Source organism: Chachezhania antarctica (assembly GCF_003646465.1).
Classification (GTDB): Bacteria; Pseudomonadota; Alphaproteobacteria; order Rhodobacterales; family Rhodobacteraceae; genus Chachezhania; species Chachezhania antarctica.
Map to the genome: position 1 here is coordinate 1 of NZ_QZEX01000011.1, position 115,343 is coordinate 115,343.

Here is a 115,343-nt window from a genome sequence, read left to right on the forward strand (position 1 = left end):
CCCCGTCCGCAGGAACCGGTAGCAGTTTTCATAAAGCGCCAGCGCATGGCCGCTGGTGAACCGACGCTGGATGTTGAGGTTGATCAGCGCAAAGACCTTCGGGTCGTTCAGCTTTTCCGCCAGCGCGGGGGAATAGGCATATTCGCAGATCCCGCCCTTCAGCTTGGCATAGCTGAGCAGCGCCGAGACGCCCCATTCCTGCTGCCCCTGCTCGTCCAGCATGTCCCATTCGGCGACCGTCTCGGCCAGCCCGCGCAGGCTGGCCTTCAGCGTCTCCATGTCGTTCGAATTGTAGCCGATCATCAGGCAAAGCGTCCTGGCATCGATCCGGTGCACGGCCTGGCTGACCAGCGTGTCATAGGCGTTCAGCAGCAGCACGTTCGACAGCTTGCGTTGCAGCAGCGTCAGCTTGCCCGAGACATGGATCGCTGCGACGTGTTTCTTCACCTCGCCCCGGCGCAGCGAGCCCGTCAGTTGTTCCCGCGGAATATCGTCCATGCGCGCCCCCGGGCGATTCCCATCTGCCCAAGTATCGGCTTCAAGGTACCCGCTGGCAAGTCCGGGTTTGGCACCTATAGCGCGGACAGCCCGGGCTCCCATCGCCAGTGCATAGGTACCCGGTTACGGGACCCGGGCCGCGCGGACCGGCCCCGGATCCCCCTGATCGTGCCCCTCTGCCTTGCCAGAGCACAAGATATCCTTGATTTTCAGAGCAGATCGACTCCGCCCGCCTGCCCTTCCTGCGAATCGGAGCCCCTCTTCCCGTAAACGGGTCCCCTATCCCCCGTAGACGGCGCCGCGTTCTCCCGTATGCGGGCACCTGTCAGCGGGTAAATATCTGATTTCACATACAGAAATGAACCGTAAAGTCTTTAAATACCTGAAAGGATTCTTAAACGTTCGTGATGTTTTCGATTTCATCAGGTAAAAAAGGGATGGAACAGGTCTGATCGATTCCCATCCGGCCTCTCATGTGCCATAGTTCGCAGCATATCCCCTTCAAACGCGAACATGCGGAGCTGACATGGTGATGAAACCGGGCAACGGATCCCGGGCGGGCGTGCCCTCCTACTTCAACATAGACCCCGCCAAGGCCGCGGAAAAGCTGTCCGAACCCATCGACACGACCCGCTTCGCCAAGGCCGCCGCCTTTGCCGCCCGTGGCCGCGACGACCTTGCCAAGAGGGGCTACGCCCCCGATGGCCAGAAGCGGCTGCGGTCGTTTTCCACATGGGAGATCTGCCGGTACCTGATCCCCGTCGCCCCGGCCCATCTCAGGCGCGTGCTGAAGGCCAACCCGGAGCTGCCCCAGGGCACGGGGGAAGGCGGCTCGAAATGGTTCACGCTGGAGGAGATCCTGATCCTCCGCGATCACTTTGCCACCGAAGGGGCTGCCAACCGGGAATACCGCGCGTGGCGGCCGGAAGGCCTGCCGGCCAAGGTGGTGGCGGTGGCCAACTTCAAGGGCGGGGTCGGCAAGACCTCGACCGCCGCGCATCTGGCGATGTCGGCGGCGCTCGATGGCTACAAGGTGCTGGTGGTCGATCTCGACAGCCAGGGCTCCATGACGTCGATCATGGGGGGCAAGGTGCAGGACGAATGGCAGACCGCCTTCCCGCTTCTGGCCCGCGATTTCGCCCGGCATCTGGAGGCCGAGAACAAGGTCCGTGCCGCCTCGGGCGATCCCACGATCCCCTTCGACGAGACCCTGACAGAAGCCCTGACCATCGATCCGGCGTCGCTGATCCAGCCCACCCACTGGCCCAATATCGACCTGATCGGCGCGCAGCTGAACCTCTACTGGTCGGAATTCCAGGTGCCCGTCTGGCGGATGCAGGCGCGAACTTGGCCGCTGTGGGATTCGCTGTCGAACGCCCTGACCGAAGGTGGGCTGCTGGACCGGTACGACCTGATCTTCCTCGATACCCCGCCGGCGCTTGGCTACCTGACGATCAACGCCTTGGCGGCGGCCGATATCCTGCTGGTGCCCCTTGGCGCGTCGTTCCTGGAATTCGATTCCACGGGCCGGTTCTTCGACATGATCTATTCCACCTTCGCCTCGATCGAAGAGGGCGAAAACCGGATGCGGCGCAGCGATGGGCTGCCGGAAATGCGGTTCGAATGGGATGCTGTCCGGGCCCTGATCACCCGCTTCGATGCTGCCCAGCAATCTGATCTGGCCAACGTGATCCAAGCCTATTTCGGTGATTTCATGACCACCTACCGGCAGGACGTGACGGCCATGGTCGGGCAGGCGGGAGAGCAGGTGTCCGGCATCTACGAGGCCGATTACCGTGATTTCAACCGCGACACCTATGTCCGGGGGCGCGAGACGTTCGACCGCACCTGGGCCGAGGTCAAGGACCTGATCCTTGGCACATGGTGGCGCGATCAGCAGATGGCGAACGCGGAGGGTTAAGATGGCCAAGCGACGCAAACTGGAACTGCCCTCGGCTGACGATCTCAGCCGCTACGAAGACGAGTTTCGCCGCGAAACCCCGGTTTCGCGGCCCCCGACATCAGCCCCCATCGCGCAGGTCGCGGCAGAGACGGCCGCCGGGTACGATGCCCGACCGCCGGAGGCCCGGGCCGAGGCGGCGCGGGACCGGAAGGATGCCGTAAGGCTGCGCGATGCCGAGGGCAGGGGCCTTGTGATGGCCGAGATCCCGCTGGAGGAGATCGACGCCGATGCGCTGGTCCGCGACCGGGTGGCGCTGGACCAGGTGGAGATGCGGGAATTGGAGAAATCCATTCTTTCCAATGGCTTGCGTCTTCCGATCGAGGTTTTCGAGTATCCGGAGGCCGAAGCGCAGGCCAAGGGCGCGCGCTTTGGGCTGCTGTCGGGCTACCGGCGGCTGCGGGCCGTGCAGGCGCTGAAGGGGCGGGCGGAGGACGACCGGTTCGATACGATCCGCGCCGTGATCCGCGACCCCGACGCCATGGGCGGCACCTTCGCCGCGATGGTCGAGGAGAACGAGATCCGCGCCTCGCTGAGCCATTTCGAACGTGGCCGCATCGCCGTGATCGCCAGCCAGCAGAGCGCCTTTCCGGGGGTCGAGGCGGCGGTGGACGCGCTGTTCCCGCAGGCGTCGAAGGCGAAGCGGTCGAAGATCCGGTCCTTCGCGCTGATCTTCGAGGAACTGGGCGACATGCTGACCTTCCCCGACCTGATCAAGGAAAAGGACGGTTTGAAGCTGGCGCAGGCTTTGCGCGACGGGGCCGAGAACAAGCTGCGCCGGAGCCTGGCGGAAACCGTTCTGGACACGCCGGAAGAGGAAGCCGCGGCGCTGGCCCGGGCGCTGGAGGATCTGGACCCGCCCAAGGCCGATCCGCGCCGGGGCGGGCGGCCGAAGAAGGCGCCGAAGGAGCGCCGGGCCGGGGAGATGCGGCTGGACAGCGGCGTGACGCTTGTCAGTGCCGAGGACGAGCGCGGCTGGATGATCCGGCTGGACGGCAAGCAGGTGGACCGGGAGCTGGTCGAAGTGGTGATGGCCGAAGTCGCCCGCCTGCTGGACACGCCCTGACCGAGGTCGATTTCGTGTATGGGAACCGGTGAGACCGCGATTTTATCGGACGTGACGCGATGAGAAGGAAGCAGGCGGTTTCATCCCTGTTTTCGGTCTTTAACCGCCGGCCGGATCGTGCACGGCATCCCGTTTCGCCCGGAAACTGCGCCTGTGTGCCGGCCATGCCGGGCGGCACACGGCCGATGTTCCGGGCCGCCATGCCCGGCAATCGCACGGTGTCACACGAGAACGCCGGCGATGCTTTCGGTGCAGCCGCGAGACGGCAATGTCACACCGCGCCGGGCAATTCGATGCTGGCGAAACGTTCCATCGCAAATTCGTAGAACACCGCCGGGGCGAAATGCAGGCTGCTGCGGGTGCGCACAAGCAGGGCGAACCGGTTCGTCGGCAGGCCCGGATCTTCGAGCGGCCTGAAACAGAGCTGCCCTTTCGTCAGTTCGGTCTGGGCGCCGATGGGCGTCATGATCGAAACGTAATGCCCCGCCAGCGCCAGCTGCACCAGCATCCGGATGGAGTTCGCTTCGACGATGGGCGGCAGGGACGGGCCCGCCTGTTCAAGGAACGGGTCGATCACGCCGCGCAGGGAAATTTCGGGGCGGGCGATGGCGATGGGATAGCTCAGGCAATCGTTCAGCCGCAGGATCTTGCCCGACGCCAGCGGATGGTCCGGTTTCATCAGCGCGCCCACCCGCACGTCGCGGCGCAGGGCAATTTCAAGGCCTTTCGGCTGCTCGTGGATGAACCCGAAACCGATATCGACCTCATCGTTCAAGAGCTTGTCGAGAACATCGGCCGAGGACGTGACGATGATGTCCAGATGGATGCGCGGGTGTCTCTGGCCGAACTCGGCCAGGAATTGCGGCAGGAAGGACAGGCCCACGCTTTCCACGGTGGCGATGCGCACGCGCCCCGTCCGCAACCCGCGCAGCATTTCGATTTCGGCCAGGGCCGTATCGAAGGTCGTCGCCAAGAGCCGCGTGTGCCGGTAGAGGACCTCTCCCGAGGGCGTAAGATGAAGCCGCTGGCGGTCGCGTTCGAACAGGGTCAGCCCCAGCGCGGTTTCCAGCTGTCCGATCTGGCGCGATATGGCCGACGACGCGACATTCAGCTGGCGCGCCGCCTCGCGCATGGACAGGTGGCGCGCGACCGCGTTGAAATAGATCAGCGACGGCTGATGAAAGACCCGGGCCATATGCGCGGGGGCCAGGGCGGTGTCGGGCCGCGCATCAGCGACCGGTCTTGGCACGGATTTGCCATCCGGGGTGGCGTCGCCATTCTCCAAAGTCGTCGATCCTGTCCAAGCTGTTGCCTATCCGGCAACACTCTGCGCTCGGATTGAAAATATCAAGGACGTGAATATTGCCGCAAGGTCGCGCTGCGACTCGACCGTGGCGGGATCGCTTGTTCCGGCTGGTTAAGAGTTTTGGGTTGTATAGGGGCGCGGGTGGATCCGATGACGGTCGAGTCGTTCTTCGAACGCGGCGAAAGGGCAGGGCCTCCTTCAGACCAGAGGGGGGCCGGTGGCTTCGATTGCCCGGCGGAGCTATCGCATGCCGGTGGGCGCCGGTCTGTCTTCGATGCCGCAGACGACAGGCGCGTTGCGGACGGCATGACGCATATGAAGATCGTGCGCGCGCCCCATGCCTCTGCCAGGGTCTTGTCGGTCGATGCCGCGGCCGCGCGTGCCATGCCCGGCGTCATCGCGGTTCTGACGCACGAGGACGTCGCCGATACCACGATCCTTGATCCTGTGATCCGGTTCGCGGGCCAGCGCGTGGCGGCCGTGGTGGCCGAAACAGAGGCCGTGGCCAAGGCCGCGTGCCGCGCGATTACCGTCGAGTACGACGTTCACGATCCGGTCACGGACCCCCACGCCGCGTTAAGCCCCGACAGCCCCAAGGTGCACGAGACGGCCGACAGCAACATCGTGGCCGAACTTCACGGGAGTACCGGCGATGTCGACACCGGGCTGACCTTCGCGTTCACGGTGCACGATGCGACCTACACGCAAGATGTCCGGCCTGTGCCTCCCGATGGCCGCGAGTGTACGGGCTGGCTGGACGATGACGCGCGGCTGATCCTACGCACGGCCGCGCCGTCGCCCGCCCGTATCGGCGATGCGCTGGCAACGCTTCATGACCTTCCGCGCGCGCACGTGCATGTCTTGGGCGAAGCGTCCGGGCCGGGCGGGCCGGGCATTTTGACCGAAGACATCGTGGCGCTGGCGGTGCTGAAAACGCGCCGTCCGGTGACGCTGAAAGGGTCAGGCCCGGAGCGGACCGAGGGCACCGCAGAATGTAATCCGATCGAGGTGCGCGTGCGCCTCGGGGCGTCACACGGTGGCAGGCTGACGGCGATGGACCTGCGGGTCGTGTGCAATGTCGGGGCTTATGGCGGCCACGCCGCCGGGGCGCTGATGCGCGCCGTTGGAGAGTCGGTGGCGCCATACAAGTGCCGCAGCAAGCGGATCGACGGATACGCGGTGCGGACCAACACGCCGGCGCCGGGCACCTTTTTCGACGACTGGGTCGCAAAGGCCGATTTCGCTGTCGAACGCGCGATGGACGATCTGGTGGATAAGCTGGGCCTGGATCCCGTTGCCTTCCGCCGGATGAACGCGATCGGGCCGGCGGATCCGGCGATCTCTGCCGATGGCAGCCACGTCAGGGCAGGGGGCGGCGTATTGACCGATGGTCGCAACGAGAGCGGTTGATCATTCCCGGCCCGTAGAACCCTGCCACTCGGGTTGTGAGCACCTCGCGCGCAGGTGCCTGTATCACATCGGATAACATCGCCTGCTGACTGTCATGCGGGGCCTGTGATCTCGACTTCCGTCATGGCCTGTCTGGCCTGATCCAGCGTGGCCCGGGGCGTGCCGGACGCGTCGATCTTTTGCCAGGACAGGGGCCCGGTGCCTGTCTCCAGTTGCATCATTAGGACACTTGAATCCGCGTCCGAGGCGTCGCCGACGCGCGCCTCCAGCCGCGTCGTCAGCGTGTCCCGGGGCGCGTCCAGCCAGAAACCGCTGAAGGGGACGCCCGTACGGGCGGCGGTGGCCTCGGCCTCGTCCCGGAGGGCGGGGTCGATGAAGGTGGCGTCGAGGATCACCGAATGGCCCGCGTCCAGTATCGTTGCGGCCCGGTCGAACATGGCCTCGTACACCGCGTCGCGCCGGTCGGGCGCGTAATCGCTTGTGGCCAGCTTTTCGTCCGGCCGCTGCCCGGCCTTGCGTTCGAGGTCGGACGACAGAAGCACCGCGCCGGGGAGCGCGCCAAGGCCGGGCGCAAGGGCCCGGGCCAGCACGCTCTTGCCGCTGCCCGAAAAGCCGCCGACCGCGATCAGGCGCGGCGGGCCGGGGTCAAGCGCCCGGCAGGCAAGATCGAGATAGGCCGCCACCGCGTCCGCCGAGGCGCCGGCCCGTTCGCGCGCGGCGTCGGTCTGCAATTGCACCATGGCCCGGATCGCGGCCCGCACCGACAGGAACAGCGGCAGCGCCGCCAGCCCCGCATCCTGCGCCCCGCGGAAATCGCGCAGCCACGCGTCCAGCACGCGGCACCCCTGCCGGTCCAGATCGCGGTGCAGCAGGTCCATGATCAGGAAGCCGATGTCGTAGAGCAGATCGCAGGTGCCCAGATCCTCGTCGAATTCCAGTGCGTCGAAGGGGACGGGGCGGCCGTCGATCACCACGAGGTTGCGCAGGTGCAGATCGCCATGCGCGCGGCGGACATGCCCGTCCCGGCCCCGCACATCGAGACAGGCGCCGACGCGGTCCAGCGCCCGGGCGGCCGCGTCCTGCCATTCGGACACCCGGCCGGTGCCGTCGGCGCCGGGGAATTCCGCGAAGACCCGGCCCAGTTCATCGAGGATATCGGCCATCATCGCGCGGCCCGGCTGACGGCGTTCGGGCGTCTGTTCGTGGTAGCGGGCAATCGCCGCGCCCGTGTCGGTGGCGAGCCGGTCATCGAAATCGCCGCGTTCGGCGATCCGCTCCAGTTCGTTTTCCGCCGGAAAGCGGTTCATGCGGAGCACCCAGTCCACCGCCTCTCCGTCGCCGCCAAGGGCCAGCCCGTCTCCCGCCCGCGTGACCGGCATCACGTCGCGGTAGATGGAGGGCGCGGCGGGGCGGTTCAGTTCCAGTTCGCGGTCCAGGATCGCGTGGCGCAGGTCCACCGTGCTAAGGTCAAGATAATCGTAGGTCACCGCCCGCTTCAGCTTCAGCGCCGCGTCGCCCTGAAGGAAGATGACCGAGCAATGGGTTTCGACCACCTCGACGTCCGAGCCGTCATCGCCTTCGAACCCGGCGCCCGATTTCAGGAAATCTATCGTTTCAGTCTGGTCCATGGGTGCGCTCCTGTCTGCAGGACGCGGGTCACGGGCGCGCCGACCCCGTCCGGCACTGCGGGAACGGCCGCCGGCTGTTCCCCTGTCGTCTGGTTCACGCCGTATCCGTCGGTCAGTCAGTGGGCAATCAGGAGCGGCGTGTTGGACATTCCCGGGAAATCCCGCGTCACGCCGCCCAGAACGAACTCCCGGAACCGCGAATGGCCATATCCGCCCATCACCGTAAGATCCGCCCCGATTTCGATCTGCCGCTGCCCAAGTGCTTCTGCCGCCGGTCGGCCATCGCCGGCAATGCGCGCGACCGATACGACAAGACCGTGCCGCGACAACATCACCGCGAGGTCCTCGCCGCTCTGGGCCTGTTCGGAGGAGGGATCGACCATGGCGATTTCGACCGTGTCGGCGGCTTCCAGCATCGGCCGGGCCCGGCGTACGGCATGGAGCGCGGAGACGTTGCCATCCCACCCGATCATCACCGTTTTGGCATCCGGCTTCATGCTGTCCGGTCCCACCATGACCAGCCCGTCGCCGGTAAAGAGCGCGCCTTCGAAAGCATCCGCATCGGTCCGGTCGAACCGGCCGTCTTCGGGCGCGGCCAGAACGACAAGATCGGAATACCGCGCGCGGTGGCCGAAGCGGTTGGACAGGGCGCCGGGGGTGGTGACCAGCGTCGACACGTCCGACCGCACGGCTTCGGCTTCAAGGCGGGAGCGCATCGTGCGGGCCAGCGCGTCGGCCCCGGCCACCGTGTGTCCGTGAAAATCGTTGCGGAAGGCCGTCTCTCCGAACCCGGCATAGGCGCCTGTCGGGATCTCGGGTTCGATGCCGATGGCCACCACGCTGACATGCGCGTGGTAATGCCGGCTGACGGCAAGCGTGGCGGCAAGCCGGCCGTCATCCCGGGCGGTTCCGTCGGCATAGGTCAGAACTGTCTTGATGGGCATCAGGCGTCCCCCTTCACTTTGTCCGTGGTGCCGCGCTTCAGCGCGGCGCCAATCGTTTCGTTGAAATGGTCATGCAGGTCGGCGGACGTCTGTCGCGCGGTGTCGGTCCACAGGCCCAGCATCCGTTGCCATTCCTCGCTGTAATCCTTCTGCGTCTCCTCTGTGAACGCGGCCCAGTGGCCGATTGTTTCACCGGGATGCCCGACATCGGCCAGTTCCCCGATGAACGCGCGGTCGCGGTCCAGGCGCCGGGCCACGAAGGACAGGTGTTCCTGCCCCAGGCGGGCCATCCGCTCTGCCACGCGGGCCTGGACATGGGCGCCGGCGTGAAACAGTTGACGGTTGAGCTTGAGCGCCGCGCTGGCGTCGACGTCCGGTGATGCCGGGCCGTTGGCCGGGCTGTCGGGCGTGGTCTGTTTCGCCATTGTCTTCCTCCGTCGATGTTTTCATCGTTGGGGGCATCATGACATTCGATTTTCGGAATGCATTGACATGCGTCAATCCGCGGATCTTTTATGGGCTGAATGGATTGTGGCAAATGCACGCATCGCGGGAAGCTGTTGGCCCTGACGTGCCGGATGCGGCGGGCGCGGGCGACCCTGATGTCGGAACAATTGTTAAGCGACGGCGCCTTGGCGATCACACTTGCGGGATGCCGGTGGACTCTCGTCGAAGACGTGCGAAATAGTTAACGTCACCGACCGGATGCGGCCCTCGATGGCGATGGCGGCCCACGCACGTTCCACTTCGCGGAGATGTATCTTGACCCAGGACACCAACGGGCTGCGGCACGCGCGCGATGTCGAAGGTCATCTGACATGGCTTGAAAGCTTTACCTCTGCCGCGCTTGGCATTCTGGCCGTCGCCTCGGGCATCTATACCTATCTTGGCGTCCGGGGGCTGCTGGACGACAGCGGCGCGCTGTCGCTGTTCGCAGCGATCGCCTATTCGGCCGCCGTTTCGACGGGCATCTTCGTGTTCTGGTCGTACCTTCTGCGCCTGCTGCCGGCGATGCGCACGACGGCGACGCGGCTTTGGCTGGTGCTGGCGATGGTGATAGGCTCCGGCGCGATCATTGCCATGTCGTCCTGGCTGAACGCGGCGGCGCTTGCGGGTTCGGCCGCGGTGGAACAGCATCTGGCCAGGACCGTGCAGGATTACCAGGCCTCGCTGGAACGCGCGCACGAAGTTTCGCTTCAGGGGCAGGCGTTGGGGCTGGACGTGGCGCGCACGCGGCAGAGTTTCGAGGACCTTTCGGCGCAGGAGGCGGGCGGCGGCCTGTCGGGGCTGGCCGGGCGCGGCGCGGTGTTTCGGGTGCTGACGCAGAAGTCGGACGAACTGGCGGCGCTTGAGGAATTGATCCAGGCGCAGGAGCTGCCCATTGCGGCGGCCTTTGCGGAAGGCAACGCGATCCTCAGCCGAATGCGCGCGCTGACGGTGGCGCCCGGCGCGGTCGAAGACAGATCCGTCCAGTTTTCGGAGGAAGCGGTGAGGCTGGCGGGCGTGATCACGACCCTGCGCCAGCTTTCCGTGGCCTCGCTGGTGGACCGTTCGGCGCGCGATCTGGCGCAATCGGTCGTGCTGCCGCGGCTGGACGCGACCAACGCGGGCGGGCAGGCGGCACAACAGGCGACGATCACATCGCTTCTGGAAGTGCTGGCCCAGCGGGCCGAGACGCTCCAGGCGGCGGCGTCGGACGTGCTGGCGCTGGAGCCCGCGTCCGACGTGATCTACACGCCGATTTCCACCGCCGATGCCGTGATCCTTTATGCCCGCAACTTCGTCCCGTCCTGGGCCGGGGCCATCGCGATTGATCTGTTGCCGGCCGTGCTGGTCATGATCGTGGCCGTGGCGCAGGGGGCGATCCGGTCAGGGCGGGAGCCGTCGGATCCCAAGGATGCGCTGACGGTCGCCGAATTGCAGGCGGCAATCGTCGCGCTGCACGACATGCAGACCCCGCCGCCGCAACCGCCCAGGGACGCAACCGAACGGCCGCCCACACCGCGTGTCGTCGAATGACGGATCAGACACAATCCGCGCCCCCCGCTCGGACCGAGCGGCGCACGATGCGCTGGCTGCTGGGCGGGCAGGTGGTTGTCGCCCTGTTCCTGATCCTGTCCGATGTCGCGGGGATGTTGCCCACGCTTCTCAGCCCCGGGTCGGACGCGCCCGAGTTGAACAGCCCCACCTATCCCGGCGATCAGACCCGGCGCTATCGCCCGTCGAACCCGACACAGCCGGGCGCGGGGATCGATCCCGACATGCCCAGCCAGCTGACGCTGACGACACAAGGCACCGATACGGTGACGCTGCGCGGCGCCATCTCGCCGGGTGACGGGGATCGCATCGGCGCCGAGCTTCAGCGCATCGCGCCTGCGACGGCGGTCATCGAAAGCCCCGGCGGCAGTGTTGCGGATGCGCTGGAGATCGGGCGCGCGCTGCGCCGGCTTGGAATCGCGACGCGGCTTCCGGACGAGGGCGTCTGCCTGTCCGCCTGTCCCTACATGTTCGTGGGCGGAGTGGACCGCACTGTCGGGACCGACGCGCGCCTGGGCGTTCACCAGCACAGTTTCGGGGAGTCCACGATGCTCCCGGCCTTCCTGGCCACGCAGGACATTCAAAGCGGTCAGGCGAAGGTGCTGGCGCATCTGGATGACATGGGGATCGACCTGCGCATCATGGGCCCCGCGCTGGCGACCCCGGCGAACGAGATCTACATCCTTACGACGACCGAACTGGCCGACTGGAACGTCGTCACGGAAACGCCGTAGCGTCCCTTGACGCTGCCCCCGCCGGGTTCCGTCCCTATCCGCTTTCACAAAGCCACGAGACCGACTAGTCATCGCTATCTTGGCGCGTGAGGGACCTTTCATGGCACAGAATTCCACCATCTACAAAGTCGAACTCTCTGTCGCCGACATGGATCGTCACTACTACGAAACCCACAAGCTGACCGTGGCCAAGCACCCGTCGGAAACCGACGAACGCCTGATGGTGCGGCTTCTGGCCTTCGCGTTGAATGCCGATGAACAGCTTGAGCTGACCAAGGGACTGTCCACGGATGACGAACCCGACATCTGGCAGAAAAGCCTGAGCGGCGAGCTGGAACTGTGGGCGGCGCTGGGACTGCCCAGCGAGAAGGCCGTGCGTCAATCCTGCAACAAGGCCGGCAAGGTGGTCGTCTATGCCTATGGCGGCCGGCCGGCCGAGATCTGGTGGGACAAGATCAAGAACAGCACGACCCGTTTCGACAATCTTCAGGTCATGAACTTGCCCGAGCAGGCGACCAGCGATCTGGCGGAACTGGTCAACCGCTCGATGAAGCTGCAGGTCAATATCCAGGACGGCGATGTGATGATCAGCGTCGACGATCGCATCGTCTACGTGACCCCCGTCGAATGGAAGGGCGCGGCCTAGGCCCGGCCCCGTTCTGCCGGCTGCCTTCACCTGATCCGGAGCTGCCCGAACGACACCTGCCACGCGGATGACGTTCCCGTCTGTTGACGGAACCAATCGGCGCATCCGTCGTTTTCATCGAAAGTGCACGCGGGAGCGCGCGGAAACCCGATGCGCCCCGCAGGACCACAGGAGAAATCCCATGGCGGACGGCGACGCGAAGATCGATAGGCTGCTTGAACGTCACGGGCAGACCTATTGCGACGAGCTTGGCATCGACATCGCGAACAACACACCCAGCGTGCTGTTCCGCTGCCTGGTGGCCGCGATCCTCTATTCCGCGCGGATCAGCGCCGACAAGGCGACGCAGGCGGCCCGGGCGCTGTCCGAGGCAGGCCTGACCACGGCCGACAAGATGGCGGCGGCAAGCTGGCAGGACCGGGTCGATGTGCTGTCGGCCAACGGCTACAAGCGCTTCGACGAAAGCTACAGCCGGAACCTTGGCGATACCGCCGCGGCGCTGCGCGACGACTATGGCGGGGATCTGCGCAACCTGCGCAAGGCCGCCGGAGAGGATCCCGGCGACATGCGGCGGCGGCTGAAGGCGTTCAAGGGGCTGGGCGATGCCGGGGTCGACATCTTCTTCCGCGAAGTGCAGGTGGCCTGGCCGGAAGTTGCCCCCTTCGCCGACAGGAAGGCGCTGAAGACCGCAGAGAGCCTGCGGCTTCCGAAGACGGCCAAGGGGTTGGCGGGGCGGGTCAGCGACGCGGACTTCCCGCGACTGGTGGCCGCGCTGGTCCGCACCGATCTGGCCGGGGATCACGAGGCTATGAACGGGCGATGAAAAGGCGCTGATCGCACTCCGGCACAGGCGCCAACGGTGGGTTGGCGGAGCCGGTTCGCGGACCGCTCCGTCGTCGGGTCACGAACTTTTTTCTTGAACTTCCGGGCGCTTTGGGCGTTACGCCAAGGACCAGGAGCGTTACCCGGGACAAGGTTGCAAGAGCGATCTCATGCCAAGCCGAACGTGAAAGCGTACGGGGTCCGGCTCGGCACCGCCGCCCGAAATCGTTAAGGAGCCAGGAAAGATGCTGACACGACGACACTTCATCCAGACGACAACCGCGCTGTTTTCGGCGTCTGTCGCCACCCCGCTCCTGGCCAGCGGTCGGCCGAGCCAAGCGCAAATGGCGGCGTGGGACGCCCAGGTGACACCGCCCGGATACGATCCGGCGACATCGAACCCGTGGGGCCTGAATCCGCGCTTCCTGCCGCAGCGGGTGGTGGCGAAGGGGGGGCTTGTCCCCGGGGACATCCATGTCGATGCCGTCGCGCGGTATCTCTACCACATTGAAGAGGGCGGCACCGCCATGCGCTATGGCGTGGCGATCGCGCGGGGCAACCTTTACGAACCGGGCACGTACACGATCAAGCGCAAGGTCGAATGGCCGCGCTGGACGCCGACCCAGAACATGATCGACCGCGATCCCTCCCTCTACGCCGGTATGGCTGACGGCATGGATCCGGGGCCCCAGAACCCTCTCGGCTCGCGCGCACTCTATCTTTATGTCGGCAACCGGGACACGTATCTGCGCATTCACGGCACGCCCCAGCCGCAAAGCATCGGCGGGCGTGCAAGTTCCGGCTGCGTGCGCATGGTGATGGCGCACATCAACGGCCTCTATCCCAACGTCACGACGGGCTCGACCGCGTACCTGTATTCGGCCGAGGACAGCGTCACGCCAAGAAGCTGATCGGCGGTTCTGGCTGGTCCCCGCCGGTCCGATGTCTTTGCGGGCGGATCAGGCCGTGGTCGAGGTGCAGATGGGGTTCCCGCCTGTCGAGCGCAGCGGAAGCAGTGTGACTTCCACCGGGCCGCTGTGTTCGTACCAGTAACAGCCGTCCTCGGGGCGCAGCCGCGCTGTGCCCAGATCCTGGCCGGGTGCGGCAATGGTTGTCACGGACTCGGGCAGGTTTCCGACATTTGCCGGAGAGCTGCCATCCATCATGAGTTCCGTGCAACCGGCAAGAAACAGTATTCCTGCCATTATCGGCACGTAGAGTTTGCGCATGTCTACCTCGTTCATCCAGATCGCTTGGTCCCGGCATGCACTGCTTTGGCCGGGTCGTTTGAAGGGGCGGTGACTTCGCGGTCACCGAAGGGCGCCATTGGCCCCTGAAGCTTTGGCCACTCTAGGGGCTATGCCGATGTGGACGCAATGAATCCCCGAGGGCAATCCACGTCATGGGACGGTCCCCGCCGGTCGCAGAAGGCCGCCAAAGGCGCAACCGGCGATGCGGGATCGCTTTACCCCAGCCAGACGTCGAGGAACAACATGATGACAAGGCCGAAGGCAAGGCCGAGCGTCGCCCTGTTCTGATGACCGGAGCGGTGGGTTTCGGGAATGATCTCGTGGCTGATGACATACAGCATCGCACCTGCCGCGAAGGCCAGACCCCAGGGCAGAAGGGGCTGCGCAAGGCTGATGACGCTCGCGCCGATAAGGCCGCCGACAGGCTCCACGAGCCCGGTGAGGGCGGCGATGCCCCAGGCGCGCGTTCGGGAATAGCCTTCGCCAAGCAGAGACACCGCGACCGCCAGGCCTTCGGGGGCGTTCTGCAGCCCGATGCCGATCGCAAGCGGCAGCCCGCCCGATAACCCGTCAGCCCCGAAACCGACGCCGACGGCCAGGCCTTCGGGGACGTTGTGGATGGTGATCGCGATGATGAAAAGCCAGACGCGGCGCAGCGACACGGCATCGGGACCCTCGCGCCCGGATTTGAAATGCTCGTGCGGTATCTTTTCGTTCATCAGCGCAACCGCACCCATGCCGAGCAGGATCGCGAGGCAGACGATGGCCGCGGGGGTGGCGGAGCCGTCGAATTGCCTTTCGGCCGCGTCGAGCGCCGGGATGATCAGCGAAAAGAACGAGGCCGCAAGCATCACGCCCGCTGCGAAGCCCAGCAGGAGATCGCGGGTCGCCCGCGACGGGATGCGCCCGAAGAACACGGGGAGCGCCCCGACAGCGGTCAGCGATCCGGCGGCCAGGCTGCCAAGAAAGCCAAGCGCTATGGGGGAGAGGGTGTCCATGTTGTCAGGCGTTCCCGGAGTTCAGCTCAGGCGCCGGGGTAGCGCGTATAGACCTCGGTCGATCCGTCTGCGCGGATCAGGTAGACATCGTAGGCCTCGCGCTCGTCCTGCGGTCCCATGCCCGGCGATCCGTAGGGCATTCCGGGCACGGCAAGGCCCACAGCGTCCGGCCGTTCGTTCAGCAACCGATGGATATCGGCGGCCGGGACGTGGCCCTCGATCACGTACCCGTCGACGAGCGCCGTATGGCAGGACACCATGCGTTGCGGCACGCCATGGTCGAGCTTGAAGCGCACGAGCGACCCGCCGAACATGTCTTCGCCCGTGGGCTGGAAGTCGTGCTGCTCAAGATGCTGCATCCACGACAGGCAGCAGCCGCAGCCATTGGTTTTCTTCACGTCGATCGGGATCGCATCGGCGATGGCCTGCGCCGCGGGGAGCAGGGCCAACGCGATGGCAAGGGCGGGAACGTGCCGTTTCATGGGTCAGGGCCTTTCGGTTGGTGTCCGGGCGGTGCGGCCGCCCAACTGTTCGGTCAGACGCGAGTGTGCGTCGGGCAGCCGCCCGAGAGCAAGCCGGTCGTCCGCGAAACGCCGGTCGCGATGCCTGCAACGCCGATGCGGTCGATCGTTTCTCCGGTCCTGCGGTGCTGCATTACAGGTTTTGTAAACAATTTGTCCGAGACTGGCCGTTCGCCGGTCCGGAGTACCAACATGTTGCGTCTGCTCGCCATTGTCATACCGGTCGCCACGCTGGCGATCTGGTTGCTGATCAGCACGCTTTCGAAATTCTACGCGGAGCAGGCGATTGCCAGGGATGCCGGTCACAAGGCCCTGCACTGGGGCGAATACATGTCCGAGCGGGTGCCGGAGCTTGAGCAACTGATTGCCACCGGGATTCCCTCGCCCGAGCAGAAGCAGATCATTCGTCAGATACGGACCCTGGGCGACGTGTTCCGCTTCAAGCTGTTCGATGCGAACGGGCGGCTTGTGCTGGTGTCCGACGAAAATTCCATTTCGAATCCTGTTGGCGTGTCCGCAGAACACGACCCCGAGACGATGACGGCGGTACGCACGCGCAAGTCTGTGATCGCCGTACGTGACGGCGCAGAAACCAATGGATGGCCGGATCTTTATGCCGAGGCCTACGTTCCGCTGCTGGATGATCTTGGCCGGATTGCCGGTATCATCGAGGTTTACGTCGACGTCACGAGCACCGAAACCTATTTCGAGGAGAGCTTCGACAAGTTCGGCGTGATCGTTTCCTTCGCGAGCGCGCTGTTGTTCCTGCTTCCCGCGGTGGGCTTTGCAATGCAACGTCGCACGGCACATCGCTCTCTGGAGGAGGTCGAGTATCTCTCGCGGTACGATCCGCTGACGGGACTGGCAAACCGGGCAGAGTTCACGCGCCGTGCCGGGGCGCTTCATGCGGACGGCAAGCTTTCGAGCCTGCTGTTCATCGATGCCGACAAGTTCAAGACCATCAACGACACCCACGGACACGCGGTCGGCGATGCCTTCCTGGCGCAGCTGGGCCGGATACTGACGTCACAGACAGAAGCCTGCGATATCGTGGCCCGGTTCGGTGGCGACGAATTCGTGGTCGCGTTCTGTGGTCTCAGGACCGAGATGCTTGAACCGCGCGTTCGGGCCATACTGAAACAGTGCGCGCAGCCCCTGCTTGCGGATGGTGTCTCGATAACGGGTTCTGTCAGCATCGGCGTGGCTATCGCGTCCGAAGGCAACAGCTTGCAGGATACCATCGCCCAGGCCGACGCCGCTCTCTATTTCTCCAAATCCGAGGGTAGAAACCAGTTCGCGATCTACGGCGACAGCATGGGAGAGCAACTTCGTCGCCGCGTCGAGCTGGAAACCCTGGTCAGAAACGCCGCCGAGAACGAGACCTTTACCCTCGACTACCAGCCGCTGGTGGCAGGGGACGATTTTCATCCGATCGGATACGAGGCTCTCCTGCGCCTGAAAAGAGAGGACGGCACATTCGTGCCCCCGGTAGAGTTCATTCCCCTGGCCGAGGACATGGGCCTTATCGACAAGATCGGCCGTTGGGTGATCTACACCGCCACACGGGCCATTTCCTTGCAAGCGGGAGAGCTGAAGATCGCGGTGAACCTGTCGGCGGTTCAGTTCCGGCGGGGCGATCTGCCCGAGATCGTGGCGGATGCTCTCGCGCGATCAGGGCTGCCCGCCAACCGGCTGGAGCTTGAGATCACCGAGTCGCTGCTTCTTGGCGACGACCCGTTCGTCCTGTTCCAGATCGATACTCTCCGCGACATGGGCGTCGGCATCGCGATGGACGATTTCGGCACCGGCTATTCCAGCCTGGGCTATCTGTGGCGTTACGGTTTCGACCGTATCAAGATCGACCGCTCCTTCGTCGCGGGACTGCTGGACAACCCCGAACGGTCCCTGGAGATCCTGGATTCGGTTGTCATGCTGGGCAAGAAACTGGGTATGAAAGTAACCGCCGAAGGTGTCGAAACGGAGGAGCAGTCAAAGCTTCTGACCAAGCTGGGCTGCGATGTATTGCAGGGATACATGTTTGGACGGCCTGCGCCCCTGCCGGACGTCCCCGGGTCGCGGGAAACGCCGGAGACCGTTTCGCCTCCGCTCTCCCGAGAAGCATGAGGTCCCAGCCTTGGCGACGACCTGTTCGATTGCGGGCGCCGGTTGGTGAAGATCTGCAGATGGCTTGCCCGGGCGCCTTTCGAAGTGACGCGACGGCCCGCCTACAATTGCGGAGCCGATACCGGCACGTCCGGAGCCAGTTCGGCCCAGATGCGTTCTTCGGCTTTGGATTTCTGGCCGATCAGACGCGTGGCGGTCGTCGCGATCCGCGGCGTCGGAAGGATGTCGGAATAACTGACCAGGGTGCGCGGGGCGGACAGGGTGTCCAGCATCGATGACGGGACCCAGGCGATGCCGACGCCATTGGCCGCGATCTGCATGGCGGCCACGGTCAGGGCGGTTTCCACCCGGACCTCGGTCGCGATATGGTCCGGGATGTGGGGATTGACTTCGGTTTCGATCAGCTTGCCCAGGAACACGTCCGACGGGTACGCGACAAGGGGCAGATGACCGTCCTCGATTTCGGACCTGAGATGGGCGGTGCCGACAGGGACAAGGTCTTCCGTCGAGATCAGAAGCTGTTCCATGTATTCCTCGGGCGGCTGCGCAAGTTCCGTCATCGACTTGTAGGTCAGGACAAGATCGGCCTCCTTCGTGATCAGCATCGCCCAGCATTCCGACCGGTTCGCGGAATGCAGGCGCAGCGTGTAGCCCAGTTTCCCCAGCCGGCTGGCGATAAGCTGCGGCAGCAGCGACGTCGTGATCGCGTGCTGGCTGGCCATGACGATCCGGCTGCTGATCTGCCTGTCGGCCTTGCGCAGATCCACGACAAGCGATTTGAGATCCGACGACAGGCGGCGCAGCCGGTCTTCCTGATCGATCAGCATCCCGGTGGGACGCGCGGGTTTCCGCGTCCGGTCCATGAGATCGACACCCAGGTAGTCCTCGATGCTGCGCACCCGGCGCGAGAAGGCGGGCTGTGTCAGGTGGCGTCGCTTCGCGGCTTCGTTCAGGGAGTCGCTTTCAAAGATGGCGACGATGTCCTCCAGCCATTCGAGTTTCATGTCGGCTCCCGTCTAATATGCGTTGGCCGCATGATAGGTCCGGAACTTGGCATTTGAGAACCCGTATTCTACGTTGCATTCTGGCCTTCTACACAAAGCCCGAGGAACTACTATGCATTTCGCGCGATTTGAACGTGTTCGGTTGGCCCATCTGCCGACGCCCCTGGAACCGATGGATCGCCTGTCCGATGCCTTGGGCGGGCCCCGGCTTTGGATCAAGCGGGACGATTGCACCGGGGTGTCCACCGGCGGCAACAAGACCCGCAAGCTGGAGTTCCTGATGGGCGAGGCGCTGGCCCGAAAGGCCGACGTGGTCATCACGCAAGGTGCCACGCAATCGAACCATGTCCGCCAGACGGCCGCGTTCTGCGCACGTCTGGGGGTGGAGTGCCACGCGATCCTTGAAGACCGCACCGGATCCAACGATCCCGATTACCGGCTGAACGGCAACGTGCTTCTGGACGGCTTGCACGGTGCCACCATTGAACATGTGCCCGCCGATACCGACATGGGGGCGGCCTGTGAAACGGCAGCCGAAGAATTCCGGGCGCAGGGCAAGACGCCCTATATCATCCCGGGTGGCGGGTCGAACCCTGTCGGCGCGCTTGGCTATGCCAATTGCGCGCTGGAACTGGTCAACCAGGCGAACGAGATGGGGCTGAAGATCGCACGCGTCCTGCATGCGACCGGGTCGGCGGGGACGCAGGCGGGGCTGGTGACCGGGCTGCGCGCGCTCAATTCCGGGATTCCGCTTCTGGGCATCGGCGTCCGCGCGCCCAAGGAAAAGCAGGAGGCCAACGTCTTCGCGCTGGCGCAGGCCACGGCGGAGAAGCTGGGCTGCCCCGGGGTTGTTTCCCGCGACGATGTCGTTGCCAATACCGATTATGTGGGCGAGGGGTACGGCATCCCCAACGCCGGCACCATCGAGGCGATCGAGATATTCGCCCGGTACGAGGCCATCCTTCTCGATCCGGTCTATTCCGGCAAGGGCGCGGCGGGGCTGATCGATCTGGTGCGCAAAGGGACCTTCGACGGGGCCGAGAACATCGTGTTCCTGCATACCGGCGGCTCGGCCGGGCTGTTCGGCTATCGGTCGACCTTCGACGCGCCGCGCGAGCTTTCGCTGGCAACCTGACACGGGACGGGACATATCGGATGCACAAGGTGATCGGGCTGATCGGCGGCATGGGACCGGAGGCGACCATCCTGATGATGTCGCGCCTTCTGGCCGCCACGCCTGCCAGCGACGATGCCGATCACATCCCGCTTCTGGTCGACAGCAACACGCGCGTGCCGTCGCGCATCGCCCATCTGATCGACGGTACGGGGGAAGATCCGACGCCGGTCCTGGTCTCGATGGCGGAAAAGCTGGCCGCAAGCGGGGCGGACGTGCTGGCCATGCCTTGCAACACGGCGCACAGCTATTATCCGGCGATTGCCGCGGCGGTGCGGATCCCGGTGCTGAACATGGTGGACCTGACCGCGCGGCAGGTTGCGGCGCAGTATCCCACGGGGCCGGTGGGCATCCTTGCGTCGCCTGCGGTAGAGATCACCGGGGTCTTCGCCAAGGCCTTCGCGTCCCTTGGCCGCGACGCGATCTATCCCGCCGACCGGGATCGCACGCTTTCGGCCATCCGCGCGATCAAGGGCGGGGACACGGACCGCGCCCTGCCGATCCTGCGGGCGGCGCTGGCCGAACTTGCGGATGCGGGGGTGGGGGTTGCGGTGATAGGGTGTTCCGAGTTCTCGATCGCCGCACCACGGCTGACCGATGCGCCGCTGCCGCTGGTCGACAGCCTCGATGTCCTGGTAGACGCCTGTGTCGCCGCCGCGACCGGCCAAGCCGTCTCAGTCAAGCAGGGAGCCGCGTAGGCCCGATGACCGTTCACTATCTCAAGTCCGCCACGCCACAGGCTCCCGAACAGAAGATCGAGCTGCGCGATCAGGTGACCGACATCCTGTTGGCCATCGAAAAGGGCGGCGAGGCCGAGGCGCTGCGCTTTGCCCGCCGGTTCGACCGGTGGGAGGGAGACATCGTCGTCACGCCGAAAGAAATCGAGGCCGCGACCGCCCGCCTGTCCCCGTCGCTGCGCGAGGATATCGATTTCGCGCATGAAAACATCCGCCGGTTTGCCGACGCGCAGCGCGCCACGCTGACGGATATGGAGATCGAGATGGCGCAGGGTTTCATGGCCGGCCAGAAATCCATCCCCGTCCTTGGCGCCGGCTGTTATGCGCCGGGGGGCCGGTTCAGCCACGTGGCCTCTGCCCTGATGACGATCACGACGGCCAAGGCGGCGGGTGTGGAATTCGTGGCGGCCAGTTCTCCGCCCCGGGGCGGCTTCGGGATCTCGGACGAGATGGCCTATGCCATGCATCTGGCGGGCGCCGACACGATCCTGCGCATGGGCGGGGTGCAGGCCATCGCGTCGATGGCCTTCGGTTTCTTCGGGATGACCCCGGTCGACGTGCTGGCAGGCCCCGGCAACAGCTGGGTGGCCGAGGCCAAGCGCCAGCTGTTCGGCCGTGTCGGCATCGACATGGTCGCGGGCCCGACCGACAGCCTGATCCTTGCCGACAGCAGCGCCCATGCGGAGGTCGTGTCATGGGACATGGTCGGTCAGATGGAGCACGGCGCGGATTCGCCCGTCTGGCTTGTGACGGATGACGCGGACCTGGCGAGTGCGGTGCTGGAAATGATCCCCGGCCTGATCGGGTCCCTCCCCGCGGCCAACGCGGAGTCCGCCGCGGTTGCCTGGGCCAACCTGGCCGAGATCGTGGTCTGCGACACGCGCGAGGAAATGGCGCGCATGGCCGACACCTATGCGCCCGAACACCTGCACGTGCAGGCGCGGGACCTGGACTGGTGGCTGGGACGGCTGAAGGCCTATGGTTCGCTTTTCCTGGGCGAGGAAACGACGGTGGCCTTCGGTGACAAGGCATCTGGGCCGAATCATGTGCTGCCCACGTCCGGGGCTGCGCGGTACACGGGCGGGCTTTCGGTGCACAAGTTCCTGAAGACGGTCACCTGGCAGAAATCGACCGCCGAAGCGGCGCGCCGCGTGGCCGAGGTCACGGCGCGGATTTCGCGGATGGAGGGCATGGAAGCCCACGCCCGGACCGCCGATATCCGCCTGTCACCCCGCGGGTAAAGCCACCGCGGCTCTTACACCTCTTCCGCGAAATGGCAGGCGCTCATCTGGCCGCCGCCCATGTCCCGCAACGCGGGCACGTCGCTGGCGCAACGGTCCGTCGCCATCGGGCAGCGGGTGCGGAAGAAGCAGCCGCTGGGAGGATCGATCGGGCTGGGCACATCGCCCGTCAGCACCACGCGGTCGCGTTTCGCGGATGGATCCGGCAGGGGCACGGCCGACAGAAGCGCCTTCGTGTAGGGGTGGCGCGGATGGCGGAAGATGGCGTCGCGATCCGCGATCTCCATGATCCGGCCCAGATACATGACGGCGATCCGGTCGCTCATGTGTTCGACCACCGCCAGATCGTGCGAGATGAACAAAAGCGCCAGCCCAAGGTCCTTTTGCAGATCCATCAGCAGGTTGATGATCTGCGCCTGAACCGACACGTCCAGGGCCGATACGGCCTCGTCGCAGATGATGATGTCGGGCTCCGATGCCAGCGCCCGCGCGATGCAGATCCGCTGACGCTGGCCGCCGGAAAACTGGTGCGGCATGCGTACCATCGTCTCGCGCGGGAGGCCGACCTTTTCCAGAAGATCGCCGACGCGGGTCCGGCGTTCGGTGCGGGTCCGGGCCATGCGGTGGCTGCGCAGGGGTTCGGCGATCAGCTCCTCGACCGTCATGCGGGGGTTCAGGCTGGAAAACGGGTCCTGAAAGACCACGTTCATGCGCTTGCGGACGGGCTGCATTTCCGCCCGGCCCAGCCCGGCGATGTTCTTGCCTTCCAGCGTGATCCGGCCTTCGGTCAGGGGGATGAGCTGCGCCAGGCATTTCCCGACGGTCGACTTGCCGCAGCCGGATTCGCCCACCAGCGACAGTGTCTCGCCCCGGGCGATGTGGAAGCTGACGTCGCTGACGGCATGCACCGCCTTGACCGACCGCGAAAACAGCCCGCCCCGGATCGGGAAACGTTTCACGAGGTTGCGGACTTCGATGAGATGCGGGGCGTCGGTCATGCGGCCGAGACCTCCCGGGGCGAGAAATGGCAGGCGGCGAAGTGGCCCGGGGCCTTGGCCTCCAGCGCCGGGTCGATGCGGCGGCAGACCTCCTGTGCCCTGGGGCACCGGTCGGCGAAGGCGCAGCCCGACAGGGGCTTTGACAGGTCCGGGACACGGCCCGGGATTTCGGCAAGGCGGACAGGTTCTGCCGTGGTCAGCGACGATCCCAGCTTGGGCACGGCGTTCAGCAGGCCCTGGGTATAGGGATGGCGCGGCGTGCGGAACAAATCGCCGACCTTCGCCTCTTCCACCTTGCGGCCGGCATACATGACCAGCACCCGTTCGGCGAATTCTGCCACGACGCCAAGATCGTGGGTGATCAGCATGACGGCCGAGCCCACCTTGCTGCGCAAGTCCTGCATCAGGTCGAGGATCTGGGCCTGGATTGTCACGTCGAGCGCGGTCGTGGGTTCGTCGGCCACCAGAAGCGCGGGGTTGCAGGCCAGCGCGATGGCGATCATCGCCCGCTGGCGCATGCCGCCCGACAATTGGTGCGGGTATTCGTCCACCCGGCGTTCGGGGGACGGGATGCCGACAAGGCGCAGCATCTCGATGGCGCGGTCGTGCGCTTGGGCGCGGCTGGCGTTTTCGTGCAGGCGGACGGATTCCCCGATCTGCTGCCCGATGGTGAAGACCGGGTTCAGCGAGGTCATCGGCTCCTGGAAGATCATGCTGATCTCGGCGCCGCGCAGCTTGCGCATCTGGCGTTCGGAGGCTTCCAGCAGGTTCCGGCCCCGGAAATTGATCTGCCCCGCCACCTTGCCCGGCGGCGTGGGCAGGAGGCCCAGGATCGACATCGACGTCACGGACTTGCCGCAGCCGGATTCGCCCACCACGGCCAGTGCCTCGCCCGCTTCGATGTCGAAGCTGAGCCCGTCGACGGCGCGGTTCACGGCCGTGGCCGTGCGAAAGTGGATCTGAAGGTCGCGCACTTCGAGAAGGGCCATGGCTATACCTGTTTCGCAAGCCGGGGATCGACAGCATCGCGCAGCCCGTCCCCCAGCAGATTGACGGCCAGGACGGTGATCGACAGGAACAGCGCCGGGAAGAACACGATGCTGGGCTTCACCTGCCACAGCGCGCGCCCCTCGGCCATGATGTTGCCCCAGGACGGCACCGACGACGGCATGCCGGCACCGATGAAGCTGAGGATCGCCTCGGTGATCATGGCCGAGGCGCAGATATAGGTCGCCTGAACCGTCAGCGGGGCCATCGTGTTGGGCATGATATGGCGCCGGATGATGCCGAGCGTGCTGGTGCCGCAGGCCTTCCCGGCCTCGACGTAAGGTTGCTCACGGACCGACAGCACGACCGACCGGGTCAGCCGCGCGACGCGGGGGATTTCGGCGATGGTGATGGCAAGGATCACGTTGAAGACGGACCCGCCGCGCATCAGCGTCATCAGCGCGATGGCCAGCAGGATCGCGGGGATGGACATCAGCCCGTCCATGATCCGCATCACGATGTTGTCGGCCCAGCGGATGAAGCCCGACAGAAGCCCGATGGCCAGCCCGACAACCGAAGCGCAGATCGCCACGCCGGCGCCCACCACGAGCGAGACGCGCGCGCCGTAGACCGTGCGCGAGAAGATGTCCCGGCCCAGCATGTCGGTGCCGAACCACGCATCGGCCGAGGGCGGCTTGACCCGGAACGCGGGGTTCAGAGCCGACGGATCGGCCGTCGCGATCCAGGGCGCGAAGATGCCCATCAGCGTGACCAGCATGAGCAGGATCAGCCCGATCCACATCGTCGGATGTTCGATCAGGAGCGCCATGCGCCGGCTGCGCTGCGGCGGCGGCGTCAGGATCTGCGGCCGGTCGGGGGCGGCGGCGAACTCTGCGTCTGTCTGGTTGATCGGGGCGGTCAATAGCTGATCCTCGGGTCGATGAGGGTGTAGCTGAGGTCGATCAGCAGGTTGATGATGACGTAGACGAAGCTGAAGACCAGGATGACGGCCTGGATCACCGGGTAATCGCGTCTCAGGATAGACTCCACCGTCAGGCGGCCCAGTCCCGGAAGGGCGAACACGGTTTCGATCACCACCGCGCCCGAGATCATGAGCGCGATGCCAAGACCCACGACGGTGACGATGGGCACCATCGCGTTGCGCAGGGCGTGGATGAACAGGACGGTATGCCCGGCGGCGCCCTTGGCGCGGGCGGTGCGGATGTAATCCTGCTGAAGGATCTCAAGCATCGTCGCCCGCGTGATCCGGGCGATCAGCGCGATATAGACGCCCGAAAGCGTGGCGGCCGGCAGGATCAGGCTGCGCAGCCACGGCCAGATGCCTTCGGCGATGGGCGTGTAGCCCTGCACCGGAAGCCAGCCCAGCTTCAGCGCCAGTGTCCACGCCAGCACGTAGCCCACCACGAAGACGGGGACCGAAAAGCCCAGAACCGCGAACAGCATGATGAACCGGTCCAGAAGCGATCCGCGTTTCCACGCGGCGGCCACGCCCATGGGAATGGCGATGGCCAGCGCGATGATCAGGGTCACGATCATCAGCGATACGGTCGGTTCGACCCGCTGCAGGATCATGGTGCTGACGGGTTCGCGGGTGAAGATCGAGGTTCCGAAATCCCCTTGGAACACGCCCCCGGCCCATTCGACGAACCGCACGGGAAAGCTCCGGTCCAGCCCCAGCTGGGTGCGGATATTCTCGATGTCCTCCTGCGTTGCCTGATCGCCGGCCAGGATGGCGGCCGGGTCGCCCGGGGCGAGGTACAGAAGGCTGAAGACGAAGATCATCACGAAGAGCACGACCGGCACGGTCGATAGGATGCGTCTGAGAATATAGGCGCTCATGCGGGACAGGTCCTTGGGGAAGGGGCGGGGGCACCCGGTTCGCAGGTGCCCCCGGCCAGTATCTTAAACGCGGTGTCTTACGCGCGGTCGACGTTCCAGAACAGGCTGACCGACGCATGCAGCAGGCCCGTCAGATCGGTGCGCACGGCACCGTCCTGGAAGGTCTGGCCCAGCGGGATCGTCGGAACCTGGTCCAGCGCACGGGCATGGGCCTTGTCGAAGAGCTGCTGGGCTTCCTCGTCGGACTGGGCCGAAAGCCAGTCCGCGACGGTTTCTTCCATCACCTCGTCCTGCGACCAACCCCACCAGCCCTTTTCGCCAAGGCCGCGGGTGGTGGCGTTGGTGGCCGGGTTGTCGATCGAGATCGCGGGCCAGTTCGTGTGCGCGATGCTCCAGCCGCCATTGTCGACCGATTCCTTCGACACGCGGCGCTGCACCACGGTGCCCCAGTCGGTGTCCTGCAGATCGACGTTCATGCCGATCTTGGTCAGGATATCCGCGGTGATCAGGCCATGCGGATGGATCGACGCGATGTCGGTCGGGTTCAGGATCACGACGCGTTCCCCATTGTAACCCGCATCCTTCAGCGCCTGTTTGGCGCCCTCGACGTCCAGCGAGCCGATGATGCCCTCGCCCAGTTCGTTCACGCCCGGCAGGCCGCACGGGAACGATGCCAAGCATTGCTGCTGGTTGGCTTCGCTGGCGGTGACCGATTGCATGTAGGGCGTCTGGTCGATGGCCTTCAGCACGGCGCGGCGGATTTCGACATTGTCGAACGGCGCCTGCAGGTGGTTGAACCGCAGGACCGAGATCAGGCCGAACGGATCCTGGCGGAACAGTTCCACGTCGGGGCTCATTTCTATGAGCGGCGCCAGATCCGGCAGGATCGAGGCGACCCAGTCGACCTCTCCGGCCTGGATTGCGGCGGCGGCGGTGGCCGGGTCGGGAATGATGTTCCATATCACGCGGTCAAAATGCGCGACCTTGCCGCCCGACGTCCACGCCGCGGGTTCGCTGCGCGGGTTGTAGCCTTCGAACTTCTCGTACACGACCCGGTCACCCGATACATATTCATCGGCCATGAACTTGAACGGCCCGGACCCGACCATTTCCGTCACCTGTTCCGAGATATCGGTCTTGGCAAGCCGTTCCGGCATGATGAAGGCCGGCGACGAATGCGGTTTGCCGATCGCGTGCAGCAGCCGGCCGAAGGGGCGCGTAAGCTTGATCACGATGGTCTTGTCGTCCTTGGCCGAGAAGCTTTCGGTCGCGGCCCCCAGCGCCTGACCGAAGCCGTCGCGCTTGGACCAGCGTTCAAGGCTGGCCGCGCAATCCTGCGCCCGCACCGGTTCGCCATCGTGGAACATCAGCCCGTCGCGCAGCGTGATCTCCCATGTCAGGCCATCGTCGGAAACGGTGTGGCCCTCCGCCATCTGCGGCGCGGGTTCCATGTTGGCGTCCATGCCGTAGAGCGTATCGAACACGGCATAGCCGTGGGTGATGCTCACGGCGGCCGGGGTGAAGATCGGGTCGAGGATCGTGAGGTTCGAACTGGGCACGTAGCGGAGCGTTTTGGTGGCGCCCTGCGCGAACGACGGCAGGGACAGCAGCGGCGTCGCGGCGGCTGCCCCAAGCAGAGTACGTCTTGAAATCATGGTGAAATCCTTCCTGTTGGTCTCATGTCATGGAGCCTTTTCAGGCGGTAGCGGGAGCTTCTTGCGGCTCCTCCGTGTCGTCGGCGGGCCAGAAGGGCCTTTGCCGGTTTTCCCAGTCCACGTCCTGCAACCGCAGCGGCGCACCGCCCGGCCCGTGGATCGGGATGTACTGCACATCCGGTTCCAGAAGCTTGCGATAGTTCATCAGGTTCTTGAATGATGCGATCTTGCACGACCTGATATCAATACCGCACGCTGCGTAGTGTTCGTCCATGTGTTCGTAGAAGGGCAGACTGCCGACAAGGATCTGGATGCCGCCGGATCGCAGCACCGCCGTTTGCCCGGTCGATGCTTTCGAGCCCGAAGCGGGCCCCCCGGAATAGGTGAACGTGCCGTTGCACAGCCGTTCGACCGTGGCCTGTACCGGGGCGGGGCTGAACCAGCGGGTGTCCTGCTTGGCGCCGATATGGAACCGGGCACTGGCGCCTTCGCCCAGCTCGAAAGCCTGGGCGGCGGTTTCCGGATCGACGATGTAGACGGTTGCTTCGGTTTCGGGCGCGACCTCCAGCAGCGCCGACAGCAGCGCGGGGGAATCGCCCTGCGCGCCGGCGCCCATCGCATCGGGCGCGTCGACGATCAGCGTTCGGCCCGGATAGGCAATTGCGGCGCGGACTGCATCGGCGGGGGTCATCGCGGGCAGTTCGAACGCGCGGCGCCGGTCCCAGATCGCGTCGAGTACCTCCTGTGCGACCGTGTCCCCGGCCGCCGGATCGCCGTCCGTTACCGCCAGACCGGTGATGCCGACATCCGCCATGTCGAGCCACGGCTGAACGGGGAAATAGCTGACCGACAGTGCCCGCCCGTCCGCTTCGATGCCGCGCGACAGGGCCGCGACCTGCGCCATGGGCTCGTCGCCCAGCGTGGCGCCGCCCAGAACAGGCACGATGGCGTTGTACTTGCGGATGCGTGTGACCGGGGCGATTTCCCCCTTGATCGCGCGCACCAGAAGACCGGCGGCGCAGGCGCCTGTCCGGTAGGCATCGACATGGGGATAGGTTTCGTACCCGACGATGATCTGCGCCATATCCGCCATCCGCTGCGTGACATGCGCGTGCAAGTCCAGGCTGACGGCAATCGGGATCGACGAATCGTCCAGCTTTTCGCGCACGGCCTTGATCACGCCGCCTTCGGGGTCCTTTTCGGTCGCGCAGATCATCGCGCCGTGCAGCGACAGGTAGACGCCGTCCAGCGGCAGAGCGTCGGCGATGCCCGTGGCGATGGCCTCGACCGCCTCGTCATAGAACGCGTCGTCGACATGTCCGCCCGACACGCAGCGCGACATGAAGATCGGCACGATCTCGGCCTTTGCGTCGTTCAGCGTGTCCAGGGCGCCGGTGACGGACAGTTGCTTGCCCGTGGCAGTCCTGACGACATCGTCGCCGCGGAAGATACCGAACCGGGCGAAATCTTCCTTCCCTGCGACTCTCAGCGACAGGCTGTTTCCCTCGAATTCGAAGCTGGCGATTGCGACTCTCATGGATCTTCCTGGCCTGTACTGAACGTGGCGGGCGTGAGGTTTTCATGATGAGCGCGCAGACGAGATGCTCAACACGCACCTTGTTAAGAAGTTTTGCAGGTCGACAGCCCTGAATACAAATGCCGATTGACGTATTCATTATGCAGTTCTGACATAATAGGGCGCTTACCGGGTCCCTGTCGCGAACGCCACTGCGATGTGGAGCACCTTGCATCGCGCTTCTGCCTGCGATCAGAGCGGATCGCCGTGGCGATCCCTAGCTAGCGTATCGCGAAGAGCTCGACCTGAACGCTGCTTTCGTTCCGCGCGCCGGTGCCCACGAACAGCGTGGTGTTGACCCAACCATAGCGTTCGTCGCCGGTTTCCAGGCGGGCATGGGTGCGCATGTAGTAGCTGTGGGGGTCGACCGCCTCGCCCCGTCCGATGGCTGCGATCACGTCGGCGGGACCGTGGCGGTAGCCGTAGTTGATGATCTCGATCGTCGCGCCATCGTGGGTTTCCATGGCGTAGCGGGTGTCGAGCTCGGCCAATCCATCGGGGAAGATCGTCTGCCAGTCGGCGCCGACGTTCAGGATACGGCCCGACAGCGCCGGCCCGGTGACCGTGCCGCCGATGATGGGGATGATGCGGCGCTGTCCCGCGCGGCCGGTGCCCATGGGCCGGATCGGGCCAAGATCCACCATCAGGGTGCAGACATGTTCCAGCGTCGGGTTGGGAAGATCCATGATGCGTTGGGCCGATAATTGTTTACTTGGTTAACAGTCTGGCGTATTGAGGACATAATAGCAAGTCGCGAGGTAGGGCATGACCATTCGCCAGAAACTGTCGATGGATCCGCAGGCGGCGGACGTCCGGACAAACGATCTGGAAGACCTTGTCGGCTATAACCTGAAACGCGCCTACGTGATCCTGAGCGCGGATTTCAAACGCACGCTGGGCGAGGACGGGTTTGCCCCGCGGGTGTTTTCCGCCCTGTCGCTGATCGTGCAGTACCCGGACATCACGCAAAGCGAACTGGCGCGCATGCTTGGGATCGAACGGTCCGGGCTTGTGGCCATCGTGGATCAGTTGGAACAGCGCGGCTTCGTGCAGCGCAACGCCGTGCCGGGAGATCGCCGGGTGCAGGCACTGATGGCGACCGGGGACGGGTGTGCGGCTTACGAGCAGGCCCGCGCATCGGTCGAGGCGCACGAGGAAAAGCTGCTGTCGCACATGACCCCGCGCGACGTTGAAACGCTGCTGGGGCTCTTGAGGAAAATCCGAGAGATCGAGGAATAGCCGTTCCGGCGGGTGTGACGGAGGGAGAGACCGTCATGCCCACAGCCGATGACCTGAGGGGGGAGCAGGATGAACATGCAGGCGCCGACAGGCGAGGCGGATTTCTGGAATCCGGAGTTCGCGTACGAGCATCGCGATGATGGCACGATCGTCATGCGCCAGACGGGTGCATTGCCGGAGCATTTGCCGACGCTGGCCGATTACCTGGACACATGGGCCGACGCGACGCCGGACCGGACATGGATCGCGCGGCGGGGCAGGGATGGCGAATGGATTCGCATCTCCTACGCCGAAGCCCGCGACAGGGCCCGCCGGATCGGCGCGTCCCTGCTGGCGATGGGGCTGGGCGCGGACCGGCCACTGCTGATCCTGTCGGGCAATTCGCTGGAACATGCCCTGCTGGGGGCCGCGTGCTTCTATACCGGCATTCCCTATGCGCCGATCACGCCGGCCTATTCGCTGGTCTCGAAGGACCATGCGAAGCTGAAGGACATCGCGGGCAATTTGCAGCCCGGGGCGCTTTTTGTGGACGACGGGCAGGCCTACGAGGCGGCGCTGAGCGCCATCGCGGCGGACGGGCGACAGGTGATCGCCCGGGAAAACCCGGGCGCGGGCGCGGCGATGTTCGACGACCTGCTGGCGGGCGATCCCGCCGACGCCATGCCGGCGCGGCAGGCCGTGGGGGCAGAGACGGTCGTGAAGTACCTGTTCACGTCGGGCTCCACCGGGGCGCCCAAGGCGGTGATCAACACCAACGGGATGATCTGCACGATGGAAGCCATGGTGCGCGATTGCTACCGGTTCCTGCAACATACGCCGCCCGTGGTGCTGGACTGGGCGCCATGGAACCACACCGCCGCGGGGAACAAGGTGTTCTACCTCGTGATGACCAATGGCGGGACGTACTACATCGACGATGGCAAGCCCGCGCCGGGCGCCATCGCCGAGACGATCCGCAATCTGCGCGAGATCTCGTGCACGTGGTATTTCAACGTGCCCGTCGGCTGGGACGCTCTGGTCGAGGAGCTTGAGGCCGACGACGCTCTGGCCCGGACCTTCTTCGCCGACCTGTCGATGATGTTCTACGCGGGCGCGGGCATGGCGCAGCACACATGGGACAGGCTCCGCGCCATCGGGCGGAAGACAACGGGGCGCGAGGTTCTGCTGTCGTCGAGCCTTGGGTCCACGGAAACCGCGCCCTTCGCCCTGTCCTGCACCACGGTTCAGGAAAAATCGGGCAATGTTGGCGTGCCAGCAAAGGGCCTGTCGATGAAGCTGGTGCCAAATGGTGGCAAGCTGGAGCTGCGCCTGAAGGGGCCCAGCATCACGCCCGGATATCTCAACGATCCGGCCAAGACGGCCGAGGCCTTCGACGAGGAAGGTTACTACAAGATGGGCGACGCGCTGCGCCCGGCGGACCCCGGGGATTTCTCCAAGGGGTTCTTCTTCGACGGGCGCGTGGCCGAGAATTTCAAGCTGAACACCGGCACATGGGTCGCCGTCGGAGCGGTGCGGGCCGCGCTGGTCGACGCGATGGGCGGCCTGATCCGCGATGCGGTCATCGTGGGAGAGGACGCTGCGGAAGTGGGCGCTTTGCTGATCCTGTCGGACCGCGCGCAGGCGATGGATGCGGACAGGCGGACCGCCGCGCTGACCGACAAGCTGAAGGCCGCGGCCGCGAAGGCCACGGGATCGGCCACCCGCGTCCGCCGCGCGGTGGTGCTGGAGCAGGAGCCCAGCTTCGATCTTGGCGAAGTGACCGAGAAGGGATCGCTGAACCAGCGCGCCCTGCGGGCGAACCATGCCGATCTGGTGGCGGCGATGTATGCGGGTGAAGGCCCGGTGATTAAGGCGTAATCACAAGGCGTCGATCACCCAGACCAGCCACAGCGTGATCGCCGGAAAACTGGCAAGGATCACGACCCGGATCATGTCCGTCAGCACGAAGGGCAGGGCGCCCTTGTAGGTCTGGCCGATGGGCGTGTCCTTGGCCATCGAGTTGATGATGAACAGGTTCATGCCCACGGGTGGCGTGATCAGCCCCACCTCGACCACGATCAGGACAAGGATTCCGAACCACAGGCCGAAATCGTTCGCGCTCATCCCGAAATCGAGCACCGACATGATCGGGAAGATGATCGGGACGGTCAGCAGGATCATCGACAGGCTGTCCATCACGCAGCCGAACAGCAGGTACATGATCAGGACGACCGTCAGGATGAGCCAGGGCGAAAAGCCCTGATCGCCGATCCAGACCGATGCCGTCTGCGGCAGCTGCGTCAGCGACAGGAAGTTGTTGTAGATGCCGGCGCCCAGGATGATCAGGAAGATCATGCCCGTGGCCGAGGCTGTAGACAGAACGGATTGCTTCAGGCGCGACCAGTTCATTTCGCCCGCGGCGAGGGCCGCGATACCGGTGCCCGCGGCGCCGACGGCCGCGGCTTCGGTCGGGGTGAAGATGCCCGCGTAGATGCCGCCGACCACGACGATGAAGATCGTCAGCACAGGCCACACCTTGCCGAGCGCGACGAGGCGTTCGCTCCACGGTTGGCGGTCGCGCACGGCGGCGCTGTTGGGCGAGACGCGGACCCAGACGGAGATGGCGATCATGTAGCCGATGGCGGCCAGAATGCCGGGGATCAGGGCCGCGACGAACAGCTTCTCGATGTTCTGTTCGGCGAGGATGGCGTAGATGACAAGGATCACCGATGGCGGGATCAGGATGCCCAGCGTGCCGCCCGCGGCCAGTGCCCCGGTGGACAGCGATCCGGGATAGCCGTAGCGGCGCAGTTCCGGCAAGGCGACCTGGCCCATGGTGGCCGCGGTTGCCAACGACGATCCGCAGATTGCCCCGAACCCGGCGCAGGCGCCGACGGCCGACATGGCGACCCCGCCCTTGCGGTGACCAAGGAAGCTTTCGGCGGCGCGGAACAGGGCCGCGGACATGCCCGACAGGGTCGCGAACTGGCCCATCAGCAGGAACAGCGGGATGATCGAGAACGAATAGTTCGAAAACGTGCCATAGGTCAGCGTCTTGATCTGGTTCAGCGTCATCATCGGGTTTCCGATGACAAGCCACGTGCCGCCGACGCCGACGCCGATCATGGCCAGCGCGATGGGCATCCGCAGGAAGACGAAGAGCAGGAGGACCGGGAAGGACCACAGGGCCAGCTCGATATTGCTCATGTCGGAACCTCGTCCGGCCAGCCGGCCATGCGGCGCACAGAGCGCAGGATGCAGAACGCGGCGATCAGGACGAACCCGATCCCGCCGACAAGGCTTGCGGCATAGCCCTGCCAGACCGGGATCTGGGCGATCAGGGTCGTCTCGTTGTAGGAATGCTTGTCGAGCATCCCAAGATACAGCCGGTGCGTGCCCACGACGGCGATGGCGAACATGCCGATGTTGAACAGCAGGTCCAGCAACCGGTCCATCGCGCCGGGCATCACCTGCTGGAACAGGTCGACGCGGGCATGCGCCTCGCGCAGGTGGGTCCAGGGCAGGAAGGCGAAGATCGCGGCGGCCATGCCGATTTCCGTCATGTCGTAGATGCCGCGGATCGGACCCAGGCCGATGTTCAGCGGCACGAAGGCGCGGCCGATGATCGACACGCAGGTCAGGACGATGATGCCCAGAAGGACCGCGCCGCCCGCAAGGGCAAGGAGGGTCGCGAGGATCTCGGCAAAGCGGTTGAGACGGCTGTACATGCGGTTACTCGTGGCGCGCGGGGGGGAGCGGCGGGGGTGCCCGCCGCTCCGTCAGGGGTTCAGCCGCCGTGCTTGGCGATCAGGCCCTTGGCCTGTTCGATCAGCGCGGCACCGTCGATGCCCTTGGCGTCCATGTCCTCGATCCAGCGCGCGATCACCGGTTCGGACGCCTCTTTCCAACGGTCCACCTCGGCTTGGTCCAGTTCGACGATGTTATTGCCGGCCTCGACCGCGATTTCGCGGGCCGGGGCGTCCTGGTCCCACATCACCTGTGTCGCGAAGGCCGAAAGCTTGGCGCCGGATTCCGCGTCCAGAATGGCCTTCAGGTCATCGGGGAGCGCGTCGTACTTGGCCTTGTTCATGACCAGCACGATGGCAGCGGTGTACAGCGCCTCGTCCCCCGAGAACTCGGTATGGTTATCGACGAGTTCCGACAGCCGGATCGCCGGGGTGACTTCCCACGGGATCACGGTGCCCTTGACCACACCTTTCGAGATCGCCTCGGGGATCGAGGGCAGCGGCATGCCGACGGGTTCGGCGCCCAGTTCGGACAGCAGGTCGTTGATGATCCGCGTCGGACCGCGGACGGTCACGCCCTGCAGGTCTTCAAGGCTGGTCACGCCGTCCTTGCTGTGGATCACGCCCGGTCCGTGGACCCATGCGCCCAGAACCTTGACGTCGCTGTATTCGTTGTCCTGCCAGTCGGTTTCGACCATCTCCCAGTAGGCATTCGCGGTGGCCACCGGATCGGTCATCATGAACGGCAGTTCGAACACTTCGGTGCGCGGGAACCGGCCCGAGGTGTAGCCCACGACCGTCATCGCCATGTCGACGACGCCGTCGCGCGCCTGGTCGTAAAGTTCGGGCGGGCGGCCGCCCAGCGACATGGCGTCGAAATGTTCGATCTTGATGCGCCCGTCCGAGGCCTCCTCGACACTCGCGGCCCAGGGTTTCAGGATCTCGGCCGGGACCGTAGCCGGGGGCGGCAGGAACTGGTGCAGGCGCAAGGTGACGTCCTGCGCGGCGGCGGCCCCGCCCAGAGCGGTGGCGGCCAGCGCACCGGCGATCGTGGTCTTGATGAAGCGTCGTTTGTCCATGGTCTATCCTCCCTGATTTCCATGACGTGGTAGCGGGTTGGTCCCCGCCTTGCCTTCAGCGGAACCTGGGCTCCCGTTTCTCCAGGAATGCCCGCAGCCCTTCCTTGGCCCCGTCGGAGGTCTGGCACATCGCAGCCGCAAGGCTTTCGGTGAACAGACCATCCGCGCGGGACATGTCGTTGATGCGCGAAATCGCGTTGATCATCAGGTAGTTCGAGAACGGCGCGTTGTCGGCGATCTTGCGCGCCAGCGACTTCGCCAGATCCAGCCCTTCGCCCGCGCCCACGGTGTAATGCGCAAGGCCCAGCTTCAGGCCATCCTCGGCCCCGTAATTGCGGCCGGTCAGCATCATTTCCCGCATCCGGTCGGCCCCGATCAGGCGCCCGACGCGGACGGTGGCGCCGCCGCCCACGAAGATGCCCCGGCGCCCTTCGGGCAGCTGGAACCGCACATCGGGTTCGGCGATCCGCACATGGGTCGAGGCCGCGATTTCCAGCCCGCCGCCGATCACCGCGCCCGTCAGGACGGAAATCACCGGCAGCCCGCCGAATTCGATCAGGTCGGACACGCGGTGCCAGTTGCGGGAATGGTAGACACCGGCGACAGGTTCGCGGTGTTCGTGTTCGGCAAGGTCCAGACCCGAACAGAAATGCCCGCCTTCGCCCCGCAGGATCACCGCGTTCACGCCTTCGGGCGGATGGGAAAAGAACTGGTCAAGCTCGGCCACCAGCGCATCGTTCATCGCGTTGCGCTTTTCGGGGCGATTGAAGATCAGCGTTGCGATGTCGCCATCGATCTCGGTCCGTGTGACCGTGCCGGCTGTGGCCTTGTCCATCTGAGATTCCCCCGGTCTTGCCTCGGTTTTTGTTGTATAGGTAAACAGTTTTCATGTATAGCATTCTTTGAGGGCACCAACAGAAAATCATCGGGAGGATGCGCATGGTCGACTTCAAGGCGGTTAAGGCGATCGATTTCCACACCCATGCGGAAGAACCCTGCAATCATTCGCGCGACGATGGCTACAACGAATTCCAGGCCGGGATGGCGGCCTATTTCCGCAATCCCGCCGGGGCCGAAGGCATGCTGCCCACGGTTCAGGACACCGCCAATTACTACCGTGAACGCAACATCGCCGCCGTGATCTTCCCGGTGGACGCCGAGCGCGAGACGGGCTTCCGCCGCTATTCGAACGAGGAAGTGGCCGGGCTTTGTGCCGAGAATGACGACATCCTGATCCCCTTCGCCTCAATCGACCCGCACAAGGGCAAGGCCGGCGCGCGCGAGGTGAAGCGCCTTGTCCGCGATTTCGGCGTGCGCGGGTTCAAGTTCCACCCCACCATGCAGGGGTTTTTCCCGAATGACCGGGAGGCCTGCTACACCGTTCTGGAAGCCTGCGCCGAAGAAGGCGTGATCACGCTGTTCCACACAGGCCAGACGGGCGTGGGTTCCGGCATGAAGGGCGGCATGGGGATGCGGCTGAAATATTCGAACCCGATGTACCTGGACGACGTGGCCGTCGATTTCCCCGACATGCCGATCATCCTGGCGCATCCCAGTTTCCCGTGGACGGAAGAAGGCCTGGCCGTCGCCCAGCACAAGCCCAATGTCTATTTCGACATGTCCGGCTGGTCGCCCAAGTACTTCCCCGAGATCTTCATCAAGTACGCGAACTCGATCCTGAAGAAGAAGATGCTGTTCGGCTCGGACTGGCCCGCGATCACGCCCGACCGCTGGCTGGCCGATTTCGAGAACGCGCCGTTCAAGGACGAGGTGCGGCCGCTGATCCTGAAGGAAAACGCCTTGCGGCTACTGGGCGAGACGACCTGACGCTATCGTTTGTGGGAGGACGACATGGCTGAACTGGCACCACTGGACGAGACGATCACGCTGGAGGACCTGGACCGCGATCCGTTCCCGATCTACCGCCGCCTGCGCGCCGAGGCGCCGGTCTGCCGGGTCAAGGCCGCGGGGCGCACGCTGCTGACCAAGGCGGCGGACACGAAATACGTCAAGGATCACCCGGAGATCTTCAGCTCGGACGATCCCAACACGCCGATGAAGCGCGCCTTCTGGGCCCATACCCTGATGCGCAAGGATGGAGAGGCGCATCTGCGCGAACGGATGGCCATGGCGCCGGCCTTTGCGCCGAAGGTGATCCAGACGGAATGGATGCCGCGCTACCAGAAGATCGCCGAGGACTACGTCGCCCGCCTGCCGAAGGGTGAGGTCGTCGATCTGTTTGCCGTCCTGTCCGGCGCCTATGCCGCGCGCGGTCTTGCGATCCTTCTGGGGATGGAGGAAGCCAGCGACGAGGACATGATGGAATGGTCCCAGGCGCTGATCGAAGGGGCCGGGAATTTCGGCTGGCGCGATGCGCCGTTCGAACGGGCGGACCGCGCGAACGAGGGCATCCATGCCCTGCTGGACAGGTTGCAGGACAGGCACCGGGCCGAACCGAACCCGTCGGCCTTTTCCGCCATGCTGAACGCCGACGATCCGATCGAGGAAAAGCAGATCTATTCCAACATCAAGATCGCCATCGGCGGCGGCATCAACGAACCGCGCGACGCGCTGAACACGACGCTGTACGGCCTGCTGACCAATCCCGACCAGCTGGAGGAGGTCAAGCGCAAGGGCGACTGGGTGAAGGCGTTCGAGGAAGGCATCCGCTGGGTCGCGCCGATCTCGGCCTCGTCCCGGCTTGTCACCGAAGACACCGAAATCCGCGGCCACCTGATCCCCAAGGGCGACACGGTGATGACCATCCAGGCCAGCGCCAACCGGGACGAGGATGTCGTGTCCGACGGCGAGGCCTTCAATGTCTACCGGACCGACTGCCTGCACCAGTCCTTCGGCAACGGCCCGCATTTCTGCCAGGGCACGCATGTTGCCCGGCGGGCCGTGGGGGTGATCATGCTGCCCGCGCTGTTCGACCGGTTCCCGAACATGACGATCCCGGACACCGATGCCGTGATCTGGCGCGGGTTCGGGTTTCGCGGGCCGGTCGAGATACCGGTTCTGCTGCAGTAAGGCTACCGGCGCGAGGACGGGGCGCCCGGCACGACATGTTCGTCATGCCCGGGATCCCGCGCCCGAGTGTTGCCGCAAGGCTGAAACGGCGGATCAGTGGTTGTGGCGGGGCAGGATCCGGGCGATCTGGTGAAAGCCTTCGGCGGATTTCAGCACCGCGCCGTCGCTCAGCTGGTTAGCCTCCTGCCGGTAGATCCGCTGCCAGGGCGTCTGGTCATCCGGGACCGGGGGCGTGCCTTTCTGGCGGCGTTCCTCGATTTCCGCATCCGGCACCAGCATGTCGCAACGGCCTTCGTTCAGGTCGATGCGGATCGTGTCACCGGTGCGGAGCCATGCCAGCCCGCCGCCGGCCGCACTTTCCGGCGACGCATGAACAATCGACGGGCTGTCGGCGGTGCCCGATTGCCGCCCGTCGCCGATGGTCGGCAGGCTGGTGATGCCCGCGCGGATCAGCCGGTCGGGGGGCTGCATGTTCACGACCTCGGCCGAACCGGGCCAGCCGATGGGACCGGAGCCGCGGATCACGAGGATCGAGCGTTCGTCGATATCGAGATCGGGGTCATTGATCCGGGCGTGATAGTCTTCAGACCCGTCGAACACCACGGCACGGCCTTCGAAACAGTTCTCGTGCCCTGTCTCGGACAGGAAGCGGCGGCGGAAATCTTCGGAGATCACGCAGGTCTTCATGATCGCGAAATCGAAAAGATTGCCCTTCAGCACGCGGAAGCCCGCACGCTCCATCATCGGTTGGGCATAGGGGCGGATCACCTCGCGGTCGCGGGCCTCGCGGCCATTCAGGTTCCGGCCCATGCTTTCGCCGGTCACGGTCAGGCAGTCTTTGTCCAGCACCCCGGCGTCCATCAATTCCCACATGATCGCCGGCACGCCGCCCGCGCGGTGGAAGCGTTCCGACAGGAAGCGGCCCGCCGGCTGGATATCGGCCAGCAGCGGGATGTCGTAGCCGTGGATCTGCCAGTCGTCCTTCGTCAGCTCGACGCCCGCGGTTTCGGCGATGGCGGCCAAGTGCGGTTGCGCGTTCGTCGAGCCACCGATGGCCGCATTCACCCGCACCGCGTTCAGCATCGCCTCGCGCGTCAGGATCTGCGACGGGCGGAGGTCCACGTGCACCATGTCCACGATGCGCTTGCCCGTGCGGTAGGACATCTGCCCGCGCTCGCGGTACGCGGCGGGGATGGTGGCGCATCCGGTCAGGGACATGCCCATCGCTTCGGCCAGCGCGTTCATCGTGGAGGCGGTGCCCATCGTGTTGCAATGGCCGATGGAGGGCGCGGAACTGAGCGCTGCGTCCAGGAACTCCGCCCGGTCGATCTCTCCGGCCGCATAGCGGCGGCGGGATTGCCAGATGACGGTGCCGGAGCCCGCAAGCCGCCCTTCGTGGACGGAATCGAGCATCGCGCCGCCCGACAGGACGATGGCCGGAATATCGACCGTCGCCGCCGCCATAATCGCGGCGGGGGTGGTCTTGTCGCAGCCGGTGGTCAGCACCACGCCGTCGATGGGATAGCCGTGCAGCAGCTCTACCAGCCCAAGATAGGACAGGTTTCTGTCCAGCGCGGCGGTGGGGCGGCGGCAGTTCTCGAAGATCGGATGGGTGGGAAATTCCATCGGGATGCCGCCCGCATCGCGGATACCGTCGCGCACGCGCTTGGCCAGATCGATGTGATGGCGGTTACAGGGGGACAGGTCGCTGCCCGATTGCGCGATGCCGATGATCGGGCGGCCTTCGGAAAGTTCCTCGGGCGTCAGGCCATAATTCATGAACCGTTCGAGGTAGAGCGCCGTCATGTCGGCATGGTCGGGGTTGTCGAACCAGTCCTGGCTGCGCAGTCGGCGTTTCGTCATGGTGCTGCTCTCCTTGGATCCGGACCGTTCGTCGGCGCGTGACGCGGGTCAGGTCTTGATGTCGGGCCGTCCGGGCGTGACGCCGAACGATGCCAGTCCCGCGCGAAGATGGGTTCGCATAAGGTACTGGTAGGCCAGGTTGTCCGACGCCTCGATCGCGCGCAGGACGGTTTCGTGTTCCTCGAAGGTCTCGCCCTCGATGATGCGGCGGGTCTTGCCGCGCTGCATGATCCGCAGGATCACCGGCTTCATGATCCCGTAGATGTCGAGCGTGGACTTGTTGCCCGTCAGCGCGATCAGCGCGGTGTGGAACTGGAAATCGTATTCCGACGCCTCGACTATGCTGCGCGCCTGAACCATCTGGCGATTGATCGCCCTCAGGTTTTCCAGATCCGCCGGCGTGACCGCATCGAAGATATGCAGCGCGATACCCGTCTCGATCAGCTCGCGAAAGCCCTGGATATCGTCAAAGGTCTTGCGCGAGATCTCGGCCACGTTGAAGGAAAAGATGTCCAGCGCGCGGTTCATGCGATGATCGACGATGGTGGCACCGACCTTGGGCCGTACGTCGACGATGCCGTAGGCCTTCAGCATGCGCATCGCCTCGCGCACCGTGTTGCGGCTTGTCGTGAAGCGGTCGCACAGTTCGCGTTCGGTCGGCAGCTTGTCCCCCACGGTCAGCCCGTCCGCTTCGATCAGGTCGCGGATCTGGGCCACGACCTGGTCCACGGCTGACCCCCCGGCGCTATCGTCGAATGCATCGTCCAACCTGACGGTCCCCGTTGTGGTGGTCAGTTAACCGCGGCCTCATATCGGCCACGTGGCGATGGGAGGATAGAACAGGATGATCCCCAGCACGACCAGCTGCAGCGCGATGAATGGCAGCAGCGCGGTGTAGATGTGCTTCAGCGTGATCTCGCGCGGCGCCACGCTTTTCAGGTAGAACGCGGCGGGGCCGAAGGGGGGTGTCAGGTACGACACCTGCATGTTCACGGCGAAGAGGATCCCGAACCAGATCGGATCATAGCCCAGCTGCACCACGATGGGCACGAAGATCGGCAGGGTCAGCAACGCGATCCCGATCCAGTCGAGGAACATGCCAAGCACCAGCAGGATCACCATCATCACCATGATGATCAGCACGGGCGCCGCATCAATGGACAGGATCGCCTGCGCGACGAAGCGGTTGCCTCCCATCAGGTTGTAGACGCCCACCAGAACGGCGGCGGCGATCCCGATCCAGATGATCATGCCGCAGGTTTCCAGCGTGTGGACAAGGCTGTCCTGCAGCAGCTTCACGTTCAGCTCGCCCCGGAAGAACGAGATGATCATGACCGCCGAAACCCCCATCGCCGCCGCTTCGGTGATCGAGGCGATGCCCCCATAGATCGAGCCCAGCACGACGAACACGATCAGGAGCGGCGCGGCAAGGGACCGCAGAGCGGACCACAAGGATTCCTCGGCCGCTTCCTCTTCCGACATCGGCGGGCCAAGCGCGGGATTGCGCCAGCACATGAACAGCACGTAGGCCACGTAGAAGGCCAGCAGCAGCAGTGCGGGCGTGATGGCCGCGATGAACAGGTCGGCAATCGAGACATTGGCGACCAGCCCGAAGATGATCAGCACGATGGATGGCGGCATCATCGTGCCCAGCGACCCGCCGGCGCAGACGACGCCGATGGACAGGCTGCGGTCATAGCCAAGGCGCAGCATCTGGGGCAGGGCGAGGATGCCCAGCAGCACGATCTCGCCGCCGATCACGCCGGACATGGCGGCCATCAGGATCGCCACGATCAGCGTCTGCACCGCCACGCCGCCCGGCAGGCGGCCGGCCAGGATGCGCATCCCGTTGAACAGGGATTTCGCGATGCCCGACCGGTCCAGCAGCGCCGCCATCAGGATGAACATCGGAATGGCGACCAGCGAATATTCGGTGATGAACCCGAAGATCCGCGACGTGACCAGCGGCAGGGCCATGGGCCCGAACCAGCCGAAGGTGAAGATCAGCGCCACCAGCCCCGTGACCCATGCCAGCGGCTGGCCGGTCAGAAGCAGCAGGAAGATCATGGCGACAAGCAGATAGGACCCGTTTTCGATGCCGAGCGCGCTGAGATCCATGCTCATTCCCCCTTGGCGGGCGCAGATGTGTCTGAGACATCGCGGCGGATGGCGGCGATCAGGTGCAGCAGCGTCTGGACGAACATCGCCACCACGCAGATCAGCACCATCAGCTTCAGCAGCGCAGGCGTCGGCGGGTTCCACGAGGTGCCGGTGCCTTCAAGATGCAGGTCACCGGTGGGCGTGAACCAGGATTTGCTGACCATGATCCAGCTTGCGAAGGACAGGCCAGCGAAGAACAACAGCGCCACGACGGAATTGAAGATGTCGAGCATCCGCTTCCGCTTGGGGCTGACGGAATCGTAGAACATCCGCACGCGGATATGCTTGTCGCGGGCCAGCGCCACCGGGCCGCCGATCAGGAAGATCGCCGCGATCAGGAAGGACGTGGTTTCATGCGCCCAGAAGGTCGGGCTGTCGAACGCGTAGCGCGACACGACCTCGATGACCGAGATCAGGAACGCCGCGAAGATCGCCCATGCGAACACCTTCGCAGATGCCGCCAGCGCACGGTCCAGACCTGTACGGATGTCGACGTCGCTGTCGTCGACCCTGGTGATAATCTCGGATACCTGTGCCACGTCCGGCGTCCCCCTTTGTATTGCCTTTGCGCCCGACCGAAGCCGGGCGCAGCCGTGTCATCATGCCGGATCAGAGCAGGTTGCGGCCCTGAAGATAGCTCGTGACCGCATCGTAGTAGCGCTGGGTCATGTCCGTCTTGGGGGCCCAGTTCTGCCATTCCTGCTGGGCAATGCGGCGGAACTTGGCCCGTTCGTCGCCCGACCAGTTGATGATCTCGATCTCGGGGTTGGCCTTGGCCTGTTCCACCGCCGCGGCATCTAGTTCGCGCACCGAATATATGTGGTTGAAGCTGAACTGCTTGACCGACGCGATCAGGATTTCCTTCAGGTCTTCAGGCAGTTCGTCCCAGATCTGCTTGTTCATCGAGATGTCGATCATCGGCAGCGAATGGAACCCGGGATACAGCGGGTAGGGGGCGATGTCGTTCATCCCCAGCGACTGGTTGGTGGCGAAGACGGTGTTGTCGGCCGCATCCACCACGCCCTTGTCCAGCGCCGAGAAGATCTCCGAGCCGGGCAGCGACACGGGCGCGGCCCCGGCTTTCGAGAAGATCTCGTACACCATGCCTTCGGGCGCGCGCAGCTTGACGCCTTTCAGGTCCTCGACCGTGCGGATCGGCACGCCCGACACGAAGGCCTCGGGCTCGGTCGCGCTGGCGCCGATGAACTGGACGCCGTAGGGTTCTACCAGCTCGGCATACAGCTCGTTCCCGCCGCCGCTTTCCATGAAGCCCAGAAGCTCGAACGGATCGCTCCACGCGCCGACAAGGTTGCCCATCATCGCAAAGGCCGGATCCTTGCCCGAGAAGTAGCTGGGATCGGTCAGGTGGCCCTGAAGGATGCCCGCGCCCACGGCTTCCAGCGTATCGGTATGCGGCACGACCGACCCGATGGGCAGGATCTCGATGTCGATCCGGCCGCCGGACAGCGTTCCGACGTTCTCCGCCCATTTCTGCTTGTTCACGAAACCGGGTTCGCCCGCGGTTTCCGATGTCTGGAACGTCCAGTTATAGTCCGCGGCCAGCGCGGATCCGCCAATGCCCATGACCGAAACGGCCACGGCGGCCAGTCCGGCAAGCTTCTTGGTAAAGCCCATGTCTCTCTCCCTTTGGTTGATGCCCGCGTGATCTCCTCCAAGGAACCGGGAGGGGCATCCTCTGACCCGGTGGTTGGGCAAATAACGCATGGATCCGGGTTGCGATCAACAATCGGAGCGGCGTCCGGGGGGCCATTTCCCGCATTTCATCATACCAGATGGCATTTGTGCGGAAGCCCGCAGCCGGGAACCGCGTCCCCGGCCCACGATACTGGCCAGTTTTCCGCTTTGGTCCGACAAAAGTGTACGCCGGAGGAGATCGATTCTCGCCCGCCCCGGCATTCAATTATCACCCAGACCGACGCGGCTTGTCCCAAAGGCGGAAGGCAAGACCGGTGGCGCACGCGGGGTGTCGGGCACGGGATTGTATCCTTACGGTTGCATTCCCGGATTGTCGGGGTGCAGGCCCCTGAAGGAACCCGTGCGGCAAGGTTCAGCCGGGATTGATGCCGGTGCCGTGCATGCTAAGTCCTTGATCATGAAACCTTGGATCATTCTGACCCTGACTGTGGCCCTTGCGGCCGCCTGTGGCCGCAGCGTGCCGGACGATGCGCGCATCGTCGTTGCGGGCGATTCCGTCATGGCGTGGAACCGAAGCACCGGCGCATCGGTCGCCGACGGGCTGGCGGCGCAGCTGGGAGAACCTGTGGGCGATGTCTCGCTCGCCCTGGCGCAGGTCGGGGGCGGGCGCGGTCCGTTGAACATCCCGACGCAGCTCGCCGGGCTGACACCCGAATGGGTGGTGCTGAACGGCGGCGCGAACGACCTGAGCAGCAATTGCAACTGTTCCGATTGCGGGGCCGTGCTGGACCTGATGATCTCGGCCGAAGGGACAAAGGGCACGATCCCGGCACTGGTGGCCGATCTGCGCGGGCGTGGATCGCGGGTGATCTGGGCGGATTACTACACCACGCCCCGACATGCCGGCACCAGTTGCGAGGCGCCGTACCAGGTGCTGGAAAACCGGCTGGGCCGGATGGCGCAGGCCGATGCCGGGGTGACACTTGTCAACATGGACGACGTGTTCCGGCCCGACGACCCGTCGCTGTTCGCGTCGGATCGCATCCATCCTTCGGAAAAGGGGTCTGCCCGCATCGCGGCCCTTGTCGCGCCGCTGCTGGGGCCCTGACAGCGCCGAGATCCTTGATCGCAGCCGGTGCCGCCATTCAGAGCGGGTACATGCACCGATGCCCGCGTGCGCCTTCTTCCGTCCAGTCGGGCACGCGGGCGGCGCAATCCGGCCGGGCATGGACGCAACGGGGGTGAAAATCGCATCCCGTGGGCCGGTTCACCGGGCTCGGCACCTCTCCCGACAGCGGAACGTAGTCCTGCCGGGCCTCCGGGTCGGGCTCCGGGTTCGCTTCCAGCAGGGCCTTGGTATACGGGTGCCGCGGCTGGGCGAAGATCTGTTCGGTGGGCCCCTGTTCCACGAAGCGGCCAAGGTACATGATCGCCATCTGGTCGGTCACGTGGCGGACAAGGTTCAGGTTATGCGTGATGATCACGATCGCCACGCCGCTGCGGGCCTGCACTTCGGCCAGGAGGTTCAGCACCTCTCCCTGCACCGACATGTCGAGCCCGGCGGTCGGTTCGTCGGCGATCAGCAGCTTGGGGTCCAGCGCCAGCGCGCGCGCCACGCCGACCCGCCGCGCCTGTCCGCCCGACAGCTGGTGCGGGTAGCGGTTGGCGAATTCCGGCGGCAGGCCAACAAGGCTCAGAAGGCGCACGGCTTCGGCCCGGCTGGCCTTCATCCCGTTGATCCGCAGGGGTTCGGTGACCAGCGCCTTGACGGTCAGCCGCGGCGACAGGGAACCGACGGGATCCTGCCACATCATCGACATTTCCCGCCGGAGCCGGCCCCAGTCACGCGCCGACGCGTCGGAAATCTCGGCCCCGTCGAACCGGATCGACCCGCCCGAGCTTTTCTTCAGCCCGATCAGCGTCCGGGCGATGGTGGACTTGCCGGAGCCGCTTTCGCCCACCAGCCCGAGGGTCTGGCCGGGGTCGAGCTGGAAGGACACGCCGCAGACGGCCTCGAAATCACGGGGTTCGCGGCGGAGCGCCGCTTTCAGCCGCCCTTGGCGAACATAGCGGATGCGCAGGTCGGTGACTTCCAGAAGGCTCATGACGCGTCCTCCGCCGGATCGACAAGATGGCAGCGCGCGTCCTGCCCGGGCGCGGCGGGGTAGAGCGGCGGGTGTTCGACTTCGCAGCGGGCGAAGGCCTTGCCGCAGCGCGCGCGGAAGGCACAGCCCCTGGGCGGCTGGCGCAGGTCGGGCAGGGTGCCGGGGATCGTCGGCAGGTGCCGCGTGGCCACGCGAATGCGGGCGGGGTCGCAATCGAACAGCGCCTGCGTGTAAGGATGGCGGGGGGCGTTGAAGACCTCTGCCACCGCGCCGCGTTCGACGACCTCGCCCGCGTACATCACCGCGACCTCGTCACACAGCTCGGCCACCGTGCCCAGATGGTGCGAGACGAACAGGACCGAGCAGCCGAATTTCTCCTGCAATTCGCGCAGGAGCGTGACGATCTGCATTTCCAGCGTGGCATCCAGCGCCGTCGTCGGTTCATCCGCGATCAGCAGGTCGGGCCGGGTCAGCAGCGCCATGGCGATGCACACGCGCTGACGCATGCCGCCCGACAGCTGGTGCGGGTAGACGTCGAGCTTTGACGCCGCATCGGGCAGTTGCACCTGTTCCAGGAACTCGATGGCCCGCGCGCGTTTCTGGGCGCGGGTCCCGGGATCGCGGTACTGGATGTCCATCATCTGCCGACCGATGGTCGTGACCGGGTTCAGCGCCGTCATCGGGTCCTGAAAGATCATCGAGATCCGCTGGCCGCGCAGATCGCGCCAGGCCCTGGGACCAAGGCGCGCCAGATCGTGGCCGTCCATGCGGATGGCTCCGCCCGCGATCCGGGCGTTTTCGGACAGGAGGCCGATCAGCGAATAGGCCAGCGTGGACTTGCCACAGCCGCTTTCGCCGACAAGGCCCAGCACCTTGCCGCGGGGAACCTCCAGATCAATGTTGCGCAGCGCGTGGATGGTGCCGCGCGGGGTGGCGAAATCGACGGACAGGCCGTCAATGGACACCAGCGGTTCGTCTTGCGGGGCGGGCCGCGTTGCAGCGGGGGATGCCATCAGCCGGCCTTTCTCAGCTTGGGATCGAAGATGTCGCGCAGCGCCTCGCCCAGGAAGGTGAAGCCAAGGGTGACAAGGATGATCGGGATCGACCCGCCGATGACAGGCCAGGGCGAATTGCGGATGAAATTGTAGCCATCGTTCAGGATCACGCCCCACGACGGCGTCGGCGGGCGGACGCCCATGCCAAGGAAGCTGAGCCCCGCTTCGGTGGCGATCACCAGCGGCACATCCATCGACGCAAGGATCAGGAGCGGCCCCAGCACGTTCGGCAGAACATGGATGAACAGCAGGCGCGGCATGCCCACGCCCATGGCGCGTTCGGCGAGGATGAACTCGGCGTTCTTCAGGGCCATCGTCTGGGTGCGCACGATCCGCGCGTAGATCGGGATCGACGTGATCGCGACCACCAGCATGACGGTAAAGAGGCTCGGCCCGATGATGGTCACCACGGCCAGGCCGAAGACGATGGTGGGAAAGGACCGCAGCGCGTCGAAGACCAGCAGCAGCACGTTGTCCAGCCAGCGCGGCCCAAGCCCGGCGATCAGGCCCAGCAGCAACCCGGCGCTGAGTGCGGCGGTCAGCGAGGCGGCGGCGACCAGCATCGCGATGCGCCCGCCCGCGATCACGCGGCTGAAGATGTCGCGCCCGATATTGTCGGTGCCCAGCCAGTGTTCGGCCGAGGGCGGCGCCATGCGCGGGCCGACCATGATGGCGGCCGGGTCATAGGGCACGATCCACGGCGCGAAGATGGCCGAGCCGATGATCAGAGCCACCAGCACGAAGCCGATCATGCCCGTCCGGTTGCCCGCCAGCACGCGAAGGCCGCGCGACAGGGCGCTGGGTTCGGGCAGCGGGCTTTGCGTCAGGTCGGTCATGCTACAGCTCCTCTCGCTGGCGCGGGTCGAGCCAGGCGATCACGAGGTCCGACACGAGCGTCGCCAGCACGATGATGCCGGTGGTGACCAGCACCGCGCCCAGCACGATGGGATAGTTGCGTTCGTTCACCGCCTGCACGATCAGCGCGCCGATTCCGGGCCGGGCAAAGATCGCCTCGACGAACACCGCCGCCGAAAACAGGTGCGCCACACCGGTGCCGATCAGGGTCACCGCCGGTTGCACCGCGATTTTCAGGATATGGGAGCGGGTTATCAATTCGTCCGGCAGCCCGTAGGCCCGGGCCATGCGCACATGCGGCTGGCCCATCACTTCCAGCATCGAGGCGCGCACGATCCGCGCCACGTAGCCGACCCACGAAATGCCGATGGCGAAGGACGGCAGGATCAGGTGCCGGATCCCGTCCCAGAAGCCTTCGCCCGCGCCGATGGCCGGCAGCCAGCGGAGCCAGACGGCGAAGACCAGCACGGAATAAAGCGCCATCACGAAGGCGGGGATGGAGATCGTCCCGACCGAGATCACCCCGGTCAGCGTATCGAGCCACGTGTTCCGGCGCAGCGCCGAATAGCAGCCAAGCGCGATGCCAAGCGTCGCCGCCCACAGGATCGAGACCGAGATCAGGATCAGCGTGTAGGGCAGTTGTTCGAACACGATCCGCGAGACCGAGCGGCCGGTGAACACGTCCTGCCCCAGGTCGCCCCGCAGGATGTTGCCGAAGAAGGTGACGATCTGCACCGGCAAGGGCCTGTCCAGCCCCATGGCCACGCGGGTCTGTTCGATCAGCTCCGGCGTGGCGCGGGGGCCAAGGATCATCACCGCCGGATCGCCCGGCACCACGTGCAGCATCAGGGTGAGGATGGAGACCGCGACCATGACGATCACGACCGAAAGGCCGAACCTTTGGAAGGCGTACAATAGCACTGGTCGCGGTCTCCCTTCGCTTACACGCTGCCCTTGAAGTCGATGTAGAGCGGACGTCCATCCGGGCGCAGCGCCGGTTCCAGACCTTCACGGTACATCACCGGCGTGCCTTCGTGGGTGATGAACTTGTAGGCGCCGCTGGCTTCCATCAGGGCCTGCATTTCCTGGTAGATCTCGGCCCGCTTCGCGGTGTCGGTCTCGCTCAGCGCCTGCTTGTGCAGGGCGTCGAATTCCGCGCTGGAGAAGCGTTCCCAGTTCCAGATGCCGACCTGATCGCTCACGAACCAGCTGGTCGCGTAATACGGGTCGGGCAGCATCGAGAAGCGGTTCAGCACCAGCTGCATGTCCTTCCAGCGGTCGCCTTCGCTTTCCATGCCCAGCGTCCAGAACGAACCGGAATCCTGCACGTTGATCTGCGTGGGGATGCCGATCTGCGCGAGTTGCGCCTGGATCACCTCGGCCATGGTCTTCCATTCGGATGCATTCAGCGCATCGATGGTCAGCGGCTCCGACGGGGGGCCGCCCGCCGCTTCAAGGAATTCACGCGCCTTGTCCAGATCGCCCGCGACGGGGACGGACGGCGTTTCGCGATGGCCTGGCAGGCCCGGCGCGATCATGCCCGTGGCAGGCGCCGCTTCGCCGAAATAGACCGCGTCGATGATCTGGTCGGCGTTGATCGCGTACTGGATCGCCTTGCGCAGGTTTTCGTCGCCAAGTGCGGGGTTGTCGAGGTTCATGCCCAGCCAGACATAGTAGAGCGAGGGATATTCCTCGATCACCGTGTTGGCGGGTACGTTGCCGCGATACTGCGCCAGCGACGACAGGGTGATCTGGGTGAAATCCAGATCGCCGGCCTCGTAGGCGCGCTCGGCGGTCTTGGTGTCGTCCATCGGCAGGATGCGGATCTCGTCGAAGCCCGGGGCCTCGCCCGTCCATTCGGGGTTGCGCACCAGCTGCACGTACTGGTTGGGCTTCCATTCCTGCAGGATGTAGGGGCCCGAGAACGCCGGCGGCGTCATCCCGAAATCGCCACCGTTCTCCGTGGCTTCCATCACCGCCTTCTTCGACACGATATGCCCGGTGCCGTAAGGCAGGGTGATCGACCACAGCGGCTGGAACGGTTCTTTCAGGACGATGGTGCCCTCGTATTTGCCGGTCACCTCGACATGGTCCAGCGGACCCCAGTCGCTTTTCACCGGGCTGTCATGTTCCAGCACGCGTTCGAACGAGAATTTCACGTCCTCGGCCGTGATCTCGCCATAGCCGCCAGTGAACATCAGGCCGGGCTTCAGCTTGAAGCGGATATGGGTCTCGTCGATCTGCTCGATCTCTTCGGCCGCTTCCAGCTCCCACTCCCATTCGCGGCCGGGCACATAGCGGACCAGCTTGGAATAGATGCAGTTCATCACGTCGACGTTGTAGCCGTTCTGGTAGAACCCGGGATCGAGCGCATCGATATCGGCATAGGAGCTGACGCGCAGCACCTGGCCCGATTGCGCCCAGATGCGCGAGCCCAGCGGCATGGTCGCGGCGGCAAGGCCGGTCGCGGTGGCGCTCTGCAGGAATGCCCGGCGGCCCAGGCCGGATTTCGGGGTATGAGTCTGATCAGTCATTCTGAGTACTCCCTGTGAGTAGGTGGCCGTTCCGGCCATTCGTTTCAGTGTCAAAGCGGGCCTGCCGGGATCGCCGGCAGGGTATTTCGGGTCGCTCAGGCCAGATCGCGCGGGATCTCGCACGACCATTCCTGTTCATGGGCTATGGCCTCGCCTTCCTTCGCCACCAGTCTGGCCTTGATGACGAAATGCGTGGCGGTTGCGGTCATCTCCGTTTCCGTCCGGCTGGAGATGCCCCAGCCCTCGCGGGAATGGGCGACATCGGTGACGACATGGCCGCGGAACGACCGCCAGTCGGTACCGGTAAAGGAATAGGTCTCGACCGTCTTGATCGCGGTCGTCAGCCCGTTGTCGGCGATCCGGATTGTGCCGGAATCGTCCGTCGCCGTCACCCGGGTTTCGCCGGTGCCCAGATCCTCGGTCACGATCCAGTCGGCATGGGCGGGGGCCAGCACGTCCTTTTCCATCGGCGCGGCACCCTGCGGCGTGCCCAGATCGCGCGGCACGGGGCCGTCGGTCTTGGCGCGGACCGGCAGGACAAGGCGGCTGGCGGCGGTATCGACGCGCAGCGTCACCGGTTCGGGCGCGGGCCAAGCGATGGGGAAGTAGCTGGTCGAGATCCCCAGCCGCAGCCGATGCCCGGCGCGGAAGGTCTGGGCCACATGCTTGAACGGCACGGTGGCGGTATAGACCTCTCCCGGCACCAGAGCTTCGGGGCTTTCGTGGCTGTCGCGGTGGGTCAGGTTCAGCAGGCCATAACTGACCCGCGTCGCCGCCCCGTCGGGCGCCACGTCGACTAGGCGCGCGGCCACCTGGGCCACGGGCTGGTCGACCGTGAAGGTCAGTTCCAGCTGCGTGTCGCCCGCGATTTCAACCGGGGCGTCCAGCGGTGCTGTCTCGAACACCATGCTGCCCGCATCGTCGCGGCGCTGATCGACCGGCTGGTCGCCCGGATTGGCGTAGGAGCACCACTTGCCCCCCGCGATCCCCGTGCCCAGCGGCGAGAAGATCTCGCGCGCGCCGCCCGGCGCATCGTCACGACCAAGCGAGCCATCGGCCCCCAGCGCGAAACCTGTGCGGGTGACGTTGGGCGAAGGCCACGACGGCTCCTCCACCCAATACCCATCGCGATGGGCGTAGTAGCTGGCAGGCTCCGCATGGTCCTGCATGTAAAGGCGCAGCTGCGGTTCCTCCATGATGCCGGTGTCGGCACCCTTCAGCCACTGGTCCCACCAGCGCAGTTCCTCGCCGTTCCAGTCGATGGCGGGGCCGGGCACGCCGATATGCGGATACTTGTGGGACCATGGGCCGACGAGGCCCTTTTTCGGGCCTTCCAGCGACTCCATCAGGCGGAACACCGTGCGGCAGTACCCATCGGCCCAGCCCGACACGGCATAGACCGGCACCTTGATCCGGCTGATATCCTCGCAGACCGAGCCGTGCTTCCAGAACTCGTCCCGGCGCTGGTGTTTCGCCCAGTTTTCCAGCCACAGGCCGGAGCCTGTCAGCCGCTCCATCCACATGTCGCGCCACTTGTCGCCGACCAGATCGGGATCGGGCGCCAGCGTGTTGATGGCGAACATGTGCGACGCCCACGAGATCTGGTCCACGACCATCGTCCCGCCCATGTAATGCACGTCGTCGGCATAGCGGTCATCGGTCGAGGCAATCGAGACCACGGCCTTCAGCGCCGGCGGCTGCAACGCGGCCACCTGCAACCCGTTGAACCCGCCCCACGAGATGCCGACCATGCCGACACCGCCATCGCACCAGTCCTGCGCCGCGATCCACGCGATCACGTCACAGGCGTCCTGAAGCTCCTGCGCGGTGTATTCGTCGGTCATCAGGCCTTCGGATTCACCGGTGCCCCGCAGATCGACGCGGACATAGGCATAGCCGCGGGCCGCGATGTAGGGCGCGCGCACCGCGTCGCGGGCCAGCGTGCCGTCGCCCTTGCGGTAGGGCAGGAATTCGAAGATGGCAGGCACCGGCGCGCCATCGGCCGGGCGCCAGATGCGGGCGGCAAGGATGCAACCGTCAGGCAGCGGGATCTCGACGTGGCGTTCTTCGATGACCTCGTGAAGCGGGCTGCGCTGATCCATGCCGTGGCATCCTTCTGTATTGGTGCCGCAGATCGTGTCATGCGAAGGGGCAGCGTCACAATTTCGCGAAACGGCGCATATTGACTTCCTTTGTGCGTCAGTTAGCTTCACCCCATGCCTCCTGACCCCCTTACCAGCAATCTGGCGTTCGCCTGCACGTTGTTTCCGTCCATCGCGCATGTCTGCCGGCGGATCGGAATCAATCGCCAGCAGTTCAACAAGTACCTGTCGGGCACCGTGCGCCCGTCCCGCCACAACATGCGCCGGATCTGCGATTTCTTCGGCGTCACCGAAGCCGAGCTGCTGATGGAGCCTGCGCGCTTTGCCGAACTGATCTCGCTCCGCCGGCGTCCGGGCAGCGAGCAGGAGGTCACGCCGCTGGGCCCGACGCTGAAGCGGCTCAGCCAGTTTTCCACGCCGCTGCACCGGTATGTCGGCGGGTATTTCCGCTACTTCCATTCCTACAGCAATCCGGGGATGATCATGCGGTCCTACGCGCAGATCACCCGCCGGGACGGCCATTACCTGTGGAAGAACATCGAACGGGAAGACACCGCCCAGGGCGGCCCGCGGGACGTGTTCAAGTATGAAGGCATGGTCTTCTACCTTGGCGAACGGATCAACGTGGTCGAGAACGAGGCGCTGCTGTCGTCCTCGATCACGCAGATGATCCTGTACCCGTCCTACAATGCCGGCATCGACTACCTGCTGGGCATCCAGACGGGCGGGCCGCTGAAGCGCGGGCGCAAGCCTTCGGCGTCACGGGTGGTGCTGGATTACCTTGGCCAGAACGTCGACGCCCGCCGCGCGATGGCGCAATGCGGGCTGTTCGCGCCCGAGGAGCTGGACCCGAAGATCGTGCAGCTTGTCCGCAACGAGATGCCCACCGGCGCCTGGACCTTCGAGGTCGAGCAGCTCTGAACTTATCTCCGGCCCGACAGCCACGTTTCCAGATCCCGCTGCGCCGCGTCGAGCGTTTCGATGTTGATCGTGCGGGTCACCAGCGCCCGGTTCAGCGCGCGGACGCGCTTGTTCAGCGTCAGGTCGTCGTCTAGGTCCGACAGGACGCCCAGCTTTTCGTAAAGCGACAGCAGCCGGTTCTGCACGGTGCGCAGGGACATCCCCCGCCGTTCCGCGATCAGCTTGTCCTGCAGCCCCAACGCCAGGTCGATCAGCACGGCGAATTCGCTGTCATCCAGGCGGGTGCGCGGCGATGCAGCGCTTTTCTGGCGGCGGTGGATTTCGCGATCCACCATGATCTGGCCTTCGGCCAGCACGGCGCGCAAGGCCAGTTTCAGCCGGTCGCGCGAGGCGGTCTTCAGGATGTAGCCATAGGCGCTGTCTTCGGGGACGATCTGTTCGATCCCGCGGAAATAGGCGTCGTCGGCGTAGTTCGACCAGAACAGGATCCGGCTTTGCGGACGTTCGGCCCAGATCGTGCGGGCGGCCTCTATCCCGTTGCGGCGGTCCATCTGCAGGTCCATCACGATGGCGCCGATGGCCCCGGCGCGGGCCTCTTCCTCGCCCGCCGCACCATCGGTGGCATGGAAGATCTCGGTCACTTCGGGCAGGGCTTCTGCCAGCGCGTCCTGCAGGTAGGTGGCGTGGAACTGGTCGTCCTCGACGATAAGTGCCCTCATGCCCCGCCCTCCAGCAGTACTCGGATGGTGCAGCCGTATTCGTTCACGATGTCCAGTTCGGCCGGGATCAGCCGCGCCCGGGTGCGCATGTGGGCAAGGCCCGACGTGCGCCGCGGGGCGGCCGGCATGCCCCGCCCGTTGTCGCGCACCGCCACGACAAGGCGGGTGCCGTCCATCGGGTAGATCCGCACGTCGATGCGACCGGCGCCGGAATGGCGGACGGCGTTGTTGATCGCCTCCTGCACGATGCGGAACAGCGCGGTGCGCACCGTCGGGTCCAGCCTGTCGGGCGCGCCCCTAGTGTCGTCCGTCACCTCGATTTCGACCGGGGAGGGGCCCGCGGCGCGTTCCAGGTGGACGCGGACGGCATGTTCGAAGCCGAAGAGATCCAGAAGCGTCGGCACGGCGGTGTCGATGATCTGGCGCAGATCGCCGATGGTCTCGGACACGCGTTCCGCCAGATCGGCGCGCGACAGCGGCGCCTCTCCCGTGATTTCGCGCAGCAGGCGGGTAAGATCGGCCAGCGTCTGGTCGTGCAGGTCCATCCCGATGCGCTGGCGTTCCTGTTCCAGCGTCTGGGTCAGCCGCAACGCGCCGCGGCGCAGGCCTTCCTCGCGCGCCTGAGCCTCCTGCCCGACCTGCGCCGCGCGTTGCGCCTGTTCGGCGGTGTGGAGCGCATGGAAATAGGGCGACAGCACATCGGCCACGTGCTGCGCCTGCTGGACCGTGTCGAGCGTGTAGAGCCCCGGCGTGGAATGCGAGATGTTGAGCGTGCCGATGGGCTGGCCCAGCACCTTCATCATCACATGCACGCGCGACCGCAGGGCGTGGTTGAAGATCGGCTCGGAACAGGCGCCTTCGAAGGTCTGGCGGGGGTCCTGCATCGCGTCGTGGCACAGCATGTAATCGCATTCGCCGGCAAACATGTCCCGCAGGGGCGAGACATCGACCCGCGTGCGGGCACGGGACCATCGCGTCTGGATGCCGACTTCGTAGCTCGACAGCCAGCCGGTGCGGTCGTTCAGGCACAGGTCGGCATGGGTGAAGGGAATGACCTCGGCGATCTCGTCGGCCACGGCTTCCAGTGCCGACGCGATATCGGTCCGCTCGGCCAGATGCGTCGAGATGCGCAGGAACACGTCTCCGGCGGCAGACCCGGTGGCGGGCGCCTGCAAGGCATTGGTCATGATCTCCTCCCCGCGCGCGCTGCGCGTTCCCGCAAGTGTGGCAAGAGATTACCTGAAAGAAAACACCCTGACCCGCAAACACGGTGCGGGAACCCGCAACATCTCTGCGGGTGGATGCCTTTACAGGGGTATGGAGGCGTTTCATGATCGCCTCATCCGTGCTCTCGATGACGCGGAATTAAGCGCAGGTTCCATGCGCGTAGGGAGGAATACATGACAATTTCCAAGATGCTGCTGAGCGCGGCAGGCTTTGCCATGGTCGCCGGACTGGCCCAGGCCGACACCTCGGGCAAGCGGATCGCGCTGTCCAACAACTATGCCGGCAACTCGTGGCGGCAGGCGATGCTCGAAACCTTTCAGGAGACGGGCAAGCAGGCCGTGGACGACGGTGTCGTGGCGGCGGCGGATGCCTATACCACGTCGGAAAACCAGGCGACCGAGCAGGCCGCGCAGATCCAGAACATGATCCTGCAGGGCTATGACGCCATCGTGCTGAACGCCGCTTCGCCCACCGCCCTTAACGGCGCGGTCAAGGAAGCCTGCGACGCCGGGCTGGTCGTGGTCAGCTTCGACGGTATCGTGACCGAGCCCTGCGCCTGGCGGATCGCGGTCGATTTCGCGGCCATGGGCAAGGAAGAGGTCGACTATCTGGCCACCCGCCTGCCCGATGGCGGCAAGCTGCTGGAAATCCGCGGGCTGGCCGGTGTCTTCGTCGATGACGAGATCTCCAAGGGCATCCACGAAGGCGTGGCCGAACACGACCAGTTCGAAATCGTGGGTTCCGTCCACGGCGACTGGGCACAGGACGTGTCCCAGAAGGCCGTCGCGGGCATCCTGCCGTCGCTGCCGCCGGTCGTCGGCGTCGTGACGCAGGGCGGGGATGGCTACGGGGCCGCGCAGGCGTTCAAGGCCGCTGGCCGCGACACGCCGCTGATCGTGCTGGGCAACCGCCAGGACGAACTGAAATGGTGGTCCGAACAGCACGAAGCCAACGGCTATGAAACCATGTCGCTGTCGATTGCCCCCGGCGTCGCCTCGCTGGCGTTCTGGGTTGCGCAGCAGGTGCTGGATGGCGCCGACGTGCCGAAGGACCTGACCGTGCCGTTCCTGAAGATCACGCAGGACAACCTTGCCGAGGCGCTGGAAACCACGCCCGAAGGCTCGGTCGCCAACGTGACCTATACGCTCGATGACGCCAAGACGGTCATCTCCGACGCCAAGTGATACGACCCGGCGGGCCCCGTCCGGCGGCCCGCCCCTCATTCGAATTGGAGCGCTCATGTCCGATCATGAGACCGCCCCGATCGTGACGCTGACGGACGCGGCCCGGCATTTCGGGCCCGTTCGCGCGCTCGACGGGGTCAGCCTGTCTGTTGCCCCGGGGGACTGCATCGGGCTTGTCGGCCACAACGGCGCGGGCAAGTCGACGCTGGTGAACCTTGTGAACGGTGGCCTTGCCCCTTCGTCGGGGGAGATCCGGTTTCCCGGAGGTGCAAGCGCGCTGGAGGCCGGTGTGCGGTCGGTGTTTCAGGAACTGTCGCTGTGTCCCAACCTGACGGTGGCCGAAAACCTTCGGATCTCGCACAGCGCGCTGAAGGGCCCCGGCTGGCGGACGCGCGCACGGGCCGAGATTTCCGAAAGCCTGAACACCATCTTTCCCGGTCACGGCATCGACCCGAATGCCGAGGTCGATACACTGTCGATCGCCCAACGCCAGATGGTCGAGATCGCCATCGGCTTCGCCCCTCGCGGCACGCAGGCCCGGCTGGTGATCCTTGACGAGCCGACATCGTCGCTGGACGCGGGCATTGCCGATCAGCTGCTGGCCCATGTGAAACGCTTTTGCGGATCGGGCGGCGCAGTGATCTTCATCTCCCACATGCTGGGCGAGGTCTTCGACGTCGCCAGCCGTATCGTCGTGCTGAAGGATGGCAAGGTGGTCGCCGAACGCATCACGGCCGATTTCACGCGGCAGGGCCTTGTCGATGCGATGGGGCATGTGACGACAGAAACCGCGACCACTGAAACCGCACGCGCGCATGGCCCCCAAGTGGTGCAGACCGAACAGGGCCTGACCGCGCGCAAGGGCGAAGTCGTGGGCCTGTCGGGCCTTGCTGGCCATGGCCAGGCCGAAGCGCTCGCGAAGCTCTACCTCTCACGTTCATCCTCATGGCGGTCGCGCAAGGTGCCCGATGTTGTCTTCGTGGCCGGCGACCGTCCGCGCGACGGGGTGCTGCCGCTGTGGTCGATCCTGCGCAATATCTCGATCTCGATCCTTCAGCAGGGCGCCAAGCGTGGCCTTGTGAACCGCGAAGCCGAAACCGCCATCGCGGCAGACTGGAAATCCCGCATCGGCATCCGCACCGATGACGTGACCAACCCGATCCTGTCGTTGTCAGGTGGCAATCAGCAGAAGGTGCTGTTCGCCCGCGCGCTGGCCTCGCCCGCGCAGGTGGTGATCATGGACGACCCGATGCGCGGCGTGGACGTGGGCACCAAGCAGGACGTCTATGCCATGATCCGGGCCGAGGCCGCGAAGGGCCGCACCTTCCTGTGGTATTCGACCGAGACGGAAGAGGTCTGCCAGTGCGACCGCGTCTTCGTTTTCCGCAACCACGAGATCAGCGCCGAGTTGACCGGCGCCGACATCACCGAAGAACGGATCCTGCAGGCGTCCTTCGAAATGCAGGAGGCATCATGACCTTCCTTTCCCGCCACAGGATCATCCTTCCCGTGGTCTCGCTGGCCGTACTGCTGGCCGCAACGTTCTACATGCAGCCCCGCGCGATGAGTTATTTCGGGCTGAACCTGCTGTTCAACCTCGCCGTTCCCATCGCGCTGGCGACGATTGCACAGATGATGATCATCATGGTCAACGACATCGACCTGTCGCTGGGCGCCTTCGTCAGCCTTGCGGCCTGCGTGACGGCGACGTTTCTGAACGACACGCCGATGATCGGCCTGTTGATCCTTCTGGCGCTGATCCTGTCCTATGCCGTGCTGGGCGCCCTGATTCACGCGCTGGAACTGCCCGCCATCGTCGTGACGCTGGGCATGTCCTTCGTGTGGAGCGGGCTTGCGCTGTTCATCCTGTCCTCTCCCGGTGGCGCGTCGCCCGGCTGGCTGCGGACGCTGATGACGGTGAAGCCGCCCTTCGCACCCATGGCCGTGGTCGCGGCGGTGATCATCGCCGGCGTCACCCATCTGCTGATCATCCGGTCCGGTCTTGGCACCGTTCTGCGGGGCGTGGGCGGCAATGCACGGTCGGTCGAGCGCGCGGGCTGGCCCGTGATCCGGCTGAAGGCGCTGGCCTACGGGCTGGCGGGGCTCTTCGGCGTGCTGGCCGGCATGGCGCTTGTGGGGCTCACCACGTCGGCCGATGCCAATATCGCGCTGCGCTACACACTGCTGTCCATCGCGGGCGTGATCCTTGGCGGCGGAGAGTTCACCGGCGGCAAGGTCAGCCCCGTGGGCGCCGTGATCGGGGCGCTGACCCTGACGCTGGCCGCATCGTTCCTGTCGTTCATGCGGCTGTCGCCCGACTGGCAGATCGGCGCACAGGGGGCGATCCTGATCCTTGTGCTGACCGCGCGCCTGATCTTCAGCCGCAAGGGGGCCGAGGCATGAGCGCGCTCTCCAGGCCCTGGATCTGGTCGTGGCTGGCCGCCGCCGCGGCCTTTGCCCTGACGCTTGTCCTGACGTCGGGCCGGGGTGGAGGCGAACTGGCCTATGCCGCCCTGTCCTTCGGCGCCTTCGCCGCCATCGTGGGGCTGGGCCAGATGCTGGTGATCACGCTGGGCCCCGGCAATGTCGACCTGTCGATCCCCGCGACGATGACACTGGCGGCCACCCTGGCGCTGAAAGCCATGAGCAGCGATCCCGGCACCGCGTGGCTGGGCCTGATCACGGCGCTGGCCGTGGGCGTCGGCACGGGGCTGGCGAATTACGCGCTGATCTTCCTGTTGCGCCTGCCGCCGATCATCGCGACGCTCGCGGCGTCACTCGTCTACCAGTCCGTCGCGATCTGGTCGAACCGGGGCCTGCGGATCAAGCCGCCCGAAGGGCTGGCCGACTTCGCCACCGGGCGGTTTCTTGGCCTGCCCAACGTGGCGTGGGTCGGGCTGGTGCTGGCAATTGTGGTCTGGGTCGTGCTGGAACGTTCCGTCTGGGGCCGCTGGTTGCTGGCCACGGGGCAGAACCTGCGCGTCGCGCGATTGGCCGGTGTCCCGGTCGAGCTTGTGCGCGCCACGACCTATGTCTCGGTCGCCGTCTTCGCGTCGCTGGCGGGCTACCTGCTGGCCAGCTTCTCGGGCGGCGCGGCGCTGAACATGGGTGCGGAATACCTGTTGATGTCGATTGCCGTCGTCGTGATCGGCGGCAGCTCCATCGCCGGGGGCAATTCCAACGTGCCCGGCGTCTGGGGGGCTGCGCTTTTCATGTTCCTCGTCGTGTCGATGCTGAACAGCTATGGCGCGGGCGCGGGCGTCCGCAACGTTCTGACCGGCGCCATGATCATCGCGATCGTCATCGCAGCCAGCACAAGAAGGACACGCGCATGATCACCCTGCCGCCGCACCTTGAGATCCACGATGACCGCTTCGCCACGCTGGTCCACCCCATGTCGACGCTGGACGAGATCGCGACCGGCTTCACCTGGACGGAAGGCCCCGTCTGGTTCGGCGACCACGATTGCCTGCTGTTTTCCGACATCCCCAGCCAGCGGATCCTGCGCTGGTCCGAAGGGGAGGGCGTGTCGGTCTTCCGCAGCGGATCGGGCTTCAACAACGGCAACACGCGCGACCATCTGGGCCGGCTTGTCGGCTGCCGCCACGGGACGCGCGACGTGGTGCGGACGGAATTCGACGGATCGCTGACCGCTCTGGCTGACAGCTATGAAGGCAAACGCCTCAACTCGCCCAACGATGTCGTGGTCAGTTCCGACGGCGCGGTGTGGTTCACCGATCCCACCTACGGCATCATTTCGAACTTTGAAGGTTACAGGGCCGAGCCCGAACAACCCGCGAGAAACGTCTATCGCCTGTCGCCCGACGGGGACCTGAAAGCAGTGGCGAGTGATTTTGTCCAGCCCAACGGGCTGTGCTTCTCGCCCGACGAAAGGGTGCTCTACATCGCCGAAAGCGGCTCCAGCCATGACGACGCGGTGCCATCGGTGATCCGCAAGTTCGCCGTCGACGGCGCCACGCTGCGCGATCTTGGCGCCTTCGCCCATATCACCCCGGGCCTGCCCGACGGGCTGCGCTGCGACGTGCTGGGCAATGTCTGGACATCCGCCGCCGACGGGGTGCAGTGCTTCGCGCCCGACGGCGCGCTTCTGGGCAAGATCCTTGTGCCGCAGATCGTATCGAACCTGTGCTTCGGCGGCCGCGACGGGCATCGCCTGTTCATCACGGCCAAGACGTCTGTCTACCGCGTGTTCGTAGACGTCCGTGGGGCGGAGCCATGGACGCGTGGAGCCGCCTGACCACAGGCGCTTTGTGTCAATTGTTTCCCTGACAGGCGGTTTCCGCGTCAGGCTGGTACAACACTTACACTTCTCCCGCACCGCGAATTTCTGGGGATACATCGACAGTCCATAAGCCCGGCCATGCTCAACCCCATACCCAAGGGTTGCGAAGCTGCATCGCCCGTTTCGGGGCGCACAATTGCAAAAGGCTGAGAAGATCATGTTTGGATTGTTCAAATCATTCCCCAAGACCCGCGACTGGGACATTGAAGCAGAGACGGGACGGGGCGATCCCTATTTCCCGGAAGACACCGGCAGATACGCAGGGCGCGGCCGGCAGGACGACGACCGGCGCGACACGGATGACGGCACCGATTTCGGGCCGGACTGGTCCTTCGGTGTGAACCCGATCGCACAGGTCGTGGACAAGCTTCCCGCACCTGCCTTCCAGCCGATGGAAAACGTGAATGCGCTGAACGTCTTGCCGGTTAATATCTGGATCGACTGGAACGGCGGCGACACGTTCCACGGCACCGACGGCATCGACTTCGCCTGGGGCCTTGGCGGGCGTGACCAGATCCTTCTGTATGACGGCAACGACGTGGCCTATGGCGGCGCTGGAAACGACCTGATCCTCGGCGGTCGTGGCGACGACACGCTGTTCGGCGGCGTGGGCTCGGATGTTCTGTCCGGTGACGTCGGCGATGACACGCTTGATGGCGGCGACGGCGACGACATTCTGATCGGCGGGCACGGTCGTGACGGGATCTACGGTGGCGCAGGCAACGACACGATCAAGGGTGACACCGGCAATGATCGGGTCCGCGCCGGCGACGGCGACGACCATGTCGAAGGCGGAGATGAAAACGATGTCCTTTGGGGTGACGAAGGCAACGACACCATGTTCGGCGGCTCCGGCGACGACCAGGTCATGGGGGGCATGGGCAACGACCTGCTGCGGGGGGGTCAGGGCGATGACGATATCCGCGGCGGGGTCGGGTCCGACGATCTGTACGGCGACCAGGGCAACGATTTCATGCTGGCCGGTAATGGCAACGACCACATCCGTGGCGGCACGAACGGCGCGGGTTCGGTCGGCGACTACATGATCGGCGGCGGCGGTTTCGACGCGTTCTATTTTGCCAAGGGCGACAGCGGTGGCATTGCCGCCCCGATGGACGTGGTCGAGGATTTCGTGTCTGGCGGCGATCTGCTGGTCTTCGAGGATTTCGGGACGTCGTCCTTCCTGGGCGAAGCGGACGGGTTTTCGGGCGTGCCAGGGGCCGAGGCCTATTTCGAGCACACCCAAAGCGACATCCACGGCGATGTGACGATCGTGCATCTTCGCGACGGGAACGATCTGGCCGAGGATCTGTCGGTCTCGTTGCTGGGCCATGTCGACCTCACGGCAAACGACCTGTTCATCGTGTGACGAACGCGGGTCAGGCAACAGCCTGGCCCGCCATCGCAGCAAGAACGGGTGGCGCGGGGACGGTCCGGTCCCGGCGCCATTTCTTCAGTCGAAAACGTACCCGATGCCCCGGACCGTGCGTATCGCCACCGGCTTGGTGGGGTTCGTTTCGATCTTCCGCCTGAGGCGCGAGATGCGCAGGTCGATGGACCGGTCGAAGTGTTCCCAGCCGCGGTCATGGGCCTGTTCCAGCAGTTGATCGCGGTTCAGCACCCGCCCGCGGTTGCGGGCGAAGACGCGCAGCAGGCTGAATTCCATCGCGGTGATCATGATCTCCTGCCCGTCGGGGCCGAAGAGCTTCGCGCCGTCGAGGTCGAGCTTGCAGGGACCGAACGCCACCGTTCCCAGGCCGCCTTCGTCCTTCGGTTCCGGCGCCTTCAGGAACCCCTGCCGGCGCAGCGCGGCCTTCACCCGCGCTTCCAGCTCGCGCAGGTCGACGGGCTTGGCGACATAGTCATCCGCCCCCATTTCCAGCCCGATGATCCGGTCGATCACCTCGCCCGCCGCGGACAGCATGATCACCGGAACCTTCGACGTGACACGCAGGTTGCGCAGCGCCGTCAGCCCGTCGGTGCCCGGCATGTTGATGTCGAGGATGATCGCGTCGGGGGCCTCGGCCTCCAGCAGTTCGGCCATCCGGTCGGCATTGGCGGCCTCGATCACCCGATAACCGCGTTCGCCGAAATATTCCGACAGCATCTCGCGCAGGTGGTCTTCGTCGTCGCAGACCAGCAGCGTCTTGTCCCCACCGGTCGTCATTGTGCCGCCCCCTGTTCGGACAGCCGGTCCAGCAGGTCGACGAGATCGTCCTGCAGGATCGGCTTTTCGATATAGGGCCGCCGGGTTTCCGACAGGAAGCGGAAGACCTCGTCGCCCATCGTGTCGCCGGTGATGAAGCCCACGCGGCCGGCATAATCCGGACGCGCGCCGATGACGGCCTTGTAGAACGACTCGCCATTCATGTCGGCCATCTTGAAATCGCTCAGCACGATGTCGAAGGTGTCTGTCTCCATGAAGCCAAGCGCGTCGCGGGCGTTGAGCGCGAGAACGGGGCGGCAGTGCAGGTCCTTCAGCATGTCGCAGATAAGTTCGCCCAGGGTTTCCTCGTCGTCCACCACCAGCACGCGCTTGCCTTCGGGGACGGCCGGTTCGGCCTCCTGCGGCCCCGCAGGCTCTGCCACGCTGTCGACGGCCTCAAGCCGGACGAAGAAGCTGGTGCGCCGGCCGACGTCGGAGTCCACCTCCAGCGCGCCGCCGTGCGCATCGACGATCCGGTGGCTGAACGCCAGCCCGATGCCGGTGCCGCAGCCCACGTCCTTGGTGGTGAAGAACGGATCGAAGATTCGCGCCCGGATGTCTTCGGGAATGCCCGGGCCATTGTCCCGGACCTCCACCACCGACTGGTTGCGCGCCGCGTCGTAATACGACCGGATGAGCAGGCTTGCAGCATCCCCAAGCGGCGCCAGCGCATGTTCGGCGTTGACGATGAGGTTCGAAAACACCTGCACCAGCTGATCCGGATCGACCTGCACATCTGGGATCGTGTCGTCGAATTCCGTCACGATCCCGGCCCCGCCGGCGCGCAGGCCGTAGCCCGCAAGATCAAGCGCGGTGGCCGCGATATCGTTTATCGAACATGTCTCGACCGTCTTCGGCCGCTGCCGCGCCATGGCCAGGAAGGCCCGGACGATCTTGGCGCTGCGGTTCGCGGCCTCGGCGATGCGGTCCACGCGTTTCGCCAGCACCGGATCGTCCAGCTTGCCTTCCAGCATCTGGGCATAGCCCACGACGATCGACAGCGGGTTGTTCAGCTCGTGCGCGACGCCGGCCAGCAGTTCACCAAGCGCCGACAGTTTCTCGGCCTGGTGGGCCATGTCACGCTGGCGCTGCAGCTCCTCCTGCATCATCAAGAGGTCCGAGATGTCGCGCGTGGACGACACGATCACCCGCTCGCCCTTGTAATCGGTCACCCGCGCCGCCGTCAGGCCCTGCATGATCGACCCGTCGCCGCGGCGAAACTGGACCCGGTAATCATCCAGTGACCCGGTTTCCTGCAGCGCATCCAGGTAATGCTGCCGGTCCTCTGGGTTCAGGAAGAAGCTGAGCGTCGTGTCGATATCGCCGAAGCGTTCGCGCGATGGCGGCGGGCAGTAGATGACCTTGCCGTCATCGAACCGCGACACGAGGAAATTCGCCGGACAGGCCTCGACGATCTTGCGCAGCAGCAGATCCGCGTCGCGCTGCTCCTCCTCCGCGCGGCGCTGTTCGGTCACGTCGGTGAACGAGATCAGGTAGCCGCCCGCCTCGGTCCGGTGGGCCGACAACAGCAGGTGCTTGCCATCGCCCAGGCGGCACGTGCGTTTCTTCCCGAAGGCGCCGACGAACTGCGCAAGGTCATAGGCGTACCTGTCGGCGGTGGTGCCTTCGGGGGGCAGGATGACGCGCGCATCGACCAGGCGGTACAGTATCGCCCCCAATGTCTCCCCGCGGGCAGGGCGGTGAGTATCCCTGAAGAACAGCTGGTTCCAAAGCCTGTTGCCCAGAACGAACTGCCCGTCGCGGTCGAACATCGCCAGCCCTTCGTCCAGCGACTGGATCGTGTCGTTCAGGGTTTGCAGGCTTCGGTTCTCGGCCTCTTTCAGCGCGGTCGTGTCGGTGACCACCACGACGCGGCCCTGATCCTCGGTCAGTGCGCGTTCCACCAGGTAGTGCCTGCCGTTGTGGAACTTCACCTCCATCGGCTCCAGCGTCTCGCGCTGCTGCCGGACCGCGGCAGCAAAGACCGCGCTACCCCGTTCGCCGACGTCCTTGCCCGAGATACTGGCGATCTGCGGCGCGAGAACGTTGAACCGTTCTTCATCGGTAAGCTTCAGCATCTGGTCGGCCGTCAGGCCGAACGGCGCGGCGAAGGCATCGTTGCAATGCGAGAACTGCCATTGCGGCCCTTCGATCGCCACGCCCACGGGCAGGCGCGCCACCGCGTCGGTGAACAGCCGCTCGGCGCGGCGCTGGTCGGTCACGTCTTCCAGTGTCAGGAGCCGGCCGCCCAGCGATGTCTCGTAGACATTGCCCACGATCTCGCGGCCCAGTGTGTTGGGGATGGCAAAGCCCTTGCCCGCGCCCCGGATCCAGCCATCGAATTCGTCCAGCATCCGGGCCGCCGTCGCGCCCTGCGGCGGCGACAGGATACCCGACGTGATCGCCTGCCCGTAGATCTCCCGGATCGCCACGCCGGGCGCCATGACATGCGTGTCCGGCGCGGCGGTGGCGCGGAACTTTCTGTTGGCGAAGATGATGCGCTCGTCGTCGTCGATCAGGGCCACGCCGAAATCGACGGCCTCGATGGCGTCGTCGAGCACGTCGCGCGCGCGGGCTTCCGCCGTGCGCTGATCGGTGACGTCGGTGATGGATCCGGCGATCCCGCCGGTCTCCAGCGGCGTCAGCTTGATGGTCTTGCGGCTCCGGTCGGGCAGCGCGACCTCGAACGTCAGGGGCCGGAACCGGTGCAGCGGCGCAAGAAGATCCGATCCGCCGTCCGCCCCCCGGACGATCCTGAAATGCCCGATTTCCACCGCCTTGGCGACAACGTCCCGCAAGGCCGTACCGGGTTCAAGGAGGTGATCATGCGGCGCGAACACCCCGGCGCAGCGGGGGTTGGCCAGCAACAGGTTCCAATCGCGATCGAACAGGACGAAACCTTCTTCCAACGTGGCGACGGCGGCGCACACATGGGAGGCCACGGTTGGCGATGCAGTGTTCATGTCGGCCGGGGCTCTCCAGGTATCGGATCGACGTTGCGCGGACTTTCGGCCCGCAGGGCGGACGGTGGCGAACGCCATCGATCCACCATTATCCGACAGTTTGTCATTTCATGCTCGCCAATTGTATCAGATGTATCAGGCGGGCGTGTGGCCCGACCGGAACGCCGCCGCGCGGGACCTAACCCTCAGGTTGCCCGACCGGTTCGACCGCGACAGCCTGCCCGCGCTGTTCTTGTTCGACCTGGGCGTGAAGCCGGACCGGGTCCAATTTCGTGAGCCACCGTCCAACTTTGATCGAAGCACGCATCCACCCCAAGAAAGTGCGTGGTTTTTCAACGTTATATGTTACTTCTCGGGACGCGTGATCGAATCGTCGGGCCTTGAGGTGATATGACTGAACTCTGGATTGCTCCGTGGTCGAAGCGGCGGACTGCCGTTTGGCTGGTATTGTCGCTTTGCGTCGTCGTGTGGATCCTTGCGGGCGCGGGGCTTGCCCGGGCCCAGCAGGCCCCGCAGCCGCCGAAGGTCGGGACCGAACCGGTCAAGGCCCAGAACGTCGCCGAAACGGCCGGGTTCACCGGGCGGGTGCAGGCGATCAACAGGGTCGAAATCCTGCCGCGGGTGTCCGGGTTCCTGCTGTCGCTGGGCTTCAAGGAAGGCAGTGCCGTCAGCAAGGGCCAGACCCTGTTCGAGATCGAGCCGAATGCCTACCAGGCCGCGATCACCCAGATAAAGGGGCAGATCAAGGCCGCCCAGGCCTCCAAGACGCTGGCCGATATCGAGGTGGCCCGCCAGCAGAAGCTGGTCTCGGACCAGGTGTCTGCCGAGAACGTGCTGCAGGAGGCGCAGGCCAAGCAGGGCCAGGCCGAGGGCGCACTGGAGCAGTTGCAGGGGGAGCTGGAGAACGCCCAGCTGAACCTGTCCTACACCACCATCACGGCGCCCTTCGACGGGCGCGTCGGGCTGACCGACATGTCCGTGGGGGCCTATATTTCCCAGGCGACGGGCACCATGGTCACGCTGAGCAGCATCGATCCGATCTACGTCACCTTCCCGGTATCCGAAGCGGTGATGCTGAATTTCGGCGGGATGGAGGAAGCAGAACCGGGCGGACTGCAACCGGCCGCGCCGGCCGGGTCCACGTCTGATGCGACGGCCGATACCGGTACCACGACCGACAGCAGCGGTGGTGCGTCGACGAACAGCACATCCGCTGCCACGGCGAACAGCGCCGCTGGCGGGACCAGCGATGCAGCCGACAGCAAGACGGCTGCGCCTCACATACCGCTGAGCGTGTCTCTCACGCTCGCCAATGGCAAGGACTATGACAAGACCGGCCGTATCACCGTGGTGGATACGCAGGTGCAGGAAGGCACGGACACGATCCTTGTCCGGGCCAGCTTTCCCAATCCCAAGGGCATCCTGCGCGACGGCCAGCTTGTCCGCGTGACGGTGACGCATGACACCGAGAACACGTCGCTGACGATCCCCGCGCAGGCGCTGCAGCGCGATCAGGGCGGGTATTTCGTGCTGGTCGTGGGCGCCGACAACAAGGTTGAAAAGCGCCCCATCACCTTCGGCCGCATGGTGGGGACCGAGGCGGTCGTTACCGGTGGCCTGAAGGCGGGGGAGCAGGTGATCACCGATGGCGTTCAGCGCGCCCGCCCGGGTGAAGCCGTCGCGCCGCAACCGGCAAGCGCCCAGCCGTCGGACGCGTCCACGCCCGATTCCACTCCGGCCCCGTCGGAGTAGACCGATGATCTCAAAGGTATTCATCCACCGCCCCCGCATGGCGCTGGTCATCTCGATCGTGATCACGCTTGCGGGTGTGATCTCGCTTCTGCAGCTGCCGGTCGCGCAGTTCCCCGACATCGTTCCGCCGCAGGTGCAGGTCACTGCACAGTATCCCGGCGCCGGTGCCGACGTGGTGGAATCCACGGTCGCCCAGCCGATCGAGGAGCAGGTCGTCGGCGTGTCTGACATGATCTACATGAAGTCCACCAGCGGGGCCGACGGCAGCTATACGCTGAACGTGACCTTCGCGCCGGGGACGGATCCGGACATCAACACCGTCAACCTGCAGAACCGGGTGAGCCTGGCCGAATCCTCGCTGCCCGATCAGGTCACGCGGATCGGGGTGAACACGCAGAAGCAATCCTCGGCTCTGTTGCAGGTGATCAACATCACCTCGGACGATCCCAGCCACGACGACCTGTTCCTGTCGAACTTCGCCACGATCAACGTTCTGGACCGGGTGAAGCGGGTCGAAGGGGTGGGCAATGCCATCCTGTTCGGCGCGCAGAACTATTCGATGCGCGTGTGGCTGGACATCGACGCGATGACCAACCTGGAACTCACACCGCAGGACGTGATCAACGCGATCAACGCTCAGAACGTGCAGGCCGCCATCGGGCGGATCGGCGCGCAGCCGATGACGAAAGACCCGGTCTTCCAGCTGAACATCCAGACGCAGGGCCGGCTGTCCACGGTCGAGGAATTCGACCAGATCGTCATCCGCGCCGCGGAAGATGGCGGCTATGTCCGGCTGTCGGATGTCGCGCGGGTGGAACTGGGGGCGCAATCGCTGGACAGCGAAAGCCGGTTCAACGGCCAGCCCACCGCGATGATCGGCGTCTATCTTGCGCCCGGCGCCAATGCGCTGGCCGCGTCCGAGCAGATCAACGCCTCGCTCACCCAGGCCCAGAGCGCCTTTCCCGACGATATCAAGTGGTCGGTGCCCTACAACTCGGTCAGCTTCGTGAAGGCGTCGATCGAGGAAGTGCTGAAGACCCTGGCCGAGGCCTTCCTTCTGGTCGTGCTCGTCGTGTTCCTGTTCCTGGGCAGCCTGCGGATGACGATCATCCCGCTGATCGCCGTGCCCGTGTCGTTGATCGGGGCGATGTCGTTCCTGCTGATGCTGGGCTTTTCGCTGAACACGATCTCGCTTCTGGCGCTGGTTCTGGCCATCGGGATCGTGGTGGACGACGCCATCGTCGTGATCGAAAACGTCGAGAAGGTCATGTACGAACGGCCCGAACTGACGGTGCCGGAAGCGACCGAAGCCGCGATGGAACAGATCACCGCGCCGATCCTTGCGATCACGCTGGTTCTGCTGTCCGTCTTCGTGCCGGTGGCCTTCATACCCGGCATCAGTGGTACGATCTTCCAGCAATTTGCGGTCGCGGTGTCGTTCTCGATGCTGATCTCGGCCCTAAACGCGCTGACGCTCAGCCCCGCGCTCTGTTCCATGCTGCTGAAGCGGCACGAGGGGGAGCGGAAGGGCATTCTGGTCTGGATCTCGAACCAGATCGACCGGGCCGGGCTGGGCTATGCCTTCGTGGCCGGGGCCATTGCCCGCCGCGCGATCCTGTCGGTGCTGTTTCTGGCCGTGGCCATCGCGGGCACGGGGTGGCTGTTCAAGACCACGCCGTCCGGGTTCCTCCCGACCGAGGACCAGGGCGCCTATTTCGTCGAGATGTCCTTGCCTGACGGTGCCTCGATCAACCGCACGCGCGCGACGATGGCGCAGGTCTACGACCTGCTGAAGGACGGCCCCGGCGTCGAAAGCGTCGAGACGGTGACCGGCTACAGCTTCATCGACGGGCTGGCCAAGTCGAACAGCGGTTTTGCCATCGTCATCATGAAGCCCTTCGACGAACGCACCGCGGAAGACGAGACGGTGAATGCCTCGCTCGCCCGGGCGGGCCGGCAGCTCGCGCAGCTGGACACGGCCATCGGCATTCCGTTCAACCTGCCGCCGATCATCGGTCTGGGCACCGGGGCGGGCTTCGAATACCAGCTTCTGTCGCTGCAAGGGGCCGACCCGGTGGAACTGGGCGCCACGGCACGCGGGCTGGTTACCGCCACCCATGCCGATGACAGGCTGGCGGGGGTCTACACCACGTTCTCGGCCACGTCGCCGGTGCTGAATCTGAACCTCGATCGTGAACGCCTGCAGACGCTGGGCGTCGATGTCAGCACGCTGTTCGAAACGATGCAGGCGACGCTGGGCGGCTATTACGTCAACGACATGAACCTGTTCGGGCGGACATGGCAGGTGAATGTCGAGGCCGAGCAGAAATACCGCGAAAGCGTCGACGACATCTCGCGCATCCACATCCGCAACAGCAAGGGCGAGATGGTTCCGATCACCTCCGTTGCCAGCGTGTCGCTGGAGGCCGGGCCGCAATCGCTGACGCGCTACAACAACTATCGCAGCGTGACGATCAACGGCGGGCCAGCGCCCGGCGTGTCGTCCGGCACGGCCCTTGCGGCGATGGAGGAGGTTTCGGCCAAGACCCTGCCGCAGGGCTACAGCTATGACTGGACGGGCACCGCCCAGCAGGAGATCGAGGCTGCCGGCAAGACACCCATCGTGCTGGGGCTGGCGGTGCTGTTCGCCTACCTGTTCCTCGTCGCGCTCTATGAAAGCTGGACGATCCCGGTGGCGGTTCTGCTGTCGGTCAGCTTTGCCGCCTGTGGCGCGCTGATCGCGCTGCGCCTGTCGGGGCTGGCCAACAACGTCTATGCCCAGATCGGCCTGGTGGTGCTGATCGCGCTCGCTGCCAAGAACGCCATCCTGATCGTCGAATTCGCGATGGAACGACGTGCACAGGGGGAAACCATCGTCGACGCCGCGATCGACGGCGCGCGGGCACGGTTCCGGGCTGTCATGATGACAAGCTTTGCGTTCATCGCCGGCCTCTTCCCGCTGGTCGTGGCCGAGGGCGCGTCGATGCTCGCACGGCGCGGCGTGGGTGTGCCGGTCTTCGGCGGCATGATCGCGGCGGTGGTGGTGGGGATCTTCATCATCCCGGCGCTCTACGTGCTGGCGCAGCGGTTCCGCGACAAGGTGCACGGCACGGGCAAACCGCCCCCGACAGAGAGCGGCTGACCCGGTAACGGCGTCCGGCGCGGCTACCGGGCGTCGTTCAGAAGCTCCACCATCCGGTCGCGCATCACGAATTTCTGGGGCTTGCCGGTGATCGTCATCGGCAGCTCCTCCACGATGCGGACATGGCGCGGCACCTTGAAATGCGCGATCTGGCCCGTGCAGTAGCTGCGCACGGTCTCGTCCGTCAGGTCGGCGCCATCGACGGGCACCACCCAGGCGCAGACTTCCTCTCCCAACCGGTCGTCGGGGATGCCGAAGACCTGGGCATCGCGGATCTGCGGATGGGAGAAGAGAAACTCCTCGACCTCGCGCGGATAGATGTTTTCGCCGCCGCGGATGATCATGTCCTTCACCCGGCCGGTGATGGTGCAGAAGCCTTCATCGTCCAGGACGGCCAGATCGCCGGTATGCATCCAACCGTCGCGGATCGCTTCGGCCGTGCGTTCGGGTTCTTCCCAGTAGCCCTTCATCACCGAATAGCCGCGGGTGCACAACTCCCCTTGCGTGCCGGGGGGGACGATGCCGCCTTCTGTATCGACGACCTTGATTTCCAGGTGCGGATGCACCCGGCCCACCGTCTCGCAGCGCTTCATCAGCGGATCGTCGACGAAGCTCTGGAAGGACACGGGCGAGGTTTCGGTCATGCCGTAGCAGATCGTCACTTCCGACATGTTCATGCGGTCGTTGACCTGGCGCATCACCTCGACCGGGCAGAGCGCACCGGCCATCACGCCGGTCCGCAGGCTGGACAGGTCGCGCGGCTGTTTGTCGAGCTCCTGCAGCATGGCCACGAACATCGTCGGCACGCCATAAAGCGCCGTGCAGCGTTCGGCGCTGACGGTGTCCAGCGTCTGCGCCGGGTCGAACGCCTCTCCCGGGAAGACCATCGCGGCGCCCTTGCTGACGGCGCCCAGCACGCCCATCACCATACCGAAGCAATGATAGAGCGGCACCGGGATCGCCAGCCGGTCGCTTTCGGTCAGCCGGATGCGGTCGGTCACGAAGCGCGCGTTGTTCAGCACGTTGTAATGGGACAGCGTTGCCCCCTTGGGGTTGCCCGTGGTGCCCGACGTGAACTGGATGTTGATCGCATCGTCCGGCTGCAGGCCCCGGTCGATCTGCGGCAGGCGCAGCTGCTGAGCCGGTCCGCCAAGGCCTGCCACCTCGCTGAACCGCCAGGCGCCGGGGATAGCCTCACCCGCGGGCGTATCGTCCATCACGATGACATGGCGCAGGGCGGGCACCTTCGCGGCGTGCAGGCGGCCCTTTTCGGCTTTCTCCATCTCCGGCGCCAGCGTCCGGATCATGTCCACGTAGTTCGACGACTTGAACCGGCGGGCAAGGACCAGCGCCTTGCAGCCCACCTTGTTCAGCGCGTAGTCGAGCTCGGACAGCCGGTAGGCGGGATTGATGTTGACCAGCACCACGCCGATCCGGGCCGTGGCGAACTGGGTCAGCACCCATTCCAGCCGGTTCGGCGACCAGATCCCCAGCCGGTCGCCCTTTTCCAGACCCAATGCCAGGAAGCCCGACGCAAGCTCGTCCACCGCGCGGTCGAAATCGTAGTAGCTGAGCCGCCGGTCGGGGAAGATCAGCGCATCGCGCGGGCCATAGCGCGAGACTGCATCGCCCAACATCTGGGGGATGGTGGCATAGACCAGCGGCGGCGAGGACGGGCCCTGAACATAGGACCGCCCGTCGCGCGGGGCGAGATCGGCCGTGTCAGGCCCTGAGCTTTCCGTCCCGAAGGTCCGGATACGGCCTGCGACGCTTTCGTTCAGAATGCTCATTGCCATGTCCTCCTCACATGTCGCGCCAGTCGCCCGATTGCTCGAAGGCGTGCGCCGCCTGGTATATCTTCATCTCGCCGAAATTCGGCCCGACCAGCATCATGCCGATGGGCAGGCCCTCGCTCAAGCCGCAGGGCACGCTCATCGCCGGCAGCCCGCCGTTGAACGGCGCGGTGTTGGCCGTCATCTCGAACGCGCGCTGGACGTAGAGGCTCAGCGAGCAATCGGCGGGCGGGTGCGGCTGCGGCTTCACGGGCAGGGTGGGCAGCAACAACAGGTCATAGGTCTTCAACGCGGCGTGGTAGCGTTCGTTCACCTTGCGCATGATATTCTGCGCCTTGCCATAGAAACGTCCGCGATACTGGCGCTGCGCATGTTCGCCCACGAACATGCAGGCCTTCAGCGAATGGCTGAGTTCGTCCGCGCGGTTCTTCCATTGCGACATGTGGTCGGTCATCGACGGCAGGAACAGGCCCTTGTAATTGGTTCCGGTGGAGTTGCCCCACATCATGCCGTCCTGGAGCCCTTCCAGCGTGATCGCGGTCCACGCGTCCATGGCGGTAAAGTGCTCGGGGACCGAAACCTCCTCGACCCGCGCGCCCAGTTCGCGGAAGCGCTCGGCGGCCTGCAGGACCTTCTGGTCGACGTCCGCTTCGGAATTGGCGTGGGCGAAGCCTTCCTTCAGGATACCGATCCGCATCCCGTGCGCCCCGCGCCCCAGCGCTTCGGTGTAGGAATAGACCGTCGGGTTGTACTGGCGCGGATCCAGCCCGTCGGCGCCCGCGAGCACCTCCAGCAACAAGGCATTGTCGGCCACATTGTTCGTGACAGGGCCCAGATGGTCGATGGTCTGTTCGATGGGCATCGCGCCGGTATAGGGCACAAGGCCATGGGTCGCCTTCATTCCGTAGACCCCGCAATTCGACGCCGGGATCCGGATCGAGCCGCCCTGATCGCCCGCGATGGCCATGTCGACCTCTCCCGCCGCGACCAGCGCAGCGGAGCCCGAGGACGAGCCCCCCGCCATGTAGCCGCGCTTCCACGGGTTGTGGACCGGCCCCTTGGCGTTGGTGTGCGAGCCGCCGGACAGGCAGAAGTTCTCGCAATGCGCCTTGCCCGCGATGATGGCGCCCGCGTCCAGCATCCGCGTGACGATGGTCGCGTCGATCTCGGGCGTGTAGCCTTCCATGATCGACGAGCCATTCATCAGCGGCACGCCCGCCAGGCAGATCGTGTCCTTCAGCGCGATCCGCTTGCCACGCAGCCTGCCATCGGGGGCGCCGCGGACTTCCGTCTTCACGTACCACGCGTTCAGCGGGTTCTCCGTCGGATCGGGATGATAGCCGGGGGACCGGGGATAGCGGACTTCGGGCAGGTAATCCGGCATCGCGTCCAGCCGGTCGTAGGACTGCATGAAGGGTTCAATGATCTCGGTATATTCCTGCAGATCCTCGTCCGACAGCGACATGCCGAAGCGGTCCGCCATGGCACGCATCTGCGAAAGGGTGGGGCGTTTGATCGTCATGGCGGTCACCTTGGAGGGTTGCGAGGGCGGGGGTGTCTCCGGCCCGGATCGGTGCGAGGTTTTGCCGGTCGGGAAGGACGGCATGGGGCGCTGCGGGTGTGTGGCGGCGGGCGAGGCGCTGGCCTGCCGGGTGCCGCGCGCGCCAAAGCCCAGAAGCTCGTCAACGCGGGCGCGATCGGACAGGTCGGCCCGGCCCAGCGTGCCGGTGATCCGGCCACGTTCCAGCACGAGCACGCGATCCGACAGGTCGGCGATGAAATCGAAGTTCTGTTCGACCAGCAGGATCGAGAGGCCCCGTGTCTCGCGGAGGTGGAGGAGCGTTTCGGCCATCTCCTCGATGATCGAGGGCTGGATGCCTTCGGTCGGCTCGTCCAGCAGCAGGAAATCGGGGTTACCCATCAGGCAGCGGGCCAGCGCCAGCAATTGCTGTTCGCCGCCGGAAAGCGCGCCGCCATCACGGTCCAGCAGGCGCGTAAGGCGGGGGAAGTCCTTCAGGACGGTTTCCATCACCTCTGCCTCGGTCCCCGCGCCGTAATCGTGCCAGGCGAAGCGCAGGTTGTCGCGTACCGAGAGCTGCGGGAAGATCCCCCGGCCCTGCGGGACGTAACCGATCCCCAGCTGCCCGCGTTCGTTGGGAGCAGAACGGGTGATGTCGGTTTGGTCAAACCGGATCTGGCCGGAGGTGGCAGGCAGGAAGCCCATCAGCGTCTTCAACAGCGTCGTCTTGCCCATGCCGTTATGGCCCAGCACGCCCACGACCTCGTTCTCGCCGACCTCCATATCGATGCCATGCAGGATCGGCACGCGGCCATATCCGCCCGACAGGCCCTTGACGCTCAGCAACATGTCCCGGTCTTCGGTCATCAGGCCTTCTTTCCAAGATAGACGCGGCGCACGGTTTCGTCGGTCATGACGCGGTCGACATGGTCTTCCATCAGCACCGCGCCTTGGTGGAACACGGTCACCGTTTCAGCGATGGAGCGGATGAATTGCATGTCATGCTCCACGATCACCACGGCGGCGGAGCGGGTCATTTCAAGGATGATCCCGGTCATCCGGTCGACATCGGCGGCGCTCATCCCCGCCGCCGGTTCGTCCAGCAGCACCAGCCACGGGTCGGTCACGACGACAAGGCCAAGCTCCACCCGCTGCCGTTCGCCATGGGCCAGCTGCCCCAGATCGGTGCGCGCGATGGACCCAAGCGCCAGCCGGTCGATCACGTCATCGGTTCGGGCGACCGCCTCGACCGGGGTGAAGAAACGGCGCGCGGCCAGCCAGATGTTTTCGTGCACGCTCAGCGCGTCCATCACGTTGGGTGTCTGCGTCTTTATCCCGACGCCAAGCGAGGCGACCTGGTGCGGCATCCAGCCCGTAACCTCCTGCCCGCGCATGAACACGTGGCCTTCGGACGGCGTCAGCAACCCGGTCACGCATTTGAAGAAGGTCGATTTTCCGGCACCGTTCGGGCCGATCAGGCAGCGCAGTTCGCGCGCTTTCAGCTTGAAATCGACATTGTCGCTGGCGGTCACCCCGCCGAAGCGCATCGTGAGACCGGCGGTTTCAAGGACGGTTTCAGCCATGTCGTGCCCTCCGCATCCGGCGGTTGGCGGGGCGGCGCCGCGCGGTACGACCGACCGAGGCGTGCCAGAGCGACCCCACGGCCGGAACCAGACCGCGCGGCAGGAACAGGACGAAGATCACCAGCACCAGCCCCATGATCAACGTGTTGTCGATCATGCTTTGCTGGCCCAGCAGGAACTTCAGGTAGGCCAGCCCGGCGGCGCCCACGATGGGGCCAAGCCGCGTGCCAAGCCCGCCGACGATGCACCAGATGATGATCTCGGCCGACTGGCCCAGCGAAAAGAGGTTAGGCGTCACGATCTCGGCCCAGTTGGCAAACAGCGCACCCGCCAGCCCGGCGATGGCCGCGCCGATGGCGAACAGGACCGTCTTCCGCGCCGCGACGTCATAGCCGATCAGCGCCATGCGGGTTTCGTTTTCGCGGATGCCGATGGCGATGCGCCCGAAGGACGACCGCAAGAGCCACGTGACCAGCAGGAACACGATCACCAGCGCCACGGCACAGACATAGAAATAGGCGTCGCCCCAGATATAGGCGCCGGAATCGCCGGGGACGTTCAGCGTCTGGAACCCGGGAATACCGTTGAAGCCGCCCAGCCGCGCGTCGCCGATCACGTATTGTGGCCCGGCGGTGGAGTTGATGAACTTGAACAGGATCAAGGTCACGACAAGCGTGATCACACCCAGGTAGACATCCGTCAGCCGCCCGTAGAACATCACCGCGCCCAGCACGGCCGCGAAGGCCCCGGGCAGCAGCACCGCCAGGATCATCGGCAGCGTGCTTTCCCCGATATTCACCGCCGCGATGGCGTAGACATAGGCCCCCAGCCCGAAGAACGCGGCCTGACCGAAGCACAGGATCCCGCCGAAGCCCCAGATAAGCCCAAGGCTCAGGCCAAGCATCCCGTAGATCACCAGAACGGTCAGCGTGTAGGTCCCGATAAGCATCGGCATGACGGCGATCAAGATGGCCGACACGATGAGCGTGACGACGACATCGCGCTTGGCGGAACGCTCCATCACAGCTTTCCCTTGAAGAAGCGGCTTGTGATGCCTTGTGGCATGGCGCGCAGCAGGATCACGGCGGCGATCAGCAGGGCGACCTCTCCGATCACGGGGGAGACGGCGAAGGTGAAGATCTGGTTCACAAGCCCGAAGGAGGTGGCCGACGACACCAGCCCCGCGATCAGCGACGGTCCGCCCGCGATCACGGTGATGAAGGCCTTGGCGATGTAGGCGCCGCCCGACGTGGGGACGAGACCGACCAGAGGCGCCAGGATCGCGCCCGCCAGCCCGGACAGGGCCGAGCCGAAGAAGAACGTCGCCATGTAGATCCGGTCGGGGCTATATCCCAGCGCCGCGGCCATGTCGGACCGCTGCATCGTGCCGCGCGCGATCAGCCCGGCGCGGGTGCCTTTCAGCACCGCATAAAGGGCGATAACCAGCACCACGGCCATGACGATGATGAAGAAGTTGTAGCCGTTGATCTGGTAGGCGCCCACGGTGAAGCCTGGGATCGGGGTGGAAATCCCCGTCGTCGTGTTGCCGAAGATCATCGTGGCCAGCCCGATGAACACAAGGCTAAGCCCCCACGTGGCCAGCATGGTGTCGACCAGACGACCGTAAAGGTGCCGGATCACCAGCCGTTCGACCACCAGCCCGATCAGCCCGACGACCAGCGGCGCCACGATCAGCATGGCGATGAACACGTTCACCCCCAGCCCCACGGCAGTGATCGTTGCATAGCCGCCCATCATCATGAACTCGCCATGGGCAAGGTTGATGACCTTCATCATGCCGAAGACCACCGCCAGCCCGGCACTGATCAGCACCAGCGACGCGATGGCGTAGAGCATTTCAACGAGGATGACGAAACTGATATCCATAACGGCCCGCTTTTGGTGAAACGCGGGGCGCGCGCGACGGGCGCCCCGCGACAGGTGCGAAGATCAGATCTCGATCTCGTACTGGGTGTTGTCGTCGGGGTTTTCCTGCAGGTTGCAGACGGCCTGCGTGTCTACCGGTGCCACCTGGTTCAGGGTCTCGACCACCTTCATCTTCTGGTCCTCGACCTCCATGATGTGCACGTCGAGCGTGGCATGGTGGGTCTGCGGATCGATGGCGATGTTGCCTGCCGGGCCGACGATGGAAACGCCGGTCTCCAGCGCCTCGATCACCGGGTCGCGATCGACGGTGCCGGCCTTCTTCACGCCTTCCGCCCACAGCATGATGCCCTGGTAGGTGGAAACGGCCAGTTCGTGGATGCCGTTCGTGTCGCCATAGGCGGCCTTCCACTTCTCCTTGAACGCCTTGTTTTCCGGCGTATCCAGCTCCTGCGAGTAGTTGTAGGCCACCATGATCCCGTCGCCTTCGGCCGAGGTCAGGACCTTGTGTTCGTTGCCCACGCCCATCGTGGTCGAGGCCAGCGGGATCTTCGTGTTCATGCCGGCCGCCGCCCATTGACGGAAGAACGACAGATGCGCGCCGCCGACCAGAGGTGCCACGACCAGATCCGGCGAAACCTGCTGGATCTTGGTGATGGTCGAGCCGAAATCCGACACGTCGAGCGGGAAGAAATCGGTCGCCACGACCTCGCCACCGTTGTCTTCGACGAACTTCTGGATCCAGCGCGCAGTGATCTGGCCGTAGTTGTAGTCCGCCGCCAGGATATAGACCTTGGGCCCGGATTTCTTCATCGCGTAGGGGACCAGAACCTCGACCTGCTGGGTGGGCGTGACGCCGGTGACGAAGATGTTGCGATCACAAACGCCGCCTTCGTACTGGACGTTGTAGAAGTAGAGCGTATCGGTCTTGCGCATGGTCTGGCGGATCGCCTCGCGCGAGGCGGACAGGATGCCGCCATGCACCACGTCGACACGGTCCTGCCGGGTCAGCTTTTGCGCGTACTGGGAATAGAGCGCCATGTCCGACTGGGTGTCATAGTCGATGATCTCGACCTCGCGCCCCAGAAGGCCGCCATTCGCGTTGATCTCGGCAATCGCCAGCCTTGTCGCCTGATCCATCGGCTTGCCGTAGGCATCGAAGATGCCCGAGGTATCGAGGATCGAGCCCAGCTTGATCGTGTCCGCCGCGAAAGCGGCGCTTGGCAGAAGGGCGGCGGTGGTGAGAGCGGCGCCGGCGCCAAGGAATTCTCTCCTTTTCAGAGACATGAACATGTCCTCCGTTGTTGGGTTTCTGGAATGGGGAAAGGTGACTTCAGATCACTCTTCGTCTTTGGGCTTCGGGGGCTCCTTGCCCTTCATGCGGGTGGCGTAATCCGCCGTCCGCCCGGCATTGGGCACGTCGAAGTCGAACCCGATCTCCTGGCCCATCTGCTTCATCGCGGGCAGGCGCACGGCCATGCCCAGGATCTGATCCATCGCTGCGCCAAAGGCCCCTTCGGCGCCTTCGCCCGTCCCGCCACCGCTGCCCATCCCGCCGATATGGTTGATGCGGATGGAGTCGATCTTTTCCACCGGCTTCATCATCTGGGTCATGATCTCGGGCATCCGGTCGAGCCGGCGTTCTTCCAGCCGCATCCGGATGACGGATTCGCTGAGCGTGTTCTCCGCCTGGTTCAGGGCGGCGCGACCGGCCGCTTCGGCCTCCATCGCGGCCTTTTCGGCATTGGCGGCAGTGGTCTTGGCCGACGCATTGGCCTGCGCCTTTGCCAACAGGGTGCCGACATCGCTTTTCACGCGGGCATCTTCCAGTTCGATATCGCGTTCCTGCTTCATGCGGGCGATCTCGCGTTCGCGGGTGGTGACCGCACGCTCCTTCTGGGCCTGCACGCTTTCGGCGGCGAGGATGACCTGCGCGCGGGCTTCTTCCTCATCCGCCTTGGCTTTGGCTTCCTTGGTGCGGGCCTGCGACAGGCGGATGTCGTTGGCGATCTTGGCCTCTTCCAGCTCCAGCAGGGCCTTCATCTCGGCCAGGCGCAGGGCTTCGTCATTGGCGACCTGCGCCGATTTCGTCTCGCGTTCCTGCTCGATGCGGGCCGTCTCCGACGCGCGCCGCGCTTCGGCCCGGGCGGTCGCCGACCGGCTTTCGGCCTCGGCTTCCAGCCGGGCGAAATGTTCCTGCTGGGCGATGTCGGCCTCGCGCTCGGCCCGCTGCAATTCGATCTGGCGCTGGTGCTGGGCCAGGCGGTGTTCGCGTAGGGCGGTTTCCGTGGTCGTTTCCACTGCGATCCGGGCCTTGCGTTCCTCGGCCACCAGTTCGGCAAGTCGCCGCATGCCGCGGGCGTTGAAGGCGTTGTTCTCGTCCCGCTGGGACAGGTCGCTTTGATCGACGGACACCAGCGAGGCCGACACCAGTTCCAGCCCCAGCCGCTGCGCCTGCCGGCCGACGGTGTCCGACACCTCGTCGCAGAACCCGGCGCGGCCGATGTGGATGTCGCCAAGGCTGCGGGTGGCGGCGGCGCTTTGCAGGGCACTGGCCATGGTGCCGCCCAGCACCTCTTCGAACGCCTCGCCGCTGCGGGCGATCCGGTGGCCCAATGCCTGCGCGGCAACGGAGATGCTGTCGGTATCGGACGCCACGCGGATTTCAAATTCCATCACGATGTCGGCGCGCATCTGGTCCCCCGTCAGCACCGCATCGCGGCCCGTGCGCACCAGATCAATCGCGGCCGTCTGCATCGACACGCGCTGGAGCTGGTGGACGATGGGAAGGGCGATGCAGCCACCATCGGTCAGCACCCGGCGCCCGCCCATGCCGGTCCGGACCAGGGCGGTTTCCAGCGTCGCCTTGGCGTAGAAGCGCTGCAGGAACCAGATCCCGATCAGCAGAAGGACCACGAAAATGATGAGTGCCGAAATCCAGACCAAAACCTAACCCTCCGCTGACCGTCGGCCCGTGCGTAACGGAACGACTCTCGCCTGCGGTCAACGGTGGCGAAGTTTCATTTCCAATTCAAGTATTTTGTTTGAAAAGGAAAATACTTGTGGATTTTCTTTATTTTACAGAAGCTTGAAGTCGCAAAATTGCATTCCGTCGGCGCGGGCAAGGTAGACCGATGGCCGCGTCGACCCGGTACGTGACAGGCTGCGCCCGGTGACATAGCGCACCGACGGCGCGTCGCGGCTGGACGAGGTGCGCCACAGATCGCCGTGATCGCGCAGAAGCCCGGCCAGGTAGTTCATGCCTTCGTAGGTCGATTGTCCCAGCGCGTTCAGCGCCGGCGCGAAATCCCCGTGCATGGAATGGTAGCGTTCCTTGAAGGCGGCGTTGGGCTCGGTCGCCAGGGCGCCGAAATAGGACGACACGGCGAACAGCCGTTCAAGGTTCCCCGCCCCGCAGGCCATCAGCCCGTTCTCCTCCATCGCGCAGGACAGGCGGATGATCGACCGATGCAGGCCCATCTTGCCGAAGACCCGGTTGAAGCTGATCGCGTCCTGCCCCACCAGCGAGACCAGCACCGCATCCGCGCCCGACGCCTCCAGCGCCTCGACCACCGGTTTCATCGACGCGAAGCCAAAGGGCAGGTATTTCTCCATCACCACGTCGACATCGAGCGATTTCAGGAAGCTTTTCGCATAGCTGTGCGAACTGCGGGGCCAGACATAATCGTTCCCGATCAGCGCCCACTTCCTGGGCCGATAGGTCGCCTGAAGACGGGCGATGGCGGGGCCAAGCTGTTCCTGCGGTGTCTCGCCAATGGCAAACAGGCCGGTTGTCGTTTCGCCGCCTTCGTAGAGCGGCGTGTAGATATAGGGAATGCGCTGGCGCACGACCTTCGACAGCCGCTGCCGGATCGCGCTGATATGCATGCCGACGATGGCGTCTATGGCGCCCAGATCGATCAGGTCGTTCACGATCTCCTCGACCGGTTCGGTCGCTTCGACCGCCGCGTCGATCATGATCAGCTGGACCTTGCGGCCGTCGATGCCCGAATGCCGGTTCAGTTCCGCGACCGCCACCTGCGCGCTGGAAATGCAGGACGGGGCCCAGATCCCGGCAGAGCCACAGAGCGGGATCAGCAGCGCCACGCGAAAGCAATCCGTCCGGGCCAGAAGCCCGCTTTCGCGGAAATCCGCCAACTCGATCGGCATGGAATCTTCGGCCGACAACCGTCCCAAGGAATGTCCCCCTCCCGCAGAACCGGGATATCGGGACATTTCAATTGAATTTAATTTCCAAGTCAAATATTTTGAAGAAAATAGTATTTGGACGGACCATGTCTGCACAGAAAAAGCACTTCGAGCATCACCTGTCATATGTGCTGGCGGCCGCGCACCGGTCGATCAACCAGTCATTGACCGAGCGGCTTAAGAAGCATGGAATCAAGATCGAAGCCTGGCGCGTCATGGAATGCCTCGATGCCGGAGAGCGGCTGACGATGGGCGAACTGGCCGACCGCGCGCTGCTGAACCCGCCGACGCTGACCAAGCTGGTGGACCGGATGGTGCTGGACGGGCTGGTGCACCGCAAGGTCGCGGACGAGGATCACCGCCAGATCAACCTGCTGCTGACCTCGCTGGGCCGCATCCGCATGATCCAGATCCGGCAGGAAGTCGACGCCCAGGACCAGAGCCTGGCCGACGTGCTCGACACCACCTCGATCGACATGCTGCGCGAGGCGCTGGCGAAGCTCTGCTAGCCGCGCGGGATTCATCCGATCGGGAGGACCGGCCGATCTAGATCAACGCGACCAGCAGAGACCGGAACGATGCCTTGGCCTGCGCGCGGGTCAGCGGGGCAGGGCCGATCTGGCCTTGCAGGCAATAACGGAAGGCACCGTCGATCATGGCATAGCAAGTCTCGACGTCCCCCGGCACAGGGCGTCCGGCCCGTTCGAAGGCGGATCTGACGATCCCGATCAGCCGCGCTTCGATCTCGGCCACGACGGGGCGGAACGTCTCGTCGAACATGGCCTGCGTGCGGATGTCGTACCAAAGCCTGTGGGCCATCTCGTCATCGAAGATCGACGCCACAAGCGCTTCGGAAAACGCGTCGACCACCTGATCGGGACCCTTCGCCCTTTCGAGCGCCTTGGAAAAGCCGCGGACGAATTCTTCCTTGTAGACCGTGACGCAGTAGATGATCAGGTCGGACCGGTCTTCGAAATAGTAGTGCACCATGCCCAGCGACAGGTCGCATTTTTCGGCGATGTCGCGCAGCGAGGTGTTGGCATAGCCAAGTTCCTTCAGCGCCTCGATCGCGCTTTCGGCGATCTGGCGCTTCTTGTCTTCGCGCTTCGCGCTTTTCCGTTCGGCACGCGCGCGCAGCTTGGCTGGCATTTCGTTCATCGGTCTCTCATGTCACCCGGCCGGGCCGGGTCAGGACGCCGACACCCCGCCGGGCATCGTGTCCGGGCCCGGCGAAGCGCGGCAGTCAATCGGCGGCGGTTTCCGTCGGCCGGGCACCGGTCCTGTCGGTCCGATCCCGGCCGCGCCGCATCATGCCCGTCAGGCGCCCCGTTCGATCAGGGTATTGCCGAACTGCTCGCGCAGCTTGTTCTTCAGCATCTTGCCGGTGGCGTTCAGCGGGATCGCGTCGGTGAAGATCACGGCATCGGGGATCTGCCACTTGGCAACCTTGCCGTCGAAGAGCGCAAGGATCTCGTCTTCCGACGGATCGGCCCCTTCGGCCTTCACCGCCACGATGATCGGGCGTTCGTCCCATTTCGGGTGCGTGGCGCCGATGGCGGCGGCCATGGCCAGGCCCGGATGGGACACCGCGATGCCTTCCAGATCGACCGAGGATATCCATTCCCCGCCCGACTTGATGATATCCTTGGTGCGGTCGCGGATCACCATGAAACCGTCTTCGTCGATGGTCGACACGTCGCCCGTGTCGAACCAGCCGTCATCCGTCAGGGCCGAGGCATCTTTGCCGAAATAGGTATCGACGACCCAATAGCCCTTCACCTGCAATGCGCCTTCGGTCTTGCCGTCATGGGGCAGCGGTTTGCCCGCGTCATCGACGATGCGCAGGTCGATCCCGAAGGGCGGGCGCCCCTGACCGGCGCGCAGGTCTGCCATCGCCTCGCTGTCCAGCTCCAGATGCTTGGCCTTGATCTGGTTGCCCGACCCCAATGGCGAGGTTTCGGTCATCCCCCAGGCGTGGATCGTTTCGCAGTCGTAATCGTCGCGGAACGTGGCGATCATCGACGGCGCCGCGGCCGACCCGCCGATGACGTTGCGCTTCAGGCTTTCCATTTTCGAACCCGATTTCTTGGCGGACGCCAAAAGCATCATCCAGATCGTCGGCACCCCCAGTGCCAGCGAGACCTTGTAGGTGTCGATCAGGCCCAGCAGGCTGTCACCGTCCAGCCCCGGCCCCGGCATCACCACCTTGGCGCCGGTCATCGCGGCGGCATAGGGAATGCCCCACGCATTGGCGTGGAACATCGGCACCACCGGCAGCACGATCTCCTGCGCCGAAAGGCACAGGCCGTCGGGCAGCGAAATCGCCAGGGTGTGAATCATGGTCGACCGGCTGGTATAGAGCACCCCCTTCGGATTGCCCGTGGTCCCCGACGTGTAGCACAGCGAACAGGGACTCTCTTCGCTGATCTGGGGCCATTCGTAGTCATCCGCGCCGGTTTCGATCAGTTCGTCGAAGAACAGCGCTTCGGGCAGGGCGGCCAGCACGTCTTCGTCGCGGGGGCCCATGAAGATGAAATGCTCGATGGTCTTCAGATGCGCCTTGGTGCCCGTGATCAGCGGCATGAAGGTCTTGTCGAAGAAGATCGCCCGGTCGGCGGCATCGTTGCAGATGAAGATGAACTGTTCGGGGGGCAGGCGCGGGTTCAGCGTGTGACACACCATGCCGCCGCCCGACACCGCGAACCAGATCTTCAGGTGACGGTGGTTGTTCCACGCCAGCGTGGCCACCCGGTCGCCGGTTTCAAGGCCCAGCTTGCCAAGGGCCGAGGCGAGCTTCAGCGACGCATCGGCGACCTCTCCCCACGTGGTGGTGCTGATCTCGCCGCTCGTCTCGCGCGAGACGATCTCGGTATCGTTGTGGTACTTTCCCGCATGCGTGATCAGATCACTGATCAGCAGCTCCTTGCGCATCATCGAACCCAGCATTCGCTGCTCTCCTCCCAAAAAAACTGTACCGCCCTCGCGTCGCACGGGACGCGGGGGACGGGCAAGACATCAGGCCGCGTGTTCGGCCTTTATCATGTCGGCACATTTCTCTCCGATCATGATCGTCGGCGCGTTGGTATTGCCCGAGACAAGTGACGGCATGACCGAGGCATCCGCAACCCGCAAACCGCCCAGCCCCCGCACCTTCAGATCGGGGCCGACGACGGACATGTCGTCGGTCCCCATCCGGCAGGTGCCGACGGGGTGATAGACCGTGTCGGCGCGGGCGCGGATGTGGCTCTCCCACTCGGCATCGGTCATGTTGTCGTGCAGACCGTAGAGTTCCGATGTCTGGTACCCCTTCAGGGCGGGCGCATTCATGATCTCGCGCGTTTTCTTCGCGCCTGCGATCAGGATCTTCAGGTCCCGGTCGTCCGACAGGAATTGCGGATCGATGCCGGGCGCGTCCATCGGATCGGCCGAGTTCAGGAAGACCTCTCCCCGCGAAAAGGGACGCAGGTTGCAGACATGGCAGGAATAGCCATAGCCCATGTGCAGCTTGCGCGCGTGGTCGTCGACGATCGAGATCACGAAATGCGTCTGCAGGTCGGGCCGGTCGACATCCGGGCCGGACGTGAAGAAGCTGCCCGCCTCGGCCAGGGGCGAGGCGATCATCGAATTGCCGTCGCGCCGCCATTTCAGGATCTCGCGCACCAGCTTGGCGGTCCCGCGCAGGCCAATACCGAAAGTGTCGGTGTCCCGCGTCTTGTAGGCCAGGATGAAATCCAGGTGATCCTGAAGGTTCTGACCCACGCCGGGCAGTTCGTGCACCATCTCGATCCCGTGCTTCGTGATGTCCTGCGCACGGCCCACGCCCGAAAGCTGCAGGATCTGGGGCGACTGGAACGCGCCGCCGCACAGGATCACTTCGCGGCCCGCGTGGACCTCCTTGTCCTCCTTCCCCGCGCGATAGGACACGCCCATTGCACGGCGGCCTTCGAACAGGATCTTCGTGGCGCGGGCATTCGTGAGCACGGTCAGGTTCGGCCGGCTGTCCATCACCGGATGCAGGTAGGCCGCGGCGGCAGAACAGCGTTCGCCGTTCTTTTCGCCATGGAACTGGGTACACTGGTAAAGCCCTGCGCCCGCGTTATCACCCGCGTTGAAATCCTCGGTCGCGCGGATCTGCATCTGTTCGTTGGCCTCCACGAACGCCCGGCTGATCGGACGCGGCGCCTTGGCATCCGACACGTGCAGCGGCCCGGCCGTGCCGTGATGTGCGCCGTTCAGGCTTTCGTTGTTCTCGGCCTTGCGGAAATAGGGCAGGACATCGTCCCAGCCCCAGCCGTCGCAGCCACTGTCGGCCCAGCCGTCGTAATCTTCCCTCTGGCCGCGGATATAGAGCATCGCGTTGATCGCGCTCGACCCGCCAAGCGCCTTGCCGCGCGGCTGGTAGCCCCTGCGCCCGTTCAGGCCCGGTTGCGGCACCGTCTCGAACGCCCAGTTGTTGATCTTCGGGCGGCCCGGCAGCATCGCCACCACGCCGGCCGGCGCCCGGACAAGGATCCCGTCGCCCTTGCCGCCCGCTTCCAGCAGGCAGACCGTCACCTTGGGATCCTCGCTCAGACGCGACGCGATGGTCGCGCCGGCGGAACCACCGCCGACGACTACGAAATCGTAGTGCATTTCTCTCTCCCTATCGTCCGGGGGCTTTTGTCGCTGCAACGCCTCCCCGCGCTGCCAGCGATTCCCCACTTCTCGACGGGACTACTCAACCATCAAATTTGAACAAATGTCCAGTTTTTGATCTGGACCATCCTTGGCAGGGCAGGCGGGTCCGTATGGCGCCGGTGTCACGCGGCCCGCCCAGGCCCTCATGCATCTATTCCGCGACGCCGGGATTCCGCGTCGCGTCCCTTTTCCGGTTGTCCATCCAGATCACCGCCACGATCAGCGCCGACACCGCGCCGCCGACAAGCGTCGTGCTAAGACCGGGGAAACTGAAGGCGAAACCAGCCGCCGCGAGCGGCACGCGGAGGATCGGGCGCACAAGACCCACGCCCAGCAGGTATCCTTCCAACCCGCCCGACAGCAGGATGATCCCCACGATGATCGACGGCAGCACGTAGATCAGCGGTGTCAGGTCGCCCTGCATCACCAGCGCGGGCTGGAACAGGAAGAAGAGCGGCACGAAGTAGATCACCACCCCCAGACGCATCGCCGTGAAGGATGTCTTCATCGGCTTGGCGCCCGCGATGGTCGCGGCCAGGAAGGCGGCGGCCCCCACGGGCGGCGTGATCACCGACAGCATCGCGTAGTAGATGATGAAGAAGTGTACCGCGACTTCGTTCAGACCGCCGATCTTGATGATCGCCGGCGCCAGCGTCACCGCAAGGAAGATGTAGGCCACGATGGCAAGGCCGGCCATCCCCATGATGAAGCAGGCCAGCACGCCTAGGGCGATGATCAGGTAGACGTTGTCGCCCCCCAACGCCACCAGCCCCGACGTGACCGAGCCCGTCACCCCCGTGATCGTCAGTGCACTGACAACGAACGCGATGGGCAGGATGATCGCCGCGGTCTGGGTGACCAGTATGCCGATCTGGCGCAGCGTCTCGAACATCCGGCGCGGCGTCATCATCGTGTCGCGACGCAGGAAAGACAGTGCCACCATCATCACGCAGGCATACCACGGCGCGTAGTATTCCCACCGCATGTAAAGCAGGCCCCAGACAAGGAATATCAGGACCGACAGGAACGGCCAGCCCTGTATCAGGACCTGTCTCGCAGACGGCAGCTTGTCCTGCGTCATGCCCGTCAGCCCCTTGCGGGCGGCATAGGCATCGACCTGCAGGATCAGCCCGAAGTAGAACAGCAGCGACGGCAGGATCGCGGCCACCATGACGGTCGCGTAATCCACCCCGATGGTGATCGCCATGACGAAGGCGATGGCCCCCATGACCGGCGGCATGACGACGCCGCCGGTCGACGCACAGGCCTCGATCGCGCCGGCGTAATGGGGCGGATAACCCACCCGTTTCATCGTCGGAATGGTGATCGAGCCCGTGCCCGCGATGTTGGAAAAGATCGACCCCGACAGCGATCCGAAGAAACCGGAGGCGACGATGGACACCTTTGCCGGTCCGCCCCGGTACTTGCCGAAACCCGCATTGGCGAGGTTGATGAAGAACTCGCCCGCACCCGTGGCGATCAGCACGCCCGCGAAGACCAGGAAGCCCAGGATGATCTCGGCCACGATCTTGGTGGTGATGCCCATCATGCCCTCGGTGCGGAAGACATGCGCCTCGATCATGCGGTCAAAGCTGTAGGGGATGCCCATCAGCAGGCCCGGGAACCGGTCGGCGATGATCGGGTAGAGCCCCAGCAGCAGCACCACCAGCAGGAACGGCAGCCCGCCCGAACGGCGCGCGACCTCCAGCATCAGCAGCCACAGGACGACGCCCGCGGGGATGTTCACCCAGCCCGCCTGAAGGATGTCCCAGGCATGCGTCGAAAACCAGAAGCAGATGCCAAGGACCACCGCGGCGGCGGCGATGTCGTAGACCGGCAGGGTCGTCTGCCCCTTGACCGCGGGCAGGGCGATGTAGGCCGCGGCGACAAAGAGCCCGATGAAGACCCAGTAGTACTGCCCCTCCAGCAATCGCTGCCCGGCGATGGGGATGCCGAACGCATAGGCGACCCCGATGGCCAGCCCGGCGGTGCAGAGAATGACGAAGACGATGCTGCGGTACGAGAACATCTCGCCCAGCCGGGTGACGTCCGATTGCGGCAGCCGGTCCTGACCGTCAGGAACAGGGACGTCGGGATCCGAGGTATGCGACATGGTCGGGGCTCCGATCAGGAATGGAAGGCGGAGCGGCCCCGGGACCGCCCCGCGAACGTCCGGGACCGGTCAGAGACGGGAGCGCAGCCCCGGAAGGCCCTCGGTATGCTTGTCGAGGATGTCGAGGAACGCCTGGTTCTGGAACTGGATCTCGACACCCTGTTCGCGGGCTTCCTCCATCGCCGCGGTGCGGGCGGCCAGCCAGGCATCCATCGTTTCGATGGCGGTCTGGTTCCACGCGTCGTCCTCGTCGGTCCACTGGCCGATTTCGCGCAGGTACTTCACCGTGCCCTCGTGGATCGGCAGCGGCGTCCGGTCCAGGTACTGGCGGAACAGGTCCCGCGACATCCGCTTGGTCAGGGGATGGGTGTCGTTGTACGCCTCGTGCGACTGGTCGAACCACTTGGCAAGGTTGTAGACGAAGTCGGTATCCGCATCCGCCGGCACCGAATACAGGAAGTTCGACGTGGCGCCGCCGACACCCTGCGCCGTCTTCACGCCAAGGCCGATCGTCGTGGGGACAAGCATCGGACGGTGTTCAAGATACCTGGCCCAGCCGTCGGCATTGTCGGGATCCAGCGAAAGCCAGCGGATGCTGCCCGGCGCGCCTTCCATCTCTGAAAGCACCGACGAAATCGGCGCACAATAGGCCACGTCCGATTTGCCTTCAACGACCGACCGGCAGTTCTCGCTATAGCTCGACGTCGGCACGAAGGTGATCTTCTCCGAGACCTCCTCGGGCGTCATGCCCAGAAAGGCGGGCAGGGCGTCGTTCACGGCCGTGACCATCGGGGGCGAGAACATGCCCTGCGTGACACGGGCGCCCTTGGTCTTGATGTCCTCGATTGTCTGCAACTCGGAATCGCCGGCCACCACATAGCCCCACGGCGTGTCATTGTGATGCCACAGCACCCGCTGCGCCACAGGCTTGGTCCCCGCATAGCCGCCGATCCCCTCGATCTGGAACCGCATCTCGGCGGCCGACACGGACGACAGCGCGATATCCTTGCGGTCCGTCAGGCGTGCATAGCGCTGCGGTTCGCTGTCTTCCGGCACGACGCGGACGGTGGTACCGGTTTCCTTCTGCAGGACCGGGCCCCAGCCATTCGTCGAGGCGAAGCTACCGCTGGAGGTGCCGGGCGTTCCGATCACCAGAAGGCGCGGCCATTCGTAATCCTGCGCCTGTGCCGGGGCGGCAAGCCCCAGCGAAACCACCAGCGCACCAAGCGCCGTGGCCGATACCATTCCAAGTGCTTTCATGATGTCCTCCCTGAAGTGCACGTCTGCCCCGGTCGGCCAACTGCCGCCCGGATGCCGTTGCATGCGGTCAGGGTCAGGTGTTCAAGCTCTTGCGGCTCTCTCCCGGACCCACCGCGGATCGGCCTGGGCCAGCGGTCCTCCGTCTTCGCGGGAAGAGCTCACGGGCCGGCCGATTGTCATCTTCCTGTCCTCCAACAAGAATCCTGACACTTATCAGGATAGTCATGTGGTGGACGTTACGTCAACTTGTACTTGCAGGCTTCCAACATGTTCATCGCCCTTGTCGCTGCGCGTGATGCCGACGCTTGACAGTTGCCGCGCACGGGGTCGGATAACCACACCGGTCAATCTGCAAGGCGTCGGTGAAGCCCGGGCCAGCCGTAGCCGGGCCTTGACCTCGCGACAATTCCGTTCGTACCAATTCCCCACACCCGCCGCGCCTGCCTGAACGCGGCGCCGGAACGGGCCTTGGCGCGGTGACGGGCCCGGAACAGGAAGGACAGGACATGGCACTCCATTTGCGGCAAATCTGCCTTGTCGGCCGCGATCTGGCCACGATCCGTGCCGATCTGGAAACCGTGTTCGGCATGCCCGTCTGTCATGTCGACCCTGCCGTCGCCAAGTTCGGGCTGGAAAACATCCTGCTGGCCGCGGGCTCGCAGTTTCTCGAGGTCGTCTCGCCCATTCAGGAGGGCACAGCCGCCGGCCGCTACCTGGACCGGCGGGGCGGCGACGGCGGCTACATGGTCATCACCCAGGTGCGCGACAAGGCGGAGCAGGACGCCGTCCGTGCCAATGCCGCCGCCAACGGCGTGCGCGTCGCCTATGACAGCGACCGCGGAGACTGGCACATAATGCAGCTTCATCCCGGCGACATGCGCGGCGCCTTCTTCGAGGTCGAATGGGACAATGTGGGCGACGTGTGCGGCCACTGGACTCCCGCGGGCGGGACGGAATGGCAGGACGTGCCGGCATCAAACGTGGTGCACGGTATCCTGGCCGCGGAACTGCAATCCGACGATCCCCACGCGCTGGCCGCCCACTGGTCGGCCGTGTCGGGCCTGCCCGTCGAAGACAGGGGCGGCGTGCCGCGCATCGCACTCGCAAATGCCGCGCTGCGTTTCGTACCCGACGAGGACGGGCGCGGCCCTGGCCTTGGCGCGCTGGACATCGCCACGACGGACGCGGCCCGTATCCAGAACGCCGCGAAAACCCGCGGCCTTCCCGTGACGGATGGGCAGGTCATCCTCTGCGGCACCCGGTTCAACCTGATCGAATGATGGCCCGCGCCACGAAATTCGCCGGAGAAGACCATGGCCGAAGGCCCTGTAGCACTAATTATGTTAAATATATGTGGGGAAAACACCGATCCCGTAGCCTGTCGACAAGGGCAAGGCCGCGTTACTCCGCAACGGTCGCGATGGTGGCGGGATCGTCACCGGAGCTCGCCAGCGCGCAGGCGAGATGAGCCGATGCCAGAACCCCGTCGACCAGCACCGCCCCGGATTGCGCCGCAAGACCCGCCCGCAGACGGGACATGCCTGCGCATCCAAGAATGATCGGCCCGGCTCCGGCGGCCGTTGCCGCGGCGATCGTGTCCAGCAACCGCGCCTCGACATCCGCGCCGCCGGCTTCCACTTCCAGAACTGGCACCCCCGATGCCAGAACCCCGGCGCAGGCCGGACGGTGGCCGTAGGCCGCGACATTCGCCGCGATCACGGGGACCGAGACATCCAGCGTCGTCACGATCCCGAACCGACCGCCGTGAAGCGCGGCGACCGTCATCGCGGCCTGGCCGATGCCGATCACCGGGCAATGGGCCGCGGCGCGCAGCTGCTCCAGCCCGGTGTCGTCGAAACAGGCGATGACGATGGCATCCACCTCCGCGGCCCGCGCCTTGGGCAGCAACGCCAGCAGCCCGGCCACGGCGCGTTCGCCATCCTCGGCCCCCTGGATCGCGGGCGGACCGTCGGGGTTGGTCCAGCCCAGAACCTCGACCCAAGGCACTGCCCCCCGTGCGACGGACACGAGGCTTTCGGTCATCGCCTCGGTCGAGTTCGGGTTGATGTAGAGCAGCCGCATCATCAGCGCCGCGCCCGGACGAGGCTGGCCCAGTCCTCCAGGATCGCCGCGGCGTCTTCGCCCAGATGCCGTTCGGCCGGCATGATCCTGTCGCCCACCGCGCGGCCGCATTCGTGGGTCAGCCGGTCGACATCTATCGGGAACCGTCCCGTTTCGGGCAGATCGCTGATGGTCGCCCCCGCCTGACCCATGTCGGCCGCGTAGTAGAGCGCGGCAATGCCCGCGATGTTCATCGCTGCCACGCACAGCGCGCACGGCTCGCAACTGGAATAAAGCTCCGCCCCCCGCAGGTCGACGGTGCCGAGGTTGCGGCACGCATCGCGGATGGCTTCGGTTTCCCCGTGCGAGGTCGGGTCGTGGTTCATGACCGACCGGTTGATGCCTTCACCCACGATCTTGCCGTCCTTGACGATGACCGCGCCGAACGGCTCAGTTCCCGGGGTATCGAGCGCCTGGGCCGAGATCTCGATGGCGCGGCGCAGGAAGGTTTCTTCATACATTTCAGGCTCCTGCCTCTGCAGCGAAACAGGCGACGCGGCGGTCGTGGACTTCGGCGCGGCGTTCGGGGCGTTCCTGTTTGCACCGGTCGAAGACCAGCGGGCAGCGGGGATGAAAGCTGCAGCCGGATGGAGGAGACACGGGCGACGGCACTTCGCCCCCCATCGGGCTGCGATCGCGTTTCGGCGCGTCGAGGTCCGGAATCGTGTCGAGCAGCAGCCGCGTGTAGGGGTGCAGCGGGTTGGCGAACAGATCCATCGTCGGCTGGATTTCGACGATCCGGCCCAGATACATCACCGCGATCACGTCGGCCATGTGGCGCACGACGCTCAGATCGTGGCTGATGAAGAGATATGTGAGCTCCATCTCCTTCTGCAGCCGCTTCATCAGGTTCAGCACCTGCGCCTGCACGGAAACGTCCAAAGCCGAGGTAGGCTCGTCGCAGACGAGGAACTCGGGCTCCCCCGCCAGCGCCCGCGCGATGGAGATCCGCTGCCGCTGCCCGCCGGAAAATTCATGCGGGAACTTCAGCCCGTCGGCGGGCGCAAGGCCCACGGTCCGCAGCAGTTCATCGACGCGGGCGGATACGGTGTCCTCGGGCGTGTCGGGCCGAAGGGTCCGCAGCGGTTCGGCGATGATCCGGCCCACCCGCCAGCGCGGGTTGAGGCTGGCAAACGGGTCCTGAAAGATCATCTGCAACCGGTCGCGGTCACCGTGAAACCGGATCTTGCCCCCCGATGGCGGATGCAGCCCCGTGACCAGTTTAGCGATGGTGCTTTTCCCGCACCCGGATTCGCCCACCAGCGCCAGCGTCTGGCCCCGCTGGATCACGAAATCCACGCCATCCACCGCGCGCAGGGTGCGGCGCGGTTTGCGTTCGATCATACGGTTCAGCCACGGGGCGGACACGTCGAAACGGCGTTCCAGCGCGTCGACTTCCAGAATGGCGTTTGGACGAATGTTCACGCGATGGCTCCTTCTTCGACGGTGCCAGTCTGCTCCAGCCAGCAGGCGGCGCCCGTGGCGTCGCCCTCCGTGATCCGGGGCACATCGCGCCGGCATCTGGGCCCGGCATGGTCGCACCGAGGGTTGAAGGCGCAGCCCGGCGGGATGGCGTTCAGCCGGGGCATGGAACCGGGGATCATCTGCAGTTCCTCCACGTCCTTCCGCAGGCTGGGGATCGAGCCCATGAGCCCGGTCGTGTAGGGATGCTTCGGTCGCCGCACCACGTCTTCGACCGCGCCGACCTCGGCCAGCCGACCGGCATACATCACGGCCACCCGGTCGGCGGTTTCCGCGATCACGCCCATGTCGTGGGTAACAAGCATCACCGCCGTGCCCCGTTCCCGGCACAGCCGCTTCAGAAGCGCGGTGATCTGCGCCTGGATCGAAACATCGAGCGCCGTCGTCGGTTCATCCGCCACGATCAGTTCGGGTTCCGCACACAGCGCCAGCGCGATCACGATCCGCTGCCGCATGCCGCCCGAAAACTGGTGGGGATAGTTGTCGATGCGTTCTTCGACGGCCGGGATGCCGACCTCGCGCATCAGGTCCTTCGCGCGGGTGCGGGCCTGTGACTTGTCCAGATCGGTGTGCAGGCGGATGGTTTCGACCAGTTGGTCCCCCACTCGGAACAGCGGGTTCAGTGACGTCAGCGGATCCTGAAAGATCGCCCCGATCCGGCGGCCGCGGATGGCCTGCATCGCGCGGTCGTCCAGGGTGTCGATCCGGTCGCCCGACAGGTGGATCGACCCGCCGGAGATACGCCCGGGCGGTTCCAGCAGGCCAAGGATCGCCATGCCGGTCATGGATTTTCCTGCCCCGGATTCACCCACCATGCCCAGGATTTCCCCCCGCCGGATCTGAAGCGAGATATCGTCCACGGCGGTCAGGATGCCCTTCCGGGTCGGGAATTCGACGCGCAGGCCCTGCACGTCCAGAACTATGTCACTCATGCCTTGGCTCTTTCATAGCTGGGGGTGAAGATGTCTTCGACGGGCGGATGGCCTGCCGTGCGGTCGGGGTATTTCGCGATCAGCCCGTCGAACTGCGCCTGCGCCCGGGCGGCATCAGTGGCTTCGTCGACATCGGGGATCACGCCGTCTGCCATCACGCGGCGGCCGTCGATCCACACGTCCCGGACATCCCGGCCCGAGGACGAGGTCATCACCGTCTGCACAGGGTCGGGCGTTTGCAGGGTGCGGCTGAAATCGATCACCGTGATATCGGCCTTGGCCCCGGGCGCGAGCCTGCCCAGATCGGGCCGGTTCAGCGCCTGCGCGCCGCCTAGGGTCGCGGCGTCGAACATGTCTTCCGACCGGATCGCGTCCATCCTTTCGGCCAGCCGCGCCGTCATCATGCCGATCTGCATGTTCAGGATCATGTCGGCGGGAAAGGTATCCGTGCCCAGCCCGATATTGATGCCCATGCGGCGGCACTTGGGGAAGCTCTTCAGCATCCCGCCATGCCGGGCAGAGACCAGCGGGCAATGGACCAGCGTGGCCCCTGCCCCGGCAATCAGTTGGAACTCCGCCTCCGTCGCCTGCGTGCCGTGCGGCAGCAGCCAGTTGGGGCGCAGCGCGCCGATCTTCTCCAGCCATTCGATGGGTCCCAGCCCGTGCTGTTCAGCCACCAGCCGCAGCTCTACCGGGGACTGTGCGCAATGCTGCCGCACTGGCGCGCCCATTTCGTCCGCGATATCGGCGGTGCGTTGCAGCAGGGCTTCGGTGCAGGTCTCGATCCGGTCAGGCGCGAACATCGCCCGGATGCGGCCGCCTGCGATCCCGTCGATCCGTTTCGCGAAATCGGCGGCCTGTTCCAGTTCGGCCAGCCCGCGCGCTTCGTCATAGACGGCACGGATATTGCCGGCGTCATCCGTCACCTGCCCGCCGGTGCGGCAGGCCGGGCCAAGATAGGCGCGCAGGCCAAGGTCTTCGGCGGCGGCAGCGGCAGCTTCGAATTCGGCGACTGTTTCGCCCCATTCCCGGTAGAAGAGCGACGCAATGGGCAGCGCCGTCGTGATCCCGTTCCGGATCAGCTGCGCGAAGGCGTGGCGCTTCTGGAAGGCCAATTCTTCGGGCTCGTACATCTCGTACGGCCCGCGCGCGACATAGCTTTCCGGCCAGACCCGGCCCTTCTTCCACGCCGGGGCGTTGTCGTAGCCAAGGATCGTGGTGTCGAGATCCGACAGCGCGTCGAGGTCGATGAAGCCCGGCGAAATCACGGCCTCGCCGTAATCGACACGCGCGGCCACCTCGCCATCGAACCCCGCGCCAACATGCAGCACGTTCTGGCCTTCGATCACCACCTCGCCGTTTTCATGCACGACATGGCGGCCATCCTGGTGGCCGATCACCCAACGGGCGGTCAGAAGGGTCCGGGCGGGCATCAGGGCGCCTCGATCACGCATTTGCCGTCGCGGGCGATGGCGTTGCCGCCCTTCAGCGCCAGCTTGCGGGGGGCGTGGACGGCCACCGCCTCGGCCAGCGTTTCGCCTTCGACCAGCACGCAATCGGCCTTGCACCCGATCTCCAGCCCATAGCCTTCGGCCCCCATGATCGCGGCACCGCCATAGGTGCAGATCTCCAGCGCCAGTTCGACCTCGTCATCCCGGCGGAGGTTGTTGCGCATGCCGATCTGCATGGCCTTTTCCAGCATGTCTGAATTGCCGTAGGGGCCCCAGGTGTCGCGGATCCCGTCACAGCCGGCGCCGATCAGGATGCCCATGGCTTTCAGCTCCTTCACCACCGGAACCGGTGCGGATGCAGGCGCCGTCGTCAGGATGTGAATGCGGTTTTCGGCCAGCTTTTCGTGCAAGCCGTGCACATAGGCCCGGTCCACCGCGCCAAGGCAGAATGCATGGCTGATCGAAACCTTGCCCTGCATCCCCAGCGCGACCGTCCGGTCAATGATCTCCTCCATCGAGAACCAGCCGAGCGCGTCGCGTTCGTGCAGGTGGATGTCGATGGGCTTGCCGTGCTTTTCCGCCAGCGCGAAGACAGTATCCAGATGGCCCTTGGGATCATGTTCCATCCCGCAGGGGTCGATCCCGCCGACGAGGTCCGCGCCCAGAGACATCGCTTCGTCCATCAGTTCGGCCGTGCCGGGGCGGGTCATCATTCCGGATTGGGGGAAGGCCACGATCTCGATATCGATCATGCCCGCCAGCTTCTCCCGCGTGACCATCACGCCTTCGACGCCCGCCAGCCCGTGATGCGTATCGACGTCCACGTGGCTGCGGATATGCGTGCAGCCGTGCGACATGGCGAGGATCGCGTGCCGTTCGCTTTGCACCTGCGGGTCAAGGCCAAGGGAGACCTTCACTTCGCGTTCGTTGTTGATCTTGTCGATCAGGCGGGGGCCGACCTCGTTGCGATACCACGGCAGGCCCAGCAGGGACTTGTCCAGATGCGTGTGCGCCTCGATCAGGCCGGGGATCAGGATGCGGCCGCCGCAATCGATCACTTCGGCGCCCTCGGGGGCCGTGTCCGCGAACAGGCCGTCCACGATGTGCAGATCGGTCACGGGGCCGGCCATGGGGCGGACGTTTTTCAGGGTCTTGGCAGTCATGAGGGTCACCGGAGTTTGGGATTGAGCGCGTCGCGCAGCCAGTCGCCGATCATGTTGACCGACAGGACGATCAGGCACAGCTGGATCGACGGAAACACGATGATCCACCACAGGCCCGAGAACAGGTATTGATTGCCGATCCGGATCAGCGTGCCAAGGCTGGGCTGATCGGGTGGCATGCCGACGCCAAGGAAGGACAGCGTCGCCTCCGACAGGATCGCCAGGCCAAAGTTCAGCGTGGCCGCGACCATGATCGGCGTCATGCAGTTGGGCAGGATATGGTTCAGCATGATCCGCCAGGATTTCACCCGGATCAGCTTGGCCGCCTGCACGTATTCCTTCTTTGCCTCGACCATCGCCGATGCGCGGACGGTCCGGGCGTATTGCACCCAGGATGGCACGGCGATGGCGAAGATCAGGATAGGTGCGGCCAGCACGTCCTTCAGACTCGTCGGCAGGGAGGCCGAGGCGATGGCCGTGATCAGGATCGCGATCAGGATAAAGGGCATCGACAGCAGCACGTCGCCCACCCGCATGATCACGTTGTCGATCCAGCCGCCGAAATAGCCCGCGATCAGGCCCAGTGTCAGCCCGACAGACAGCGCCAGCAGGACCGAGGCGAACCCGATGATCAGCGAAATCCGCGAGCCGTAGAGAATCGCCGACAGGATATCCCGCCCCTGCGTGTCGGTGCCCAGCACGAAGGGCATCTGCCCGTCCGTGTTCCAGATCGGCGGGATTTCCGAGTTCCACAGGACCAGCGCCGACAAATCATAGGGGTTCTGCGGCGCGATGAAGGGTGCAAGGAACGCCGTCAGCGCCACGAAGGCCAGCAGCACGGCGGCGAAGATCGCCGATGGGTGCGAGCGGAAGGAAAACCACAGGTCGCTGTCGCGCAGCCGGGCGTAGCGGGACGGCTTGACCGGCAGCAGGGTCGCATCGGTGGCGGTGGCGGTCGCTGTGTTTTGCATGATGTCCTCGGGCTCAGCCATTGGCGCCACCGGCGCGGGCGGTGTCGTCGCGCAGGCGCGGATCGACCCAGGCGTAGGTAACGTCGACCACCGTGTTCAGGGCGACGAAGATGAAGGCCACGATCATCAGGTAGGCGGCCATGACGGGGATATCGACGAAGGTCACCGCCTGGATGAACAGCATCCCCATGCCCGGCCACTGGAACACCGTTTCGGTCACCAGCGCGAAGGCGATCAGGTTGCCGATCTGCATCCCCGTGAGCGTGATCACCGGCATCAGGCAGTTGCGCAGCGCGTGGCGCCACTGCACGCGGGACGTGGGCACACCACGGGCACGGGCGAACTTGATGTAATCGGCGCGGAGCGTCTCCAGCATCTCGGCCCGGACCAGCCGCATCACCAGCGTGATCTGGAAGGTGGCCAGCGAAATCGACGGCAGCACCAGCGCCCGCCGCCCCGATGGCGTGAGCAGGCCCGTGGACCACCAGCCGATATCGACCGTCTCGCCCCGCCCGAAGGCCGGCAGCCAGCCGAGCGAGACGGAAAAGGCGAGGATCAGCAGGATGCCCACCACGAAACTGGGCAGGGAAACGCCCACGATGGATCCCAGCTGCAACGCATTGGCGATCGGGCTTTCCCGGTAAATGGCCGTGATCACCCCCAGCGGGATACCCACCACAAGCGAGATCACCGTGGCCACCAGCACCAGGTCGAACGTGGCGGGGAAACGGTCCTTGATCAGGACCATGACGTCCTGCTGGTTGCGGTAGGAGATCCCGAATTCGCCCTGCACGGCGTTGGTGACGAACCGCGTGTATTGCGTGATCAGCCCGTCATTCAGACCCAGCCGCTCGCGCAGCTCGGCACGGTCGGCCTGCGTGGCCTGTTCGTTCACCATCATCTCCACCGGGTCACCGAAGAACCGGAAGATGATGAAGGCCAGAAGTGCCACCGCCAGCATGACGAAGGCCGCATTCGCGATGCGCTTGATGAGAAAGGCGATCATGGCTGCCTCCGTTCAGGTTGCTGTGACGGGGTGCGTGTCCGGGCCCGCGATTGGGCCCGGACGGGGGGCTTATTCCGCGACCTGCGCGAACCAGAGGCGCGGCTTGTTGTCGGGGAACAGCGGCATCTCGGTCACGTCATCGGTCACGGCCCAGGCCATTGGCTGCTGATGCAGCGGGATCATGATGTTCTGATCCTTGACGATCTTCAGCGCCTCGGTCTCCAGCGAAAGCCGCTTGTCCAGATCCAGCTCCATGCCGGCCTGCTGCACCAGCGCGTCAAGCTCCGGGAAGGACCAGCCGCCCCAGTTGAACACGCCCGAATTGCCTTCCTTGGTGTGGAAGATCTGCAGAAGCGGCGAATAAGCATCCAGCATCGGCAGCGTGGCCCAGCCAAGGATGTAGACATCGGTCTTGCCGTTGGTCCGCTTGGGCGACTGGACCGCGCGGGGCGCGACATCCAGCTTCGGCGCAAGACCCACGCGAGACCACATCGACGCGATGGCCTGGCAGAACTGTTCTTCGTTCACCAGCCCGTCGGAAATGCAGCTGAATTCGAATTCCAGCCCTTCGGGAACGCCGGCCTCTTCCAGCAGCGCCTTGGCGGCATCCGGGTCGAAGCCCGGCAATTCGTCCAGTTCGGGCACGTAGCCCGGGATCGGCGGGGCGACGGTCGCGCCGGCGATGCGGGACTTGCCGCGCATGACCTTCTCGTGGATCAGGTCGAGGTCGATCGCCTTGTAAAGCGCCTCGCGCACGCGGTTGTCGGTGAACGGGTTGTCTTCGCCCGTCGTCAGCTTTTCGCGGAACGGAAAGCCCACCATCACGGTCCGCAGGTCGACACCTTCCAGCACTTCGACATTCGGTGCAGCCGCCAGACGCGGCAGATCCTGCACCGGCGCGTCGTTGGTGAAGTTGATCTCCCCCGACAGGAGCGCGGCGACACGCGTCGCGGCAGAGTTCACCGGCGTCAGCTCGATCCGGTCGAGGTTGTGCTGCGGCTCGTCCCACCAGTCGGGGTTCACGACGAACACGGTCTTTGCATCGGGCTGGCGGCTTTCGACGATGAAAGGGCCGGTGCCGTTGGCGTTGTAGGTGGCAAAGCCTTCGACGCCGCCACCGATATCCGTGGGCAGCAGGCTGTCGTTTTCCGTCATCCATTCCTCGTCGAAGATGTGGATGTTGGTCAGGTCGTTCAGCAGCAGCGGGTAAGTGCCGTTCAGCGTGATGTCGACGGTATGATCGTCGACCACTTCCGAGCTGACATAGGCCGGCAGGTTGCCCTTCAGCGGCGAGGTATCGTCGCTCACCCGGGTCAGCGAGGCCACGACATCTTCGGCCGTGAACGGGTTGCCATTGTGGAAGGTCACGCCTTCCCGCAGCTTGAAGCGCCAGGTCACCTGATCGTCCATGATCTCCCAGCTTTCGGCCAGCGCGGGTTCGATCTTCAGGTCTTCGTTGTAGCGGACCAGGCCTTCATACACGTGGTTCAGCACGTTGATGGTGAAGCTGTCGCCATAGGAATACGGGTCGAGCGAGCCGATATCCCGGTTCGCGCCCCATTTCAGAACGTTCTCGGCCTGCGCGGTGCCTGCCAAACCGGCAATCGCGGCCGTGGCAAGCAGGACGTGTCTTATCTGCATGATCTGGTTCCCTGTCGTAGAAGATTGTACTTTTGGAATCGTCAAGATTGGATACGATTTCCAAGTCATGCCGCAGTGCATACAGGCTGGCAAGTAAATTGTATCCAATTGACGAAATTTATTGGATACGATATAGCGAGTGCAGAAATGATGGGCAGTAACGAACATGAGTGACAGCAAGACGACCCTGACCAACGCGGTGCATGACCTGCTGCGCCGCGCCATTATCGAACAGGCGTTGAAGCCCGGCATGCGTCTGCCCGAAGACACCGTTGGCGAACAATTCGGGGTGAGTCGCACCATCGTGCGCCATGCGCTCGTCCGGCTGGAGAATCAGGGGCTTGTCATCACCCGCCGCAACCGCGGCGCCTTCGTGGCCGAGCCATCGAAGGAAGAAGCCCAGCACGTGTTCGAGGTCCGCCGCTGCCTTGAGAACGAGGTGATCCGAATCCTGTGCCGTCGGATGCCCGGAAGTGGATACGATCAGCTGGAAGCGCATGTGCGCTCCGAAGAGAAGGTGAAGGGCAAGGACGGCCCGGTCTCCATCCGGCTCGCCGGCGAATTCCACGTTCTTCTGGCCGAACTCACAGGCAACGACGTGCTGGCCCGCTACGTGTCCGAAGTGGTGCTGCGCTGTTCGCTGATCATGTCGATGTACGCCCGCAACCATTCATCCGATTGCGCCGTGGACGAACATTCCCAGATCATCGAGGCGATCCGCGCCGGGGACGAACAGCGCGCCATAGACATCATGGACCATCATCTGGGCGCCGTCGCCGGCCGGGCGGAGCTTTCGCCCAAGCCCGACAGCATCCAGTCGATCCTCTCCCACTACGGCAAGGAACTGGCCCAGTGACGCAACCCGGATCTCACCGCGCCTTCGATTTCAACGATCTGTCCCCGCGCGAGGCGTACAAGGTGATGATCGGCACCATCGTGCCCCGACCCATCGCCTGGGTCACGACCGTGTCGCCCGACGGCGTGGTCAACGCCGCGCCCTATTCCTTCTTCAACTGCCTGTCGGCCGATCCGCCGATCTTGGCCCTTGGCGTCGAAAACAAGACCGACCGCAGCTTCAAGGACACCGCCTACAACATCCGCATGACGGAGTGCTTCACCGTCAACATCGTCGATCGCCCGAATGTCGAGGCGATGGCGGTCACCGCGGCAGGCTTCGACGCCGACGTGGACGAACTGGAAATGGCGGGCCTCACCGCCGCGCCGGGGGAAAAGGTCATCTGCCCCCGCATTGCCGAGGCGCCGGTTTCCTTCGAATGCGAACGCTACCTTGGCATCGCCGTCAGTTCCGCGCGCGAGATCATCCTGGGCCGGATCGTCATGGCCCATATCCGCGAGGACATCATCGACCCCGCGACCTGCTATTCCGACCATGAAAAGCTGGATGCCATCGGGCGGATGGGCGGCAACGGCTATGCCGGGACGCTGGACTATTTCGACTGGCCGACACCTTCGGCCGAAGACGTTCTGGAAAGCCTCGAACACTCCAGGGCCACCGGGACGGCCTAGACCGCCTCCAGCCGCGCCCGCGTTTCCGGCATCAGCATCAGGCTGCTCTCGATCCGTTCCCGCCAGCGGGGGCCGCGGGATCGCGCGTCTTCCAGAGCCTCGGCCAGTTCGTCCGGCCGGTCGCGGGCCAGAACCTCGATCAGGAACGCGGCCTGCGCCCGGTCCTTGCGCGACTTGCCCTGATCGGGCCCGCCCCGCCGCCGGTCTGCCACGATCAGCTTGTGGATCGCGAAGCGTTCGGGCCGGGGCACCTGCACCAGAACCCCCGACCGATAGAGCGCGAGCGCATGGATCGGTTCGGCGATCAGGAAGTTCAGGTAATGCAACGCCTGCGCGCTGACCCCCAGCGCGGGCAGCGGCCGGACGGTTTCGTCCCCGAAGGCCGGCGTCAGGAATTCGACCAGCGAGTCCCCCCGGCTCTGCCGCCATTTCCAGACCTGCCGGTCATGGACGCCGGGCACCGGATCGAATTTCAGCTCGCTCAGGATATCGCCGGGTTTCGGATCCACGCGATCTTCCAGCGCGACGGACAGGCGTTCGAAACTGGCAAGATCGATGTCGCCGGTGCGGGCCAGTTCATCGGCGCTGAACCGCACGCCCAGTTCGCCTTCGTAAAGCGCATAGGCGCTGGTGCCCACAAGCGTCCCGCCCAGCCGGAACACCCCTGCCCTCGCAAAGGCCAAGAGCATCGAGCCCGTGTCCCGGTCCGCCCCGATCAACCCCTCCGCGCGCAGGATCCGGGCCATGCGCGCCATCGCCCCCTGCCGCGCCTTTGCCTCGGCCTTCAGCTCTCCGGCCCGGGCGAGCCTTTGGCGCAGGTCGGGCGTGTCCTCCCCCAGGTAGCGCGATTTCATCTCTGTCCCCAGCCGGTACTTGTCGTAAAGGTACGTCCGGCCGTTGCGGTGCCGTTCCTCGAGGCTGCCCACCAGCGTCGAGGCCGTCTCGTCGAGATGCAGACGCAGCAGATCCTGATAGGTGACCTGCGCTATCCGCGAGAGAGAGGTGATTTCCATGACCGCCCGGTATGTGCATCAATAAATTTAATGAAGCACATACCACACTGTGTGGATCAGGTAAATATTTGCTGCACACACAGGTGAGCGACCCGGGGCCGCTGCCGTGGCCTCCCCGAATTGCGAGCCGGAAAGGCCGGCGGTCTACGGGATCATCCGCACCGCGCGCACGGCAAGATCGTCCAGCCCCTCTCCGCCCCCGGCCACGTGGTCGCAGATCTTGCGCAGCATCCGCGGGTCCCAGAAATCGCGCAGGTGGTTTGCCACCATCTCGGCCTGGTTGGTGCCGGGCTGGGATTTGAAGAAGGTGGCGATCTGATTGGCCATGTAGATCATCTTTTCAGGCGACATCTGACACCTCTGTCTGAACGCGGTGAGCATGGGAATAAAGGGCGAACCCGCCGCCCCGGGCAAAGGCGGCAAGGGTGATGCCGGCGCCTTCGGCCAGACGCACGGCATGGGCAGTGGGGGCCGAAACGGCGATCAGAACGCGGCAGCCGGCCATCGCGCATTTCTGGACCAGTTCCACCGACAGGCGACTGGTCATGACGAAGGCTCCATCGGCCGCGTCGATCCCCTGCCGGGCCATGGCGCCGATCAGCTTGTCGAGCGCGTTGTGCCGGCCCACGTCCTCGCGCGCCAGAACGATGTCTTCGCCCGGCCGCAGGAAGCCCGCCGCATGGGTGGCACGGGTCTGGTCGTGGAGCGGCTGGAACGCCCGCAAGGCGGCCGTTGCCTGCGCCACGTCGGCGCGGCTAAAGACGGGGCCATCGTCCGACACACGGGGCAGGTCGCGGGTCGCAGCCTCAAGACTGTCGATCCCGCACAGCCCGCAGCCCACGGGGCCCGCCATGAACCGCCGGCGCGCGGTCAGAACCTCGCGCCGGTCGGATCTAAGCCAGAACCGGGCCTCGATGCCCAGCTCGTGCTCGGCCGTCTCGAACCCTTCGATCTGGTCCAGCGCAGTGACGATGCCTTCGGTCAGGGAAAACCCGTAGGCAAGATCGGCGATGTCACCCGGGCTCGCCATCATCACCGCCTGGCTTGAGCCATCGTAGATCATGGCGACCGGCACTTCCTCGGGCAGAGACCGATGGGCGTGCAGCGCGCCTTCGGATTGGACCGAAAGGCACGGCCGGCTGGCTGTACTGGACCACGCCATCGCGCTCACTCCGCCGCCGGCAGGATGCGGCGCGAGCGTTCGGCCTGGGCGTTGTACGTCTCCTGCCAGTCGGTCGGGCCGTTCGACGGGCTGACCTGCACTGCCGTCACCTTGTATTCCGGGCAGTTCGTGGCCCAATCCGAGAAATCGGTGGTGATCACGTTGGCCTGCGTGTCCGGGTGGTGGAAGGTGGTGTAGACGACGCCGGGGCTGACACGGTCGGTCAGCTTGGCGCGCAGGGCGGTTTCGCCCGCGCGGCTTGCCAGCCGCACCCAATCGCCTTCGTTCACGCCGCGGGTTTCGGCATCGTGGGGGTGGATCTCCAGCTGGTCTTCCGCATGCCACACGGTGTTCTGCGTGCGCCGGGTCTGCGCACCCACGTTGTACTGCGACAGGATCCGGCCCGTCGTCAGCAGCAGCGGAAAGCGCGGGCCGGTGCGTTCGTCGGTGGCCACGTATTCCGTGATCATTAACCGGCCCTTGCCGCGCACGAAGCCATCGACATGCATCAGCGGCGTGCCATCGGGATGCGCTTCGTTGCAGGGCCACTGGACGCTGCCCTTTTCTTCCAGCACCGCGTAATCGACCCCGGCGAAGGACGGCGTTGTTGCCGCGATCTCGTCCATGATCTGGGCGGGGTGGGTATAGTTCCAGTCCGCGCCCATTGCGTTGGCGAGCAGTTGCGTCACCTCCCAGTCGGCATAGCCGTTCAGGGGTTTCATCACCTCGCGCACGCGGTTGATGCGGCGTTCGGCGTTGGTGAAGGTGCCGTCCTTTTCAAGGAAGGTCGAACCGGGCAGGAAAACATGGGCATAGTTCGCGGTTTCGTTCAGGAACAGGTCATGGACGATGACGCATTCCATGGCCGCGAGACCGGCCGCGACGTGCTTGGTATCGGGGTCGGATTGCAGGATGTCCTCGCCCTGGCAGTAAAGCCCCTTGAACGTGCCATCGACGGCGGCGTCCAGCATGTTGGGGATGCGCAGGCCCGGTTCGGGATCGATCGGGGTGCCCCAGACGGCCTCGAACATCTCGCGCACGTCGGCGTTCTTGACGTGCCGGTAGCCCGGCAGTTCATGCGGGAAGCTGCCCATGTCGCACGACCCCTGCACGTTGTTCTGTCCGCGCAGCGGGTTCACGCCCACGCCCGGACGGCCAATATTGCCGGTGAGCATGGCGAGGTTGGCGATCCCCATCACGGTGGTCGAGCCCTGGCTGTGTTCGGTCACGCCCAGCCCGTAATAGATCGCGCCGTTGCCGCCCGTTGCATAAAGACGGGCCGCCGCGCGCAGGGCTTCGGGGTCGATGCCCGTAAGCGCCGCGGTCTCTTCCGGGCTGTGGCGCGGGTTGCTGACGAATTCGGCATAGTCCTGGAATTCGTCCCAGTCGCAGCGGGTGCGGATGTATTCCTCGTCGAAGAGGCCCTCGGTCACGATGGTGTAGGCCAGCGCCGTGACCACGGCCACGTTCGTGCCCGGGCGCAGCGGCAGGTGATGGGCGGCCTCGATATGGGCCGATTTCACAAGGTCGATCCGGCGCGGGTCGATCACGATCAGCTTGGCGCCGGCGCGCAGACGTTTCTTCAGCCGGCTGGCAAAGACGGGATGGCCATCGGTCGGGTTGGCGCCGATAACGACGACGACGTCGGTCTGTTCGACGGAATCGAAATCCTGCGTGCCGGCCGAGGCGCCGAAGGTCTGGCCCAGCCCGTAACCCGTGGGCGAATGGCAGACGCGGGCGCAGGTATCGGTATTGTTGTTGCCGAAGACCGACCGCGTCAGTTTCTGGACAAGATAGGTTTCCTCGTTCGTGCAGCGGCTGGAGGTGATGACCCCTATGGATTTCTGGCCATAGGTTTCCTGCAATCCGCGCATGCGGTTCGCGGCGAAGGTCAGCGCCTCGTCCCAGCTGACCTCACGCCAGGGCTCGTCGACGCTGTCGCGGATCATCGGGTTCAGGATGCGGTCGCTGTGGTGGGCATAACCGTAGGCAAAGCGGCCCTTCACGCAGGAATGGCCCCGGTTTGCCTTGCCGTGCTTGTAGGGCACCATGCGCACCAGTTCGTCGCCCTGCATCTCGGCCTTGAAGGAACAGCCCACCCCGCAATAGGCGCAGGTGGTTATGACCGACCGGTCGGGCGTGCCCATCTCGATCACGCTCTTTTCCTGCAATGTCGCCGTGGGGCAGGCCTGCACGCAGGCGCCGCAGCTGACGCAATCGGAGGACAGGAAATCGTCCAGTGCGCCGCCCGCCGACACGCGGCTGTCGAAGCCCCGGCCTTCGATCGTCAGCGCGAAGGTGCCCTGCACTTCCTCGCAGGCGCGGACGCAGCGGTTGCAGACGATGCATTTCGACGGATCGTACGAGAAGTAGGGGTTGCTGTCGTCCTTGGGCAGCCATTCGGGGTTGGCCTCGCCCGAGGTGTCGCGCGCCTCGAAATGGTTGGCAAGCCCGCCGGTTTTCGGCGCCTCGTAACGTACATCGCGCAGGCCCACGGCGCCTGCCATGTCCTGCAATTCGCAATCGCCGTTGGCCGAGCAGGTCAGGCAATCCAGCGGGTGGTCCGAGATGTAAAGCTCCATCACGCCGTTGCGGATCTTGCGGACCTTCTTCGATTGCGTGTGCACCGCCATGCCCTCTGCCACCGGCGTGGTGCACGAGGCCGGCGTGCCGCGCCGGCCTTCGATTTCCACGACGCACAACCGGCACGACCCGAACGCCTCCAGATTGTCGGTCGCGCAGAGCTTGGGCACCTGGATGTCCAGTTCCGCCGCCGCCCGCATGACGGATGTGCCTTCGGGCACGGTGACTTCGAACCCGTCGATGGTCAGCGTCACCATCGCGCCGGACCGGGCGGGCGTGCCCATGTCGCGGTCGTCCTTCGGGTCCATGGTGGGGATGATGAAATCTTTCATTCTGCGGCCTCCTTGCGGTGCGCGAAATCGTCGGGGAAGTTGGTCAGCGCGGACATGACGGGGTACGGCGTGAAGCCCCCCAGCGCGCAGAGCGAGCCATCGGTCATCGTCTCGCAGAGATCGGTCAGCAGTGCGGCGGCATCGGCATCGCCTTCGGCGATCCGGTCGATGGTCTCGACGCCGCGCACGGCGCCGATCCGGCAGGGCGTGCATTTCCCGCAGCTTTCAACGGCGCAGAATTCCATCGCGAAACGCGCCATCTGCAGCATGTCGGCGGTGTCATCGAAGACCACCAGCCCGGCATGGCCGATCAGCCCGCCTTCGGCGCCGAATTCCTCGTACCCCATGGGCGCGTCGAACTTCTCGCGCGGCATGTAGGCGCCCAGAGGGCCGCCGACCTGCACCGCCTTCACGGGCCTGCCGCTGGCGGTGCCGCCGCCGATATCGTTCACGACCCCGCCCAGCGTCACGCCGAACGCGGTTTCATAGAGCCCGCCGTGCTTCACGTTCCCGGCGATCTGCAGCGTGATCGTGCCGCGCGACTTGCCGACGCCGAAGCTGGCGTGATGCTCGGCGCCCTTTTCGAAGATCACCGGCACGGTGGCCAGGCTGATGACGTTGTTGACGACGGTGGGCCGGCCCAGGAACCCTTCCAGCGCGGGAAGGGGCGGCTTTGCCCGCACGACGCCGCGCTTGCCTTCGAGCGAGTTGAGAAGCGAGGTCTCCTCGCCACACACATAGGCCCCCGCGCCTTCGCGGATCTCCATGTCGAAGGCGCGGCCCGATCCCATGACATCGGGTCCCAGCACGCCCTTGGCCTGCGCGATCTTGACTGCCGCGCGCATCACGCGGATCGCATCGGGATATTCCGACCGCAGGTAGACATAGCCGCGCGTCGCGCCGACACCCAGCCCGGCGATCGCCATGCCTTCGATCAGCGTGAACGGATCACCTTCCATGATCATGCGGTCGGCGAAGGTGCCGCTGTCGCCTTCGTCGGCATTGCAGACGATGTACTTTTGCGCGGCCTCGGCCTCGCGCACCGTGTTCCACTTGATACCGGTCGGAAAGCCCGCCCCACCCCGGCCCCGCAGGCCGGAGGCGGTGACCTCGGCCACGATGTCTTCATCCGTCATCTCAAGCGCGCGGCGCAGACCGGCCAACCCACCGTGGTGCTGGTAGTCGTCCAGGTTCAACGGATCGATCACGCCGCAGCGGGCGAAGGTCAGCCTTGTCTGGTTGGCGAGGAACGGCAGATCCTCGACCGGGCCGAGACCGTTCATCTTGCCGTCCAGCAGCGCGGGCACGTCTTCAGGCGCAACCGGACCAAAGCCCATCCGCACGCCATTCACGTCGATCTCGACCAGCGGTTCAAGCCACAGCATGCCGCGGGTGCCGTTCCGAATGATCTCGACCTCCACACCGCGGGCCGCGGCCTGCGCCGTGATCGCATCGGCCACGGCATCGGCGCCAAGCGCCTTGGCGGCGCTATCCATCGGGACCCGGATCTTCATGCGCCGACCTCCGCCAGAAGGGTGTCCATCCGGGCGGCATCGACGCGCGCAACCACACGGTCGTCCACCATCGCGGCCGGTCCGCAGGCGCACATGCCAAGGCAGTAGACCGGCTCGACCGTCACTGCGCCATTGATCGTGGTGCCGTGCCAATCGACCCCCAGCTTCTCCAGCGTGCGTTGGGCCAGGGCGTTGCCGCCCACGGCCTGACAGGCCTCGGCCCGGCAGATCTTGACGATATGCCGACCGGCAGGGGCCTTGCGGAAATCGTGGTAGAAACTGATGACGCCGTGCAGTTCCGCGCGCGTGATGTTCAGCGCATCGGCGATCAGCGGCATGGCCGCTTCGGGGATGTACCCGAAGGACCGCTGGATCGCGTGGAGCATGGGCAGAAGCGGCCCTTCAAGATGAAGATGGTCGGAGATGAGGGCGCGAAGTTCCGGGTCGGAAGGCGCTGGCGCTGATGGTTGCATTGGCTCGCCTGTGTTGTTTGTCAGGCCCAGCCAAGCGCATTCGACGATGCGAAATCAATAATGCTATTCCGTTAGTCGATTGAGGATCTCTATCAACCGAAGCTCGATTGCCTGCGCGCCTCGCGGAGCAGCGCATCCAGAACGGGGGTGTGCGGATCCCGGTAGGGCGCAATCAGCCCCACGGAATGGGCACTTTCGCCCCCGCTCAGCGGTATCGTGGCCAGCGCCTTGCCGGTGGTCAGAAAGCGGGCCATGTCCTCGGGCAGGACCGTCAGCCAACCGCCGTTTTCGACGTTCACCACCAGCACGACGGTCGAGTTCGATTCGATCCGCGCGTCGGGCGTCACGCCGGCCAGTTCCAGGTTGCGGTTGATGATCCGGCGATTCTGCATGTCGGGCGTCAGCAGGCACAGTTTCTGGCCCTCGAGTTCCTCCCACCCGACCGACCGCCGTCCGGCGAACGACGACGCGGCGGAACAGACCAGCATGTAGCGTTCCTCGTACAGCGGTTCCGTGCTGACCCGGCCCGTCGGTTCGTTGTCGAGGTAGGAAATCCCGGCGTCCACCTCGAGGTTGTCGAGCATCGCGAGGATCTCGGCCGAGGTGCGCGACACGATCGTCATCCCGACCTTGGGATGCTTCCGGCTGAACACGCTCGACAATTGCGCGGCCCATGTCAGCGCGGTGGGAATGACGGCGATGCGCAACTGGCCCGACAGGCCGTGCCGCTTGAACCGCATCTCGTCGCGCAATTGCCGCGTGTCGCCCACGATCTTGCGCGCCCAGACAAGCGCCGTCTGCCCCTCGGGCGTCAGCCCGCCATAGCGCGACCCGCGAAAGATCAGCTGGACGCCCAGCCGGTCTTCAAGCTGCTTGATCCCAGTGGAAAGCGTCGGCTGCGTGATCCCCAGCGTTGCGGCGGCACGGCCGAAATGGCCTTCCTTCGCCACCGCGATGAACATTTCCAGCTTGTCGAGCATGATCGGCCATCCGGATTGAAATCAAACAAACCGATAGAGATCAGAAATGAGCCCGCGAAGGCAAGCCGGTTTCCGACACCAGGGGTGAGCGGCAGGCCGATCCTCAGTTCCGCTGCCTGTCGTCAAGGCCAAGACCGCGGCCGATGATCTCGCGCATGATCTCGGACGTGCCGGCGTAGATGCGGCTGATCCTGGCGTCGGAATAGAGGCGGCTGATCTCGTATTCGTCCATGTAGCCCGCCCCGCCGTGCAGTTGCAGGCATTCGTCGACCACGCGGCCTTCGACTTCGGAGGTGTAAAGCTTCACTTCGGCCGCCATTTCGGCGGACAGTTCGCCCTTCAGGTGTTCGCGCACGCAATGGTCGGTCAGCGCCCAGGCGGCATCCAGTTCCGTCCGGGCCGAGGCCATCTTGAAACGCGAGTTCTGGAACATCCCTATGGCGCGGCCGAAGGCGCGGCGCTCCATGATGTAGTCCATCGTCAGGTTGAACGCATGTTCGGCCCGCGCAATGAAACCCACCGCCCCGATCAGGCGTTCCTCGGCCAGGTTCGTCATCATGATCTTGAAGCCCTGCGCGGGATCTCCCAGCACGTTTTCCTTGGGCACCTTGACGTCGTCGAAGAACAGCTCGGCCGTGTCCTGCGACGCCAGGCCCATCTTCTTCAGGTTCCGGCCGCGGGCGAAGCCATCCCAGGTGTCTTCGACAAGGAACAGGCCTATCTCGTGGCTCCTCTCAGGGTTCGTGCGGGCGGCGACCAGCACCAGACCGGCCAGGAACCCGTTCGAGATATAGGTTTTCGAGCCGTTCAGAACCCAGTGATCGCCCATGTCGACGGCGCGCGTCCTGATGCCCGCAAGATCCGACCCGGTACCGGGTTCGGTCATCGCGACGGCCAGGATCGTATCGCCCGACACGATATCGGCCATGTACCTGTCGCGCTGCGCGTCGGTCGCGAAATTCTGCATGTAGGGCCCGACGATGCGGTTGTGCAGGCCAATGAAAAAACCGGGCTCCTTCGGGCCCAGCTCCTCGCACAGGATCATGTCATAGCGGAAATCTTGCACACCCAGGCCCCCGTACTTCTCGTCGGCATACATGCACAGGAACCCTTCGGCCCCGGCGCTTTTCCACACCTCGCGGCTGACAACGCCGTCCTCGCGCCAGGCCTCGGAATGGGGGAAGACTTCCGTTTCGGCCCAGGCACGCACGGTGCGGCGGAAAAGCTCGTGTTCTTCCTCGTATATGGTTCGCTTCAGCATTCCTGCCTCCGGTGACATTGGCCGTCCTGCGCAGTATCCAAACGCCGTTTCCGACGGCCGGGTTGAAACGTTCCCGGGCCAGCATGTCATCAGTCGCAGGCATAAAGACGCTGGTGCCGGCGATGGTGTCTTCGAACCCGACCGATGCCAAGGCCTTGATGAAGCGTCCTCGCGTCAGTCAGGACCTGCGGCTTCGTGGGCTGTGTCCGTCGGAACCGCGCCCAAGCCCGGGAATTTGGGCGCGGGCGTCAGATGCCGGAACCGGACAGCCGGGCAGAAGGCCCCCGACTCAGGCGACCTTGGGGGCCTTGATCCGCAGGAAGTAGATGAACAAAGCCGTCATGAGGTACAGCCCGATGCTGATCGGGTTGGTGAAGAAGGCCATCACGTCGCCGTTCGACGTGATCAGCGTCCGCCGCATGTAGAGTTCAAGGTACGGTCCAAGGATGATCCCCATCAGCATGGGCACCAGCGGATAGGACATCAGTCGCAGCAACCACGCGAAAATGCCGATCGCCAGCGCCATCCACATCTGGAACCCCGAATAGGTCGAGGCATAGGTGCCGACCATCGCGACCATGGCGATGAAGGCATACAGCACCCCCCGGTTCATGCGCGCCAGCCAGATGTAATACGGCCCGAAGACAAGAACCGACAGGAAGACGAAGACGGCCGCAACCATCAGCGCGGCGAACATCGGGGCAATCGTGGCCATTTCGTTGGTCAGCAGGCCGGGCCCGGGCACCAGCCCGTGGATCAGAAGCACGCCGAAGATGATCGCCGTGACGGAATCCCCCGGGATGCCCAGCGTCAGGAGCGGCACCACCGCCCCGCCGCACATGGCGTTGTTGGCGGATTCCGCCGCCGCCAGCCCTTCGTGCGAACCATTGCCGTATTCCTCGGGCTTCTTGCTGACGCGCTTGGCCTCGGCATAGGCCACGAAGGACGCCATCGAGGCGCCGCCACCCGGCAGCATACCGATCAGCACGCCGATGACCGAGCTTTTGACGTAGGTCCAGAAACCGATGTCGCGGACTTCCTTCCAGTCGGGCCAGAAGTCCCGGTGCTTCACCTTGAACGCGGGCGTCTCGGCGGCGGTGCGGGCCTTCGATCCGCCCTGCAGCAACAACTCGCAGATCGCGAAAAGGCCGATCACGGCAGGCAGAAGCTGCACGCCTTCGATCAGGTTGGCGCTGCCGAAATCGAACCGCCCCTGCGCCACCATGTTGTCGAAACCGATGGTCGAGATCATCAGCCCCAGCGACACCGTCACAAGGCTTTTCCAGATCGATCCCTTGGCCACGATCACCACCGTCACCACGGCCATGAAGACCAGCGCGAACTTGTCGGGCGTGCGGAACATCAGGGCGAATTCGCTCATCGGGACGGCGACGAACATCAGCACGGCCGCACCCAGCACGCCCCCGATGGACGACGCCAGCGCATCGAGGCTGAGCGCCTTGGCCCCATGCCCGCGCTTCATCAGCGCATAGCCTTCCATCGTCGTGATCGCGCCGGACGCCGCTCCGGGAATGTTCACGGTGATGCCGGTGACCGATCCCGCGTATATGCCCGACATGAAGATCGCCATGACCATCACCAGCGCGTTGGTCAGTTCCATCGCGAAGGTGAACGGCAACAGCAGCGCGATGGCCAGCGTCGCGGTCAGGCCCGGGATGGCGCCGAAGACAAGGCCCATCAGGAAGCCGCCCACGAGGTACAGAAACGTCTCGGGGTTGGCGAGCGCCGCGAAGCCGCCCATCACTTCGGCAAACATCAGAAGTACCCCGAGGGCAGGAAGAGATCGAAGAGCGTGACGAAGAACAGCCAGCCAACCCCGGTGATCCCCGCAGAGATCACCACCGACGTCAGGATCGCTTTCACCGGCCCCAGCCGCTCCTGTTCGAACAGCCACGCGACGCCGAAGGCATAGCACAGCGTCGCGTAGACATAGCCCAGCGGTTCGAACGCCCAGGCAAATCCGCAGGTCAGCGCGATCAGCGCGACCGTGCGCAGGCTGAAATTGGCGTCCTCGTCATCGTCGTGCACCGCGGTGCCGCGCAGCTCCTGCACCAGCACGCCAAGCGCGCCCAGACCAAGGGTGAAGACAAGGACCATCGGCATCAGGGACGGACCGGGCTCGCCAGTGGCGAAGGGCCGGGGCAACTGCAGCGCCTGCTGCAGGTAGGCCACATCAAGCGCGAGGATGAAAAGCGCGAAAAGCGCCTGGCGAGTCATCGTCAATGGAAGCGCCTCTTGTCCGTCATTCGTCTATAGCAGAACCCGGCCGAGGGAACCGGCCGGGTTACGTCATCGGGAAACCGTGGGCCGGATTATTCCAGTACGCCTTCGGCTTTCAGCTTGTCCAGAAGCTTCAGCGCGCGGGTCTGGGTCCGCTCGACATAGGCTTCGGTTTCGGGACCATCCATCCAGTAGGCATTCATGCCGGTGGCGGCGGCCTTCTCCTGGAACTCCGGATTGTCGAACGCGGCTTTCAGACCGGCGACCAGGGTGTCCTGGATCTCCTGCGGCGTTTCTGCCGGCACGGCCAGCACACGCATGCCGCCCCAGATCACGTCATGGCCAAGCTCGGTGAAGGTCGGCACGTCCGGCAGGCTGGGATCGCGCTCCGAACCCATCACGGCAAGGATGTTCACCTGACCCGCCTCGGCGGCAGAGGCCACGGTGGCATAGCTCAGGCTTGCGGCGTCGTTCTCGCCCGAGATCAGCGCCTCGCGCTGTTCGGCCGAACCGTTCGGGAACGGCACGTGGTTCAGTTCGACGCCCAGCTGGTCAGCCATGTCGAGCGCGTGAAGATGCCAGATACCGCCAATGCCGGAATCCGAAACCGTCACTTCGCCCGGATTTTCCTTCGCCGCGGCGATGAAATCGTCGAGCGTTTCCCAGCCGGTGTCGGCGTTGACGGCCAGAACGGTGGGATAGAGCGTCACGTTCGCCAGGTAGCTGAGCGAGTCCGTGTCATAGCCCGGCACTAGGTTCTTGTAGGGCACGGTGATCATGCTGTCCCAGGTCAGCGAACCGATGGTATAGCCATCGGGGCGCGCCTTCATCAGGCGCAGCGTGCCCACGCCGGACTGCGCGCCGGTCACGTTCTGGGTGCGGATGCCGACGCCAAGCGGTTCCTCGGCATATTGCAGAAAGGTGCGCATCACGGTGTCGGTGCCGCCGCCCGCGCTCCACGGCATGATGTGCATGATGTCTTTGGTGGGATAGTCCTGTGCACCCGCGCTTAGCGTGCCGGTGACAAGAATCGCGACGCCGGTCAGGGCAGTGCGAAGACCCTTCGAAAAAGTCATGTGGGACCTCTCTGTTGCTTCTTTGCGGCGCCCGGAATCGAAGGCTCCGCAGTGACGTTGGCTCCCTGCCGGGGCAGGATCCATTTTGTATACATCACAATATACAGGTGAGAGTGCATTGCAACGGTTTTTCCCGCGGCCCATTATGGCGCCCTGCGGACGACGGGAGACGCGCCATGATCAGACCCAACCTGCCCCGGCCGGGAGAGATCGTTCTGGACCATTCCGGGCACTTCGTGGCCGACGCCGACGCGGCGCGTACTGCCCTGGAAAAGCTGGGGTTCACCGTCACACCGCTTTCGGCGCAGGTGCAGCCGGATCCGGTGACGGGAGAGATGAAGCCGACCGGCACGGGAAATATCTGCGTCATGCTGCCGGAA

The 115,343-nt window shown here is 65.1% G+C and carries 100 protein-coding genes (1 of these 100 running past the window's edge); 32 read left to right on the forward strand and 68 right to left on the reverse strand.

Features of this window, described 5'->3' with window-relative positions; all coding sequences use genetic code 11:
* On the reverse strand, positions 1-498 hold a 498-nt coding region (locus tag D4754_RS18520), incomplete at its 3' end, for a replication initiation protein (RefSeq protein WP_163025972.1).
* Between the two features lie 532 nt (positions 499-1,030).
* Here D4754_RS18520 and D4754_RS18525 point away from each other — a divergent pair.
* Together D4754_RS18525 and D4754_RS18530 are read left to right on the forward strand one after the other, a co-directional pair.
* The gene (locus D4754_RS18525) at positions 1,031-2,419 is read left to right on the forward strand and encodes an AAA family ATPase (protein ID WP_420837222.1); all 1,389 of its coding nucleotides are present in this window, start codon (positions 1,031-1,033) and stop codon (positions 2,417-2,419) included.
* 1 nt (position 2,420) lies between these two features.
* Positions 2,421-3,524 (forward strand): ParB N-terminal domain-containing protein, encoded by a 1,104-nt coding sequence (locus D4754_RS18530; protein WP_121066487.1) that lies wholly within the window; start codon positions 2,421-2,423, stop codon positions 3,522-3,524.
* 271 nt (positions 3,525-3,795) lie between these two features.
* Here the strand turns inward: D4754_RS18530 and D4754_RS18535 are convergent, their stop codons facing one another.
* The gene (locus tag D4754_RS18535) at positions 3,796-4,809 is read right to left on the reverse strand and encodes a LysR family transcriptional regulator (RefSeq protein WP_121066490.1); all 1,014 of its coding nucleotides are present in this window, start codon (positions 4,807-4,809) and stop codon (positions 3,796-3,798) included.
* A gap of 171 nt (positions 4,810-4,980) precedes the next feature.
* Here D4754_RS18535 and D4754_RS18540 point away from each other — a divergent pair, with 171 nt between their 5' ends.
* Positions 4,981-6,240, forward strand: coding sequence for a xanthine dehydrogenase family protein molybdopterin-binding subunit (locus D4754_RS18540; RefSeq protein WP_121066493.1), 1,260 nt, complete (start codon positions 4,981-4,983; stop codon positions 6,238-6,240).
* Positions 6,241-6,332: 92 nt separating this feature from the next.
* On the opposite strand, the gene D4754_RS18545 is transcribed toward D4754_RS18540, so the two are convergent.
* From D4754_RS18545 to D4754_RS18555, 3 genes are all read right to left on the reverse strand, one after another.
* The gene (locus D4754_RS18545) at positions 6,333-7,868 is read right to left on the reverse strand and encodes a bifunctional aminoglycoside phosphotransferase/ATP-binding protein (RefSeq protein ID WP_121066496.1); all 1,536 of its coding nucleotides are present in this window, start codon (positions 7,866-7,868) and stop codon (positions 6,333-6,335) included.
* A 116-nt stretch (positions 7,869-7,984) separates the two neighbouring features.
* A complete protein-coding gene (locus D4754_RS18550) occupies positions 7,985-8,812 on the reverse strand; it encodes a universal stress protein (RefSeq protein ID WP_121066499.1) in 828 nt (275 codons plus the stop codon).
* Positions 8,812-9,237, reverse strand: a complete 426-nt coding sequence (locus tag D4754_RS18555) for a phasin family protein (protein ID WP_121066502.1) — start codon at positions 9,235-9,237, stop codon at positions 8,812-8,814. The genes D4754_RS18550 and D4754_RS18555 overlap by 1 nt, the downstream gene beginning before the upstream one ends.
* Positions 9,238-9,574: 337 nt before the next feature.
* Here D4754_RS18555 and D4754_RS18560 point away from each other — a divergent pair, with 337 nt between their 5' ends.
* The 5 genes from D4754_RS18560 (at position 9,575) to D4754_RS18580 (ending at position 13,962) form a co-directional block, all read left to right on the forward strand.
* Entirely contained in the window at positions 9,575-10,831 is a 1,257-nt protein-coding gene (locus tag D4754_RS18560) for a hypothetical protein (RefSeq protein ID WP_240453941.1), read from the forward strand.
* On the forward strand, positions 10,828-11,583 hold the full coding sequence (locus tag D4754_RS18565; protein WP_121066505.1) for a COG3904 family protein: 756 nt from the start codon (positions 10,828-10,830) through the stop codon (positions 11,581-11,583). The genes D4754_RS18560 and D4754_RS18565 overlap by 4 nt, the downstream gene beginning before the upstream one ends.
* A gap of 100 nt (positions 11,584-11,683) precedes the next feature.
* Positions 11,684-12,229 carry a YaeQ family protein gene (locus D4754_RS18570; protein WP_121066508.1) on the forward strand — a complete coding sequence of 182 codons (546 nt, stop codon included), beginning with the start codon at positions 11,684-11,686 and terminating at the stop codon, positions 12,227-12,229.
* Positions 12,230-12,410: 181 nt separating this feature from the next.
* On the forward strand, positions 12,411-13,052 hold the full coding sequence (locus D4754_RS18575; protein WP_121066511.1) for an HhH-GDP family DNA glycosylase: 642 nt from the start codon (positions 12,411-12,413) through the stop codon (positions 13,050-13,052).
* Positions 13,053-13,296: 244 nt separating this feature from the next.
* Positions 13,297-13,962, forward strand: a complete 666-nt coding sequence (locus tag D4754_RS18580; RefSeq protein WP_121066514.1) for a L,D-transpeptidase — start codon at positions 13,297-13,299, stop codon at positions 13,960-13,962.
* 48 nt (positions 13,963-14,010) lie between these two features.
* On the opposite strand, the gene D4754_RS18585 is transcribed toward D4754_RS18580, so the two are convergent.
* The 3 genes from D4754_RS18585 to D4754_RS18595 all read right to left on the reverse strand — a co-directional run bounded on the left by D4754_RS18585 (position 14,011) and on the right by D4754_RS18595 (position 15,781).
* Positions 14,011-14,280 carry a hypothetical protein gene (locus D4754_RS18585; protein WP_121066814.1) on the reverse strand — a complete coding sequence of 90 codons (270 nt, stop codon included), beginning with the start codon at positions 14,278-14,280 and terminating at the stop codon, positions 14,011-14,013.
* Positions 14,281-14,516: 236 nt separating this feature from the next.
* On the reverse strand, positions 14,517-15,299 hold the full coding sequence (locus D4754_RS18590; RefSeq protein ID WP_121066517.1) for a ZIP family metal transporter: 783 nt from the start codon (positions 15,297-15,299) through the stop codon (positions 14,517-14,519).
* Positions 15,300-15,325: 26 nt separating this feature from the next.
* Positions 15,326-15,781 carry a DUF411 domain-containing protein gene (locus tag D4754_RS18595; RefSeq protein WP_121066520.1) on the reverse strand — a complete coding sequence of 152 codons (456 nt, stop codon included), beginning with the start codon at positions 15,779-15,781 and terminating at the stop codon, positions 15,326-15,328.
* A 135-nt stretch (positions 15,782-15,916) separates the two neighbouring features.
* Between D4754_RS18595 and D4754_RS18600 the strand changes: the two genes are divergently transcribed.
* Complete coding sequence (locus D4754_RS18600; RefSeq protein ID WP_163025974.1) at positions 15,917-17,944, forward strand: putative bifunctional diguanylate cyclase/phosphodiesterase; 2,028 nt, start codon at positions 15,917-15,919, stop codon at positions 17,942-17,944.
* A 101-nt stretch (positions 17,945-18,045) separates the two neighbouring features.
* Here D4754_RS18600 and D4754_RS18605 read toward each other — a convergent pair whose 3' ends face one another.
* Entirely contained in the window at positions 18,046-18,948 is a 903-nt protein-coding gene (locus D4754_RS18605) for a LysR family transcriptional regulator (protein WP_121066526.1), read from the reverse strand.
* Positions 18,949-19,060: 112 nt separating this feature from the next.
* Here D4754_RS18605 and cuyA point away from each other — a divergent pair, with 112 nt between their 5' ends.
* Genes cuyA through hisD form a run of 3 tightly spaced genes read left to right on the forward strand, consistent with a single transcriptional unit; the run spans position 19,061 to position 22,100 of the window.
* Positions 19,061-20,083: a D-cysteate sulfo-lyase gene (gene cuyA, locus D4754_RS18610; protein WP_121066529.1), complete on the forward strand. Its 1,023-nt coding sequence runs from the start codon at positions 19,061-19,063 to the stop codon at positions 20,081-20,083.
* Between the two features lie 20 nt (positions 20,084-20,103).
* Positions 20,104-20,820 (forward strand): cysteate racemase, encoded by a 717-nt coding sequence (gene cuyB, locus D4754_RS18615; RefSeq protein WP_121066533.1) that lies wholly within the window; start codon positions 20,104-20,106, stop codon positions 20,818-20,820.
* A gap of 5 nt (positions 20,821-20,825) precedes the next feature.
* Positions 20,826-22,100: a histidinol dehydrogenase gene (gene hisD / locus D4754_RS18620; RefSeq protein ID WP_121066536.1), complete on the forward strand. Its 1,275-nt coding sequence runs from the start codon at positions 20,826-20,828 to the stop codon at positions 22,098-22,100.
* Between the two features lie 14 nt (positions 22,101-22,114).
* Here the strand turns inward: hisD and D4754_RS18625 are convergent, their stop codons facing one another.
* The 7 genes from D4754_RS18625 to D4754_RS18655 all read right to left on the reverse strand — a co-directional run bounded on the left by D4754_RS18625 (position 22,115) and on the right by D4754_RS18655 (position 29,862).
* Complete coding sequence (locus D4754_RS18625; protein ID WP_121066539.1) at positions 22,115-23,098, reverse strand: ABC transporter ATP-binding protein; 984 nt, start codon at positions 23,096-23,098, stop codon at positions 22,115-22,117.
* A complete protein-coding gene (locus tag D4754_RS18630) occupies positions 23,095-24,087 on the reverse strand; it encodes an ABC transporter ATP-binding protein (RefSeq protein ID WP_121066542.1) in 993 nt (330 codons plus the stop codon). Before D4754_RS18630 ends, D4754_RS18625 begins: the two co-directional genes overlap by 4 nt.
* Positions 24,088-24,089: 2 nt before the next feature.
* Entirely contained in the window at positions 24,090-25,007 is a 918-nt protein-coding gene (locus D4754_RS18635) for an ABC transporter permease (protein WP_240453942.1), read from the reverse strand.
* Complete coding sequence (locus D4754_RS18640) at positions 25,004-25,945, reverse strand: ABC transporter permease (protein WP_121066545.1); 942 nt, start codon at positions 25,943-25,945, stop codon at positions 25,004-25,006. Before D4754_RS18640 ends, D4754_RS18635 begins: the two co-directional genes overlap by 4 nt.
* 77 nt (positions 25,946-26,022) lie before the next feature.
* Entirely contained in the window at positions 26,023-27,600 is a 1,578-nt protein-coding gene (locus tag D4754_RS18645; RefSeq protein WP_121066548.1) for an ABC transporter substrate-binding protein, read from the reverse strand.
* A gap of 40 nt (positions 27,601-27,640) precedes the next feature.
* Positions 27,641-29,137, reverse strand: coding sequence for a M81 family metallopeptidase (locus D4754_RS18650; protein WP_121066551.1), 1,497 nt, complete (start codon positions 29,135-29,137; stop codon positions 27,641-27,643).
* Positions 29,138-29,397: 260 nt separating this feature from the next.
* Positions 29,398-29,862: a DUF3237 domain-containing protein gene (locus tag D4754_RS18655; protein ID WP_121066553.1), complete on the reverse strand. Its 465-nt coding sequence runs from the start codon at positions 29,860-29,862 to the stop codon at positions 29,398-29,400.
* A 79-nt stretch (positions 29,863-29,941) separates the two neighbouring features.
* On the opposite strand from D4754_RS18655, the gene D4754_RS18660 reads away from it, so the two are divergent.
* Together D4754_RS18660 and D4754_RS18665 are read left to right on the forward strand one after the other, a co-directional pair.
* Complete coding sequence (locus D4754_RS18660) at positions 29,942-30,415, forward strand: MarR family winged helix-turn-helix transcriptional regulator (protein WP_240453943.1); 474 nt, start codon at positions 29,942-29,944, stop codon at positions 30,413-30,415.
* A 75-nt stretch (positions 30,416-30,490) separates the two neighbouring features.
* Positions 30,491-32,272: a feruloyl-CoA synthase gene (locus D4754_RS18665; protein ID WP_121066555.1), complete on the forward strand. Its 1,782-nt coding sequence runs from the start codon at positions 30,491-30,493 to the stop codon at positions 32,270-32,272.
* Here the strand turns inward: D4754_RS18665 and D4754_RS18670 are convergent, their stop codons facing one another.
* The 4 genes from D4754_RS18670 to D4754_RS18685 are packed head-to-tail and all read right to left on the reverse strand — an operon-like array spanning position 32,273 to position 36,054.
* Positions 32,273-33,601: a TRAP transporter large permease gene (locus tag D4754_RS18670; RefSeq protein ID WP_121066558.1), complete on the reverse strand. Its 1,329-nt coding sequence runs from the start codon at positions 33,599-33,601 to the stop codon at positions 32,273-32,275.
* Positions 33,598-34,122, reverse strand: coding sequence for a TRAP transporter small permease (locus D4754_RS18675; RefSeq protein ID WP_121066561.1), 525 nt, complete (start codon positions 34,120-34,122; stop codon positions 33,598-33,600). Before D4754_RS18675 ends, D4754_RS18670 begins: the two co-directional genes overlap by 4 nt.
* 59 nt (positions 34,123-34,181) lie before the next feature.
* Positions 34,182-35,219: a TRAP transporter substrate-binding protein gene (locus D4754_RS18680; protein WP_121066564.1), complete on the reverse strand. Its 1,038-nt coding sequence runs from the start codon at positions 35,217-35,219 to the stop codon at positions 34,182-34,184.
* A gap of 55 nt (positions 35,220-35,274) precedes the next feature.
* Entirely contained in the window at positions 35,275-36,054 is a 780-nt protein-coding gene (locus D4754_RS18685) for a crotonase/enoyl-CoA hydratase family protein (RefSeq protein ID WP_121066567.1), read from the reverse strand.
* A 104-nt stretch (positions 36,055-36,158) separates the two neighbouring features.
* Here D4754_RS18685 and D4754_RS18690 point away from each other — a divergent pair, with 104 nt between their 5' ends.
* Positions 36,159-37,046 carry an amidohydrolase family protein gene (locus D4754_RS18690; RefSeq protein WP_121066570.1) on the forward strand — a complete coding sequence of 296 codons (888 nt, stop codon included), beginning with the start codon at positions 36,159-36,161 and terminating at the stop codon, positions 37,044-37,046.
* A 24-nt stretch (positions 37,047-37,070) separates the two neighbouring features.
* Positions 37,071-38,249, forward strand: a complete 1,179-nt coding sequence (locus tag D4754_RS18695; protein WP_121066573.1) for a cytochrome P450 — start codon at positions 37,071-37,073, stop codon at positions 38,247-38,249.
* Positions 38,250-38,342: 93 nt separating this feature from the next.
* Here D4754_RS18695 and D4754_RS18700 read toward each other — a convergent pair whose 3' ends face one another.
* From D4754_RS18700 to D4754_RS18720, 5 genes are all read right to left on the reverse strand, one after another.
* The gene (locus tag D4754_RS18700) at positions 38,343-40,112 is read right to left on the reverse strand and encodes an IlvD/Edd family dehydratase (protein WP_121066576.1); all 1,770 of its coding nucleotides are present in this window, start codon (positions 40,110-40,112) and stop codon (positions 38,343-38,345) included.
* Positions 40,113-40,160: 48 nt separating this feature from the next.
* A complete protein-coding gene (locus D4754_RS18705) occupies positions 40,161-40,841 on the reverse strand; it encodes a FadR/GntR family transcriptional regulator (protein WP_163025975.1) in 681 nt (226 codons plus the stop codon).
* Positions 40,842-40,919: 78 nt separating this feature from the next.
* Positions 40,920-42,230 (reverse strand): TRAP transporter large permease, encoded by a 1,311-nt coding sequence (locus D4754_RS18710; RefSeq protein WP_121066582.1) that lies wholly within the window; start codon positions 42,228-42,230, stop codon positions 40,920-40,922.
* 2 nt (positions 42,231-42,232) lie between these two features.
* Complete coding sequence (locus D4754_RS18715; RefSeq protein ID WP_121066585.1) at positions 42,233-42,811, reverse strand: TRAP transporter small permease subunit; 579 nt, start codon at positions 42,809-42,811, stop codon at positions 42,233-42,235.
* Positions 42,812-42,881: 70 nt separating this feature from the next.
* Positions 42,882-43,907 (reverse strand): TRAP transporter substrate-binding protein, encoded by a 1,026-nt coding sequence (locus D4754_RS18720; RefSeq protein WP_163025976.1) that lies wholly within the window; start codon positions 43,905-43,907, stop codon positions 42,882-42,884.
* Positions 43,908-44,385: 478 nt separating this feature from the next.
* Between D4754_RS18720 and D4754_RS18725 the strand changes: the two genes are divergently transcribed.
* Entirely contained in the window at positions 44,386-45,036 is a 651-nt protein-coding gene (locus D4754_RS18725) for an SGNH/GDSL hydrolase family protein (protein ID WP_121066591.1), read from the forward strand.
* Positions 45,037-45,073: 37 nt separating this feature from the next.
* Here D4754_RS18725 and D4754_RS18730 read toward each other — a convergent pair whose 3' ends face one another.
* From D4754_RS18730 to D4754_RS18755, 6 genes are all read right to left on the reverse strand, one after another.
* Positions 45,074-46,033, reverse strand: a complete 960-nt coding sequence (locus tag D4754_RS18730; protein ID WP_121066594.1) for an oligopeptide/dipeptide ABC transporter ATP-binding protein — start codon at positions 46,031-46,033, stop codon at positions 45,074-45,076.
* Positions 46,030-47,046 (reverse strand): ABC transporter ATP-binding protein, encoded by a 1,017-nt coding sequence (locus D4754_RS18735; RefSeq protein WP_121066597.1) that lies wholly within the window; start codon positions 47,044-47,046, stop codon positions 46,030-46,032. The genes D4754_RS18730 and D4754_RS18735 overlap by 4 nt, the downstream gene beginning before the upstream one ends.
* The gene (locus D4754_RS18740; RefSeq protein WP_121066600.1) at positions 47,046-47,924 is read right to left on the reverse strand and encodes an ABC transporter permease; all 879 of its coding nucleotides are present in this window, start codon (positions 47,922-47,924) and stop codon (positions 47,046-47,048) included. Before D4754_RS18740 ends, D4754_RS18735 begins: the two co-directional genes overlap by 1 nt.
* A gap of 1 nt (position 47,925) precedes the next feature.
* Entirely contained in the window at positions 47,926-48,864 is a 939-nt protein-coding gene (locus tag D4754_RS18745; protein ID WP_121066603.1) for an ABC transporter permease, read from the reverse strand.
* A 20-nt stretch (positions 48,865-48,884) separates the two neighbouring features.
* A complete protein-coding gene (locus D4754_RS18750) occupies positions 48,885-50,477 on the reverse strand; it encodes an ABC transporter substrate-binding protein (RefSeq protein WP_121066606.1) in 1,593 nt (530 codons plus the stop codon).
* Between the two features lie 95 nt (positions 50,478-50,572).
* Positions 50,573-52,579 carry a CocE/NonD family hydrolase gene (locus D4754_RS18755; RefSeq protein WP_121066609.1) on the reverse strand — a complete coding sequence of 669 codons (2,007 nt, stop codon included), beginning with the start codon at positions 52,577-52,579 and terminating at the stop codon, positions 50,573-50,575.
* 114 nt (positions 52,580-52,693) lie between these two features.
* Here D4754_RS18755 and D4754_RS18760 point away from each other — a divergent pair, with 114 nt between their 5' ends.
* The gene (locus tag D4754_RS18760) at positions 52,694-53,500 is read left to right on the forward strand and encodes a helix-turn-helix domain-containing protein (RefSeq protein WP_121066612.1); all 807 of its coding nucleotides are present in this window, start codon (positions 52,694-52,696) and stop codon (positions 53,498-53,500) included.
* A 2-nt stretch (positions 53,501-53,502) separates the two neighbouring features.
* On the opposite strand, the gene D4754_RS18765 is transcribed toward D4754_RS18760, so the two are convergent.
* A complete protein-coding gene (locus tag D4754_RS18765) occupies positions 53,503-54,219 on the reverse strand; it encodes a response regulator transcription factor (RefSeq protein ID WP_121066615.1) in 717 nt (238 codons plus the stop codon).
* Complete coding sequence (locus D4754_RS18770; protein ID WP_121066620.1) at positions 54,216-55,406, reverse strand: sensor histidine kinase; 1,191 nt, start codon at positions 55,404-55,406, stop codon at positions 54,216-54,218. The genes D4754_RS18765 and D4754_RS18770 overlap by 4 nt, the downstream gene beginning before the upstream one ends.
* A 213-nt stretch (positions 55,407-55,619) precedes the next feature.
* On the opposite strand from D4754_RS18770, the gene D4754_RS18775 reads away from it, so the two are divergent.
* The 6 genes from D4754_RS18775 to D4754_RS18800 all read left to right on the forward strand — a co-directional run bounded on the left by D4754_RS18775 (position 55,620) and on the right by D4754_RS18800 (position 62,302).
* Positions 55,620-56,630: an ABC transporter substrate-binding protein gene (locus D4754_RS18775; RefSeq protein WP_121066622.1), complete on the forward strand. Its 1,011-nt coding sequence runs from the start codon at positions 55,620-55,622 to the stop codon at positions 56,628-56,630.
* Between the two features lie 55 nt (positions 56,631-56,685).
* A complete protein-coding gene (locus tag D4754_RS18780; RefSeq protein ID WP_121066624.1) occupies positions 56,686-58,107 on the forward strand; it encodes a sugar ABC transporter ATP-binding protein in 1,422 nt (473 codons plus the stop codon).
* Positions 58,104-59,033 (forward strand): ABC transporter permease, encoded by a 930-nt coding sequence (locus tag D4754_RS18785; protein WP_121066626.1) that lies wholly within the window; start codon positions 58,104-58,106, stop codon positions 59,031-59,033. The genes D4754_RS18780 and D4754_RS18785 overlap by 4 nt, the downstream gene beginning before the upstream one ends.
* Entirely contained in the window at positions 59,030-59,965 is a 936-nt protein-coding gene (locus tag D4754_RS18790; protein WP_121066628.1) for an ABC transporter permease, read from the forward strand. Before D4754_RS18785 ends, D4754_RS18790 begins: the two co-directional genes overlap by 4 nt.
* On the forward strand, positions 59,962-60,888 hold the full coding sequence (locus D4754_RS18795) for an SMP-30/gluconolactonase/LRE family protein (RefSeq protein WP_121066633.1): 927 nt from the start codon (positions 59,962-59,964) through the stop codon (positions 60,886-60,888). The genes D4754_RS18790 and D4754_RS18795 overlap by 4 nt, the downstream gene beginning before the upstream one ends.
* Before the next feature lie 202 nt (positions 60,889-61,090).
* A complete protein-coding gene (locus D4754_RS18800) occupies positions 61,091-62,302 on the forward strand; it encodes a calcium-binding protein (protein WP_121066635.1) in 1,212 nt (403 codons plus the stop codon).
* Between the two features lie 84 nt (positions 62,303-62,386).
* Here D4754_RS18800 and D4754_RS18805 read toward each other — a convergent pair whose 3' ends face one another.
* Both D4754_RS18805 and D4754_RS18810 read right to left on the reverse strand, forming a co-directional pair.
* Positions 62,387-63,100 (reverse strand): response regulator, encoded by a 714-nt coding sequence (locus tag D4754_RS18805; protein ID WP_121066638.1) that lies wholly within the window; start codon positions 63,098-63,100, stop codon positions 62,387-62,389.
* The gene (locus tag D4754_RS18810) at positions 63,097-66,102 is read right to left on the reverse strand and encodes a PAS-domain containing protein (RefSeq protein WP_121066641.1); all 3,006 of its coding nucleotides are present in this window, start codon (positions 66,100-66,102) and stop codon (positions 63,097-63,099) included. The genes D4754_RS18805 and D4754_RS18810 overlap by 4 nt, the downstream gene beginning before the upstream one ends.
* Positions 66,103-66,166: 64 nt before the next feature.
* Between D4754_RS18810 and D4754_RS18815 the strand changes: the two genes are divergently transcribed.
* The 3 genes from D4754_RS18815 to D4754_RS18825 are packed head-to-tail and all read left to right on the forward strand — an operon-like array spanning position 66,167 to position 70,996.
* On the forward strand, positions 66,167-66,496 hold the full coding sequence (locus D4754_RS18815) for a hypothetical protein (protein WP_163025977.1): 330 nt from the start codon (positions 66,167-66,169) through the stop codon (positions 66,494-66,496).
* Positions 66,493-67,854, forward strand: coding sequence for an efflux RND transporter periplasmic adaptor subunit (locus D4754_RS18820; protein WP_121066647.1), 1,362 nt, complete (start codon positions 66,493-66,495; stop codon positions 67,852-67,854). The genes D4754_RS18815 and D4754_RS18820 overlap by 4 nt, the downstream gene beginning before the upstream one ends.
* Positions 67,855-67,858: 4 nt before the next feature.
* The gene (locus tag D4754_RS18825) at positions 67,859-70,996 is read left to right on the forward strand and encodes an efflux RND transporter permease subunit (RefSeq protein ID WP_121066649.1); all 3,138 of its coding nucleotides are present in this window, start codon (positions 67,859-67,861) and stop codon (positions 70,994-70,996) included.
* 23 nt (positions 70,997-71,019) lie between these two features.
* Here the strand turns inward: D4754_RS18825 and D4754_RS18830 are convergent, their stop codons facing one another.
* The 8 genes from D4754_RS18830 to D4754_RS18865 all read right to left on the reverse strand — a co-directional run bounded on the left by D4754_RS18830 (position 71,020) and on the right by D4754_RS18865 (position 81,945).
* Positions 71,020-72,786, reverse strand: coding sequence for an AMP-binding protein (locus tag D4754_RS18830; protein ID WP_121066652.1), 1,767 nt, complete (start codon positions 72,784-72,786; stop codon positions 71,020-71,022).
* Between the two features lie 13 nt (positions 72,787-72,799).
* Positions 72,800-75,175, reverse strand: coding sequence for an amidase (locus D4754_RS18835; RefSeq protein ID WP_121066656.1), 2,376 nt, complete (start codon positions 75,173-75,175; stop codon positions 72,800-72,802).
* The gene (locus tag D4754_RS18840) at positions 75,175-75,891 is read right to left on the reverse strand and encodes an ABC transporter ATP-binding protein (RefSeq protein WP_121066659.1); all 717 of its coding nucleotides are present in this window, start codon (positions 75,889-75,891) and stop codon (positions 75,175-75,177) included. Before D4754_RS18840 ends, D4754_RS18835 begins: the two co-directional genes overlap by 1 nt.
* On the reverse strand, positions 75,884-76,912 hold the full coding sequence (locus D4754_RS18845; RefSeq protein WP_121066661.1) for a branched-chain amino acid ABC transporter permease: 1,029 nt from the start codon (positions 76,910-76,912) through the stop codon (positions 75,884-75,886). The genes D4754_RS18840 and D4754_RS18845 overlap by 8 nt, the downstream gene beginning before the upstream one ends.
* Positions 76,912-77,778 carry an ABC transporter permease subunit gene (locus tag D4754_RS18850; protein WP_121066664.1) on the reverse strand — a complete coding sequence of 289 codons (867 nt, stop codon included), beginning with the start codon at positions 77,776-77,778 and terminating at the stop codon, positions 76,912-76,914. The genes D4754_RS18845 and D4754_RS18850 overlap by 1 nt, the downstream gene beginning before the upstream one ends.
* Positions 77,779-77,841: 63 nt before the next feature.
* On the reverse strand, positions 77,842-79,062 hold the full coding sequence (locus tag D4754_RS18855) for an urea ABC transporter substrate-binding protein (RefSeq protein WP_121066823.1): 1,221 nt from the start codon (positions 79,060-79,062) through the stop codon (positions 77,842-77,844).
* Positions 79,063-79,113: 51 nt separating this feature from the next.
* The gene (locus D4754_RS18860) at positions 79,114-80,691 is read right to left on the reverse strand and encodes a flotillin domain-containing protein (protein ID WP_240453944.1); all 1,578 of its coding nucleotides are present in this window, start codon (positions 80,689-80,691) and stop codon (positions 79,114-79,116) included.
* A 162-nt stretch (positions 80,692-80,853) separates the two neighbouring features.
* Complete coding sequence (locus tag D4754_RS18865) at positions 80,854-81,945, reverse strand: substrate-binding domain-containing protein (RefSeq protein ID WP_163025978.1); 1,092 nt, start codon at positions 81,943-81,945, stop codon at positions 80,854-80,856.
* Between the two features lie 125 nt (positions 81,946-82,070).
* On the opposite strand from D4754_RS18865, the gene D4754_RS18870 reads away from it, so the two are divergent.
* A complete protein-coding gene (locus D4754_RS18870) occupies positions 82,071-82,493 on the forward strand; it encodes a MarR family winged helix-turn-helix transcriptional regulator (protein ID WP_121066672.1) in 423 nt (140 codons plus the stop codon).
* Between the two features lie 37 nt (positions 82,494-82,530).
* On the opposite strand, the gene D4754_RS18875 is transcribed toward D4754_RS18870, so the two are convergent.
* The 5 genes from D4754_RS18875 to D4754_RS18895 form a co-directional block, all read right to left on the reverse strand.
* Positions 82,531-83,142, reverse strand: a complete 612-nt coding sequence (locus D4754_RS18875; protein ID WP_121066675.1) for a TetR/AcrR family transcriptional regulator — start codon at positions 83,140-83,142, stop codon at positions 82,531-82,533.
* A gap of 159 nt (positions 83,143-83,301) precedes the next feature.
* On the reverse strand, positions 83,302-84,930 hold the full coding sequence (locus D4754_RS18880) for a long-chain-fatty-acid--CoA ligase (RefSeq protein WP_121066678.1): 1,629 nt from the start codon (positions 84,928-84,930) through the stop codon (positions 83,302-83,304).
* Between the two features lie 69 nt (positions 84,931-84,999).
* Positions 85,000-86,616 (reverse strand): GMC family oxidoreductase, encoded by a 1,617-nt coding sequence (locus D4754_RS18885; protein WP_121066681.1) that lies wholly within the window; start codon positions 86,614-86,616, stop codon positions 85,000-85,002.
* Between the two features lie 196 nt (positions 86,617-86,812).
* A complete protein-coding gene (locus tag D4754_RS18890; RefSeq protein ID WP_240453945.1) occupies positions 86,813-88,774 on the reverse strand; it encodes a TRAP transporter permease in 1,962 nt (653 codons plus the stop codon).
* A gap of 69 nt (positions 88,775-88,843) precedes the next feature.
* On the reverse strand, positions 88,844-90,034 hold the full coding sequence (locus D4754_RS18895) for a TAXI family TRAP transporter solute-binding subunit (RefSeq protein ID WP_121066685.1): 1,191 nt from the start codon (positions 90,032-90,034) through the stop codon (positions 88,844-88,846).
* A gap of 506 nt (positions 90,035-90,540) precedes the next feature.
* Between D4754_RS18895 and D4754_RS18900 the strand changes: the two genes are divergently transcribed.
* Positions 90,541-91,314 carry a VOC family protein gene (locus D4754_RS18900; RefSeq protein WP_121066688.1) on the forward strand — a complete coding sequence of 258 codons (774 nt, stop codon included), beginning with the start codon at positions 90,541-90,543 and terminating at the stop codon, positions 91,312-91,314.
* Positions 91,315-91,435: 121 nt separating this feature from the next.
* Here D4754_RS18900 and D4754_RS18905 read toward each other — a convergent pair whose 3' ends face one another.
* The 9 genes from D4754_RS18905 to D4754_RS18945 form a co-directional block, all read right to left on the reverse strand.
* Complete coding sequence (locus D4754_RS18905) at positions 91,436-92,116, reverse strand: aspartate/glutamate racemase family protein (RefSeq protein ID WP_121066829.1); 681 nt, start codon at positions 92,114-92,116, stop codon at positions 91,436-91,438.
* 2 nt (positions 92,117-92,118) lie between these two features.
* The gene (locus D4754_RS18910; protein WP_121066691.1) at positions 92,119-92,616 is read right to left on the reverse strand and encodes a nucleoside deaminase; all 498 of its coding nucleotides are present in this window, start codon (positions 92,614-92,616) and stop codon (positions 92,119-92,121) included.
* Between the two features lies 1 nt (position 92,617).
* Positions 92,618-93,580, reverse strand: coding sequence for an ABC transporter ATP-binding protein (locus D4754_RS18915; protein WP_240453946.1), 963 nt, complete (start codon positions 93,578-93,580; stop codon positions 92,618-92,620).
* Positions 93,577-94,569, reverse strand: a complete 993-nt coding sequence (locus tag D4754_RS18920) for an ABC transporter ATP-binding protein (RefSeq protein WP_121066697.1) — start codon at positions 94,567-94,569, stop codon at positions 93,577-93,579. Before D4754_RS18920 ends, D4754_RS18915 begins: the two co-directional genes overlap by 4 nt.
* Positions 94,566-96,002: a chlorohydrolase family protein gene (locus D4754_RS18925; RefSeq protein ID WP_121066700.1), complete on the reverse strand. Its 1,437-nt coding sequence runs from the start codon at positions 96,000-96,002 to the stop codon at positions 94,566-94,568. Before D4754_RS18925 ends, D4754_RS18920 begins: the two co-directional genes overlap by 4 nt.
* On the reverse strand, positions 96,002-97,183 hold the full coding sequence (locus D4754_RS18930; RefSeq protein WP_121066703.1) for an amidohydrolase family protein: 1,182 nt from the start codon (positions 97,181-97,183) through the stop codon (positions 96,002-96,004). Before D4754_RS18930 ends, D4754_RS18925 begins: the two co-directional genes overlap by 1 nt.
* Positions 97,184-97,188: 5 nt before the next feature.
* Positions 97,189-98,175 carry an ABC transporter permease gene (locus tag D4754_RS18935; RefSeq protein WP_240453947.1) on the reverse strand — a complete coding sequence of 329 codons (987 nt, stop codon included), beginning with the start codon at positions 98,173-98,175 and terminating at the stop codon, positions 97,189-97,191.
* On the reverse strand, positions 98,168-99,160 hold the full coding sequence (locus D4754_RS18940) for an ABC transporter permease (protein WP_121066706.1): 993 nt from the start codon (positions 99,158-99,160) through the stop codon (positions 98,168-98,170). Before D4754_RS18940 ends, D4754_RS18935 begins: the two co-directional genes overlap by 8 nt.
* A 69-nt stretch (positions 99,161-99,229) precedes the next feature.
* Positions 99,230-100,801, reverse strand: a complete 1,572-nt coding sequence (locus D4754_RS18945; RefSeq protein ID WP_121066709.1) for an ABC transporter substrate-binding protein — start codon at positions 100,799-100,801, stop codon at positions 99,230-99,232.
* Between the two features lie 166 nt (positions 100,802-100,967).
* Here D4754_RS18945 and D4754_RS18950 point away from each other — a divergent pair, with 166 nt between their 5' ends.
* Together D4754_RS18950 and D4754_RS18955 are read left to right on the forward strand one after the other, a co-directional pair.
* Positions 100,968-101,657, forward strand: a complete 690-nt coding sequence (locus tag D4754_RS18950) for a GntR family transcriptional regulator (protein ID WP_121066712.1) — start codon at positions 100,968-100,970, stop codon at positions 101,655-101,657.
* Positions 101,654-102,328 carry a flavin reductase family protein gene (locus tag D4754_RS18955; protein WP_240453948.1) on the forward strand — a complete coding sequence of 225 codons (675 nt, stop codon included), beginning with the start codon at positions 101,654-101,656 and terminating at the stop codon, positions 102,326-102,328. Before D4754_RS18950 ends, D4754_RS18955 begins: the two co-directional genes overlap by 4 nt.
* On the opposite strand, the gene D4754_RS18960 is transcribed toward D4754_RS18955, so the two are convergent.
* The 11 genes from D4754_RS18960 to D4754_RS19010 form a co-directional block, all read right to left on the reverse strand.
* Positions 102,325-103,341 (reverse strand): nucleotidyltransferase family protein, encoded by a 1,017-nt coding sequence (locus D4754_RS18960; RefSeq protein ID WP_121066717.1) that lies wholly within the window; start codon positions 103,339-103,341, stop codon positions 102,325-102,327. The two genes, D4754_RS18955 and D4754_RS18960, sit on opposite strands and share 4 nt — an antisense overlap.
* Before the next feature lie 144 nt (positions 103,342-103,485).
* Positions 103,486-103,692, reverse strand: a complete 207-nt coding sequence (locus D4754_RS18965) for a formate dehydrogenase subunit delta (protein WP_121066720.1) — start codon at positions 103,690-103,692, stop codon at positions 103,486-103,488.
* Positions 103,682-104,503 carry a formate dehydrogenase accessory sulfurtransferase FdhD gene (gene fdhD / locus D4754_RS18970; RefSeq protein WP_121066723.1) on the reverse strand — a complete coding sequence of 274 codons (822 nt, stop codon included), beginning with the start codon at positions 104,501-104,503 and terminating at the stop codon, positions 103,682-103,684. Before fdhD ends, D4754_RS18965 begins: the two co-directional genes overlap by 11 nt.
* 5 nt (positions 104,504-104,508) lie before the next feature.
* Entirely contained in the window at positions 104,509-107,418 is a 2,910-nt protein-coding gene (gene fdhF / locus D4754_RS18975) for a formate dehydrogenase subunit alpha (RefSeq protein ID WP_121066726.1), read from the reverse strand.
* Positions 107,415-108,932 (reverse strand): formate dehydrogenase beta subunit, encoded by a 1,518-nt coding sequence (locus D4754_RS18980; protein ID WP_121066729.1) that lies wholly within the window; start codon positions 108,930-108,932, stop codon positions 107,415-107,417. Before D4754_RS18980 ends, fdhF begins: the two co-directional genes overlap by 4 nt.
* A complete protein-coding gene (locus tag D4754_RS18985) occupies positions 108,929-109,405 on the reverse strand; it encodes a formate dehydrogenase subunit gamma (RefSeq protein ID WP_121066732.1) in 477 nt (158 codons plus the stop codon). The genes D4754_RS18980 and D4754_RS18985 overlap by 4 nt, the downstream gene beginning before the upstream one ends.
* A 92-nt stretch (positions 109,406-109,497) precedes the next feature.
* On the reverse strand, positions 109,498-110,385 hold the full coding sequence (locus D4754_RS18990; RefSeq protein ID WP_121066735.1) for a LysR family transcriptional regulator: 888 nt from the start codon (positions 110,383-110,385) through the stop codon (positions 109,498-109,500).
* Between the two features lie 103 nt (positions 110,386-110,488).
* Positions 110,489-111,646: an acyl-CoA dehydrogenase family protein gene (locus D4754_RS18995; RefSeq protein WP_121066739.1), complete on the reverse strand. Its 1,158-nt coding sequence runs from the start codon at positions 111,644-111,646 to the stop codon at positions 110,489-110,491.
* Positions 111,647-111,935: 289 nt separating this feature from the next.
* The gene (locus D4754_RS19000; protein ID WP_121066742.1) at positions 111,936-113,423 is read right to left on the reverse strand and encodes a tripartite tricarboxylate transporter permease; all 1,488 of its coding nucleotides are present in this window, start codon (positions 113,421-113,423) and stop codon (positions 111,936-111,938) included.
* Positions 113,423-113,884 carry a tripartite tricarboxylate transporter TctB family protein gene (locus tag D4754_RS19005; protein WP_121066745.1) on the reverse strand — a complete coding sequence of 154 codons (462 nt, stop codon included), beginning with the start codon at positions 113,882-113,884 and terminating at the stop codon, positions 113,423-113,425. The genes D4754_RS19000 and D4754_RS19005 overlap by 1 nt, the downstream gene beginning before the upstream one ends.
* 95 nt (positions 113,885-113,979) lie before the next feature.
* Positions 113,980-114,963, reverse strand: coding sequence for a Bug family tripartite tricarboxylate transporter substrate binding protein (locus D4754_RS19010; protein WP_121066748.1), 984 nt, complete (start codon positions 114,961-114,963; stop codon positions 113,980-113,982).
* A gap of 176 nt (positions 114,964-115,139) precedes the next feature.
* On the opposite strand from D4754_RS19010, the gene D4754_RS19015 reads away from it, so the two are divergent.
* Positions 115,140-115,343: the 5' end (the start) of a VOC family protein gene (locus D4754_RS19015; RefSeq protein ID WP_121066751.1), read on the forward strand. Its footprint extends 669 nt past the window's final position; only the first 204 of its 873 coding nucleotides appear in the window; its start codon is at positions 115,140-115,142; the stop codon falls past the right edge of the window.

Bases quoted from the DNA above. Each gene is read 5' to 3' on its own strand.
- hisD (WP_121066536.1), top strand. From the start codon at position 20,826: ATGACCGTTCACTATCTCAAGTCCGCCACGCCACAGGCTCCCGAACAG.
- D4754_RS18800 (WP_121066635.1), top strand. From the start codon at position 61,091: ATGTTTGGATTGTTCAAATCATTCCCCAAGACCCGCGACTGGGACATT.
- D4754_RS18645 (WP_121066548.1), bottom strand. From the start codon at position 27,600: ATGATTTCAAGACGTACTCTGCTTGGGGCAGCCGCCGCGACGCCGCTG.
- D4754_RS18530 (WP_121066487.1), top strand. From the start codon at position 2,421: ATGGCCAAGCGACGCAAACTGGAACTGCCCTCGGCTGACGATCTCAGC.
- D4754_RS18760 (WP_121066612.1), top strand. From the start codon at position 52,694: ATGCCTCCTGACCCCCTTACCAGCAATCTGGCGTTCGCCTGCACGTTG.
- D4754_RS18655 (WP_121066553.1), bottom strand. From the start codon at position 29,862: ATGGATCTTCCCAACCCGACGCTGGAACATGTCTGCACCCTGATGGTG.
- D4754_RS18550 (WP_121066499.1), bottom strand. From the start codon at position 8,812: ATGCCCATCAAGACAGTTCTGACCTATGCCGACGGAACCGCCCGGGAT.
- D4754_RS18680 (WP_121066564.1), bottom strand. From the start codon at position 35,219: ATGGACAAACGACGCTTCATCAAGACCACGATCGCCGGTGCGCTGGCC.
- D4754_RS18595 (WP_121066520.1), bottom strand. From the start codon at position 15,781: ATGAAACGGCACGTTCCCGCCCTTGCCATCGCGTTGGCCCTGCTCCCC.
- D4754_RS18690 (WP_121066570.1), top strand. From the start codon at position 36,159: ATGGTCGACTTCAAGGCGGTTAAGGCGATCGATTTCCACACCCATGCG.
- fdhD (WP_121066723.1), bottom strand. From the start codon at position 104,503: ATGGCGTGGTCCAGTACAGCCAGCCGGCCGTGCCTTTCGGTCCAATCC.
- D4754_RS18565 (WP_121066505.1), top strand. From the start codon at position 10,828: ATGACGGATCAGACACAATCCGCGCCCCCCGCTCGGACCGAGCGGCGC.
- D4754_RS18930 (WP_121066703.1), bottom strand. From the start codon at position 97,183: ATGACTGCCAAGACCCTGAAAAACGTCCGCCCCATGGCCGGCCCCGTG.
- D4754_RS18820 (WP_121066647.1), top strand. From the start codon at position 66,493: ATGACTGAACTCTGGATTGCTCCGTGGTCGAAGCGGCGGACTGCCGTT.
- D4754_RS18670 (WP_121066558.1), bottom strand. From the start codon at position 33,601: ATGAGCAATATCGAGCTGGCCCTGTGGTCCTTCCCGGTCCTCCTGCTC.
- D4754_RS18920 (WP_121066697.1), bottom strand. From the start codon at position 94,569: ATGAGTGACATAGTTCTGGACGTGCAGGGCCTGCGCGTCGAATTCCCG.
- D4754_RS18870 (WP_121066672.1), top strand. From the start codon at position 82,071: ATGTCTGCACAGAAAAAGCACTTCGAGCATCACCTGTCATATGTGCTG.
- fdhF (WP_121066726.1), bottom strand. From the start codon at position 107,418: ATGAAAGATTTCATCATCCCCACCATGGACCCGAAGGACGACCGCGAC.
- D4754_RS18700 (WP_121066576.1), bottom strand. From the start codon at position 40,112: ATGACGAAACGCCGACTGCGCAGCCAGGACTGGTTCGACAACCCCGAC.
- D4754_RS18660 (WP_240453943.1), top strand. From the start codon at position 29,942: ATGACCATTCGCCAGAAACTGTCGATGGATCCGCAGGCGGCGGACGTC.
- D4754_RS18810 (WP_121066641.1), bottom strand. From the start codon at position 66,102: ATGAACACTGCATCGCCAACCGTGGCCTCCCATGTGTGCGCCGCCGTC.
- D4754_RS18830 (WP_121066652.1), bottom strand. From the start codon at position 72,786: ATGAGCATTCTGAACGAAAGCGTCGCAGGCCGTATCCGGACCTTCGGG.
- D4754_RS18775 (WP_121066622.1), top strand. From the start codon at position 55,620: ATGACAATTTCCAAGATGCTGCTGAGCGCGGCAGGCTTTGCCATGGTC.
- D4754_RS18750 (WP_121066606.1), bottom strand. From the start codon at position 50,477: ATGACTGATCAGACTCATACCCCGAAATCCGGCCTGGGCCGCCGGGCA.
- D4754_RS18865 (WP_163025978.1), bottom strand. From the start codon at position 81,945: ATGCCGATCGAGTTGGCGGATTTCCGCGAAAGCGGGCTTCTGGCCCGG.
- D4754_RS18935 (WP_240453947.1), bottom strand. From the start codon at position 98,175: ATGGCTGAGCCCGAGGACATCATGCAAAACACAGCGACCGCCACCGCC.
- D4754_RS18900 (WP_121066688.1), top strand. From the start codon at position 90,541: ATGGCACTCCATTTGCGGCAAATCTGCCTTGTCGGCCGCGATCTGGCC.
- D4754_RS18990 (WP_121066735.1), bottom strand. From the start codon at position 110,385: ATGCTCGACAAGCTGGAAATGTTCATCGCGGTGGCGAAGGAAGGCCAT.
- D4754_RS18880 (WP_121066678.1), bottom strand. From the start codon at position 84,930: ATGCTGGGTTCGATGATGCGCAAGGAGCTGCTGATCAGTGATCTGATC.
- D4754_RS18950 (WP_121066712.1), top strand. From the start codon at position 100,968: ATGAGTGACAGCAAGACGACCCTGACCAACGCGGTGCATGACCTGCTG.
- D4754_RS19010 (WP_121066748.1), bottom strand. From the start codon at position 114,963: ATGACTTTTTCGAAGGGTCTTCGCACTGCCCTGACCGGCGTCGCGATT.
- D4754_RS18725 (WP_121066591.1), top strand. From the start codon at position 44,386: ATGAAACCTTGGATCATTCTGACCCTGACTGTGGCCCTTGCGGCCGCC.
- D4754_RS18695 (WP_121066573.1), top strand. From the start codon at position 37,071: ATGGCTGAACTGGCACCACTGGACGAGACGATCACGCTGGAGGACCTG.
- D4754_RS18875 (WP_121066675.1), bottom strand. From the start codon at position 83,142: ATGAACGAAATGCCAGCCAAGCTGCGCGCGCGTGCCGAACGGAAAAGC.
- D4754_RS18910 (WP_121066691.1), bottom strand. From the start codon at position 92,616: ATGTATGAAGAAACCTTCCTGCGCCGCGCCATCGAGATCTCGGCCCAG.
- D4754_RS18730 (WP_121066594.1), bottom strand. From the start codon at position 46,033: ATGAGCCTTCTGGAAGTCACCGACCTGCGCATCCGCTATGTTCGCCAA.
- D4754_RS18630 (WP_121066542.1), bottom strand. From the start codon at position 24,087: ATGGCCCTTCTCGAAGTGCGCGACCTTCAGATCCACTTTCGCACGGCC.
- D4754_RS18650 (WP_121066551.1), bottom strand. From the start codon at position 29,137: ATGAGAGTCGCAATCGCCAGCTTCGAATTCGAGGGAAACAGCCTGTCG.
- D4754_RS18790 (WP_121066628.1), top strand. From the start codon at position 59,030: ATGAGCGCGCTCTCCAGGCCCTGGATCTGGTCGTGGCTGGCCGCCGCC.
- cuyA (WP_121066529.1), top strand. From the start codon at position 19,061: ATGCATTTCGCGCGATTTGAACGTGTTCGGTTGGCCCATCTGCCGACG.
- D4754_RS18765 (WP_121066615.1), bottom strand. From the start codon at position 54,219: ATGAGGGCACTTATCGTCGAGGACGACCAGTTCCACGCCACCTACCTG.
- D4754_RS18940 (WP_121066706.1), bottom strand. From the start codon at position 99,160: ATGATCGCCTTTCTCATCAAGCGCATCGCGAATGCGGCCTTCGTCATG.
- D4754_RS18770 (WP_121066620.1), bottom strand. From the start codon at position 55,406: ATGACCAATGCCTTGCAGGCGCCCGCCACCGGGTCTGCCGCCGGAGAC.
- D4754_RS18780 (WP_121066624.1), top strand. From the start codon at position 56,686: ATGTCCGATCATGAGACCGCCCCGATCGTGACGCTGACGGACGCGGCC.
- D4754_RS18980 (WP_121066729.1), bottom strand. From the start codon at position 108,932: ATGAAGATCCGGGTCCCGATGGATAGCGCCGCCAAGGCGCTTGGCGCC.
- D4754_RS18555 (WP_121066502.1), bottom strand. From the start codon at position 9,237: ATGGCGAAACAGACCACGCCCGACAGCCCGGCCAACGGCCCGGCATCA.
- D4754_RS18640 (WP_121066545.1), bottom strand. From the start codon at position 25,945: ATGAGCGCCTATATTCTCAGACGCATCCTATCGACCGTGCCGGTCGTG.
- D4754_RS18890 (WP_240453945.1), bottom strand. From the start codon at position 88,774: ATGTCGCATACCTCGGATCCCGACGTCCCTGTTCCTGACGGTCAGGAC.
- D4754_RS18885 (WP_121066681.1), bottom strand. From the start codon at position 86,616: ATGCACTACGATTTCGTAGTCGTCGGCGGTGGTTCCGCCGGCGCGACC.
- D4754_RS18525 (WP_420837222.1), top strand. From the start codon at position 1,031: ATGAAACCGGGCAACGGATCCCGGGCGGGCGTGCCCTCCTACTTCAAC.
- D4754_RS18665 (WP_121066555.1), top strand. From the start codon at position 30,491: ATGCAGGCGCCGACAGGCGAGGCGGATTTCTGGAATCCGGAGTTCGCG.
- D4754_RS18605 (WP_121066526.1), bottom strand. From the start codon at position 18,948: ATGAAACTCGAATGGCTGGAGGACATCGTCGCCATCTTTGAAAGCGAC.
- D4754_RS18570 (WP_121066508.1), top strand. From the start codon at position 11,684: ATGGCACAGAATTCCACCATCTACAAAGTCGAACTCTCTGTCGCCGAC.
- D4754_RS18835 (WP_121066656.1), bottom strand. From the start codon at position 75,175: ATGACCGAAGACCGGGACATGTTGCTGAGCGTCAAGGGCCTGTCGGGC.
- D4754_RS18740 (WP_121066600.1), bottom strand. From the start codon at position 47,924: ATGACCGACCTGACGCAAAGCCCGCTGCCCGAACCCAGCGCCCTGTCG.
- D4754_RS18575 (WP_121066511.1), top strand. From the start codon at position 12,411: ATGGCGGACGGCGACGCGAAGATCGATAGGCTGCTTGAACGTCACGGG.
- D4754_RS18905 (WP_121066829.1), bottom strand. From the start codon at position 92,116: ATGCGGCTGCTCTACATCAACCCGAACTCGACCGAGGCGATGACCGAA.
- D4754_RS18580 (WP_121066514.1), top strand. From the start codon at position 13,297: ATGCTGACACGACGACACTTCATCCAGACGACAACCGCGCTGTTTTCG.
- D4754_RS18995 (WP_121066739.1), bottom strand. From the start codon at position 111,646: ATGCTGAAGCGAACCATATACGAGGAAGAACACGAGCTTTTCCGCCGC.
- D4754_RS18735 (WP_121066597.1), bottom strand. From the start codon at position 47,046: ATGGCATCCCCCGCTGCAACGCGGCCCGCCCCGCAAGACGAACCGCTG.
- D4754_RS18785 (WP_121066626.1), top strand. From the start codon at position 58,104: ATGACCTTCCTTTCCCGCCACAGGATCATCCTTCCCGTGGTCTCGCTG.
- D4754_RS18925 (WP_121066700.1), bottom strand. From the start codon at position 96,002: ATGCCCGCCCGGACCCTTCTGACCGCCCGTTGGGTGATCGGCCACCAG.
- D4754_RS18895 (WP_121066685.1), bottom strand. From the start codon at position 90,034: ATGAAAGCACTTGGAATGGTATCGGCCACGGCGCTTGGTGCGCTGGTG.
- D4754_RS18855 (WP_121066823.1), bottom strand. From the start codon at position 79,062: ATGTCTCTGAAAAGGAGAGAATTCCTTGGCGCCGGCGCCGCTCTCACC.
- D4754_RS19000 (WP_121066742.1), bottom strand. From the start codon at position 113,423: ATGTTTGCCGAAGTGATGGGCGGCTTCGCGGCGCTCGCCAACCCCGAG.
- D4754_RS18625 (WP_121066539.1), bottom strand. From the start codon at position 23,098: ATGACCGACGCCCCGCATCTCATCGAAGTCCGCAACCTCGTGAAACGT.
- D4754_RS18755 (WP_121066609.1), bottom strand. From the start codon at position 52,579: ATGGATCAGCGCAGCCCGCTTCACGAGGTCATCGAAGAACGCCACGTC.
- D4754_RS18590 (WP_121066517.1), bottom strand. From the start codon at position 15,299: ATGGACACCCTCTCCCCCATAGCGCTTGGCTTTCTTGGCAGCCTGGCC.
- D4754_RS18545 (WP_121066496.1), bottom strand. From the start codon at position 7,868: ATGGACCAGACTGAAACGATAGATTTCCTGAAATCGGGCGCCGGGTTC.
- D4754_RS18540 (WP_121066493.1), top strand. From the start codon at position 4,981: ATGACGGTCGAGTCGTTCTTCGAACGCGGCGAAAGGGCAGGGCCTCCT.
- D4754_RS18845 (WP_121066661.1), bottom strand. From the start codon at position 76,912: ATGGAGCGTTCCGCCAAGCGCGATGTCGTCGTCACGCTCATCGTGTCG.
- D4754_RS18585 (WP_121066814.1), bottom strand. From the start codon at position 14,280: ATGCGCAAACTCTACGTGCCGATAATGGCAGGAATACTGTTTCTTGCC.
- D4754_RS18985 (WP_121066732.1), bottom strand. From the start codon at position 109,405: ATGCAACCATCAGCGCCAGCGCCTTCCGACCCGGAACTTCGCGCCCTC.
- D4754_RS18795 (WP_121066633.1), top strand. From the start codon at position 59,962: ATGATCACCCTGCCGCCGCACCTTGAGATCCACGATGACCGCTTCGCC.
- D4754_RS18840 (WP_121066659.1), bottom strand. From the start codon at position 75,891: ATGGCTGAAACCGTCCTTGAAACCGCCGGTCTCACGATGCGCTTCGGC.
- D4754_RS18960 (WP_121066717.1), bottom strand. From the start codon at position 103,341: ATGGAAATCACCTCTCTCTCGCGGATAGCGCAGGTCACCTATCAGGAT.
- D4754_RS18710 (WP_121066582.1), bottom strand. From the start codon at position 42,230: ATGGATCTCAGCGCGCTCGGCATCGAAAACGGGTCCTATCTGCTTGTC.
- D4754_RS18720 (WP_163025976.1), bottom strand. From the start codon at position 43,907: ATGGGCTTTACCAAGAAGCTTGCCGGACTGGCCGCCGTGGCCGTTTCG.
- D4754_RS18850 (WP_121066664.1), bottom strand. From the start codon at position 77,778: ATGGATATCAGTTTCGTCATCCTCGTTGAAATGCTCTACGCCATCGCG.
- D4754_RS18675 (WP_121066561.1), bottom strand. From the start codon at position 34,122: ATGTACAGCCGTCTCAACCGCTTTGCCGAGATCCTCGCGACCCTCCTT.
- D4754_RS18945 (WP_121066709.1), bottom strand. From the start codon at position 100,801: ATGCAGATAAGACACGTCCTGCTTGCCACGGCCGCGATTGCCGGTTTG.
- D4754_RS18600 (WP_163025974.1), top strand. From the start codon at position 15,917: ATGCGGTCGATCGTTTCTCCGGTCCTGCGGTGCTGCATTACAGGTTTT.
- D4754_RS18965 (WP_121066720.1), bottom strand. From the start codon at position 103,692: ATGTCGCCTGAAAAGATGATCTACATGGCCAATCAGATCGCCACCTTC.
- cuyB (WP_121066533.1), top strand. From the start codon at position 20,104: ATGCACAAGGTGATCGGGCTGATCGGCGGCATGGGACCGGAGGCGACC.
- D4754_RS18685 (WP_121066567.1), bottom strand. From the start codon at position 36,054: ATGGACAAGGCCACAGCCGGCACGGTCACACGGACCGAGATCGATGGC.
- D4754_RS19005 (WP_121066745.1), bottom strand. From the start codon at position 113,884: ATGACTCGCCAGGCGCTTTTCGCGCTTTTCATCCTCGCGCTTGATGTG.
- D4754_RS18825 (WP_121066649.1), top strand. From the start codon at position 67,859: ATGATCTCAAAGGTATTCATCCACCGCCCCCGCATGGCGCTGGTCATC.
- D4754_RS18805 (WP_121066638.1), bottom strand. From the start codon at position 63,100: ATGACGACCGGTGGGGACAAGACGCTGCTGGTCTGCGACGACGAAGAC.